Annotated in this window: 104 protein-coding genes and 1 tRNA gene; 45 read left to right on the top strand and 60 right to left on the bottom strand. The window is 63.9% G+C overall.

Annotation, left to right across the window (positions count from 1 at the left end):
- Positions 1-12 precede the first annotated feature (12 nt).
- From kdsB to C8K18_RS18330, 3 genes are all read left to right on the top strand, one after another.
- Complete coding sequence (gene kdsB, locus C8K18_RS18340) at positions 13-813, top strand: 3-deoxy-manno-octulosonate cytidylyltransferase (protein ID WP_107708673.1); 801 nt, start codon at positions 13-15, stop codon at positions 811-813.
- Between the two features lie 208 nt (positions 814-1,021).
- Positions 1,022-1,687, top strand: coding sequence for an adenylate kinase (gene adk, locus C8K18_RS18335; RefSeq protein WP_006050057.1), 666 nt, complete (start codon positions 1,022-1,024; stop codon positions 1,685-1,687).
- Positions 1,688-1,859: 172 nt separating this feature from the next.
- Positions 1,860-2,618 (top strand): 3-hydroxyacyl-CoA dehydrogenase, encoded by a 759-nt coding sequence (locus C8K18_RS18330; RefSeq protein ID WP_006050055.1) that lies wholly within the window; start codon positions 1,860-1,862, stop codon positions 2,616-2,618.
- A 125-nt stretch (positions 2,619-2,743) separates the two neighbouring features.
- Here C8K18_RS18330 and C8K18_RS18325 read toward each other — a convergent pair whose 3' ends face one another.
- Together C8K18_RS18325 and murJ are read right to left on the bottom strand one after the other, a co-directional pair.
- On the bottom strand, positions 2,744-3,586 hold the full coding sequence (locus C8K18_RS18325) for a SirB1 family protein (RefSeq protein WP_029968099.1): 843 nt from the start codon (positions 3,584-3,586) through the stop codon (positions 2,744-2,746).
- A gap of 5 nt (positions 3,587-3,591) precedes the next feature.
- Positions 3,592-5,142, bottom strand: a complete 1,551-nt coding sequence (murJ, locus tag C8K18_RS18320) for a murein biosynthesis integral membrane protein MurJ (RefSeq protein WP_107708671.1) — start codon at positions 5,140-5,142, stop codon at positions 3,592-3,594.
- Positions 5,143-5,695: 553 nt separating this feature from the next.
- Here murJ and rpsT point away from each other — a divergent pair.
- Entirely contained in the window at positions 5,696-5,974 is a 279-nt protein-coding gene (gene rpsT, locus C8K18_RS18315) for a 30S ribosomal protein S20 (RefSeq protein WP_006050052.1), read from the top strand.
- A gap of 187 nt (positions 5,975-6,161) precedes the next feature.
- Here the strand turns inward: rpsT and C8K18_RS18310 are convergent, their stop codons facing one another.
- Positions 6,162-6,509, bottom strand: a complete 348-nt coding sequence (locus tag C8K18_RS18310; RefSeq protein ID WP_006050051.1) for a DUF3579 domain-containing protein — start codon at positions 6,507-6,509, stop codon at positions 6,162-6,164.
- 494 nt (positions 6,510-7,003) lie between these two features.
- Here C8K18_RS18310 and argF point away from each other — a divergent pair, with 494 nt between their 5' ends.
- Both argF and C8K18_RS18300 read left to right on the top strand, forming a co-directional pair.
- The gene (gene argF, locus C8K18_RS18305) at positions 7,004-7,933 is read left to right on the top strand and encodes an ornithine carbamoyltransferase (protein ID WP_006050050.1); all 930 of its coding nucleotides are present in this window, start codon (positions 7,004-7,006) and stop codon (positions 7,931-7,933) included.
- A gap of 254 nt (positions 7,934-8,187) precedes the next feature.
- Positions 8,188-9,414, top strand: coding sequence for an argininosuccinate synthase (locus tag C8K18_RS18300; protein WP_006050049.1), 1,227 nt, complete (start codon positions 8,188-8,190; stop codon positions 9,412-9,414).
- 169 nt (positions 9,415-9,583) lie between these two features.
- Here the strand turns inward: C8K18_RS18300 and murB are convergent, their stop codons facing one another.
- Positions 9,584-10,630, bottom strand: a complete 1,047-nt coding sequence (murB, locus tag C8K18_RS18295; protein WP_006050048.1) for a UDP-N-acetylmuramate dehydrogenase — start codon at positions 10,628-10,630, stop codon at positions 9,584-9,586.
- Between the two features lie 169 nt (positions 10,631-10,799).
- Here murB and C8K18_RS18290 point away from each other — a divergent pair, with 169 nt between their 5' ends.
- The gene (locus C8K18_RS18290) at positions 10,800-11,285 is read left to right on the top strand and encodes a YajQ family cyclic di-GMP-binding protein (protein WP_006050047.1); all 486 of its coding nucleotides are present in this window, start codon (positions 10,800-10,802) and stop codon (positions 11,283-11,285) included.
- 136 nt (positions 11,286-11,421) lie between these two features.
- Here C8K18_RS18290 and plsY read toward each other — a convergent pair whose 3' ends face one another.
- Positions 11,422-12,063 carry a glycerol-3-phosphate 1-O-acyltransferase PlsY gene (plsY, locus tag C8K18_RS18285; protein WP_053858676.1) on the bottom strand — a complete coding sequence of 214 codons (642 nt, stop codon included), beginning with the start codon at positions 12,061-12,063 and terminating at the stop codon, positions 11,422-11,424.
- Between the two features lie 145 nt (positions 12,064-12,208).
- Positions 12,209-12,700 (bottom strand): Cys-tRNA(Pro) deacylase, encoded by a 492-nt coding sequence (gene ybaK / locus C8K18_RS18280; RefSeq protein WP_107708773.1) that lies wholly within the window; start codon positions 12,698-12,700, stop codon positions 12,209-12,211.
- Positions 12,701-12,840: 140 nt separating this feature from the next.
- On the opposite strand from ybaK, the gene C8K18_RS18275 reads away from it, so the two are divergent.
- A complete protein-coding gene (locus C8K18_RS18275; RefSeq protein WP_107708669.1) occupies positions 12,841-14,409 on the top strand; it encodes a class I adenylate-forming enzyme family protein in 1,569 nt (522 codons plus the stop codon).
- Positions 14,410-14,422: 13 nt separating this feature from the next.
- Here the strand turns inward: C8K18_RS18275 and xerD are convergent, their stop codons facing one another.
- The 3 genes from xerD to queG are packed head-to-tail and all read right to left on the bottom strand — an operon-like array spanning position 14,423 to position 17,140.
- Positions 14,423-15,379, bottom strand: a complete 957-nt coding sequence (xerD, locus tag C8K18_RS18270) for a site-specific tyrosine recombinase XerD (protein WP_107708667.1) — start codon at positions 15,377-15,379, stop codon at positions 14,423-14,425.
- Entirely contained in the window at positions 15,376-15,846 is a 471-nt protein-coding gene (locus tag C8K18_RS18265) for a methylated-DNA--[protein]-cysteine S-methyltransferase (RefSeq protein WP_029968111.1), read from the bottom strand. The genes xerD and C8K18_RS18265 overlap by 4 nt, the downstream gene beginning before the upstream one ends.
- A 46-nt stretch (positions 15,847-15,892) precedes the next feature.
- Positions 15,893-17,140, bottom strand: coding sequence for a tRNA epoxyqueuosine(34) reductase QueG (gene queG, locus C8K18_RS18260; RefSeq protein ID WP_107708665.1), 1,248 nt, complete (start codon positions 17,138-17,140; stop codon positions 15,893-15,895).
- 17 nt (positions 17,141-17,157) lie between these two features.
- Here queG and tsaE point away from each other — a divergent pair, with 17 nt between their 5' ends.
- On the top strand, positions 17,158-17,721 hold the full coding sequence (gene tsaE, locus C8K18_RS18255) for a tRNA (adenosine(37)-N6)-threonylcarbamoyltransferase complex ATPase subunit type 1 TsaE (RefSeq protein WP_107708663.1): 564 nt from the start codon (positions 17,158-17,160) through the stop codon (positions 17,719-17,721).
- On the top strand, positions 17,703-19,325 hold the full coding sequence (locus tag C8K18_RS18250) for an N-acetylmuramoyl-L-alanine amidase (RefSeq protein ID WP_107708662.1): 1,623 nt from the start codon (positions 17,703-17,705) through the stop codon (positions 19,323-19,325). Before tsaE ends, C8K18_RS18250 begins: the two co-directional genes overlap by 19 nt.
- 88 nt (positions 19,326-19,413) lie before the next feature.
- On the opposite strand, the gene C8K18_RS18245 is transcribed toward C8K18_RS18250, so the two are convergent.
- From C8K18_RS18245 to C8K18_RS18235, 3 genes are all read right to left on the bottom strand, one after another.
- The gene (locus C8K18_RS18245; RefSeq protein ID WP_107708660.1) at positions 19,414-20,295 is read right to left on the bottom strand and encodes an EamA family transporter; all 882 of its coding nucleotides are present in this window, start codon (positions 20,293-20,295) and stop codon (positions 19,414-19,416) included.
- Between the two features lie 85 nt (positions 20,296-20,380).
- Positions 20,381-20,782 (bottom strand): type II toxin-antitoxin system VapC family toxin, encoded by a 402-nt coding sequence (locus C8K18_RS18240; RefSeq protein ID WP_107708658.1) that lies wholly within the window; start codon positions 20,780-20,782, stop codon positions 20,381-20,383.
- Positions 20,782-21,015: an antitoxin gene (locus C8K18_RS18235; RefSeq protein WP_006050036.1), complete on the bottom strand. Its 234-nt coding sequence runs from the start codon at positions 21,013-21,015 to the stop codon at positions 20,782-20,784. Before C8K18_RS18235 ends, C8K18_RS18240 begins: the two co-directional genes overlap by 1 nt.
- 173 nt (positions 21,016-21,188) lie before the next feature.
- Between C8K18_RS18235 and C8K18_RS18230 the strand changes: the two genes are divergently transcribed.
- Both C8K18_RS18230 and trxA read left to right on the top strand, forming a co-directional pair.
- Positions 21,189-22,064: a pirin family protein gene (locus C8K18_RS18230; RefSeq protein WP_107708656.1), complete on the top strand. Its 876-nt coding sequence runs from the start codon at positions 21,189-21,191 to the stop codon at positions 22,062-22,064.
- Between the two features lie 108 nt (positions 22,065-22,172).
- Positions 22,173-23,021, top strand: coding sequence for a thioredoxin (gene trxA / locus C8K18_RS18225; protein ID WP_006050033.1), 849 nt, complete (start codon positions 22,173-22,175; stop codon positions 23,019-23,021).
- A gap of 42 nt (positions 23,022-23,063) precedes the next feature.
- On the opposite strand, the gene tcdA is transcribed toward trxA, so the two are convergent.
- Positions 23,064-23,915, bottom strand: a complete 852-nt coding sequence (gene tcdA / locus C8K18_RS18220; protein WP_107708654.1) for a tRNA cyclic N6-threonylcarbamoyladenosine(37) synthase TcdA — start codon at positions 23,913-23,915, stop codon at positions 23,064-23,066.
- Between tcdA and C8K18_RS18215 the strand changes: the two genes are divergently transcribed.
- From C8K18_RS18215 to C8K18_RS18200, 4 genes are all read left to right on the top strand, one after another.
- A complete protein-coding gene (locus C8K18_RS18215; protein ID WP_132384584.1) occupies positions 23,914-24,117 on the top strand; it encodes a hypothetical protein in 204 nt (67 codons plus the stop codon). The two genes, tcdA and C8K18_RS18215, sit on opposite strands and share 2 nt — an antisense overlap.
- A gap of 35 nt (positions 24,118-24,152) precedes the next feature.
- A complete protein-coding gene (gene pdxH, locus C8K18_RS18210; RefSeq protein ID WP_006050031.1) occupies positions 24,153-24,794 on the top strand; it encodes a pyridoxamine 5'-phosphate oxidase in 642 nt (213 codons plus the stop codon).
- 143 nt (positions 24,795-24,937) lie between these two features.
- Positions 24,938-26,152 carry a cyclopropane-fatty-acyl-phospholipid synthase family protein gene (locus C8K18_RS18205; RefSeq protein ID WP_053858683.1) on the top strand — a complete coding sequence of 405 codons (1,215 nt, stop codon included), beginning with the start codon at positions 24,938-24,940 and terminating at the stop codon, positions 26,150-26,152.
- A gap of 61 nt (positions 26,153-26,213) precedes the next feature.
- Positions 26,214-27,767: a DUF72 domain-containing protein gene (locus tag C8K18_RS18200; protein WP_107708650.1), complete on the top strand. Its 1,554-nt coding sequence runs from the start codon at positions 26,214-26,216 to the stop codon at positions 27,765-27,767.
- Positions 27,768-27,801: 34 nt separating this feature from the next.
- On the opposite strand, the gene msrA is transcribed toward C8K18_RS18200, so the two are convergent.
- Complete coding sequence (msrA, locus tag C8K18_RS18195; RefSeq protein ID WP_029968120.1) at positions 27,802-28,350, bottom strand: peptide-methionine (S)-S-oxide reductase MsrA; 549 nt, start codon at positions 28,348-28,350, stop codon at positions 27,802-27,804.
- A 257-nt stretch (positions 28,351-28,607) separates the two neighbouring features.
- Here msrA and C8K18_RS18190 point away from each other — a divergent pair, with 257 nt between their 5' ends.
- Positions 28,608-29,117 (top strand): flavin reductase family protein, encoded by a 510-nt coding sequence (locus C8K18_RS18190; protein WP_006050026.1) that lies wholly within the window; start codon positions 28,608-28,610, stop codon positions 29,115-29,117.
- Between the two features lie 64 nt (positions 29,118-29,181).
- Here C8K18_RS18190 and C8K18_RS18185 read toward each other — a convergent pair whose 3' ends face one another.
- The gene (locus C8K18_RS18185) at positions 29,182-29,697 is read right to left on the bottom strand and encodes an Lrp/AsnC family transcriptional regulator (protein WP_006050025.1); all 516 of its coding nucleotides are present in this window, start codon (positions 29,695-29,697) and stop codon (positions 29,182-29,184) included.
- A 129-nt stretch (positions 29,698-29,826) separates the two neighbouring features.
- On the opposite strand from C8K18_RS18185, the gene kynB reads away from it, so the two are divergent.
- The 3 genes from kynB to kynA are packed head-to-tail and all read left to right on the top strand — an operon-like array spanning position 29,827 to position 32,707.
- On the top strand, positions 29,827-30,465 hold the full coding sequence (kynB, locus tag C8K18_RS18180; protein WP_107708648.1) for an arylformamidase: 639 nt from the start codon (positions 29,827-29,829) through the stop codon (positions 30,463-30,465).
- 36 nt (positions 30,466-30,501) lie between these two features.
- Positions 30,502-31,752: a kynureninase gene (gene kynU / locus C8K18_RS18175; protein ID WP_107708646.1), complete on the top strand. Its 1,251-nt coding sequence runs from the start codon at positions 30,502-30,504 to the stop codon at positions 31,750-31,752.
- Between the two features lie 10 nt (positions 31,753-31,762).
- The gene (kynA, locus tag C8K18_RS18170; protein ID WP_006050022.1) at positions 31,763-32,707 is read left to right on the top strand and encodes a tryptophan 2,3-dioxygenase; all 945 of its coding nucleotides are present in this window, start codon (positions 31,763-31,765) and stop codon (positions 32,705-32,707) included.
- Between the two features lie 97 nt (positions 32,708-32,804).
- On the opposite strand, the gene C8K18_RS18165 is transcribed toward kynA, so the two are convergent.
- The 7 genes from C8K18_RS18165 to C8K18_RS18135 form a co-directional block, all read right to left on the bottom strand.
- Positions 32,805-33,542: an SDR family oxidoreductase gene (locus C8K18_RS18165; protein ID WP_029968131.1), complete on the bottom strand. Its 738-nt coding sequence runs from the start codon at positions 33,540-33,542 to the stop codon at positions 32,805-32,807.
- On the bottom strand, positions 33,539-35,083 hold the full coding sequence (locus tag C8K18_RS18160) for an FGGY-family carbohydrate kinase (RefSeq protein WP_107708645.1): 1,545 nt from the start codon (positions 35,081-35,083) through the stop codon (positions 33,539-33,541). Before C8K18_RS18160 ends, C8K18_RS18165 begins: the two co-directional genes overlap by 4 nt.
- 45 nt (positions 35,084-35,128) lie before the next feature.
- Complete coding sequence (locus tag C8K18_RS18155) at positions 35,129-36,226, bottom strand: erythritol/L-threitol dehydrogenase (protein WP_006050019.1); 1,098 nt, start codon at positions 36,224-36,226, stop codon at positions 35,129-35,131.
- A 43-nt stretch (positions 36,227-36,269) separates the two neighbouring features.
- A complete protein-coding gene (locus C8K18_RS18150; RefSeq protein WP_006050018.1) occupies positions 36,270-37,277 on the bottom strand; it encodes an ABC transporter permease in 1,008 nt (335 codons plus the stop codon).
- The gene (locus tag C8K18_RS18145) at positions 37,264-38,784 is read right to left on the bottom strand and encodes a sugar ABC transporter ATP-binding protein (RefSeq protein ID WP_006050017.1); all 1,521 of its coding nucleotides are present in this window, start codon (positions 38,782-38,784) and stop codon (positions 37,264-37,266) included. Before C8K18_RS18145 ends, C8K18_RS18150 begins: the two co-directional genes overlap by 14 nt.
- A 71-nt stretch (positions 38,785-38,855) precedes the next feature.
- Complete coding sequence (locus C8K18_RS18140; protein WP_107708643.1) at positions 38,856-39,803, bottom strand: ABC transporter substrate-binding protein; 948 nt, start codon at positions 39,801-39,803, stop codon at positions 38,856-38,858.
- A gap of 122 nt (positions 39,804-39,925) precedes the next feature.
- Positions 39,926-40,921, bottom strand: a complete 996-nt coding sequence (locus tag C8K18_RS18135) for an AraC family transcriptional regulator (RefSeq protein ID WP_107708640.1) — start codon at positions 40,919-40,921, stop codon at positions 39,926-39,928.
- A gap of 386 nt (positions 40,922-41,307) precedes the next feature.
- Here C8K18_RS18135 and dalD point away from each other — a divergent pair, with 386 nt between their 5' ends.
- From dalD to C8K18_RS18120, 3 genes are all read left to right on the top strand, one after another.
- A complete protein-coding gene (gene dalD, locus C8K18_RS18130; RefSeq protein ID WP_107708638.1) occupies positions 41,308-42,720 on the top strand; it encodes a D-arabinitol 4-dehydrogenase in 1,413 nt (470 codons plus the stop codon).
- 114 nt (positions 42,721-42,834) lie between these two features.
- The gene (gene xylB, locus C8K18_RS18125; protein WP_006050013.1) at positions 42,835-44,316 is read left to right on the top strand and encodes a xylulokinase; all 1,482 of its coding nucleotides are present in this window, start codon (positions 42,835-42,837) and stop codon (positions 44,314-44,316) included.
- 123 nt (positions 44,317-44,439) lie between these two features.
- Positions 44,440-45,387 (top strand): sugar-binding transcriptional regulator, encoded by a 948-nt coding sequence (locus tag C8K18_RS18120; RefSeq protein WP_029968136.1) that lies wholly within the window; start codon positions 44,440-44,442, stop codon positions 45,385-45,387.
- A 33-nt stretch (positions 45,388-45,420) separates the two neighbouring features.
- Here the strand turns inward: C8K18_RS18120 and C8K18_RS18115 are convergent, their stop codons facing one another.
- The 6 genes from C8K18_RS18115 to C8K18_RS18090 all read right to left on the bottom strand — a co-directional run bounded on the left by C8K18_RS18115 (position 45,421) and on the right by C8K18_RS18090 (position 51,569).
- Positions 45,421-46,530 carry an ABC transporter ATP-binding protein gene (locus C8K18_RS18115; RefSeq protein WP_029968138.1) on the bottom strand — a complete coding sequence of 370 codons (1,110 nt, stop codon included), beginning with the start codon at positions 46,528-46,530 and terminating at the stop codon, positions 45,421-45,423.
- A gap of 61 nt (positions 46,531-46,591) precedes the next feature.
- A complete protein-coding gene (locus tag C8K18_RS18110) occupies positions 46,592-47,293 on the bottom strand; it encodes an HAD family phosphatase (protein WP_029968140.1) in 702 nt (233 codons plus the stop codon).
- Complete coding sequence (locus C8K18_RS18105; protein WP_006050008.1) at positions 47,290-48,165, bottom strand: carbohydrate ABC transporter permease; 876 nt, start codon at positions 48,163-48,165, stop codon at positions 47,290-47,292. Before C8K18_RS18105 ends, C8K18_RS18110 begins: the two co-directional genes overlap by 4 nt.
- Positions 48,162-49,097 (bottom strand): carbohydrate ABC transporter permease, encoded by a 936-nt coding sequence (locus C8K18_RS18100; RefSeq protein ID WP_006050007.1) that lies wholly within the window; start codon positions 49,095-49,097, stop codon positions 48,162-48,164. Before C8K18_RS18100 ends, C8K18_RS18105 begins: the two co-directional genes overlap by 4 nt.
- 275 nt (positions 49,098-49,372) lie before the next feature.
- Positions 49,373-50,695: a sugar ABC transporter substrate-binding protein gene (locus tag C8K18_RS18095; RefSeq protein ID WP_107708636.1), complete on the bottom strand. Its 1,323-nt coding sequence runs from the start codon at positions 50,693-50,695 to the stop codon at positions 49,373-49,375.
- A 91-nt stretch (positions 50,696-50,786) separates the two neighbouring features.
- Positions 50,787-51,569, bottom strand: a complete 783-nt coding sequence (locus C8K18_RS18090; RefSeq protein WP_107708634.1) for an L-iditol 2-dehydrogenase — start codon at positions 51,567-51,569, stop codon at positions 50,787-50,789.
- A gap of 317 nt (positions 51,570-51,886) precedes the next feature.
- Here C8K18_RS18090 and C8K18_RS18085 point away from each other — a divergent pair, with 317 nt between their 5' ends.
- Genes C8K18_RS18085 through C8K18_RS18075 form a run of 3 tightly spaced genes read left to right on the top strand, consistent with a single transcriptional unit; the run spans position 51,887 to position 54,598 of the window.
- A complete protein-coding gene (locus C8K18_RS18085) occupies positions 51,887-52,837 on the top strand; it encodes a metal ABC transporter solute-binding protein (RefSeq protein ID WP_107708632.1) in 951 nt (316 codons plus the stop codon).
- Positions 52,834-53,823, top strand: a complete 990-nt coding sequence (locus tag C8K18_RS18080; protein WP_181324925.1) for an ABC transporter ATP-binding protein — start codon at positions 52,834-52,836, stop codon at positions 53,821-53,823. Before C8K18_RS18085 ends, C8K18_RS18080 begins: the two co-directional genes overlap by 4 nt.
- Positions 53,816-54,598 carry a metal ABC transporter permease gene (locus tag C8K18_RS18075; RefSeq protein WP_006050002.1) on the top strand — a complete coding sequence of 261 codons (783 nt, stop codon included), beginning with the start codon at positions 53,816-53,818 and terminating at the stop codon, positions 54,596-54,598. The genes C8K18_RS18080 and C8K18_RS18075 overlap by 8 nt, the downstream gene beginning before the upstream one ends.
- A 68-nt stretch (positions 54,599-54,666) precedes the next feature.
- On the opposite strand, the gene fghA is transcribed toward C8K18_RS18075, so the two are convergent.
- The 3 genes from fghA to C8K18_RS18060 all read right to left on the bottom strand — a co-directional run bounded on the left by fghA (position 54,667) and on the right by C8K18_RS18060 (position 58,355).
- Positions 54,667-55,533 (bottom strand): S-formylglutathione hydrolase, encoded by an 867-nt coding sequence (fghA, locus tag C8K18_RS18070; RefSeq protein WP_029968153.1) that lies wholly within the window; start codon positions 55,531-55,533, stop codon positions 54,667-54,669.
- 38 nt (positions 55,534-55,571) lie between these two features.
- Positions 55,572-56,678, bottom strand: coding sequence for an S-(hydroxymethyl)glutathione dehydrogenase/class III alcohol dehydrogenase (locus tag C8K18_RS18065; protein ID WP_006050000.1), 1,107 nt, complete (start codon positions 56,676-56,678; stop codon positions 55,572-55,574).
- Positions 56,679-56,885: 207 nt separating this feature from the next.
- Entirely contained in the window at positions 56,886-58,355 is a 1,470-nt protein-coding gene (locus C8K18_RS18060) for a xylulokinase (RefSeq protein WP_107708630.1), read from the bottom strand.
- Between the two features lie 439 nt (positions 58,356-58,794).
- Here C8K18_RS18060 and C8K18_RS18050 point away from each other — a divergent pair, with 439 nt between their 5' ends.
- Positions 58,795-60,204 (top strand): nucleobase:cation symporter-2 family protein, encoded by a 1,410-nt coding sequence (locus tag C8K18_RS18050; protein ID WP_029968159.1) that lies wholly within the window; start codon positions 58,795-58,797, stop codon positions 60,202-60,204.
- Positions 60,205-60,395: 191 nt separating this feature from the next.
- Here C8K18_RS18050 and C8K18_RS18045 read toward each other — a convergent pair whose 3' ends face one another.
- Genes C8K18_RS18045 through C8K18_RS18035 form a run of 3 tightly spaced genes read right to left on the bottom strand, consistent with a single transcriptional unit; the run spans position 60,396 to position 66,372 of the window.
- Positions 60,396-61,925, bottom strand: coding sequence for an efflux transporter outer membrane subunit (locus tag C8K18_RS18045; protein ID WP_006049995.1), 1,530 nt, complete (start codon positions 61,923-61,925; stop codon positions 60,396-60,398).
- A 1-nt stretch (position 61,926) separates the two neighbouring features.
- Positions 61,927-65,121, bottom strand: a complete 3,195-nt coding sequence (locus C8K18_RS18040; RefSeq protein ID WP_107708626.1) for an efflux RND transporter permease subunit — start codon at positions 65,119-65,121, stop codon at positions 61,927-61,929.
- Positions 65,122-65,139: 18 nt separating this feature from the next.
- The gene (locus C8K18_RS18035; RefSeq protein WP_006049993.1) at positions 65,140-66,372 is read right to left on the bottom strand and encodes an efflux RND transporter periplasmic adaptor subunit; all 1,233 of its coding nucleotides are present in this window, start codon (positions 66,370-66,372) and stop codon (positions 65,140-65,142) included.
- A gap of 427 nt (positions 66,373-66,799) precedes the next feature.
- On the opposite strand from C8K18_RS18035, the gene C8K18_RS18030 reads away from it, so the two are divergent.
- Positions 66,800-67,438, top strand: a complete 639-nt coding sequence (locus tag C8K18_RS18030; RefSeq protein ID WP_006049992.1) for a TetR family transcriptional regulator — start codon at positions 66,800-66,802, stop codon at positions 67,436-67,438.
- A gap of 57 nt (positions 67,439-67,495) precedes the next feature.
- Here the strand turns inward: C8K18_RS18030 and C8K18_RS18025 are convergent, their stop codons facing one another.
- Positions 67,496-68,122 carry a cysteine hydrolase family protein gene (locus tag C8K18_RS18025; protein WP_029968161.1) on the bottom strand — a complete coding sequence of 209 codons (627 nt, stop codon included), beginning with the start codon at positions 68,120-68,122 and terminating at the stop codon, positions 67,496-67,498.
- 206 nt (positions 68,123-68,328) lie between these two features.
- Between C8K18_RS18025 and C8K18_RS18020 the strand changes: the two genes are divergently transcribed.
- Positions 68,329-69,330 (top strand): helix-turn-helix domain-containing protein, encoded by a 1,002-nt coding sequence (locus tag C8K18_RS18020; protein ID WP_107708624.1) that lies wholly within the window; start codon positions 68,329-68,331, stop codon positions 69,328-69,330.
- Between the two features lie 269 nt (positions 69,331-69,599).
- Here the strand turns inward: C8K18_RS18020 and C8K18_RS18010 are convergent, their stop codons facing one another.
- The 6 genes from C8K18_RS18010 to C8K18_RS17985 form a co-directional block, all read right to left on the bottom strand.
- Entirely contained in the window at positions 69,600-70,334 is a 735-nt protein-coding gene (locus C8K18_RS18010) for a CoxG family protein (protein ID WP_006049989.1), read from the bottom strand.
- 31 nt (positions 70,335-70,365) lie between these two features.
- On the bottom strand, positions 70,366-70,758 hold the full coding sequence (locus C8K18_RS18005; RefSeq protein ID WP_006049988.1) for a DUF427 domain-containing protein: 393 nt from the start codon (positions 70,756-70,758) through the stop codon (positions 70,366-70,368).
- 127 nt (positions 70,759-70,885) lie between these two features.
- Positions 70,886-71,383 carry a hypothetical protein gene (locus C8K18_RS18000; protein WP_006049987.1) on the bottom strand — a complete coding sequence of 166 codons (498 nt, stop codon included), beginning with the start codon at positions 71,381-71,383 and terminating at the stop codon, positions 70,886-70,888.
- Positions 71,384-71,638: 255 nt separating this feature from the next.
- A complete protein-coding gene (locus C8K18_RS17995; RefSeq protein ID WP_107708621.1) occupies positions 71,639-73,147 on the bottom strand; it encodes a DegQ family serine endoprotease in 1,509 nt (502 codons plus the stop codon).
- Between the two features lie 151 nt (positions 73,148-73,298).
- Complete coding sequence (locus C8K18_RS17990; RefSeq protein WP_006049985.1) at positions 73,299-74,600, bottom strand: ATP-binding protein; 1,302 nt, start codon at positions 74,598-74,600, stop codon at positions 73,299-73,301.
- Between the two features lie 4 nt (positions 74,601-74,604).
- A complete protein-coding gene (locus C8K18_RS17985) occupies positions 74,605-75,267 on the bottom strand; it encodes a response regulator (RefSeq protein ID WP_006049984.1) in 663 nt (220 codons plus the stop codon).
- Positions 75,268-75,422: 155 nt separating this feature from the next.
- On the opposite strand from C8K18_RS17985, the gene dacB reads away from it, so the two are divergent.
- From dacB to C8K18_RS17970, 3 genes are all read left to right on the top strand, one after another.
- The gene (gene dacB, locus C8K18_RS17980; RefSeq protein WP_029968168.1) at positions 75,423-77,144 is read left to right on the top strand and encodes a D-alanyl-D-alanine carboxypeptidase/D-alanyl-D-alanine-endopeptidase; all 1,722 of its coding nucleotides are present in this window, start codon (positions 75,423-75,425) and stop codon (positions 77,142-77,144) included.
- A 157-nt stretch (positions 77,145-77,301) separates the two neighbouring features.
- Positions 77,302-78,264, top strand: coding sequence for a sterol desaturase family protein (locus C8K18_RS17975; RefSeq protein ID WP_053858699.1), 963 nt, complete (start codon positions 77,302-77,304; stop codon positions 78,262-78,264).
- 82 nt (positions 78,265-78,346) lie between these two features.
- Complete coding sequence (locus tag C8K18_RS17970; RefSeq protein WP_006049981.1) at positions 78,347-79,600, top strand: SGNH/GDSL hydrolase family protein; 1,254 nt, start codon at positions 78,347-78,349, stop codon at positions 79,598-79,600.
- A 167-nt stretch (positions 79,601-79,767) separates the two neighbouring features.
- On the opposite strand, the gene C8K18_RS17965 is transcribed toward C8K18_RS17970, so the two are convergent.
- From C8K18_RS17965 to C8K18_RS17925, 9 genes are all read right to left on the bottom strand, one after another.
- Positions 79,768-80,847 carry an L-threonylcarbamoyladenylate synthase gene (locus C8K18_RS17965; RefSeq protein ID WP_181324924.1) on the bottom strand — a complete coding sequence of 360 codons (1,080 nt, stop codon included), beginning with the start codon at positions 80,845-80,847 and terminating at the stop codon, positions 79,768-79,770.
- A 10-nt stretch (positions 80,848-80,857) separates the two neighbouring features.
- Positions 80,858-82,054, bottom strand: a complete 1,197-nt coding sequence (locus C8K18_RS17960) for a 5-(carboxyamino)imidazole ribonucleotide synthase (protein ID WP_006049979.1) — start codon at positions 82,052-82,054, stop codon at positions 80,858-80,860.
- A 107-nt stretch (positions 82,055-82,161) separates the two neighbouring features.
- Positions 82,162-82,680 (bottom strand): 5-(carboxyamino)imidazole ribonucleotide mutase, encoded by a 519-nt coding sequence (purE, locus tag C8K18_RS17955; protein ID WP_029968172.1) that lies wholly within the window; start codon positions 82,678-82,680, stop codon positions 82,162-82,164.
- 54 nt (positions 82,681-82,734) lie between these two features.
- The gene (locus C8K18_RS17950; protein ID WP_107708619.1) at positions 82,735-83,625 is read right to left on the bottom strand and encodes a phosphoribosylaminoimidazolesuccinocarboxamide synthase; all 891 of its coding nucleotides are present in this window, start codon (positions 83,623-83,625) and stop codon (positions 82,735-82,737) included.
- A gap of 144 nt (positions 83,626-83,769) precedes the next feature.
- The gene (gene fba, locus C8K18_RS17945; RefSeq protein WP_006049976.1) at positions 83,770-84,834 is read right to left on the bottom strand and encodes a class II fructose-bisphosphate aldolase; all 1,065 of its coding nucleotides are present in this window, start codon (positions 84,832-84,834) and stop codon (positions 83,770-83,772) included.
- Between the two features lie 136 nt (positions 84,835-84,970).
- The gene (gene pyk, locus C8K18_RS17940; protein ID WP_006049975.1) at positions 84,971-86,407 is read right to left on the bottom strand and encodes a pyruvate kinase; all 1,437 of its coding nucleotides are present in this window, start codon (positions 86,405-86,407) and stop codon (positions 84,971-84,973) included.
- 400 nt (positions 86,408-86,807) lie between these two features.
- Positions 86,808-88,001 (bottom strand): phosphoglycerate kinase, encoded by a 1,194-nt coding sequence (locus tag C8K18_RS17935; RefSeq protein ID WP_006049974.1) that lies wholly within the window; start codon positions 87,999-88,001, stop codon positions 86,808-86,810.
- A 266-nt stretch (positions 88,002-88,267) separates the two neighbouring features.
- The gene (locus tag C8K18_RS17930) at positions 88,268-88,591 is read right to left on the bottom strand and encodes an AzlD domain-containing protein (protein ID WP_107708617.1); all 324 of its coding nucleotides are present in this window, start codon (positions 88,589-88,591) and stop codon (positions 88,268-88,270) included.
- Complete coding sequence (locus tag C8K18_RS17925; protein ID WP_006049972.1) at positions 88,588-89,334, bottom strand: AzlC family ABC transporter permease; 747 nt, start codon at positions 89,332-89,334, stop codon at positions 88,588-88,590. The genes C8K18_RS17930 and C8K18_RS17925 overlap by 4 nt, the downstream gene beginning before the upstream one ends.
- 290 nt (positions 89,335-89,624) lie before the next feature.
- Here C8K18_RS17925 and C8K18_RS17920 point away from each other — a divergent pair, with 290 nt between their 5' ends.
- The 6 genes from C8K18_RS17920 to C8K18_RS17895 all read left to right on the top strand — a co-directional run bounded on the left by C8K18_RS17920 (position 89,625) and on the right by C8K18_RS17895 (position 94,382).
- Positions 89,625-90,548, top strand: coding sequence for a branched-chain amino acid transaminase (locus C8K18_RS17920; protein ID WP_107708615.1), 924 nt, complete (start codon positions 89,625-89,627; stop codon positions 90,546-90,548).
- Positions 90,549-90,592: 44 nt separating this feature from the next.
- Complete coding sequence (locus C8K18_RS17915) at positions 90,593-90,787, top strand: zinc-finger domain-containing protein (protein WP_006049970.1); 195 nt, start codon at positions 90,593-90,595, stop codon at positions 90,785-90,787.
- A 167-nt stretch (positions 90,788-90,954) separates the two neighbouring features.
- Positions 90,955-91,980, top strand: coding sequence for a lipopolysaccharide heptosyltransferase II (gene waaF / locus C8K18_RS17910; protein WP_006049969.1), 1,026 nt, complete (start codon positions 90,955-90,957; stop codon positions 91,978-91,980).
- 168 nt (positions 91,981-92,148) lie between these two features.
- Positions 92,149-92,595, top strand: a complete 447-nt coding sequence (locus tag C8K18_RS17905) for a nuclear transport factor 2 family protein (RefSeq protein ID WP_006049968.1) — start codon at positions 92,149-92,151, stop codon at positions 92,593-92,595.
- Positions 92,596-92,635: 40 nt separating this feature from the next.
- Positions 92,636-93,799 carry a YheT family hydrolase gene (locus C8K18_RS17900; protein WP_107708613.1) on the top strand — a complete coding sequence of 388 codons (1,164 nt, stop codon included), beginning with the start codon at positions 92,636-92,638 and terminating at the stop codon, positions 93,797-93,799.
- The gene (locus C8K18_RS17895; protein WP_107708611.1) at positions 93,792-94,382 is read left to right on the top strand and encodes a DUF2946 family protein; all 591 of its coding nucleotides are present in this window, start codon (positions 93,792-93,794) and stop codon (positions 94,380-94,382) included. Before C8K18_RS17900 ends, C8K18_RS17895 begins: the two co-directional genes overlap by 8 nt.
- Positions 94,383-94,443: 61 nt before the next feature.
- Here C8K18_RS17895 and C8K18_RS17890 read toward each other — a convergent pair whose 3' ends face one another.
- Complete coding sequence (locus C8K18_RS17890; RefSeq protein ID WP_107708609.1) at positions 94,444-96,174, bottom strand: M48 family metalloprotease; 1,731 nt, start codon at positions 96,172-96,174, stop codon at positions 94,444-94,446.
- Between the two features lie 173 nt (positions 96,175-96,347).
- On the opposite strand from C8K18_RS17890, the gene moaC reads away from it, so the two are divergent.
- Positions 96,348-96,824 carry a cyclic pyranopterin monophosphate synthase MoaC gene (gene moaC / locus C8K18_RS17885; protein WP_107708607.1) on the top strand — a complete coding sequence of 159 codons (477 nt, stop codon included), beginning with the start codon at positions 96,348-96,350 and terminating at the stop codon, positions 96,822-96,824.
- A 54-nt stretch (positions 96,825-96,878) separates the two neighbouring features.
- Here the strand turns inward: moaC and C8K18_RS17880 are convergent, their stop codons facing one another.
- From C8K18_RS17880 to recA, 8 genes are all read right to left on the bottom strand, one after another.
- Complete coding sequence (locus C8K18_RS17880) at positions 96,879-98,657, bottom strand: Wzy polymerase domain-containing protein (RefSeq protein WP_107708605.1); 1,779 nt, start codon at positions 98,655-98,657, stop codon at positions 96,879-96,881.
- A gap of 160 nt (positions 98,658-98,817) precedes the next feature.
- The gene (locus C8K18_RS17875) at positions 98,818-99,450 is read right to left on the bottom strand and encodes a pilin (protein ID WP_029968183.1); all 633 of its coding nucleotides are present in this window, start codon (positions 99,448-99,450) and stop codon (positions 98,818-98,820) included.
- A gap of 149 nt (positions 99,451-99,599) precedes the next feature.
- Entirely contained in the window at positions 99,600-100,304 is a 705-nt protein-coding gene (locus C8K18_RS17870; RefSeq protein WP_107708603.1) for a TerC family protein, read from the bottom strand.
- Between the two features lie 144 nt (positions 100,305-100,448).
- A complete protein-coding gene (gene sucD / locus C8K18_RS17865) occupies positions 100,449-101,330 on the bottom strand; it encodes a succinate--CoA ligase subunit alpha (protein ID WP_006049960.1) in 882 nt (293 codons plus the stop codon).
- A 131-nt stretch (positions 101,331-101,461) separates the two neighbouring features.
- Positions 101,462-102,631, bottom strand: a complete 1,170-nt coding sequence (gene sucC / locus C8K18_RS17860; protein WP_006049959.1) for an ADP-forming succinate--CoA ligase subunit beta — start codon at positions 102,629-102,631, stop codon at positions 101,462-101,464.
- Between the two features lie 29 nt (positions 102,632-102,660).
- On the bottom strand, positions 102,661-103,365 hold the full coding sequence (locus C8K18_RS17855) for a DUF2889 domain-containing protein (RefSeq protein WP_006049958.1): 705 nt from the start codon (positions 103,363-103,365) through the stop codon (positions 102,661-102,663).
- A gap of 258 nt (positions 103,366-103,623) precedes the next feature.
- A complete protein-coding gene (gene recX, locus C8K18_RS17850; RefSeq protein WP_107708601.1) occupies positions 103,624-104,478 on the bottom strand; it encodes a recombination regulator RecX in 855 nt (284 codons plus the stop codon).
- A gap of 7 nt (positions 104,479-104,485) precedes the next feature.
- Positions 104,486-105,559: a recombinase RecA gene (gene recA, locus C8K18_RS17845; protein ID WP_006049956.1), complete on the bottom strand. Its 1,074-nt coding sequence runs from the start codon at positions 105,557-105,559 to the stop codon at positions 104,486-104,488.
- Between the two features lie 233 nt (positions 105,560-105,792).
- Between recA and C8K18_RS17840 the strand changes: the two genes are divergently transcribed.
- The 5 genes from C8K18_RS17840 (at position 105,793) to C8K18_RS17820 (ending at position 110,692) form a co-directional block, all read left to right on the top strand.
- Positions 105,793-106,620, top strand: a complete 828-nt coding sequence (locus C8K18_RS17840) for a response regulator transcription factor (protein WP_107708767.1) — start codon at positions 105,793-105,795, stop codon at positions 106,618-106,620.
- Positions 106,621-106,628: 8 nt separating this feature from the next.
- Positions 106,629-108,176: a sensor histidine kinase gene (locus C8K18_RS17835; RefSeq protein ID WP_107708600.1), complete on the top strand. Its 1,548-nt coding sequence runs from the start codon at positions 106,629-106,631 to the stop codon at positions 108,174-108,176.
- Between the two features lie 217 nt (positions 108,177-108,393).
- A complete protein-coding gene (locus tag C8K18_RS17830) occupies positions 108,394-110,052 on the top strand; it encodes an MFS transporter (protein WP_006049953.1) in 1,659 nt (552 codons plus the stop codon).
- A gap of 115 nt (positions 110,053-110,167) precedes the next feature.
- Positions 110,168-110,244: transfer RNA gene (locus C8K18_RS17825), tRNA-Met, on the top strand.
- A 106-nt stretch (positions 110,245-110,350) separates the two neighbouring features.
- Positions 110,351-110,692: a hypothetical protein gene (locus C8K18_RS17820; RefSeq protein WP_107708598.1), complete on the top strand. Its 342-nt coding sequence runs from the start codon at positions 110,351-110,353 to the stop codon at positions 110,690-110,692.
- Between the two features lie 25 nt (positions 110,693-110,717).
- Here C8K18_RS17820 and C8K18_RS17815 read toward each other — a convergent pair whose 3' ends face one another.
- Entirely contained in the window at positions 110,718-111,425 is a 708-nt protein-coding gene (locus C8K18_RS17815; RefSeq protein WP_107708597.1) for a FadR/GntR family transcriptional regulator, read from the bottom strand.
- Positions 111,426-111,518: 93 nt separating this feature from the next.
- On the opposite strand from C8K18_RS17815, the gene dgoD reads away from it, so the two are divergent.
- Positions 111,519-112,667 (top strand): galactonate dehydratase, encoded by a 1,149-nt coding sequence (gene dgoD / locus C8K18_RS17810; protein WP_006049950.1) that lies wholly within the window; start codon positions 111,519-111,521, stop codon positions 112,665-112,667.
- The last annotated feature ends 327 nt before the right edge of the window (positions 112,668-112,994 follow it).

Below are 112,994 nucleotides of genomic sequence, written 5' to 3'. Positions count from 1 at the left end.
CTCATCTCTCCGATGACCCACACCGACTCCGCCACGCCCCCGTTCATTGCCGTCGTGCCGGCACGCCTCGCGTCGACCCGTCTGCCCAACAAGCCGCTCGCCGATATCGGCGGCAAGCCGATGGTCGTGCGGGTCGCCGAGCGCGCACGCGAATCGGGCGCCGAGCAGGTGTTGATCGCATCGGACGCTCAGTCGGTACTCGACGCCGCCCGCGAGCATGGTTTCGAAGCCGTGCTGACGCGCGCCGATCATCCGTCGGGCACGGACCGTCTTGCCGAAGTCGCGTCGCAATTCGGCTGGAGCGACGAGACGATCGTGGTCAATGTGCAAGGCGATGAACCGCTGATCGATCCGTCTCTCGTGCGTGGCGTCGCGTCGCATCTCGCGGCACGCAGCGATTGCGCGATCGCCACCGCGGCGCATCCTATCGCCGATGCCGCGGAGATTTTCAATCCGAACGTCGTCAAGGTCGTGCTCGACGCGCGCGGCGTGGCGCTCTACTTCTCGCGCGCGCCGATTCCCTGGGCACGCGACGCCTATCAGCCGCACTGGCCCAACGTCGCGTCGATGCCTGTGCCGCCGTCGCCCGCCGTGGTTCATCGGCATATCGGGCTGTATGCGTATCGCGCGAAATTCCTGCGCAGCTACCCCGAACTCGCGATCTCGCCGATCGAACAGGTCGAAGCGCTCGAGCAATTGCGCGCGATGTGGCACGGCGAACGCATCGCCGTCCTGGTCACGCCCGAAGTGCCGTTGCCGGGTGTGGACACGCCCGCGGACCTCGCGCGCGTGCGGGCTTTATTCGGGTCTTGAGCGTAAAAACCCGTGGCATAATCGGACGCTTGTGCGCGCCTCCCGTGATTAGCGAGAGCCAGGGTTTGCCCGGTCGCGCCGTACGTGTTTCAGCAGCGCCGTCGTCGACGTGCAGCGCGAAACGCGAAGCGGCAGCCGACGCGGGTCCCTTGCCCCTCGTGGGACGACCGCAGCGCCACCAAGAATTCACATAGATCTGGAGATACACATGCGTTTGATTCTTTTGGGTGCGCCCGGCGCGGGTAAGGGCACTCAGGCAAACTTCATCAAGGAAAAATTCGGCATCCCGCAAATTTCCACCGGTGACATGTTGCGTGCAGCCGTCAAGGCAGGCACGCCGCTCGGCCTCGAGGCGAAGCGCTTCATGGACGCAGGCGAACTCGTCACAGACGAGCTGATCATCAACCTGGTGAAAGAGCGTCTGCAACAGCCGGACTGCGCAAACGGCTATCTGTTCGACGGCTTTCCGCGCACCATTCCGCAAGCTGAGGCGATGAAGCAGGCCGGCGTCGCGATCGACTACGTGCTGGAAATCGATGTGCCGTTCGACGAGATCATCGTGCGCATGAGCGGCCGCCGCTCGCACGCCGCGTCGGGCCGCACATATCACGTCAAGTTCAATCCGCCGAAGGTGGAAGGTCTCGACGACGTGACGGGCGAGCCGCTGATCCAGCGCGAGGACGACAAGGAAGAAACCGTCAAGAAGCGCTTACAGGTATACGAAGCGCAGACCAAGCCGTTGATCGACTACTACAACGGCTGGGCGAAGAACGGCGACGCGACCACATCGCTGAAGGCGCCGCAATACCGCCGCATCTCCGGCCTCGGCACGGTCGAGGAAATCCGCGACCGCGTGTTCGACGCGCTGAAGTAATTCAACGCCGCAGCTTGCGTTGGCAAAAAACCCGCCTCTTTCCGGCGGGTTTTTTTATGCCTTCAGCACGGCCGTTTTAATTTGCTCCTCGGCGATGGCGATGTGGGATCATCCATGATCGAAAAGATATTCGATCTGGACGTTACTTACCGTATCAAGGAAAGGAGCAGAGATGGAGATTCGTGACAACGCATTCCTGATCACCGGCGGCGCATCGGGGCTTGGCGCCGCGACCGCGCGCCTTCTCGCGGAGAACGGCGGCAAGGTGGTGCTCGCCGACCTGAATCAGGACGCCGGCGAGGCGCTCGCCAAGGAACTCGGCGGCGTTTTCGTCAAATGCGACGTGAGCCGCGAGGACGATGCGACGCGAGCCGTCGAAGCCGCGACGAAACTCGGCACGCTGCGCGGCCTCATCAATTGCGCGGGCGTCGCGCCCGCCGCGAAGACCGTCGGCAAGGACGGCCCGCATCCGCTCGACGCGTTCGCGCGCACCATCTCGATCAATCTGATCGGCACGTTCAACATGATTCGCCTCGCGGCCACTGCGATGTCGAAGAACGAGCCGAATGCGAACGGCGAACGCGGCGTGATCATCAACACGGCGTCGGTCGCGGCCTACGACGGCCAGATCGGACAGGCGGCCTACGCGGCGTCCAAAGGCGGCGTGGTCGGCATGACGCTGCCTATCGCACGCGACCTGTCGCGCAACGCGATCCGCGTGATGACGATCGCGCCCGGCATCTTCGAAACGCCGATGCTGCTCGGCATGCCGCAGGAAGTGCAGGACGCGCTCGGCGCGATGGTGCCGTTCCCGCCGCGCCTCGGCAAACCGATCGAATACGCGATGCTCGCGAAGCAGATTCTCGACAATCCGATGCTTAACGGCGAAGTGATTCGTCTCGACGGCGCGATTCGCATGCAGCCGAAGTAACGACGCGCCGCGAATTGCCGTTGCGATTTGCCGCCGCAATAACGAAAAACGCCTGCACGCGAATCCCGTGCAGGCGTTCTGTTTTTAGCGCGCGGCCTAACGACCGTTGACGGCTTTGCTGCTCGCTAGTCGCGATCGTTATGCTGCGTGCGCTGACGCAATTCCTGCAACTGCGATTCCACAACGGTTGCGTCTTCCGCATCGGGGCACTCGCCGAGATAACGCTCGAGGTCTTCGAGCGCCGGGCGCAAATAGTCCAGACGCGCATACGCAAAACCGCGGTCGCGAATCTCGTCGATACTGTCGGGCAACAGGATCACGAGACGCTGCTGCACGGCAAGCAGGCGCTGCCAGCGCTCGGTCTGCAAATACGTGGACTTCAGATTGCGCAACATACGCGCGATGATCTCGCGCCGCGTGGCCGGCTGCAGCAGCATGCGCAGCGCCCGGCTCACCGACTCGCCGGCCGACGCCACATACGGCTCCAGCATGTCGACCATTTCCGATTCCGACAGCGAATGCCCGCTCGTCGGATCGAGCATCACGTCGCCGTCGGGTGTCGTGACACGCAACAGGAAATGACCGGGAAACGATACGCCGCGCGCCGGAATGCCGATCTGCTCGGCCATCTCCAGGTACAGCACCGCGAGCGAAATCGGAATGCCGCGGCGACGCTTGAGCACCGCGTTCAGATGGCTGTTGTCGGGGTCGTAATAGTCGTTCAGATTGCTGGCAAAACCCAACTCGCGGAAGAAGAACCGGTTCAGAATGCCGACCTTCTGGCGGATGTCCGCGTCATCCGGCATGCGGCGCTGCAGGCGCACCACCAGTTCGTCGATCTCGGCCAGCGTGCCTTGCAGATCGAGGTCCGGGTAAGCGTCCTGCGCGAGCGAGAGCGCCGCCTCTGTCAGCGGCAAGCTCTCGTCTTCGGCGACGAGCGTGCTGAAATAGTCGAGAACCCGCGTGATCGTCATCACTTCACTCGCCTTTTGAAATACGCGTACTTGAAGCCCATCAGCCAAAGCATACCGAAATATAGCGCCGCGAACAGCACGAGGCAGGCAGCGAGCAGCGCCATGCGGTCGATGGGCCGGTCATGCATGCCGATCCAGTCGAAGCTGATGGACAGCCAACGCATGGTGCCCGCGAGGACCAGACACGCGCCGAACAACTGCGCGAAGAACTTGAGCCAGCCGCTCGACGGCGTATAGATGCCGCGCTTGCGCAATCCGAGGAACAGCAACAGCGCGTTGCCGCAAGCGCCGAGCCCGACGCTCAGCGTGAGCCCCGCATGCGCGAAGATCGGCACGAACACGTAGTTGCTCAACTGCGTAAGAATCAGCACGCCGATGCCGATCTTCACCGGCGTCTTGATGTCCTGCTTCGCGTAGAAGCCGGGCGCGAGGATCTTGATCAGAATCAGGCCGATCAGGCCGACGCCGTAAGCGGCCAGCGCGCGCGCCACCATCACGACCGCGTTGCCGTCGAACTTGCCGTAGTGAAACAGCGTGGCCGTCAACGGCTCAGCAAAAAAGAACAGCGCAACCGCGCTCGGCGCAGCGAGCAGAAACGTGACGCGCAAACCCCAGTCGAGCAGCGACGAATATTCGTGAGGATCGGCATCGACGTGCGCCTTCGATAGACTCGGCAGCAGGATCGTGCCGAGCGCGACGCCGAGCAGCGCGGTCGGAAATTCCATCAGCCGGTCCGCGTAATTGATCCACGAGACGGCGCCCGGCCCGATGCGCGACGCGATATTCGTATTGATGATGAGGCTGATTTGCGCGACGGAGACGGCGAACATGGCCGGCACCATCTTCCACAGCACGCGCTTCACGCCGCGATGCGCGAGCGCGCGCAGCGGATTCACGCCGATGCGCGGCACCATGTCGATCTTCTTGAGGCCCGGCAGTTGCACGACGAACTGCAACAACCCGCCCGCGATCACCGCCCACGCAAGCGCATAGACCGGCGTGTGCATGCGCGGCGCGAAAAACACCGCGGCGACAATGAACGACACGTTCAGCAAAACCGGCGCGAACGCGGGCAGTGAGAAGTTCTTGTACGTGTTCAGCACGCCGGACGCGAGCGACGTCAGCGAAATGAAGATGATGTACGGGAACATGATGCGCGTCATCGTGACCGCGAGCGCGTAGGCCTGGCCTTCGTGAGCGAGGCCCGACGCGACCACGAACACGACGCCCGACGCGCCCAGCACGCCGGCGAGCGACAGCACGGCGAGCGCCCAGGCGAGCACGGTCGATGTGGCATCGACGAGCGCCTTGGTGGCGTCATGTCCCTGCTGGTTCTTGAACTCGGCGAGGATCGGCACGAAGGCCTGCGAAAACGCGCCTTCGGCGGAAATGCGGCGCAGCAGGTTGGGAATGCGGAAGGCGACGTAGAACGCGTCAGTGTATTGACTGGCGCCGAACGCGCGCGCGATCAGCGTTTCGCGGGCCAGTCCGGTCACGCGCGACAACAGCGTGAAACCGCTGACCGTCAGCAGGGCTCGGAATAGATTCATGGGGCGCTTATTATAAGGGTGCCGCAAAGGCGGACGACGAGCCAGGAAGCGATTCGGACCGATTTCCTCTAGAGACGTTCGGTTGGGGCAGCGAATTCCGCTGCATTTTTTCGCGCGCGCCGCGGGCGGCCGGCAAGGGCTTGTGCAAACGGGCCGCGCTCGGGCGCGGTGAACCGCGGCCGGGCAGCAATCCGACTCGCGCGGGCGGGTCTGGCCTCCCCCGAGCCGGCGGCGCGGCATGCATTCCCGTTGCCACGTCCCTGATTTTGTTGCTATAATCGCCGGTTTCGAAGCTCGCTCAGTTCTCGGACGGCTTCCGGACGAGGGTCGAGGTCGGCGCCAGGTGTCACGAATGTGAACGAATATGGGCCGCCACTTCCTTCAGATATGCCGGAACATGGCGCCGCAAACACGGGCCCGTCTTCGCGTAGTTCGATCGTTTTTCGACACTTTTGCGCTCTTGGGCAATCGCTTCCAAGAGTTCGGATCTAAAAGCAGCGCCTCACCACTTGAAGGTCAGGTACTGGAAACAGGAACAGGATAAGGAACCGTCATGGCTAACTCCGCACAAGCACGCAAGCGCGCCCGCCAGGCCGCCAAGGCAAACTCGCACAACTCGGCACTGCGCTCGAAGTTCCGCACGGCCATCAAGGCAGTGCGCAAGGCAATCGACGCCGGCGACAAGGCCAAGGCCGCTGAAATCTTCCAGGCATCGTCGAAGACCATCGACATCATTGCCGACAAGAAAATCGTTCACAAGAACAAGGCAGCTCGCCATAAGAGCCGCCTCGCCGCAGCCATCAAGGGTCTGCAGGCTCCCGCAGCCCAGTAATTCCGGTCGGCCCGCTCCGGCGGGCTACCTCCTGTTTCCGCTGCGCATGAAGGCCCGCTTTGGCGGGCTTTTTTGTTTGCCACGCGCGCATAGCGGAAGAGAATGGCCGATTGGCGCAGCAACGCCAGCATGAAAAAACCCGCCGATGTGGCGGGTTTTTGCTTTTCTGCGAGCCGTTTCGCTGGCGCTAGATGATGTGCCGCTTCGTCTGCGGCGGCGGCGCATGCTCCAGTTCCAGCTCGCACGCTTCCGTCACCACGAGGTCGTTGTCTTTGGCGAAGTTCATGACGAAGTCGAACGCCATGGGTTCGATGTCGCGCAGGCGCGAATCGAGAATCACGCACTTGAGGTCGCCGATCATGGTCGGCCGGACGTACACCGAGTACTGCATGTAGGCGTTGGGGCCCTTTCTGGCACCCGGTCCGAAAGATGACATCACACCTGCGAGACGCTCCGACCAGTCGCTCGGCCGGAATCTTTTTCCCGTCGACGTGATGCCCTGAATGAAGTATTCGGTTGGAGCTGCTTCGGCCATGTAGAAATACCTGTGTGACTGCCCAGCGGATGACGGCGACAGCAAGCAACAAAACGGATTTCGAAACGCTGTGCCCGGCGAGTGAACCGCTCCAGAGAGCGCCGCCGCAGCATCGTGCAAAGCGGTTTGGCCGCTATGACGTGCGCGGTATGACGCACGCGGTGTGCCTAGCTCCAAACGGCGCACTAACGAAGCACCACGCGCAAAGGCGGCGCCTTGCGAACCGCTCGAGCCGCCACGCGACGCCTGTGCCCTCACCACGAAGCACGGGCCTGCTGGGCCTTTGAATAACCCGCAGATTATAGCGCAGCGGACCTTTTTCCGCACTGCACACAAGCTTGTTTCGGCAGCGCAGCGCGGCTTTCAAAGCGCTTTCCCGGCCTTTTGGCCGACTCGTCAAATGAGGCGAAATCCTTTATGCTGCATTGAGTTACCACAAAACGACGGCGGCGCCGTCCGGCAATCCTGCCGGGTGAGACCGCCGTATTTGTTTCATGACCGCCAAGAAAATTCGCCACTATCTGCAGTTCAAGGATTTCTCGCTAGACGACTACGAGTACGTGCTGGAGCGCGCGCGAATTCTGAAGCGCAAGTTCAAGAACTACGAGACTTACCATCCGCTGCACGACCGCACGCTCGCCATGATCTTCGAAAAGAATTCGACGCGCACGCGCCTGTCGTTCGAAGCCGGCATTTTCCAGTTGGGCGGGCACGCCGTTTTCATGAGCACGCGCGACACGCAGCTCGGCCGCGGCGAACCTATCGAAGACGCTGCGCAGGTCATCTCGCGCATGGTCGACATCATCATGATCCGCACGTTCGGTCAGGACATCATTCAGCGCTTTGCCGAAAATTCGCGCGTGCCGGTGATCAACGGGCTGACAAACGAATATCACCCGTGCCAGGTGCTGGCCGACATCTTCACGTATTTCGAGCATCGCGGTCCGATTCGCGGCAAGACGGTCGCGTGGGTCGGCGACGCGAACAACATGCTCTACACGTGGATCGAAGCCGCGCAGATTCTCGGCTTCAAGCTGCGCCTCTCCACGCCGCCGGGCTACAAGCTCGACCGCGGCTTCGTCGCCGCGGAAAGCGCGCCGTTCTACGAGGAATTCGACGATCCGAACGAAGCGTGCGCGGGCGCCGATCTCGTCACGACTGACGTGTGGACCAGCATGGGCTTCGAGGCCGAAAACGAAGCGCGCAAGAAAGCCTTCGCCGACTGGTGCGTCGACGCGGAAATGATGTCGCGCGCGCACGCCGACGCGCTCTTCATGCACTGCCTGCCGGCTCATCGCGGCGAAGAAGTGAGCGCGGAAGTGATCGACGGCCCGCAAAGCGTCGTGTGGGACGAAGCGGAAAACCGTCTGCACGTACAGAAGGCGCTGATGGAATATCTGCTGCTCGGCAAGCTCAATCACTGAGCGCATTGCCGCGCGGCATTTGCGCGAAGCGCGGCGCGGCCTTCGGCCTTGAGTACGACGCAAGCCGTCCACGCCGGGACCGCGTATCGCGCACCTCGCTTCGGCCCGCAGCAGCCTCACCAGCGCTCCGCAATATTCGCCGCAACAGCCAAAAACGCGGACGCGCGCCGTTTTAGTGTCAAAATAGTTGTTTTCCGCGCTCCGGAACCGCCGGCGCGCCTTGTTTTCCCGCTTTCTCCAGCTACGAGTTCACCATGAGCGATATCAAGAAAGTCGTGCTCGCCTATTCGGGCGGCCTCGACACCTCCGTCATCCTGAAGTGGTTGCAGGACAACTACGACGCCGAAGTCGTCACGTTCACGGCCGACATCGGCCAGGGCGAAGAGCTGGAACCGGCGCGCAAGAAGGCACTGCAACTGGGCATCAAGCAGGACAACATCTTTATCGAAGACCTGCGTGAAGAATTCGTGCGCGACTTCGTGTTCCCAATGTTCCGCGCCAACACGATTTACGAAGGCGAATATCTGCTGGGCACGTCGATCGCGCGTCCGCTGATCGCGAAGCGTCAGATCGAGATTGCCCGCGCCACCGGCGCGCAGGCCGTGTCGCACGGCGCGACCGGCAAGGGCAACGACCAGGTTCGCTTCGAACTGGGCTACTACGCGCTCGAGCCGGGCATCAAGGTGATCGCGCCGTGGCGCGAATGGGATCTGCTGTCGCGCGAAAAGCTGCTCGCCTACGCGGAAAAAGCCGGCATTCCCATTGAAATGAAGCACAAGCAAGGCGGCGCGCCGTACTCGATGGACGCGAACCTGCTGCACATTTCGTTCGAAGGCCGTCACCTCGAAGACCCGAAGGCCGAGGCGGAAGCCGACATGTGGCGCTGGACCGTGTCGCCGGAGCAGGCGCCGGATCAGGCCGAGTACGTCGACATCGAATACGAGCACGGCGATCCGGTCGCGATCAACGGCAAGCGCCTGTCGGCGGCGGAAATGCTGACTGAACTGAACAGTCTTGGCGGCAAGCACGGCATTGGCCGTCTGGATCTGGTGGAAAACCGCTATGTCGGCATGAAGTCGCGCGGCTGCTATGAAACGCCGGGCGGCACGATCATGCTGAAGGCGCACCGCGGCATCGAGTCGATCACGCTCGACCGCGAAGTCGCGCACCTGAAGGACGACCTGATGGCTCGCTACGCCGCGCTGATTTATAACGGCTACTGGTGGAGCCCGGAGCGCCGCGCGATTCAGGTGCTGATCGACCACACGCAGGAGAAGGTCAACGGCTGGGTGCGCGTGAAGCTCTACAAGGGCAGCGTGTCGGTTGTCGCTCGCGATTCGAAGGAAACGCTGTTCGACAAGACCATCGCCACCTTCGACGACGACGGCGGCGCGTACAACCAGGCCGACGCCGGCGGCTTCATCAAGCTGAACGCGTTGCGTATGCGGATCGCGGAGAACGCGCGCCGTCAGCGCGGTTAAGCGGAGCGCCGTCGAGGCGCGGCTGGGCGGAAACCTTGCGGTTAAACAGGGCTTCCCGCTAGCGCGATAGATCCAACGAAAAGAAAGGCGCCGCGAGGAAACTCGCGGCGCCTTTCTTCATGCGCACTGCAAACGCCGACAAGGCCGCTCCACTCGCTAGCCCGCACGCTCACAAGCAAACCGGCTCCGCCTCCAACTCGACGCCGAATCTCTCCAGCACGTCATGCTGGATCGCACGCGCGAGGGCCAGCACGTCCGCCCCGCTCGCGCCGCCGCGATTCACCAGCACCAGCGCCTGGCGCTCGTGCACGGCGGCGGCGCCGATCGAGCGGCCCTTCCAGCCGCATCGGTCGATCAGCCAGCCCGCCGCGAGCTTCACGCGCCCGTCCGGTTGCGCGTAGGACACGACATCCGGCTCCCGGCTTTTTAACGCCTCGAACTGATCGGCGTTCACCACGGGATTCTTGAAGAAGCTGCCCGCGTTGCCGAGTTCCAGCGGATCGGGAAGTTTGGCGCGCCGCACGGCGACGACCGCATCGAAGATGGCTTGCGCATCCGGCTCCTTGCCGTCCGCGTGGTAGCCGTCAGCAGCGAGCTGGCGAGCGAGATCCGCATAGTTCGCGCGCGGTTGCCAGGCTTTCGGCAAACGGAACGTAACCGACGTGATGACGAAACGGTCGCGCCCTTCCCGCTTGAAAAAGCTGTCGCGGTAGCCGAATGCGCAGGCCCGCGCATCGAACTCGACCGACTCGCCGGAAGCCAGTTCCACGGCGCGCAGCCACGCAAAGCGCTCGCACATTTCCAGCCCGTACGCGCCGATGTTCTGAATCGGCGCGGCGCCCACCGTGCCTGGAATCAATGCGAGGTTTTCGAGGCCCGGCAAACCCTGCGACAGCGTCCATCCGACGAACTCGTGCCACGGCTCGCCGGCGGCTGCCTCGACATAGACGGCTTCGTCGTCCTCGCCGACGACGCGGCGTCCGCGCAGCGCCACGAGCAGCACCAGTCCCGCGAAGTCGCGCGTCAGCACCACATTGCTGCCGCCGCCGAGCACGAGCCGCGGCAAACCAGCAATGCGCGGATCGTGCGCCGCGGCCGGCAACTGCGCTTCACGCTCGATGCGGCACGCCCACTGCGCGTGGACGTCGAAACCAAAGGTGTTGTGCGCCTTCAGCGGATAGCCGGCAATGAACTCGGCGGAATCGGTTTGAGACATTGGAATCGGAACTATGGGCGGGCAAACTGCCGTGGGCTGCGGGCCCGCGCGGCGGCCTTGGGCAAATGAGGGTTGCGTCGGTAAAATGACGCTGGTCCGTGATTATAGCGAGTGCCCCGCGACGAGCCGCCGGCCGCGTCGCGCACCGCCGCACTATTGGGAGAATGCAATGCCATCGTTTGACGTCGTCTGCGAAGCGAACATGATCGAAGTCAAGAACGCGATCGAGCAGTCCAACAAGGAAATCTCAACCCGCTTCGACTTCAAGGGGTCGGACGCGCGCGTCGAACACAAGGAAAACGAAATCACCGCCTACGCCGACGACGACTTCAAGCTCGGCCAGGTCACAGACGTGCTGATCTCCAAAATGGCCAAGCGCAACGTCGACGTGCGCTTCCTCGACTACGGCAAGATCGAGAAGATCGGCGGCGACAAGGTCAAGCAGGTCATCAAGATCAAGAAGGGCGTGTCGGGCGATCTGTCGAAGAAAATCGTGCGCCTCGTGAAGGACAGCAAGATCAAGGTTCAGGCGAGCATTCAGGGCGACGCGGTGCGCATCACCGGGGGAAAACGCGACGACCTGCAAAGCGTGATCGCGATGCTGCGCAAGGACGTGACGGACACGCCGCTCGACTTCAATAACTTCCGCGACTGAACGTTTATGTCATCGACGCAGCGCCGGTTTCAGCGGCGCTGCATTGACAAGCGGGAGCGCCGCAGCGCATCGAAAGTCGAGCGCGTAGGGCGCAGAGCGCACTTCGCACGTAGCAGCACTCCGCACTGCCACCCGCTCAACGATCCTCGCCGCTCACCGCACTGGCAGCCGCCGCCTTCTTCTTATCGCCGATCCGGCTTTCCTCGCCGCGCATCAGCTTGCCGATATTGCCGCGATGACGCCACACGAGCAGCGAGCTCATCACGACGATCGCCAGCGCGATGACGTGCGGCCCGAACAGAAAGCCGTCGAAGATCGGCGCGAACACTGCCGCAGCCAACGCCGCCAGCGACGAATAGCGCGTGAAGAACGCCACGATCAGCCACGTCAGAAGCGTGGCGAGGCCGAGAACCGGATTGATCGCGAGCAACACGCCGGCGGCCGTCGCCACGCCCTTGCCACCCTTGAAGCGGAAGAACACCGGATACAGGTGGCCGAGAAACACGGCGACGCACGCAATTGCCACGGACGTATCGTCGAACCCGTAGCGCGCACCGAAATGCGCGACGAACCACACGGGCAACCAGCCCTTGAAGGCGTCGCCGATCAACGTGAGAATCGCGGCCTTCTTGCTGCCGCTGCGCAGCACGTTGGTCGCGCCGGGATTGCCCGAGCCGTACGAGCGCGGGTCGTCGAGCCCCATCGCGGCGCTCACGATCACGGCGAACGACACCGAACCGATCAGGTAGGCAACGACAGCAACGATCAGGTTTTGCATCTGTGACTCTTATAAGGATCGGCGGTCTGCAACTGGATACCTCAACCGCAACAGGGAACGAAAGCCGGCACGCAGCACGCGGCGGCGAACCGAAGCGGCGCACATTCTACCGAACGCGCGCACCGCGGAAACATTCAGGCAAACGTCAATCGACGCTCGCGCACTGCACCGGCTTCGCGCCCAGCAATCCGGTCAGCACTTTCGGCTCGATACTGACGAGAAAACCGCGCCGGCCGCCGTTCAGCCAGATGCGCTCCATCTCCAGAATGGTCGACTCGACGTACACCGGCATCTGCTTGCGCGTGCCGAACGGCGACGTGCCGCCGATCAGATAGCCGGAATGACGGTTCGCCACTTCGGGCTTGCACGGCTCGACGCGCTTCGCGCCGATCTGCCGCGCGAGGTTCTTCGTGCTGACCGTGCGGTCGCCGTGCATGAGGACGATCAACGGCTTCGCGTGCTCGTCCTCCATGACGAGCGTCTTCACGACCTGATGCTCGTCTACGCCAAGCTGACGCGCCGATTCGCCGGTGCCGCCATGCTCCACATAATCGTACGGATGCTCGCCGAAAGCCACGCCGTGCCGACGCAGAAACTGCGTGGCGGGCGTTTCGGAAACGTGTCTGGATTTGCTCATCGGCGCATTGTAATGGCGACTTTGCACAACGGCTATTTGCCGAATGGCCAATTGTGCGGCTTCGGGCATTGTGGCACGATCGTTCGAAAATCTTCCGGCGCGATGCACGCCGGTGACACAATCGCCCTTAGGAGACGCACTTGACCACCGCTTCGGCTTTACGCTCCACGATCGACGTTCCCGCGCTGCTTGCCGCCCTGCCCGCGCGCATCTCCGATATTCCCGCGCTGGCCGCCGCGCGCGATCCGCAACACATTGCGTTGATCGAGGACGCGCGCCGCCTCACCAATGCGCAGCTCATGGAGGCCGTGGACGCCGCCGCCGCGTTGCTGCGCGAGTGGGGCGTGCGAGGCGGCGACCGCGTGATGATCGTCGCCGAGAACAGCATCGCGCAGATCGTGCTGCTGTTCGCCACGGCGCGGCTCGACGCGTGGGCGCTGGTGTCGAACGCACGTCTGTCGGCGGCGGAATTGGACGCGATCCGCGCGCACGCGAAGCCGCGCGTCACCGCGTATATGGTCGAAAGCTCGGTCGATGCGGGTCAGCATGCAGAGCGTCATCAGGCACGTACGGCGCCGGACATGACGCCGGACATCGGCGCGTGGTCCTACGTGGTGGACGACTCGGCGCAAGCGCAAGCCGAACCGGTCGAAGCCGCGAGCGAACGCCAATGCGCGGCGCTGATCTACACAACCGGCACGACGGGCGCGCCAAAGGGCGTGATGCTGTCGCATCGCAATCTGCTTTTTATCGCCACCGTGTCGAGCCGGCTGCGCCAGGTTCGTCCCGACGACGTGGTCTATGCGGTGCTGCCCATCTCGCACGTGTACGGCTTCGCGTCGGTGTGCCTCGGCAGTCTGCACGCCGGCGCGACCTTGCGGCTCGCGCCGCGCTTCGCGCCCGAAGCCGTGCGCCGCGCGCTCGCCGACGAACGCGTGTCGATCTTTCAGTGCGTGCCCGCGATGCACGCCAAACTGCTCGAGCATTTGCAGACGCACGGGCATGAATGGCGCGCGCCGCATCTGCGCTTTGTGTATTCGGGCGGCTCGCCGCTCGACGCGGCGCTGAAAGCCCACGTCGAAAGCGTGTACGGTTTGCCGCTGCATAACGGCTACGGCATGACCGAAAGCAGTCCGACTGTCTCGCAGACCATGCTCGATGCGCCGCGCGCGGACTGTTCGGTTGGCGAAGTGATTCCGGGCGTCGAAGTGCGCTTTGTCGAACTCGACGGCGCGGACGCCGCGCCCGGCGCAATCGGCGAGCTATGGGTGCGCGGCCCGAACGTAATGCTCGGCTACTACCGCAACCCGGAGCAAACGCGCGCCGCAGTAACCGAAGACGGCTGGCTGAAAACCGGCGATCTCGCGCGGCAGGACGCCGATGGCGCGCTGCATATCGTCGGGCGCAGCAAGGACCTGATCATCCGCTCCGGCTTCAATGTTTATCCCGCCGAGGTCGAGCATGTGCTCAACGCGCATCCGCAAGTCGTGCAGTCGGCGGTGATCGGGCGCGCAGTCGAGGGCAACGAGGAAGTGATCGCGTTCGTCGAACTGGCGGCTCACGCGACCGTTACACCGGTTGAGCTTGCCGCGTGGTGCGCCGAACGCCTTGCGCCCTACAAGCGCCCCGCCGAAGTGAAGGTGCTTGCGGCATTGCCCGCGGCATCGACGGGAAAAATTCTCAAGCACCGGCTGCGCGAATTGCTTTGAAGGTGCGTGTGCGTCAACCGCGCGGATGATGCACCGCATGCAGCGACTTGAGCCGCTCGCGCGCGACGTGCGTATAAATCTGCGTGGTCGAAATGTCGGTGTGGCCGAGCAGTAGCTGCACCACGCGCAGGTCGGCGCCGTGATTGAGCAGATGCGTCGCGAACGCGTGCCGCAACGTGTGCGGCGACAACGGTGCATGCACGCCGGCCGCCGCCGCATGCCGCTTGATGATGTTCCAGAACTGCTGGCGCGTCATGCCCTCGGCGCGATTCGTGACGAACAGCGCATCGGCGGCGCGCGCGCCGAGGAGCGCCGGCCGCGCGTCGCGCAAATAACGTTCGATCCAGCCGTGCGCTTCTTCGCCGAACGGAATCAGGCGCTCTTTCGAGCCCTTGCCCATCACGCGGACCACGCCTTCGTTCAGGCCGACTTCAACGGTCTTTAGCGTGACGAGTTCGGTGACGCGCAAGCCGCTCGCGTACATCAGCTCGAGCATGGTGCGATCGCGCAATCCCAACGGCGTGTCGATGTCGGGCGCGCCGAGCAGCGCCTCGACTTGCGCTTCGCTGAGCGTCGACGGAAAACGCGGCGGTTGTTTCGCCGAGCGAATGCGCAGCGTCGGATCAACCTTCGCGCGATGCTCGCGCACAGCCCAACCGTAATAGCGGCGAAACACCGAGAGGCGCCGGTTCGCCGACGTCGATTTGTCCTTCCGACGCGCCGCGCTGTACGCGTTCAGATCGGCCTCGCTGGCGATGTCGAGCGATGCGCCGCGCGTTTGCGCGAGCCACTCGCTGAAGAGACGCAGGTCGCGGCGATACGCGTCTAGCGTGTTGCGCGAAAGGCCGTGTTCGAGCCATAGCGCGTCGCAGAATGCGTCGATCGACGCGGAACTCGCGACGAACAAAGGCGACTGCGCGAAGCCCGCGCCTGGGTCCGCGCTTGCGTCGTCAACCAGGGTATCGCTCATGCGTAGGGAATGCCTTCGTGCGCGAGCAGCCAGCGCTTGACGTTGCGAAAGAAGCCGTCGTCGGCATGATGCGCGAATCCGCCGATGCCGCTCGAACTCACCACGCGATGACACGGAATCACGATAGGAAAACAATTGTCGCCGCACGCCTGCCCGACCGCGCGCGGCACACTGCCGAGCTGCCTTGCCAGTTGCCCATACGTGACGACCGCGCCGGGCGGAATCTCGCACAGCGCCTGCCACACACGCCGCCGGAACGCGGTGCCCGCCGTCGCGAGCGGCAAGTCGAATTTCGCCGACGGCTCCGCGAAATACCGCTCGATCTGCTCGACAGCGCGTTGCGCCAACGGCGTGTCCGGCGCGACGTTTTGCATCGACTCCGGCAGATAGACGATCTCGCGCACCGCTTCGCCTTCGGTGCGAATGCCGACCTTGCCGAACGGCGCATCGATCACTGCGTTGAACATGTCGCCTCCTCGCACACCACAACGTAAGCCATGAATTGCCGATAGTTTACGCCGCTTCGAGCGCCCATTGCACATGCTCGCGCACGAGCGCCGAAGGATCGTCGGCACGGCGCCTGAGCGCCTCGACAATCGCCTCGCGTGCCTGCGCGCTCAACGCGTCGCGCGATGCACGCAGTGCATTGCCCATCCCGACCGCAAGGTTGCGCAACCAGCTCTCGTAACCGATGCGCCGTATCGCGCTGCCCTGCATGCGCGTGTCGAAATCGTCCGCGCTCCAGCCGAACAGCTCCACCAGCGACGCGCGGTCGAGCCCATGACGCACGTCGAAATCGGCGACCGGCGCGGCCTGCGCAAACTTGTTCCACGGACACACGAGCTGACAATCGTCGCAGCCATACACGCGGTTGCCGATCAGCGGACGCATCTCCACAGGAATGCTGCCCTTCAGTTCGATCGTCAGATAGGAGATACACAGACGCGCATCCACTTTGTAAGGACCGACGATCGCTCCTGTCGGACATGCGTCGATGCAGCGCGAGCAACTGCCGCAATGCGAGCCCGGCGTTTCGGGCGCGACTTCGGGCGATGTCTCGGCGTCGGTCGGCAACGGCACATCGACGTAGATTTCGCCGAGAAAAAACAGCGAGCCCGCGTCGCGTTGCAAAAGCAGCGTATGTTTGCCGCGCCAGCCGATGCCGGCCTTCTGCGCAAGCTCGACTTCGAGCACCGGCGCCGAGTCGGTAAACACGCGATAACCGAACGCGCCGATCTCCGCCTGAATTTTCTCTGACAGATGTTGCAGACGGTTACGCATCACCTTGTGATAGTCGCGGCCGCGCGCATAAATCGACACGACGGCAGCAGCAGGATCGGCAAGCCGCGCATGCTCGGCGCCCCGCCAGTCCTGGTTGAGCGGCCCTTCGGACGAGTCGCTTTCGGGCTGCTTTCCGTTCAGTACATCAGCGGGCAAATAGGCGATGCGAGCGGTAATCACACGTAGCGTGCCGGCCACAAGCTCGGCAGGCCGCGCGCGTTTCATACCGTGTTTGGCCATATAATCCATCTCGCCGTGGCAACCCGCTTCCAGCCAGGCTGCAAGCGGCGCTTCGGCAGCGGAGAGGTCGGTATCGCTAATGCCGATCGCCCCGAAACCCAGTTCACGGCCCCACGTTTTGATGTTTTGCGCGAGCGCATGCAGCGCCGCTTCATCGAATTGACGCTCGGCACGCGCCTCGTCGCCAGTTGCAGGCGCATTGGACACAGGGCACACGGGGGACTCCGGACTTCGGTTCATCACGTCATTTTACGAGAATGCCTGACCATCCCGATCGCGCGATCGCGCCGCCCGCCGAAGTTCTGCTCGAACGCGTCTTCTCGTTTGCGGACGAAGCCGCCACGCTCGCATTTGGCGAGCGCTTCGCGCGGGCCATCGAAAGCGTCGCCGTCGCGCATGACGGCAACGCGAACGCTCAGGCATTCCACGGTCTGCAAGTACAACTGGTCGGCGATCTCGGCGCCGGCAAGACCACACTCGTGCGCGCCACCTTGCGCGGCCTCGGTCACACCGGTCGCGTGCGCAGTCCCACGTACACGCTCGTCGAGCCTTATGTACTCGAGCGGCCCATCGGGGAACTCGCGCTTTACCACTTCGATCTCTACAGGTTCGCCGATCCGGCCGAATGGGCCGACGCGGGCTTTCGCGAGTATTTCGACAGCGGCGCGGTTTGCCTCGTCGAATGGCCGCAACGCGCCGGCGCGCTGCTCGGCGTGCCGGATCTCGTCTTCTCGCTCGACCTGGCTGGCGAGGGCGACGGCCGCACACTCGTCGCACAGGCATACAGCGAAACAGGAAAGGCATGTCTCGAAAGATGTTGATCAAACCGTTCCGTTCGATTGAATCGGCAGCCACCGCGACGCATAACTGGCGGCGCCGGCAGATTCTGTGCGCGGGCGCGTCCACGCTCGTGCTCGGCCTCGTCGCGCCGCGTCTCGCGCTGGCGAGTTCGGTGCTCGGCGTGCGCGTGTGGCCGGCGCGCGACTACACGCGCGTCACCATCGAATCCGATCAGCCTCTGCAAAACGCGCAGCAGTTGCTTCAGGGCCCTGACCGGCTCGTCGTCGATCTGAGCGGCCTGGATCTCGACCAGGCGTTGAAGGATCTCGTATCGAAGATCACGCCGAACGATCCGCAAATTCAATCGGTGCGTGTGGGGCAATTCCAGCCGCACGTCGTGCGCATGGTGTTCGATCTGAAGGGCTCGGTGAAGCCGCAGGTGTTCACGCTGCCCCCCGTCGGCGCGTACAAGTACCGGCTCGTGTTCGACCTGTATCCGGCCGTCGCGCCCGATCCGTTGATGGAACTGCTCGCGCAAAGCGAGCGCAAGCAGCAAACGCTGAACGAAGAAAACAGCGCGCCGCCCGCCACGTTGAGCGGCCCCGGCACGACGCCGCCGGCCGCCGACAACAGCGAGGCGTTCTTCGAGCGCTATGCGCAGAACGGCGGCAGCGGGTCCGCGGCGGGCGCGCAGCATGCGCCGGCGCACAGTGGGTCGCCGTCCGGCTCGACGTCCGGGTCGCCAGGTTTGCCGCCGATCATTGCGAAGACGCCAACGCCTGGCGTGCCGCCCACTCCGGCCACGCCGCCCACGGCGATCGCGCGCAACAAGGGCAGCGGCAGCGGCGCCAACAGCGCCAAAAGTCTGGATAACGACGACAGCGGCGACGACACCTACGCGTTCACCACGCCGAAGTCAGGCAAGAGCAACACGGTGCGCCTGTTGACCGTCGCGATCGATCCGGGGCACGGCGGCGAAGACCCCGGCGCGATCGGCGGCTCGGGCACTTACGAGAAGCACGTCGCGCTCGACATCGCGAAGAAACTGCGCGCGAAGATCGACGCGCAGCCGAACATGCGCGCGATGATGACGCGCGACGCCGACTTCTTCGTGCCGCTGAACGTGCGCGTGCAAAAAGCGCGGCGCGTCGGCGCGGACCTGTTCGTGTCGATTCACGCCGATGCGTTCACCACGCCCGAGGCGCGCGGCTCGTCGGTGTTTGCGTTGTCGGAGCACGGCGCGTCGAGCGCGGCCGCGCGCTGGATGGCGAACAAGGAGAACGCGTCGGACCAGATTGGCGGCATCAACATCAAATCCGCCGACGCCACCGTGAATCGCGCGTTGTTCGACATGTCCACCACCGCGCAGATTCGCGACTCCATGCGCTACGGCAACTTCGTGCTGAAGGAAATCGGCGGGATCAACAAGCTGCACAAAGGTTCGGTCGAACAGGCGGGCTTTGCGGTGTTGAAGGCGCCGGATATTCCGTCGATCCTCGTGGAAACGGCGTTCATCAGCAATCCGGACGAGGAACGGCGCCTGAACGACGACGCGTATCGCGAGAAAATGGCCGATGCGATCATGACCGGCATCAAGCGTTATTTCGCGGCGAATCCGCCGCTTGCCAAGAATCGCATGACGTGACGATGTGTCTTTAGCGCGTTGTTCTCGTTCAGCGCTCCAACAAAAAAACGGCCGCAGCAATGCGGCCGTTTTCGATCATGCACCCGTTTCAACGCGCCAGCGACAAGCGCTGCACGACCCAGCCGCCGAATACGTTCACCGCGAGCCCCACCATCACCAGCACCGCACCGGCGATCTGCGCGGTGGAGAGCCGCTCGTCGAGAAAGACCGCCGCCGATGCCAGACCGACGATCGGCACGAGCAGCGAAAACGGCGCGACCTGGCTCGCCGGATAGCGCGACAACAGACGGCTCCATAATCCATAGCCGAGCAGCGTGGCGATAAACGCGAGATAGACGACCGCGAAAATCGACATCGCGCTGATGCCGAAAAGCGCCGCCGCGATCCGCTGCGGACCCTCGAACGCATACGACAGCGCGAAGAAAGGCAGCGGCGGAATCAGACTGCCCCACACCACGAGGCCGACGAGGTCGACCTTGCCGACCTTCTTCGTGACGATGTTGCCGAGCGCCCACGAACACGCGGCGCACAGCGTCAGCAGGAAGCCGGCGAGCGTCATCGCATGGCCGCCCTGCATGCCGATCACGGCGAGGCCCGCGGCGGCGATCAGCAAACCGGCGACATTCGGTAAGCGAAAACGCTCATGCAAAAAGAACGCGGCAAAGATCAGCGTGAAAAACGCCTGCGCCTGCAACACGAGCGATGCGAGTCCGGCCGGCATGCCGACGTACATCGCCGAGAACAGAAACGCGAACTGCCCGAGCGAGATCGTCAAGCCATAGGCCAGCAACCAGCGCCATGCCAATTGCGGACGCTTGACGAAAAACACCGCCGGTATTGCCGCGAGCGTGAAGCGCAGCGCGCCGAGCAGCATCGGCGGCACGCCATGCAAGCCGACCTTGATAACGACGAAATTGACGCCCCACGCAATGACGACGACGAGCGCGAGCAGCAGGTCCCTCGGCGACATGCCGGTCTCCAATAAAGTGTTGAACCCGTCAGTTTAGCGGAGCGTGGGAAATTCGCACGGGACCGAAAGCGCAGTCGCCGTGCGCTCAGGTATTGAGCCAGTTTTCGATACGCAGGCCGGGATAGGCCGTGAAATCGCGCTCATTGTTGGTGACGAGCACGACGTCGAGCGAGACCGCGTGGGCCGCGATCAGCTTGTCGAGCTGGTCCTTCTTGCGCTCGCGCGTGGCTTCCCGGATCGAGCCGTAGGCAGTCGCCGCCGCGCTGTCGAACGGCGCAACCAGGATGTCTTCGACAAGCGCCGCAAGGTTGCGACGCTCGCGCGCACGATTGGCCGAGACCGCCACGCCGTACTCCAGCTCGGCGAAAGTAATGGCGGACATCACGACGTCGCCGACGAAGCATTCCGCAAAACGCTTCGCAACCTGCTCCGGCTGATTCTTCATCAGGTAGATGCACATGTGGGTGTCCAGCATGTAGCGCGGCATTACAGATCCTCGCGCTCAGCCTGCTCGTGGTCGCCGCGGCCTTCCGCCATGAAATCCGGGCTGAACTTCGAGAATTTTTTTAGTACGCCGGCGAGCGGGCGGCGCGTGGGACGAATGCGCAGTTCGTCGCCGACCCGCTCGATTTCCACTTCCATGTCGACGCTGCTAAACGCCAGTTCAGCCGGAATGCGCACGGCCTGCGAATTGCCATTGCGAAAAACCTTGGTCAGCATATTGCGCTCCTCGTACGATGATGTACATCCAATGTACATACATCACTATAGACGGGCAGCGGCGCGATGTAAATACATGTGTGTACGCCGAGCCTGGCTTGAGGCGCTGGCTGAGCCAACGCAGTAGAATCATCCATTAAGAATTTTCCTCATCCCTTCTTGCCGAGCGCCCCATGTCCTCTTCGATCAAAGCAGTTCTCAAACCGCATCTGCGCGATGTCGGCAGTCTGACTGTGCGGCGCGTGCTGCCTGCAATGGCCGCGCGTCTGATCGGACCGTTCATCTTCTTCGATCACATGGGCCCGGCGACGCTCGAACCCGGCGTCGGCCTCGACGTGCGTCCGCATCCGCATATCGGCCTCGCCACGGTGACGTTTCTGTTCGAAGGCGCGATCATGCATCGCGACAGTCTCGGCTCGGAGCAGAAAATCGTCCCCGGCGACGTCAACTGGATGACGGCCGGACGCGGCATCGTCCATTCCGAGCGCACGCCCGCCGAAGACCGCGCGCGCGGCCAGACCATCCACGGCATTCAGACCTGGGTCGCGCTGCCGCTCGACGACGAAGAGGTGGAGCCGTCGTTCGCGCATCACAGCGCGGACACGCTGCCGGTGGTCGAGCGCAACGGCGTCACGTTGCGCGTGATCGCCGGCACCGCGTTCGGCCAGCGATCGCCCGTCAGCACGTTTTCCGGCACGCTGTATGTCGCGGGCGAGTTCGCGCCGGGCAGCGCGTTCGCGCTCGAACCGGAGCACGAGGAGCGCGGCGTGTATCTGGTGGAAGGCGATCTGGAGATCGACGGCACGCCGCTCGAAGTCGGTCAGATGGCCGTGCTCGCGCTCGACGAAACCGTCACGCTCGCGAGCACGCACGGCGCGCGCGTGATGGTGCTCGGCGGCGAAAAGCTCGACGGCGAACGCTTTATCGAATGGAATTTCGTCGCGAGTTCGCGTGAGAAGATCGAAGCCGCGAAACTCGCGTGGACGAATCAGGAAATGGGCACAGTGCCGGGCGAAACCGAATGGATACCGCTGCCGCTAAAAAAGTGACGGCGGAAATGACGGCGGATTTCAGGCGCGGGCGCGGCGTCAACACGCATTGAATCCGCGCAGTTCGGCCCCAGCTAACAGACAAACCGTTTTATCGACGAGGACGTAATGGACACCACTCTGGCCACATTCGAAAAGGACGTCATCACGGCGTCGACACTGGCCCCTGTGCTGGTCGATTTCTGGGCGCCGTGGTGCGGCCCCTGCAAAACGCTCGGCCCGATGCTGGAAAAGCTCGAAGCCGAAGGCGCCGGCAAATGGAAGCTCGTCAAGGTGAACGTGGACGAGAACCAGGAACTTGCCGCGCACTTCCAGGTCCGCAGCATTCCGCACGTCATGGCATTCGCGGACGGCCGGCCGGTCGATCAGTTCGTCGGCGTGCTGCCTGAAGGGCAACTGCGCGAATTCATCGAACGGCTCGTGCCGCAAGGCGCGGATGCCGCGCGTCTCGACGCGCAGGCCGCCTTGGCCGAAGGCCGCCGCGAGGACGCTTACGAGGCGTTGCAGGCCGCGCTCGCGATCGACCCGGCTTTCGACGAAGCGCGCCTCGACCGCATCGAGATGCTGCTTGATGACAACCGTATCGACGAAGCGCGCGACGAGGTCGATTTGCTGTCGCCGAAAACGACGCAAGGCATCGACGCGCGCTTCAACGCGATCAAGACGCGTCTGGACGCCGTGGATGCCGCGGCCGATCTGCCGCCGACCGACGCGCTCGAAGCGCGCGTCGCGAGCCATCCCGACGATCTGGAAGCTCGCTTCGATCTCGCGAGCGCGCTGATCGCACGCCGCAAATATGCGGGCGCGCTCGAGCATTTGCTGGCAATCGTGCAGCGCGATCGCACGTTCCGCGACGACATCGGCCGCAAGACGATGCTCTCGGTGTTCGATCTGGCCGCGCATCAGCCGGAACTCGTCGCGCAATGGCGCCGCAAGCTGAGCGCCGCGCTGTACTAGATACCAGATCCGGTGCCTTGCGCACCCGCTGCGCACTAAAGGTCACACCGCCTGCTTCGCCAGCGCCCGCAACACATACGCGGCCGCGGCGAAGCCAAAGCTCGCCGTCACGCACACGCTCGAACCAAAGCCCGCGCAATTCAGACCGACCGGCCCCGCATATCCCGGCGATGTCGCGACGTGTTCCGCTTCCGCATCGATGTCGCAGACGGCGGCTTCGGGATAGATCAGCGGCTCGTCCGAATACACGGCGCTCACCTTGAATTTCGCTTTCGGCCCACGCGGAAAACCATGCTGCTTGCGCAACTGTCCGCGCACTTTGGACAGCAACGGGTCCTGAATCGTCGCTGCAAGATCGTCGATGCGAATGCGCGTGGGATCGAGCTGGCCGCCCGCGCCGCCGATCGTGATCAACGGCTGCTTGCGCTCGACACACCATGCGATCAGCGCGGTCTTGGTGCGCACGCTGTCGATCGCATCGATCACATAATCGAAGCCGCCGCCGAGCGTCGCCGCGAAGTTGTCGGGCTCCACGAAGTCTTCCACGAGACGCACATCGCACGACGGATTGATCGCGGCGATGCGCTCGGCCATCGCTTCGACCTTCGGTTTTCCGTAGTTGCCGTCGAGCGCATGAATCTGCCGGTTCGTATTGCTTTCAGCAACATTGTCGAGGTCGATCAGCGTCAGCGTGCCGACGGCGCTGCGCGCCAATGCTTCTGCGACCCACGAGCCCACTCCGCCGATACCGATTACCGCCACATGCGCGCCCTCGAAAGCGGCAAGCGCGGGCGCGCCGTACAAACGCGCAATGCCGCCGAAGCGTCGCGCGCGGTCGGCGGCTTCATGCCCGTCGAGGCTGGTAGTAAGATCGGATTGCGCGGTGGTCGACATGATGGAACTCGTTGAAGGCAAAAAAGCAGAAAGCGCAAGGCAGAAAGCGCATGTGAATCGCGCAGTCCGTATTTTGCCTGAACGCATGAATCAGCATTGCCGCGGCAATCACCGTGAGAAAGTCGCCGTTCGAAAACCCGCGAAAGCGCGGCACCGGTGCATCGCGCTTGATCTGGCTGCGGGCAAAAAATTGGCGCCTTAGCTATACTGGGCTGACTGTAGCGTGCGCATAAGAACATGACCTCACTCGCCGAACTTCGAAAAAATTATTCGCTGGGTTCTCTGGACATCGGCGACGTCGACCGCGACCCGTTCCGGCAATTCGACGTCTGGTTTCAGCAGGCCGTCGAGGCGAAACTGCCCGAACCGAATACGATGACGCTCGCCACCGTTGACTCGCGCGGCCGGCCTTCAGCGCGCATCGTGCTGATCAAGGGCGTCGACGAACGAGGCTTCGTGTTCTTCACCAACTACGAAAGCCGCAAGGGCCGCGAGCTGGCCGCGAATCCGTACGCGAGCCTGCTCTTCTACTGGATCGAGCTCGAGCGCCAGGTGCGCATCGAGGGGCGCGTCGTCAAAACGAGCGCGGCCGAGAGCGACGCCTATTTCGCGTCGCGTCCGCCCGGTTCGCGTATCGGCGCATGGGCGTCGAATCAAAGTCAGGTGATTGAAAGCCGTTCGCAGCTCGAAACGCGCGAACGCGAAATGCGCCTGCAATACGGCGATGAACCGCCGCGTCCGCCGCATTGGGGCGGTTATCGTTTGGTGCCCGAAGCAATCGAATTCTGGCAGGGCCGGCCGTCGCGTTTGCACGACCGTCTGCTTTACACGCGTTCGAGCGAAAACAGCGACTGGCAAATCTGCCGTCTGTCGCCCTGAACCAGCACTAACAATGTCGTCAGCGCGTTGCCGACGTAGCAGCGCGCGGCGCAAGGATCGCGTCTCGCGGCATGGGAGTTGCGCCGCATCGGGCTGCGATCCACACAAGCTTCGCTTTAATTCAACGGACACGGAGAAATCGCATGTTCTGGGAGAAAAAGCTGGCGCAGTGGGTGGAAGAAGTAAAAACCAAGGCTGATTTGCCGGCGCGTCTCGTGCTGTGGGACGGCCAGCAGCACGACTTCGGGCGGTTCGCCGCGCCGCAGGTCACGCTGCACGTCAAGAGCGCAACGGCGTTGCCTTATCTGCTCGAACCGAGCCTCGACAACCTGGGCGAGGCGTACGTCAAGGGCAAGATCGACATCGAGGGCAAGCTCTCGGACATCATCAACGTCGGTTATCAGCTCGCGCGCAACACCGTCAATAGTGCGGGCAAGCTCGCGCGCGTGCGGCGCTATTTCCAGCATTCGAAGGCGTCGGATAAAAAGGCCATCCAGTATCACTACGATGTCTCGAACGAGTTCTACAAGCTTTGGCTCGACGAGAACATGGTCTACTCGTGCGCCTATTTCGAGAACGGCGACGAAGATCTCGCCACCGCGCAGATCAAGAAGATCGACCACATCCTCACGAAGATTCAGGTGCAGCCGGGTCAGCGGCTGCTCGACATCGGCTGCGGCTGGGGCGCGCTCGTGCTGCGCGCGGCGCAAAAATTCGGCGCGCAATGCGTGGGCGTGACGCTGTCGCAAAACCAGTTCGACCTCGCGACGGCGCGCGTGAAAGCCGCGGGCCTCGAGAATCAGATCGAGATTCGTCTGCAGGATTATCGCGACGTCGAAGGGCGATTCGACCGCATCACGAGCGTCGGCATGTTCGAGCACGTGGGCCGCAAGAACCTGCCGGGCTACTTCAAGAAAGTGCACGACCTTCTCGCCGACGACGGCATCGCGATGAATCACGGCATCACGTCGAGCGATGCGGACAGCGGCGAAACGGCGCTGGGCGGCGGCGAGTTCATCGACCGTTATGTGTTTCCGGACGGCGAACTGCCGCACATCAGCCTCGCGCTCGAATCGATGCAGCGCGGCGGGCTCGAAGCGGTTGACGTGGAAAGCCTGCGCCGTCACTATGCGCACACGCTCGACATCTGGGCGGAAAATTTCGAGGCGCACGCGGAAGAAGCCCGCAAGCTCGTCGACGACGAAAAATTCCGCATCTGGCGCGTGTACCTGGCCGGCTGCGCGTATGCATTCGAAAACGACGACGTCTCCATCTATCAGGTCGTCTGCCGCAGGGCCGGCCGCAGTGCGAAAACCCTGCCGTGGTCGCGCCGCTACATGTACGAGAAGCCGCTGTGAGGTGAGCGCCGCGGCGTCGTGCTAGCGCGGGCGGTCGCGGTGCTTACTAGTGAAAATCTCGATGGGTCAGAGCGGGACAAGAGAAGAGGAAGAGGCGCTGAACGAACGCGGCGAGCAAAGCGACGTGGGAGTGCGGAGCGGAGGCGAGGCGTCGAGCGAAGCGGAAGCGCCAGGCGAAGCGGCGCAGTTCGATCTGTTCGGGATGCCGGTGCAAGCGGCGCCCGCAGCGCCGAAAGCCGAAGCCCGCGCGAAACCGTCGCGCGCTCGTTCAGGCGCTCAAGCACCGTTGGACGCGCAAGCCGATGCGCCTTTTGTAACTCACGCGCCGAAAATCGAAAGCCGGCAACCCGCCCGCTCTACGACAGCCGCCACCTCGCTCTGGCAAGAAGAAGCAGCACCCGAGCCGACGCTTATGGCCACACCAACGGGCGCGGCCACCGACGCCCCCAGAAAGCGCCGCACTCGCGAAATCCTCGCGGCCCCGCCCTCGCCGGACATACTCGCGCTCGCCTCACAACTGCCGCCGCAAGTGCACCTCGGCACATCGACGTGGTCGTTTCCCGGCTGGAACGGCATCGTCTACGGCGACGAATACAGCAACAGCAAACTGTCGCGCGACGGCCTGACCGCCTACGGCGGGCATCCGCTGCTGAAGACGGTCAGCATCGACCGGTCGTTTTATCAGGCGCTCACCGTCACCGAATACCTGCGCTACGCGCAGCAGGTGCCCGAGCATTTCCGCTTCATCGTCAAAGCGCCGATGACGATCACCGACGCCACCGTGCGCGCAGAACGCGGCGAGCCGGTGGCGCTGAATCCGTGTTTTCTGAACGCGCAAATGGCGATCGACGACTTCGTGACGCCGTGTCTCGAAGGCCTGGGCGCGAAGGCCGGCGCGCTCGTGTTCCAGTTGTCGCCGCTGCCCGACCAGATGCTCGCGCAGCCCGCGGTTTTCATCGAACGGCTGGCCGAGTTCCTCGCGGCCTTGCCCACGCTGCCGCAAGGCACCTGCTACGCAGTCGAAATCCGCGACGCCAGTTTGCTCACGCCGCGTTTCATTCGTACGCTGAAAGCGGCGGGCGTGCGCTACTGCGTCGGCATTCACGCGCGGATGCCCGATCCGCTGCGGCAGGCGGCGGCGCTCGCACTATTGGACGGCGAGCCGGCCGGTCCGCTGGTCGTGCGCTGGAGCCTGCACGGCGGCTTCAAATACGAGCAGGCGAAGGCGAAATACGAGCCGTTCGATAAGCTCGTCGACCGCGATCCGGCCACGCGTGCGTCGCTCGCGGAACTAGCCGCGCGCTATGCGCTGGCCGGCCAGCCGGTGGTGATCGCGGTGAATAACAAGGCGGAAGGTTCGGCGCCGCTCAGTTGCGTCGAGTTGGCGCGCGAGATCATTGAAGCGTATGCGCGGCTCGCGAATGAGCACGAGCACGAACAGGAGGAACACGAGCACGGCCACCGCCGCGAGCAGGAGCCCTCACAGCAGCAAGCAGACGCCGTGAATGCCGCAGCGATGCAACACAGTGAACCTCAGGAGCCGCGCCTACCAGATCCGCCGGGCGACGCGAGCCGCGCTCAGACCAGCGACTCGAACAGCAGCGAGCCGCACTGAACGCCGACCCCGCGCCGACCCGCGCCGGCCCGCCTCAACCCGCCTTGATCCGATGCGCAAATTTCTGCCGGAACTTGGCCACCTTCGGCGCGACCACGAACGAGCAGTAGCCCTGCTCCGGATGCTGCGCGAAATAATTCTGATGATAGGCCTCGGCAGGCCAGTAGTTGCCGTCGAGCGGCAGCACCTGCGTGACGATCTGGCCGTCGTGAATGCCCTGCTCGCCGATTTCGCGGATCACCTGCAAAGCGGCTTCACGCTGCGCGTCGGAATGCGTGAAGATGACCGAGCGGTATTGCGGGCCGACATCGTTACCTTGCCGGTTCAACTGCGTGGGATCGTGGATCGCGAAGAAGATTTCGAGGATCTCGCGGTAGCTGATCTTCGACGGATCGAACTCGACCTTCACCACTTCCGCGTGCCCCGTCGCGCCGTCGCACACCTGCTCGTAGGTCGGACGCTGCGTGTGGCCGCCCGCATAGCCCGACTCCACCGAGTTGACGCCGTCGACGCCCAGATAAACCGCTTCGAGGCACCAGAAACACCCGCCACCCAAGGTGGCGACTTCGCCTGTCTGACTCATGCTGCTCGCTCCTTCTCACTCGTGATCGGCCGATGCCGCATTCGCTTTGCCGCAACGCCCATGCCATCGGCGGTAGCGTTCCAGCTTAGCGGGTTTTGCGATGCGCCGGTTGCGTCGCGGTCAGTGCACCGCGATTGCAGTTAAAATTGGGGCAAATCGACGATTTTCACTATGACTTTCGAATCAACTGTTTCCCGCCGTGCGCGCGAGAGCTTCGGCGCGGCTTCCGGCCGCCACGCATCGGCGGCTTGCGCGCAATGAAGCACGCCAGCCCGCCCAACTTCGACCAGCCGGCCTTCAGGCAGGCGCTCAGCCAGTTCGCCACGGGCGTCACCGTCATCACGACGCGCGCGCCGTCCGGCCAGTTGATCGGCATCACCGCCAGCTCGTTCAATTCGGTTTCGCTCGAGCCGCCGCTCGTGCTGTGGAGCCTCGCCACGCGCTCGGCGTCGATGTCGGTGTTCCGCGCGAACAGTCACTACGTGGTCAACGTGCTGGCGGCGTCGCAACTCGATCTATGCAAGCGCTTCGCCACGGTGAAGGGCGACCGCTTCGAAGGCGTATCGCACGCGGCGGGCGACAGCGGCATGCCGGTGCTCGACGGCGCGCTCGCGTGGTTCGAATGCCATAACCGCAGCCGTTACGAAGAAGGCGATCACGTGATTTTCGTCGGCGAGGTGGAGCGCTGCGGCGTGCACGAGAATGCCGCCGACATGGCGCCGCTCGTTTTCCAGAACGGCCAGTTCCACGGCCTCAAGTCGTTGTAAGCGCACGCGGCGCTTGCAACCGCCCTTGCCAGGGCCAGGGGCGGCGCTGTGCGCCAGAGGCGCCTCAGCGATCGTTGTGCGGCGCGCCGTGGGTGTTATTGCGCGTGACCAGCGAAACCGGCACGCCCGAATCTTCCTTCAAGGTCTGCAGCACGATATTCGAGCGAATATCCAGCACGCCCGGCGCCTTATAGAGACGCTGCAACACAAAATCCGAATAGTGCTTGAGGTTGTGCGCGAGAACGCGCAGCAGATAGTGCGTCTCGCCCGTCACGACAAAAGCGCCGACCACTTCCGGCCAGTCGCGCAGCGCTTCAGCGAAGCGCTCGTGCCAATTCTGCTGTTCATTGCGCATCGACACCTGAACGAACGCCTCCAGCTCGAAGCCCAGCACTTCGCGGTTCAGACACGCGCGATAGTGCTCGATGACGCCCTGTTCTTCCAGTAGACGCAAGCGCCGCAGACACGCCGACGGCGACAGCGAGATGCGCTCCGCGAGATCGAGATTGCTGATTCGTCCTTCCTGCTGAAGCACCGTCAAGATACGGCAATCGGTGGCGTCGAGCGAGATCGCGTTCATATTCGGTCTCCCTTTCCCATTTAACTCAAATTATGTTCCAAGACCGGGCTTAGAAGGAGATTTTTTCGCAATCACATTTCGCGGCTGGCCACCTATCATTCCGTATAGACCTCTATCTTCCATGCGGACATGCAAACACTCTGGGACATCACCCCCGCCGTCGATACGGCGACGCCCGTCTGGCCAGGCGACACGCCCGTCGGCATCGAGCGCGTCTGGCGGATGGAGGCCGGCTCGCCCGTCAACGTCGCGCGGCTGACGCTCTCGCCGCATACCGGCGCGCACACGGACGCGCCCCTGCACTACGACGCCGAGGGCGCCGCAATCGGCCAGGTGCCGCTCGACGCCTATCTCGGACGATGCCGCGTGATTCATTGCATCGGCGCGTCGCCTGTTGTCATGCCACAACATCTGCGTGACTCGCTGGCCGGGTTGCCGCCGCGAGTCTTACTGCGCACTTACAGAAACGCGCCGACCGCGGCGTGGGACAGCGGCTTCTGCGCCGTCGCGCCCGAAACGATCGACCTGCTCGCGGCCAACGGCGTGAAGCTGATAGGCATCGACACGCCGTCGCTCGACCCGCAGGAATCGAAGACGATGGACGCGCATCACCGTATTCGCGCGCACGGCATGGCGATTCTCGAGGGCATCGTGCTCGACGATGTCGCGCCCGGCGACTACGAACTGATCGCGCTGCCGCTCAAGCTGACCACGCTCGACGCGAGCCCCGTGCGCGCGGTCCTGCGCGCGCTGCCCGACGCGCACTGACTTCCAATCCGCAATACGCGAACGAACGAGACCACCATGAATCATCGCGAAGAAGCCTTGGCGCTCGACAGCGCCGACCCGCTCGCACCACTGCGCGACCAGTTCGCGCTGTCGTCGACCACTATCTACCTCGACGGCAATTCGCTCGGCGTGCCGCCGGCCGCCGCCGCACAACGCGCGCAAACCGTGATCGCCGCCGAATGGGGCGAGGGTTTGATCCGCAGCTGGAACGCGGCGGGCTGGTTCGCGCTGCCGCGTCGCTTGGGCAATAAACTCGCGCCGCTGATCGGCGCCGCCGAGGACGAAGTCGTCGTCACCGATACGATTTCGATCAACCTCTTCAAGGTGCTGTCCGCCGCACTGCGGCTCGCCGACGCGCGCGACCCCAAGCGGCGTGTGATCGTGTCCGAGCGTTCGAATTTCCCGTCCGACCTGTACATCGCGCAGGGCGTGATCGAGCAGCTCGACCGCGGCTATAAACTGCGCCTCGTCGACGACCCGTCGGAGCTGCCGGAAGCAATCGGCGACGACACCGCGATCGCGATGATCACGCATGTGAACTACCGCACCGGCTACATGCACGACATGGCCGCGCTGACGAAGCTGATTCACGACAAGGGCGCGCTCGCGCTGTGGGATCTCGCGCATTCGGCGGGCGCGGTGCCGGTCGACCTGAACGGCGTCGGCGCCGACTACGCAGTCGGCTGCACGTACAAGTATCTGAACGGCGGTCCGGGCTCGCCTGCCTTCGTGTGGGTGCCGAAGCGCCATCAGAATAATTTCGCGCAGCCGCTGTCCGGCTGGTGGGGACATGCCGCGCCGTTCGAGATGAACCCGACGTATCGGCCGGATCAGGGCGTCGGCCGCTATTTGTGTGGCACGCAGCCGATGGTGTCGATGGCGCTCGTCGAATGCGGGCTCGACGTGTTTCTGCAGACCGACATGCAGGCCATTCGCCGCAAGTCGCTGGCGCTGACCGATCTCTTTATCGAACTCGTCGAAGCGCGTTGCAGCGAGTTTCCGCTGAAGCTCGTCACGCCGCGCGCGCACTCGCAGCGCGGCTCACATGCGAGCTTCGAGCATCCGCATGGCTATGAGGTGATGCAGGCGTTGATCGCGCGTGGGGTGATCGGCGATTATCGCGAGCCGCATGTGCTGCGCTTCGGCTTTACGCCGCTTTATACGCGCTTCGTGGATGTATGGGACGCCGTCGAAACCTTGCGCGACGCGCTCGCACGCGAGACCTGGCGCGCGCCGGAATTTGCCGCGCGCGGCGCCGTGACCTGAGGAGCGCACGATGAACGATCACATGCAAACGCCGGGCTTGCCCGAAGAAAAGCCCGCGCAAGGTTGCCCGTTCGGTCATGGGAGCGCTGCGTCCGCCGACGCTGCGACTGCTGCTACGAACGCTTCTTCAGCCGAAGATGGCTGGCACGACGCGCAGCTCGACTTCTCCGGCTCGATGAGTTACGGCGATTATCTGTCGCTCGGGACGGTGCTGAATGCGCAGCATCCGTTGTCGCCCGATCACAACGAGATGCTGTTCATCATTCAGCATCAGACCAGCGAATTGTGGATGAAGCTCGCGCTGTACGAGTTGCGCGCCGCGCTCGACGCCGTGCATCGCGACGAGTTGCCGCCGGCGTTCAAGATGCTCGCGCGCGTCTCGCGGATCATGGAGCAGCTCGTGCAGGCCTGGAGCGTGCTCGCGACAATGACGCCGTCCGAATACACGGCGATGCGGCCTTACCTTGGCAGCTCGTCGGGGTTTCAGTCGTATCAGTACCGGCAGATCGAGTTTCTGCTCGGCAACAAGAACGAGCAGATGCTCAAGCCGCATGCGCATCGTGCCGATGTGCTTGCGGAGGTGAAGGCGTCACTGGAAGCGCCGTCGTTCTACGACGAAGTGGTGAAGCTGCTTGCGCGTCGCGGCTTTGCGATTTCGCCGTCGCGGCTCGCGCGCGACTGGACGCAGCCCACGGTTCACGATGCTTCCGTCGAAGCGGCCTGGCTCGAGGTGTATCGCAATCCTTCGCAGCATTGGGAGTTGTACGAGATGGCCGAGGAACTGGTCGATCTCGAGGATGCTTTCCGGCAGTGGCGGTTCCGGCACGTTACTACTGTCGAGAGGATTATCGGCTTCAAGCAGGGGACGGGTGGGACCAGTGGCGCGCCTTATCTGCGCAAGATGCTCGATGTGGTTTTGTTTCCCGAGCTTTGGCATGTCAGGACGGTGTTGTAGGGACGAGCTGCGGCGGGTTTTTGTCTAACCCGCTTCGCTCGTTAGTGACAAGACAGTCATGTCTCGAGCGGCGCCGCACGCGCCGCACCAGTAAATGTCACCGCGCCACAAATCCCCCATCAACCGCCAGCGAAACCCCACTCACCATAGAAGCCGCATCGCTCAACAAGAACGCCACCACCGAAGCCACTTCAACCGGCTCGGCAAACCTCCCAAGCGGAATAGCCTTAAGTGCAGGCTCGCGCTTGATAGGATCGCTCCACGCCTGCACGGCCATCGGCGTCAGCGTGACGGTTGGATTCACACTATTCACACGAATCCCAAACGGTCCCAACTCGATGCACAAAGCCCGCGTGATCGCATCGAGCGCGGCCTTCGAAGCCGAATAGCTCAGGTGATCGTCAAGCGCGACAAGCGCCGCCTGGCTCGAAACGTTCACGATACTGCCGGCCCGCTTCGCGTCGATCATCCCTCGCGCCACATGCTTCGCCACCAGCGCCGCGCCGCGCGCGTTCACCGCCATCACGCGATCGAAACTCGCGGCCGTTGTCTCCACCGCTCGCTCGAGCAACGCAATGCCCGCGCAATTCACCAGACCGTCGAAAGCGCCGAGCGATAGAAACGCTTCGTTGATTGCGGCTTCGTCGCTGACGTCGAGCTTCAACGGCTCGCAGCCGGTCTCCTCGGCGAGACGCGCAAGCTCGTTCGCATTGCGTGCCGCCGCGACGACATCGGCACCGCTCGCGCACAACATCTCGACCGTCGCGCGCCCTATTCCACTCGATGCGCCCGTTACGAATATCGAGCGGCCGGAAAAATCGAAAGTAGCATTCATGATGTTTGCAAGCGATGCATGACCGGCTTCAATGCCGGATACAGGTCTTTATAGATGCCGAAGCGCTCATCGTAACGCGCCATTCGCGCGGCGTCCGGTTGTGCGCGCTCGATCAGCGTGATCCAGCCGCCCTGCGCCGCCTCGCGCGAAATCAGCCCGACGCCGAGCGCGGCGAGCAACGCGGCGCCCATCGCCGCCTCCACTTCCTGCTCGATCGTATAGACCGGATAGCCGGTGATGTCCGCGATGATCTGCATCCACAAATCGGAATGCGCGGCGCCGCCGACCACCATCAGCTTGTCCTCCAACGACTGCGCTCCCTGGCGTCCGGCCTCGATGTTGTGCTTCAACGCAAACGACACGCCCTCGAGCACCGCGCGATACAAGTGCGCCCGCGTATGAAAAAGGCTCAGGCCGACGAACGCGCCGCTCGCCTTCGCGTCCCACACGGGGCTGCGTTCGCCCATCAGATAAGGCAGAAACATCACGCCGTCCGATCCCGCCGGCACTTTCGCGGCATTGTCTTCGAGCAGACGATGTGGATCGCCATGCGGCGTCGCGCGCGCGGCTTCCATTTCGGCATGACAGAACTGATCGCGATACCACGTCACTGACGCGCCCGCGGTAATCGCGCCGCCGAACACATAGATGTCGCGCTGCCCGTTGAAAACGTGAGGCATGCTGATCAATCCGTGGCGCGCATCGACCGTCTGATTGATGTAGCCCCAGCACATGCTCGTGCCGATCATCGCGACATGTTGCCCTGCTCGGCTCACGCCCGCGGCGAACGTCGCGACCGCGGCGTCCACGCCGCCCGCCACGATCGACGTGCCTGCCGCGAGTCCGAGCTGTCCGGTCCATTGCGACAGCAACCCGCCGACGACTTCCGACGAATCGACGAGCCGCTCCGGCATCATCGTCGCGGGAATGCCGAGCATGTCGAGCGCCTCGTCGGACCAGTCGCGCTGCGCAATATCGTAGATGCCGCCGATGTTGCCCGCGGAGCTGTGATCGACCGCGACTTCGCCCGTCAGCATGTAGATCACATACGCGTTCGGCGGCAGGAAGTAACGCGTTTGCGCCCATACGTCGGGCTCGTGATCGCGCAGCCACAGCATCTTCGTGTAGCCGTAGTAGCTGTCCACGCCATTGCCGGTGATCGCGTACAGCCGCTCGAGGTCGACGTTGCGGCGCACCCATTCGACCTGATCGGTTGCGCGCCGGTCCATCCATATCAGACACGGATAAAGCGGCCGCATCTCGCTATCCACAGGAATGCCCGAGCCGCCATACAGGCTGCTCACGCACACGGCCTTGATGGAATCCGCCGCGACGCCCGCCTGTTTCGCCTTCTGCACGCACGCGGCAATGCATTCGGTGACCGCCTTGAGCCACACCGCCGGCCATTGCTCGGCCCATAACGGCTTCGGCGTATCCGGCTGATAGCTCGACGCGTGTTGCGCAACGATAGCGCCGTGCCGATCGACGAGCAGCGCCTTCGTGCTCTGCGTGCCGATATCGACGCCGATGACGTATTCCATACAGTCTCCGTTGTTGTAGCGCTGCGCTTCAGTAGATGCCGGCGCTTACGCGCGCGGCTTCATCAGCACCTTGATCGAATCCAGCGAATCGGCGACCTTGATCGCCTCGTCCCATTCTTCCAGAGAAAAGCCGTGTGTGACGATGCCTTTCGACGTCACGAGTCCGCGCGCGAGCAGATCGATTGCAATCGGATAGCAATACGGTCCGAGGTGCGCGCCGCGTACATCGAGTTCCTTGCGGTCGCCGATCACCGACCAGTCGAGTGTCGTATCCGCGCCGAACACGGAGAACTCGACGAAGCGCCCGAGCTTGCGGATCAGATCCATGCCCTGATTGACGCCGACCGGCGCGCCGGTCGTTTCAATATAGACGTCGCAGCCGTAGCCGTCAGTGAGCGAATGGATGATCGCGAGCGCGTCGTCCTGTTTCGGGTTGATCGTCACGTCCGCGCCATACTCGCGCGCGAGTGCGAGGCGCTCTTCCACCAGATCTATCACGACGAGTTTCTTCGGCGTTTTCAGATGCGCGACTTGCGTCATCATCAAACCGAGCGGACCCGCGCCTGCAATCACGACGACGTCATCCAACTGCACATCGCCGCGATTGACCGTGTGAATCGCGCACGCCAGCGGTTCGATGATAGCGGCGTCTTCGAGTGAAATGCCGTCCGGAATCTTGTGAACGATGGCGGTCGGCGGAATACGCATGTACTCGGCCATGCCGCCGTCGGCGACTTCACGCTGAAAGCCGAAGATGTTGTGCACTTCGCACATCCAGTACTGGCCGGATTTGCAATAACGGCACTTGCCGCAAGGCACGATCTGCTCGGCGATCACGCGGTCGCCGATCTTCACGCCGAAATGTTCTGCCGCGCCTTCGCCGAGTTCCTGCACGAAGCCGAAGAACTCGTGCCCCGGAATCACCGGCGCTTTAACCCACGGACTCGGCCCGCCCCAGAACATCTTCGCGCCCGAATGGCATTTGCAATCGCTCGCGCAGATCCCGCATGCGGCGATGCGAATCACCAGTTCATGCGCTCGCGCGCGCGGCTTCGCTACCTGTTCGACGCGATAGTCTTTCGGTGCGTGGCAGACAATCGCCGTCATGTCCTGCTTGTCGGATGGAGTGAATTCATTCGTCATTGCATGGTCCTGCCGGAAGTGAAAATCAATGGAGAAGAAAGCGTTACTTTCTGCGGTCACGGCTGATGTAAATCGCGAGCAGAATGATTCCGCCTTTGATCACGTTCTGCACATACGGATTCACGCCGACCATGTTGAGTCCGTTGTTCAGCACACCGAGCAGCAGCGCGCCGATCAACGTGCCGATAATCGAACCGCGTCCGCCGGAGATCGACGTGCCGCCCATCACGACGGCCGCGATGGCGTCGAGTTCGAAGCCCACGCCCGCATTCGGCTGGCCGCTCATCAAACGCGCGGTCAACACGATGGCGGCAAACGAAGACGTCAAACCTGCAATCGTGTAGACGATCAGCTTCACGCGCGCGACGCGCACGCCCGACAGACGCGTCGCCTGTTCATTGCCGCCAATCGCGTACACGTAGCGGCCAAACGGCATGCGTTCGAGCAGCACCCACGCGATCACATAGATCACCGCCATGATCACGACGGGCGCCTGAATGCCGAGAATCTTGCCGCTGCCGAAGAAGCTGACCCACTCGGGCAAGCCGTCGATCGGATAGCCGCCGGTGTAAATCAGCGCGAGGCCGCGCGCGATGCCCATCGTCGCGAGCGTGACGATGATCGGCGGCATGCCGGCGAACGCGACGAAGAACCCGTTGGCCGCGCCGAAGCCGAGACCCACCGCAACGCCAACCGCCAACGCGGCAACTGCGTTCATGCCGGCCACCATCAGTCCCGCGGCGAGCGTGCCCGAAAGCGCCATCACCGAGCCGACCGACAGATCGATGCCGCCCGTGAGAATCACGCACGTCATGCCGACGGCGATGATCGCGTTGATCGACACCTGGCGCAGCACGTTCTCGATGTTCGCGCCGGAGAGAAAGCTGTCGCTCGCGAACACCATCACGATGCAAACCACGAGCAAACCGACGAACGGATAGAAGAGCGTCGAGCGCTTCAACGCGGCCCAGGTGAAGCGCACGGGTGCGCCGGGCGTATTGCCGCTGACGCTCGACGTTTTCGGCGGCGAAGAGGGATTAGGCGTGTTCATGCAGGGCTCCACGAGTGCCGGCGGTTGCATAGGTCATCACGGCGTTCGAGTCGATCTGATCGCCTTCGAGCAGCGCTTCGATGCGGCCTTGCCGGAACACGGCGACGCGGTCGCACATGCCCACGATCTCCGGCAGTTCCGACGAAATCATGATGATCGAATAGCCGCGCGCGGTGAGTTCGCGCATCAGCAGATAGATTTCCGCCTTCGCGCCGACGTCGATGCCGCGCGTCGGTTCGTCGAAGATGAGGATGTTGGTGTGGTGGTTCAGCCAGCGCGCGATCACGACTTTCTGCTGGTTGCCGCCCGACAGCGTGGCGACTTCCGTATGCATGGTCGGCGCTTTCACGCCGACGCGTTTCATGATGTCGGCGGTGGCGCGCGCTTCGCTGCGCTGATCGATAAAAAATCGCAGCGAGCGGTATTTGCCGAGGTTATTGATCGAGATGTTCTGCTTGATCGAGAAGTCCGTAATCAGCCCTTCCGTTTTGCGGCTTTCAGGAAGAATGCCGACGCCCGCGCGCAACGCATCCGCCGGGTCCGACAGTTTCGCGGCCTCGCCGTTGATGCGAATCTCCTTCGCATAGGCCGCGTCCGCGCCGATCACGGCGAGCGCGGTCTCGGTGCGGCCCGAACCGACCAGTCCCGCGAAACCGAGAATCTCGCCTTCGCGCAGCGTGAATTGCAGCACCGGGCTGTCTTTATGCAACTGCAGCTTCTGTACGTCCAGCACGATCTTCGCGTCGGAGCACAGCGGCGGCTTCGGCGGAAAACTGTTTTCGATGCGGCGTCCCACCATCATCTCGACAAGCCGGCTCACGTCGGACTGCGCGACATCGGTCATGCCCACGTACTGACCGTCGCGCAGCACGGTGATGCGGTCGCAGACCTCGAAGATTTCTTCCAGGTGATGCGAGATGAAAATCATCGCCACGCCCTGCTTTTTCAGGTCGCGCATGATGGCAAAGAGATGCTCGGCTTCGGCGGGCGTGAGTGTCGCGGTCGGTTCGTCAAGAATAAGAATGCGCGCTTCGAGCGACAACGCCTTGCCGATCTCGACGAACTGCTGCTGCGCAACCGACAGTTCACGAATCGGCACGGACAGATCAATCGACACGCCGAGCCGCGCGAATATATCGGCCGCCGCGCGCCGCATCTTGCCGCGTTCGAGCAGGCCCAGGCCGTTCTTCATTTCGCGGCCGAGAAAGATGTTCTCCACTGCATTCAAGTACGGAATCAGGCTGAATTCCTGAAACACGATGCCGACGCCCGCAGCGACCGCGTCGTGATAATTCGCAAAGTGCCGCGGCTCGCCGTCGATCGTGATCGCGCCTTCGTCCGGCTGATAAATGCCGCACAGAATCTTCATCAGCGTCGACTTGCCCGCGCCGTTTTCGCCGAGCAGCGCGTGGATTTCGCCGCGCGCAATCTCCAGGTGAATGCCTTGCAGCGCCTTCACGCCGGGAAAGCTTTTGCTGATGTTCTCGAGTTTCAATATCGTGTCCATCGGGTGCTCCATCACTGCCCGCCGCCGTGTTCGCATCGACCACCGCAAACACAGCGCGGCGGGCATTGGGCTTACCAGCTAAAACCCTTCGCGTTGCTCTTGTCGATCATCTTCACGTCGACCGGAATCGCTTTCGGCACATTGGCGCCCCACTTCTTCGCGTACGCGATGCCGAGTGCAATGCGCACCTGGTCGGCAGGAAACTGCGCTGACGTCTCGATGAATTTCGAATTAGGCTTTTGAATCGCGGCAATCGCTTCGGGTGCGCCGTCGACGCTCGTCAGCTTGATGTCCTTACCCGATGACTCAATTGCGGATAGCGCGCCCATCGATCCACCGTCGTTCACGCTGAAGATGCCCTTCAGGTTCGGGTGCGCCTGAATCATGTTCTCGGTGACGGACAGTGCGGTCGCGCGTTCCTGCTTGCCGTTCTGCGTATCCACGAGCTTGACGCCCGGCGCCTTCGCAAGCGCTGCCTTGCAGCCGCGCACGCGTTCGAGAATCGGCACGACCGGAATGCCGTCGAGAATCGCCACTTCGCCGCTGCCGCCAATCGACTTGGCGAGGTACTCGCAGGCTATCTGTCCCGCGTCGAAGTTCTTCGAGCCGACGAACGAATCGACGGGACCGTTCGCGTTCGCGTCCACTGCGACCACCACCACGCCCGCTTTTTTCGCCGACGTCACCGCCGATTGAATGCCCGTCGAATCGGTCGGATTCACGAGCAGAATGTCGATCTTCTTCTGCAGCATGTCTTCGACGTCGCTCACCTGTTTGCTCACGTCGTGATGCGCGTCGGTGACGACTACCGTTGCACCGGTCGACGCAGCGGCGTCGTTCAACGCCTTCTGCATCGTCACGAAATATGGATTGTTCAGTTCCTGAAACGTCATGCCGATCTTCAGCGGTGCGGCCTGTGCGGCAGGCGCGGCGATCAGCGCGAAGCCGAATGCAAGGCTCGCGAATGTCTTCAACGATGCCTGTTTGATGATGGATTGCGTCACGAGGGTTTGCGTCATGGTTGTCTCCGTTTTTGAAGTGAGCACGTCCGTCACGCTGTCGGCGGACAGCGCGATACGTGTTGAAACGCGGGTGAAACAAAGCGCCTTGCTGAAAAGCGCGGCGGTGAAATATGCAGAGGCTACGTCGGTGGATAGGTTGACGGATAAGCGGCGGCGGCGGCAGCACGCGGCAAGCCTGGCGCGAGCACGATGGCGGGCGCGTCGTCGACGCCCCTTCCGCGCGCGGCCGCTTCTTCCGAAGCATCGCGGCTCGCGTCGTTCAATTGCTGATAGCGGCGAAACTTCGAAGGCGCCATGCCCTTCACCGCGAGAAACTGCCGGTTGAAATTCGACAGGTTGTTAAAGCCAGCCTTGAAGCAGATGTCGGTCACGCTCAGTTCGCTATCGGTCAGCAACTGGCACGCGAGATTGATGCGCATGCGGTTCACGTACTGCACGAACGGCAGGCCCGTGTGCCGGCGGAAATAACGCGAAAACGCACTCACACTTTGGCCGGCCAGTTGCGCGAGATCCGATTCGCGCAAATCGTTCGCGAGGTTCTTGCCGATATACGAAAGCACATGGTTGATGCGCGTCGACGCGAAGCCCGTCGGATCGGCCTGATACGCGGGACTCGCGAGCGTCTCGCGGTCTTCGGCGCTCATAAGGATTTCGAGCATCGACATGAAGAGCACGAGGCGGCGCAATCCCCGCGCGCCCAATAGTTCGAGAAAAAGCGGCTGAATCGCCGCACTCGTGCGCGCGCCGAACGACACGCCGCGGCGCGAGTCCGCAAGGAGCGCCTCCACCTGACGCCACTCGGGAAAGCTCTCAAGACAACTCGACACGAACTCCTGGCCGAACTGCACGACGAGATTGCGCTGCGCGATGTTCTCGCCTTCGGGCACATCGCTCACCCAGTTATGCGGCAGGTTCGGACCCATCAACACGAGATTGCCGGGCGCGAAGCTGCTGATGTGATCGCCGACGAACATCTTCCCGGTCGTCGCCACGATCAGATGAATCTCGTACTCGGGATGAAAGTGCCAGCGTACCGTGCGATACGGATAGCCGTGCGACCACACTTTGAACGACTCGTCGCGGCGTACGGCCACGATCTCCAGATCGGGTTGCACTGTCTGCCTCCATGGAGCGGCTCAAGGGAGATGCCGCTCGTCTTCGTCTTGTATAGCGAAAAGTAGTCTTGAAACGCGCGCGCCACCACTAAAAATGAAACCGCGTACCGATACTTTTTTGCATTCGGGTAAGTCCCGACGCGCGCAAGGTCAAGAATGATGCAATGCAAAAGAGCCGATGAAGCGCGCCACGAAGCATGTATCGACGCGATTCGTGATGCGTTGCAGCCATGCGCCGCCGCGCCGCGCCACGAAAACATCCTGTGGCCGCCTTGACTTTCGTTTCAGCGGGTACGATCATTCGCTCACATACAGAGCAAATGCTCTAACGACCAATAAATGCGCGCGACAAGCCGCGCAACAGCCCAGACAGATGGAGACGCACAATGAGCAGCGGGCAAGGCAGCGGCGACGCCGCACAGGTGATCCTGCATATCGGCGCGGGGTCGTTTCATCGCGCGCATCAGGCGTGGTATCTCCATAGATTGAACGAAGCGAAGCTGCCGGGCGAACCGCACTGGTCGCTCACCGTCGGTAACATTCGCAGCGACATGAACGCGGTGCTCGAAGCACTGGCCGCGCAAGACGGCGTCTATACGCTCGAGACCGTCACGCCGCAAGGCGAGCGCGCTTACGAGACGATCCGCTCGATCGAGCGCGTGCTGCCGTGGACGCAAAGCCTCGACACGCTGATCGAAGCCGGCGCCGATCCCGCGTGCAAGATCATTGCGTTCACCGTCACCGAAGGCGGCTATTACCTCGACGAACACGACCAGCTCGACACCGCGAATCCCGATCTCGCAACCGATCTCAAAGGTGGACACACGACCATCTACGGCGCGCTGGCGGCCATTCTCGACGCGCGCATGAAAGCCGGCGCGGGCCCCGTCACGCTGCAAACCTGCGACAACCTGCGCCGCAACGGCGAACGTTTCCATGCGGGCATGACCGCGTTTCTGGAGCTGCGCGGCGCGGACGAACTCGCGCAGTGGTTCGACGACAACACCGCGTGCCCGAGTTCGATGGTCGACCGCATCACGCCGCGTCCGACGCCGGACGTGCGCGAACGCGTAAAGGCCGCAACCGGTGTCGACGACGCATGCCCGGTGATGGGCGAAGCGTTTATCCAATGGGTGATCGAGGAGCACTTCATCGCCGGGCGTCCCGCGTGGGAAAAAGTCGGCGCGGAACTGGTCGACTCCGTGCTGCCCTATGAAGAAGCGAAGATCCGCATTCTCAACGCGACGCATAGCTGCATTGCGTGGGCGGGCACGCTCGTCGGTCTCGACTACATTCACGAAGGCACGCACGACGCCGACATCCGCCAGTTCGCGTTCGATTACGTGACGCAGGATGTGATCCCCTGTCTCTCGCCGAGTCCGCTCGATCTCGAACGCTATCGCGATGTCGTGCTCGAGCGCTTCGGCAATCCTTATATCCAGGACACGAACCAGCGCGTCGCGGCGGACGGCTTCTCCAAACTGCCTGGCTTCATCGCGCCGACGCTCGCCGAATGTTTCGAGCGAGGCGTCACGCCCGCGGCCACCGCGATGCTGCCCGCGCTGTTCTTCCGCTTCCTCGAACGCTGGCAGACGGGCACGCTGCCCTACACGTATCAGGACGGCGTGATGGACGAGCGCGTCGCGCGCGGCTTCTTCGCGGCGCCCGATCCGTTGCAGGCGTTCGCCGCCGACCGTCTGCTGTGGGGCAGCATGGCCGCGACGCAGGAACTCGAATCGGCGCTGGCCGGCGCGCTCGCGCGCGTCGACGTGTGGCTCGCAAAACGCGGTCAGGCGTAAGCCGCGCCGCAAACACACCAGCCGGATTCGCGCGGTGCCAGGCTTAATGCGCATGGCACCGCGCGCGGCGTGCGGCTAAAGTAGCGCATCTCCAACGACGAAGGTTTCGCGCCCATGTATCTCGGCATCGACCTCGGCACGTCCGAAGTGAAAGTCCTGCTGCTCGCGTCGACGGGACGCGTGATCGGCACCGCCGGCTCGCCATTCACCGTTTCGCGCCCGCATCAGCGCTGGGCCGAGCAGAATCCCGAAGACTGGTGGACGGGCACGCAAAGCGCGCTCGCCGCACTGCGCGCGAAGCATCCCGACGAGTTCGCGCAGATTCGCGGCATCGGCCTGTCCGGGCAGATGCACGGCGCGGTGCTGCTCGACGCGGAGAACCGCGTGCTGCGGCCCGCGATCCTGTGGAACGACATGCGCAGCGACAAGGAGTGCGCCGAGCTCACGGAGCGCGCGCCCGATTTGCATAGCGTGGCCGGCAATCTTGCGATGCCCGGTTTCACCGCGCCGAAGCTGCTGTGGGTCGCGCGTCACGAACCGGACATCTTTGCGCGCACCGCCTGCGTGCTGCTGCCGAAAGACTACTTGCGTCTGCAACTCACCGGCGGCAAGGTGTCCGATCCATCGGATGCGGCCGGCACGTTGTGGCTCGATGTCGCGAAACGCGACTGGTCCGATTCGCTGCTCGCCGCCTGCAACATGACGCGCGCGCAGATGCCGGCGCTCGCCGAAGGCAGCGCGCCGTCCGGCACATTGCTGCCCGAGGTCGCGCGCGAACTGGGCTTGAGCGACGGCGTGATCGTCGCGGCCGGCGGCGGCGACAATGCGACGAGTGCCATCGGCATCGGCGCGACGCAGCCGGGCGACGGCTTCGTGTCGCTCGGCACGTCGGGCGTGTTGTGCGTGGTGGGCGACAGCTTCCGGCCGAATCCCGCGTCCGCTGTCCACGCGTTCTGCCACGCGATTCCCGACCGCTGGCATCAGATGAGCGTGGTGCTCTCCGCGGCGAGCTGTTTGCGCTGGGTCTGCAAGCTGACCTCGACCGACGAACCCACGCTGCTCGCCGAAATCGAAGCGCTGCCCGCGGATGCGCTCAACACCGCGCCGCTCTTCTTGCCGTATCTGTCGGGCGAACGCACGCCGCACAACGACCCCTACGCGCAGGGCGTTTTCTTCGGCATGAATCACGCGACGGATCGCGCGTTGCTCGGCTACGCGGTGCTCGAAGGTGTGACGCTCGCGCTCACCGACGGCCTCGACGCACTGCGCGCGGCCGGCACCGAAGCGAAAGCGTTCTCGCTGTTAGGCGGCGGCGCGCGCAGCGACTACTGGGCGCAACTGCTCGCCGACGCGCTCGACACCGCGACGCGCAAGCACGGCGGCGGCGAGACGGGCGCGGCGCTCGGCGCGGCGCGCCTCGGCTGGCTCGCAGCGGGCGGCGATCCGGCGATCGTGCTCGCCAAACCGCCGATCGAAAAAGAGTTCACGCCGAACGCGCGCCGTCATGCCGAATTGCGCGCGCGGCTCGACGCTTATCGTGCGCTGTACCGTCATGTGCGGCCGCTCTTCGACTCCGCTCGCGAGCGGCTCATCTAGGCGCTCATCCAGGCGCATAGCAACGCAGCGCAAACCGCAGCCGGCCGTGCCGCCATGCATCGTGATGCATCGGCATGCATGAACCGGCTGCTATCATCGGCGCCCCTCAAGCGGATCGTCACCGTGCCCAAGTCCACAGAAAAATTAGACCTTGCTACTCGCGCCGCGTGGCTTTACTACGTCGCGGGCAATACGCAGAACGAGATCGCCGAGAAGCTCCAGGTGTCGCGCCCGGTTGCGCAGCGGCTCGTCGCGTTCGCGGTGGAAAAGAACCTGATCCGCGTGCGCGTCGATCATCAACTGGCGGACTGCCTGTCGCTTGCGGACCAATTGTCCAAACGCTATGGCCTGTCGATGTGCGAAGTCGTGCCCATCGACAGCGACACGCCCGAGGAAGTCGACCGCAAACTCGCGGTAGCCGGCGCGCAGGTGATGGAGCGTTACCTCACGGAAGAAAAGCCGATGGTGGTCGCCGTCAGCAGCGGCCGGACGCTCAAAGCCGCGGTCGATCAGATCGCGCAGCTAGACCGTCCGCAGCATCGGTTGGTATCGATGGTCGGAGCGATCGCCCAGGACGGCTCCTCGAACCGCTATGACGTCGCGCTGCACATTTCGGAGAAGACGGGCGGCAAGCACTTCCTGCTGCCCGCGCCGTTGATCGCCGATAGCGAGGCCGAACGCGCGCAGTGGTGCAATCACCGGCTGTATCGGATCGTCGAATCGTTGTCGGCCGAGGCGGACGTCGCGTTTGTCGGCATCGGCAATATCGGGCCGAAATGTCCGCTGCACGAAGACGGCTTTATTACGTCGGCGGAAGTAAAAGAGCTGGTGCAAGGCGGTGCGGTGGCGGAAATGCTCGGACTGCCAATTAATGCCGCCGGCGCGCGTGTCGAGTCGCCCACAGGCCGGCGCGTGACCAGCATTTCAATCGACTCGCCGCCGCAGCGGCCCACCATTGGCTTCGCGGGCGGCAAGCGCAAGCGCGAGGCGCTGATCGCCGTGCTCAAGGGCGGCTGGCTGTCAGGGCTCGTCACCGATGAGCTGTGCGCGCGAGCCGCGCTGGAGGCGTGAAGCGGCGCACGCCCCTCTTCTAGCGCGTAGAACTCAGGCCGCCAGCACTTCGACGATCTTGCGCTGGAACGCCTTACCGTCGCTATCGAACAGATGACAATGCTCGGGCGTCGCGCCGAGCTTCTGCGTCTCGCCCTTCGCATGCCGTTCGAGCGGCGGAATGCGCGCGATCAAACCATCCGGCGCCACGCTCGACTCCGCATACAAATACGCGGCGTCGCCGAGCGATTCGACGGCCATCGTGCGGGCCGACACGCCGTCATCCGTCATGCCGACATGCAGATGCTCAGGACGAATGCCCACCGTCACCTTGTCGCCCTGCTTTACCGAAGCCGGTTCAACAGCGACGCGCTGCGTCTCGCCGGTTTCGTAGCGCACCGTCACGCCGTCGTGCGTGACCGACTGCACCACGCCTTCCATGAAATTCATTTTCGGCGAGCCGATAAAGCCCGCGACAAAACGATTGGCCGGCGCGTGATACAGCATTGTCGGACTGCCCACCTGTTCGAGATTGCCTGCGGACAGGACGACGATCTTGTCCGCAAGCGTCATCGCTTCGACCTGATCGTGCGTCACGTAGATCATCGTGGTCTTCAGTTCGTCATGCAGACGCGCGAATTCGAGGCGCATCTTCACGCGCAGAGCGGCGTCGAGATTCGACAGCGGTTCGTCGAACAGAAAGACCTTCGGCTTACGCGTGATCGCGCGGCCAATCGCAACGCGCTGACGCTGGCCGCCCGAAAGCTGTTTCGGCTTGCGATCGAGCAGGTGATCGATATGCAGAATCTTCGCCGCATTGCGCACGGCCGCGTCGATCTCAGGCTTCTTCGTGCCCGCGAGTTTCAGGCCGAACGCCATGTTGTCGTACAGCGTCATGTGCGGATACAGCGCGTACGACTGAAACACCATCGCAATGCCGCGCTTGGCCGGCGGCACATCGTTCATGCGTGTCCCGTCGATGGTGAGATCGCCGGCGCTGATGTCTTCGAGGCCGGCGATCATCCGCATCAGGGTCGATTTACCGCAGCCGCTTGGGCCCACGAACACGACGAACTCGCCGTCCGCGATGTCGAGGTTGATGTCGCGCATCACCTCGGTGTCGTCGTAAGCCTTCCGGATATTGCGCAGAGTTACGCTTGCCATGATGTGTCTCCGTGTAATGCTTGCGTGTTGCTTGTGTGGTGCTATTGCGTTGCTTGTGCGTTCAAGGCGCCGCAGCCGTTGCACTCAGCGTCCATTGCGCGACGAGTTCCGGCAACTGCTGCATGTCGTCGAATACGTGACGCGCGCCGGCTTTATGCAGCTTGTCGATCTGCGCATCGCTTGCATGGCCGCCGCCGATAAAGCCAAGCACCGTCATGCCCGCCGCGCTTGCGGCCGTGACGCCGGTTACGCTGTCTTCCACCACGAGGCACGCCGACGGCGCGAGCCGCAAACCCTGCGCCGCCGCGAGATAAACGTCGGGCGCGGGCTTCGGATTGGCGACGCTGTCGGCGCAAAAGAGGCGATCGCCGAAGAACCGCACGAGGCCCGTGCGAGCCAGAACCGTCTCCACATAAGGCCGAAAACTGTTGCTCGCGCAGCCCTTCACGAGCGGCACTTGCGCGAGCGCCTGCTCGATGCCTTCCACTGCCGGCGCCTGCATCGCGGCGGCTTCGACAGAACGGCGAATCGCGTCGATGTCGTCGAGGCCGAGGCTCTTGCCGAGTTGCATCGCCGTGCCCGTCAGCACGCTTTCGATGCGTAGACCGAGCAGCGGCAGCACGACCGGTTCGACATTCGCGCCGGGCCAGCGCGCCTCGAGTTCCTGCACGAGCATGCGCGCGGCCACCGCTTCGCTGTCGATCAACACACCGTCGCAATCGCAGATCAGCGCGAGATTTGCTGCACGCGTGTCTGCCGTCATTTGACCGCCCCGAACGTGAGGCCGCGCACGAGCTGCTTCTGCGACAACCAGCCGACGATCAGAATCGGCGCCACGGCAAGCAGCGAAGCCGCGGACAGCTTGGCCCAGAAGAGCCCTTCCGGACTCGAATACGACGCGATGAACACAGTCAGCGGCGCGGCATTGGAACTGGACAGATTGATGCTCCAGAATGCTTCGTTCCACGAAAGAATCACGAGCAGCAGCGCGGTGGAAGCAAGCCCCGGCAGCGCCATCGGCATCAGCAGATAGACGATTTCCTGCCAGGTCGCCGCGCCGTCGATGCGTCCTGCCTCGAGAATATCGCGCGGAATTTCAGCGAAGTACGTGAACGACATCCACACCGCAATCGGCAGATTGATCAGCGTATAGACGATCACGAGACCCGACACGGTATCGAGCAGGCCGCTGTTTTTCCACAGCAGATAGATCGGCACGAGCACGCCGACGGACGGCATCATCTTCGTCGACAGCATCCACAGCAGAACTTTTTGCGTGCGGCGCGTCGGGAAAAAGGCCATCGCATACGCGGCGGGCACAGCCAGAATCAGGCACAGCACCGTGACGCCGACCGAGATCAGAATCGAATTCCACGCAAACGAAAAGTAGTTGCTGCGCGCAAACACTTCACGAAAGCTGTCGAACGTCGGCGTGAAAAATAGCGACGACGAATACGCCTGCTGCTCGGTCTTGAATGCGGTGATCGTCATCCAGAAGATCGGGAAAAACAGCAGCAATGCGACGAGCCAGGCGAGCACGCCGGGAATTGCGCGGCGGATCGTATCGAACGGCGACTTCGCATGCACGGTGACGGGCGCCGTGGTCGACGCCGGAGTAGAGGCAACGTGGCTCATTTTTCGTACTCCCCTTTGAGGTTCTTCGCGAGCATGCGCACGAGGAAGAAGGACACGATGTTGGCCAGCACGACAGCGAGAATGCCGCCCGCCGATGCGAGACCGACGTCGAACTGTTGCAGGCCGAGCGAATAGATCAGGTACGACAGGTTAGTGGTCGCGGTGCCCGGACCGCCGCCCGTCGTTGTATAGATTTCGGCGAAGATCGACAGCAGGAAAATCGTCTCCATCATCACGACCACGGCAATCGCGCGTTTCAGATGCGGCAGCGTGATATAGAAGAACATCGCGAACGGCCCCGCGCCGTCGATGCGCGCCGCTTCTTTCTGCTCCTGATCGAGCGACTGGATCGCCGTGAACAGAATCAGAAACGCGAACGGCAGCCATTGCCACGCGACGATCATGATGACCGCGGTCAACGGATATTCGGCGAACCAGTCGATTGGTTGCAGGCCGATTGCGCGCATGCCGCTCGCAATCAGGCCATACACCGGATGCAGGATCATGTTCTTCCAGATCAGCGCGCTCACCGTCGGCATCACGAAGAACGGCGCGATTGCAAGCAGCCGCGCAACGCCCTGGCCGTAGAACTTGCGATCGAACAGAATCGCCATCAGCACGCCGCCCACCACCGTGATCACCAGCACCGCCACGATCAATTGCAGCGTATGACCAATCGACGGACCGAACGACGGGTCACTGGCAAGATACTGATAATTGTCGAAGCCGGCGAAACCCTTCAGGTCCGGGTTCAGCAGGTTATAGCGCGAGAACGAAAACCAGATCGTCATCGCGAGCGGAATCGTCATCCACAGCAACAGAACCGCGACCGACGGCGACACGAGCCAGCGCGCCGAGTTGGCTTTGCGGACTTCGCGTTCTTTTTCTGTCTGAGGATGGGCATGCATGAGAGGCAGGCGCAGAGGACGCATGATTGACCACCTGTTCGGTAATGCGCGGGCGGCACGAGCCGCATGAATCGCCATGTCGCTTTTGATGCGAGGACAAAACGGCGTGACGGCTTAGTGCGGCCGTGACGGCCCGCTGTACTGCGTGAGCCGGCTGACGGGCGTCAGCCGGCGCGTGCCACAGGGCTTGTTTCCGTGCTTCGGTTCCGTGCTTCGGTTCCGTGGTTCGGTTCCGTGCTTCGGTTCCGTGGTTCAGTTCCGTTGCTTCAGTCAGTCGCGAAGTGCGACCGACTTCGGCATTACTTCTGGTAGCCGGCCTGCTTCACTGCGCGATCCGCGGTGGCCTGCCCTGCCGCCAACGCCTGGTCGACGGTCATCTGACCGGCAATCGCGCCGGAGATGCTCTGACCGACCACCGTGCCGAAGGACTGGAACTCAGGAATCCCAACGAACTGCACGCCGGTGTACGGCACGGGCTTTAACGTCGGATGTTCCGGATCGGCCGTCTCGATCGCCTTCAGCACGAAGTCGCCAAACGGCGCGGCCTGCTTGTATTCCGGACGCGCATAGGTTGATTGACGCGTTCCCGGCGGCACCGAAGCCCAGCCTTCATCCTTCGCGACGAGTTCGATGTACTGCTTCGACGTCGCCCACGCGATGAACTTCTTCGCCGCATCGGCCTGCTTCGACGACTTCGGAATCGCCAGCGCCCACGCCCACAGCCAGTGCGAACCCTTCGGCGTCACCGCGACCGGCGCGGCCGCGAAGCCGACCTTGTCCGCGATCTGCGATTGCTGCTTGTTATAAAGCATGCCGGCTGCCACGGTCGCGTCGATCCACATCGCGCATTTGCCCGAGGACATCAGCGTGAGGTTTTCGTTGAAGCCGTTGGAGCTAGCTCCGGGCGGGCCGTTCTTCTTCAGCAGATCGACATAGAACGTGATCGCCTTCTTCCATTCCGGCGACGTGAGTTGCGCATGCCACTTTTCGTCGAACCAGCGGCCGCCGAACGTGTTCACGACCGTCGTGCCGTAGGCCATGTTCTCGCCCCAGCCGGCCTTGCCACGCAGGCAGATGCCGTACAGGCCGTTGGCTTTGTCGGTGAGCTTGTCGGCGAATTGCGCGATCTGGTCGTAGGTCGGTTGATCGGGCATTTTCAGGCCCTTCGCTGCGAACAGGTCCTTGCGGTAATACGTCATCGAGCTTTCGACGTAAAACGGCAGCGCGTACAACTGGCCGCCGGAGGAAAGTCCGTCGCGGGCCGTCTTCACGACGTCGTTGAGATCGTAGTCGGCGGGCAGGTTCGTGAGCGGCGTGAGCCAGCCGCGCTTGCCCCACTGCGGGGTTTCATAGGCGCCGATCGTCATCACATCGAACTGGCCGCTGCCGGTCGTGATGTCGGTGGTGGCGCGCTGACGCAGCACGTTTTCCTCGAGAATCACCCAGTTCAGCTTGATGTCCGGATTCGCCTTTTCGAATTCTGGCGAGAGCTTCTTCAGTTCGATCATGTCCGGATTGTTCAGCGTCGCGATCGTCACCGTGGCCGCCGATGCGCTTAGCGCAAAGCAGGTAGCGGCGCCTGCGCTCACCATCTTGAGCGCGGACTTGAGGGCTGGTTTCATGTGTGTTGTCTCCTTTCTCGTGCGTTATGTGATGCTGCGTTTGTTCTACGAAATGGCGCTGAATGACAGAGATAAGCGCGCGGGCAAACCCTCAACTCATCCAGTTACCGCCGTCCACATTAAGCGTTTGCGCGGTGATGTAGTCCGCGTCCGCGGAGGCGAGGAACAGCGCGGCGCCCGTCAGATCTTCCGGCACGCCCATGCGCCCGAGCGGCACCGCTTCGCCGACGAGGCGCTTCTTCTCGCCGAGCGGCCGGTTTTCATAGCGGGCGAAGAGCGCGTCGACTTCGTTCCACATCGGCGTATCGACGACACCTGGCGCAATGCCGTTCACATTGATCTTGTGCGGCGCAAGCGCCAGCGCCGCGGATTGCGTATAGCTGAGCACCGCGGCCTTCGTCGCGCAGTAATGCGACACGAGCGCTTCGCCGCGCCGCCCCGCTTGCGACGACATATTGATGATCTTGCCGCCGCGGCCTTGCTCGACCATCCGCCGCGCGACGGCTTGCATGAGAAAGAACATGCCCTTCACATTGACCGCGAAGAGGCGATCGAACACGTCCCAGGATTCGTCGAGAATCGGACGCATATCGAACAGCGCCGCGTTGTTGAAGAGAATGTCGATGTGGCCGAAACGCTCGACCGTGCTCGAGACGATGCGCTCGATGTCGTCGCGGCGCGTGACGTCCGCGGTGACGGTCAGCACGCGCTCGCCATGCGAGGCGCGCAGCGCCTGGCCGAAACTGTCCGCCGGCTTGACGTCGACGAGCACGCATTGCGCGCCTTCATCCAGGTAGCGCCGCGCGACGGCTTCACCGATTCCGCTTGCCGCGCCCGTCAGAATGGCCACCTTGTCTTGCAGTCGTGCCGCCACGCTTTGTCTCCGGTTCGTTTCGCTTTTCGACGCACAGTGAGCGAACGCTCATTACGTGATCAATTGCTCTGTTTGTGATCGAATGATCGGATACGCACCGGGTCATGTCAAGGCGCTCTATCAGATTTCGATGGTGCAGCGCGCAACGAGTGCATCGCCTGCTTGCCAGCTTCTGTCGAGTCCGGGATGACACGAAAACGAGATACGTTATATCATTTCGGCCTCGTCGGACGGCCCGTGCTTACGGCTACATGACATCGGCTGAACCATCACCGTCATGTCCGCGATCCACTCAACCTCTTGCAGCAGGACACACCATGAAGAAGCTCGTCACGATGTCGCTCGCGAAGTATGTCGCCGCAGTCACAGCCGCGTTCGCGTTAAGCCATGCAGCCTTCGCGGCGGATGCGAAAATTCCGGTGGTCGCCGCGGAAAACTTCTACGGCGACGTGGTGCAGCAACTAGGCGGCGACCGTGTCGACGTGACGAGCATTCTCAGCAATCCGGACGAGGACCCGCATCTGTTCGAAGCGAGCGCGAAGACGGCGCGCGCTTTGCAGCATGCGCGCCTTGTCGTGTACAACGGCGCCGACTACGATCCGTGGATGGCAAAATTGCTGGCAGCCTCGAAGAGCGCGCAAAGCGGCAAGCGCACGACGATCGTCGCCGCGCAGTTGACCGGCAGGAAAAGCGGCGACAATCCGCACCTCTGGTACGACCTTGCGACCATGCCGAAGGTGGCGCGCGCGGTGAACGAGGCGCTCGTCGCGGCTGACCCGGCGCACAAGTCGGCGTACGATGCGAACCTCGCGAAGTTTCTCGACTCGTTGAAACCCGTCGAGGCCAAGGTCGCCGAACTGCATGGCCGTTATGCGGGCACGCCGGTCACGGCAACGGAGCCGGTGTTCGGCTATATGTCGGACGCCATCGGGCTCGCCATGCGCAACATGCGCTTCCAGATGGCGGCCATGAACGAGACGGAGGCGAGCGCGTCGGACATCGTCGCGTTCGAACGCGATCTGCGCGAGAAGCGTGTGCGTGTTCTGATCTATAACAGCCAGGCAACCGAGGCCCTGACCAAACGCATGTTGAAACTCGCGCAGCAATCCACGGTGCCGACGGTGAGCGTCACCGAAACGCAACCCGCGGGCACCACCTATCAGACGTGGATGCTGTCGCAGCTCGACGCACTCGGCGCAGCTTTGGCAAAAGGCGGCGCGGACAATGCGGGCAATGTGCCTGGCGGCGTCAAAGGAAAAAGCCAATGAATGTCACTGGCCGCGGCACGCCAGCCTATCCGTCAACCACGGCGTCAACGGCGGCGTCCACCGACACGCCCGCGGCAAGCCGCGCGCCCGTGCTCGAACTCGATCACGTCACGCTGGAACTCGGCGGCCGCACGATTCTGCGCGATACCGGCTTCGTCGTGAATCAGGGCGAATTCATCGGCGTGCTCGGGCCGAACGGCGCGGGCAAGACCACGCTGATGCGCGCGGTGCTCGGCCTCGTGCCGGCGGCAAGCGGCACGATTCGCGTGCTGGGCCAGCCGGTGGAACGCGGCAACGCATCGATCGGTTATATGCCGCAAACGCGCAGCGCGCTCGCGGGACGGCGCGTGCGCGGCCGCGATTTCGTCGCGATGGCGGCCGACGGTCACCGCTGGGGCCTACCTCACGCCGACGCGAAAACGCGCGCGGATGTCGAGCGCGTGCTTGAACTCGTGGACGGCCGCAAGCTCGCCGAGCGGCCGCTGTCCGAGCTCTCGGGCGGCGAGCGTCAGCGCCTTCTGCTCGCGCAATGTCTGCTCGGCTCGCCGAAACTGCTGCTGCTCGATGAACCGCTGATCAGCCTCGATCCACATCATCAGAAAAGCGTTGTCGAACTGGTGCGCCGCGTGCAGCGCGAACTCGGCATTGCCGTGCTGTTCTCCGCGCACGAACTGAATCCGCTGCTGAACTCGCTCGATCGCGTGCTGTATCTCGGCAGCGGCGTGGCGGCGCTCGGCACCGTCGACGAAGTCATCACGCGGCCCGTGCTGTCGCGCCTCTATGGCTCGCCGATCGACGTGATGCGCGTGAACGGCCGCATCTTCGTGATGTCGGGCGGCGTCGAAGTGGAAAAGCACGATCACGAACACGAGCACGACGAGAACGGCGGACACACGCATTCGCACAGCCATTCTCACAATGCGCACGGCCACTCACACGAGCAGCATCAGCACGACTCACGCGACGGGCACAAACACGATGTTTGAATACGACTTCATGGTGAACGCGTTTGCCGCGTCGGGGATCGTCGCGGTGCTCGCCGGCGTGGTCGGCTATTTTCTCGTGATGCGCGGACAGACCTTCGCGGGCCACGCGCTCTCGCATGTCGGCTTCACCGGCGCGACCGGCGCGGTGCTGATCGGCATCTCGCCGATCTGGGGCATGGTCGGCTTCACGCTGGCGGCGGGCATCGGCATGGGCGCGCTCGGCGAACGCCTCGCCGGACGCGACGTGGCCATCGGCGTGATTCTGTCGTTGTCGCTCGGCTTCGGCCTGCTGTTTCTGCACTTCTTCACGGCCTATGCAACGCAGGTCACCGCGCTGCTGTTCGGCAACGTGCTCGGCGTGAACGAATCGACGCTCGCTGTGCTCGCGGGCCTGGGCGTGGTCAGCCTGGTCGCGCTCGCGGCCATCATGCGGCCGTTGCTGTTCGCTTCGTTGCAACCCGAACTGGCCGAAGCCAAGGGCGTGTCGTTGCGCCTCGTGTCCGTGCTGTTTCTCGCGATTGCCGCGCTCGCGGTGGCGGCGTGCACGCAGATTGTCGGCGTATTGCTGGTCTTTACGCTGATGGTCGGGCCCGCCGCCGCCGCGCAAAACATGACGACGCGGCTCTCGGCCGGTCTCGTGCTGGCCGCCGGCCTCGCGCTGCTGCAAGCCTGGCTCGGCGTGACGCTCGCGTTCTATACCGACTGGCCGACGAGCTTCTGGATCACCGCGCTCTCCGCCGTCGTGTATGGCGCGAGTCTGCTGAAGCGCCGCTGAAACCGCTTTAACGCAAAGCACGCGATGGCGGCCCGCAACGGCGCCGCCATCTGCCTGCACGACTAAAGTCAGCCGAGCAGCACCTTCGCGTGATGCGCGATGTGATCCTCGATGAACGTCGAGATGAAGTAATAGCCGTGGTCATAGCCCGCATGACGGCGCAACGTCAGCGGCTGGCCCGCGTCACGACAGGCTGCCTCGAACACGTCCGGGTACAACTGCTCGGCGAGGAACTGATCGGCGAGTCCCTGATCGACCAGAATGCCCTCTGCAAACTTGCTCGACGCGCGCGCCACAAGTTCGCTCGCGTCGTACTCCTTCCACGCCTCGCGGTCGTCGCCGAGATAGCCGGTGAACGCTTTTTCGCCCCACGGGCAGCGCGTGGGCGCGGCAATCGGCGCGAACGCCGACACCGAGCGATAGATGTCCGGATTGCGCAGCGCCAGCATCAGCGCGCCGTGGCCGCCCATTGAATGACCGAAGATGCCGAGCCGCGAAGCGTCGACGGGCAGTTCGTTCAACACCGTCTCGCGAAGCTCGTCGCGCACATACGAGTACATCCGATAGTGCCGCGCCCAAGGCTCCTGCGTCGCGTCGATGTAAAAGCCCGCGCCGACGCCGAAGTCCCACGCCGCGCTCTCGCCCGGAATGCCCGCGCCGCGCGGACTCGTGTCCGGCGCGACGAGCGCCACGCCGTGTTGCGCAGCGAAGCGCTGTGCGCCCGCCTTGATCGCGAAGGTCTCTTCGGTGCAAGTGAGGCCCGCGAGATAAAAGAGCGCGGGCACCCTCGCGTTTGCATTTGCCTGCGACGCTTGCAACGCCTGCGGCGGCAAGTACACCGAAAAGCGCATCGGCAGGCCGATGGTATGCGACTCGTGGCGGTAAAAACGCTGCTCGCCGCCATGACAGGCGTGCGACGACAATAGCTCAAGCATCGTCTTGCTCCTTGTTCAAGCGCTCTGAATGAGCCGCGTTAGTACAGCACGACCGAGCGGATCGACTCGCCCTTCTTCATCAGATCGAAGCCTTCGTTGATGCGCTCGAGCGGCAGACGGTGCGTGATCAGATCGTCGATATTGATCTTGCCTTCCATGTACCAGTCGACGATCTTCGGCACGTCCGTGCGACCGCGCGCGCCGCCGAATGCGGAGCCTTTCCACTCGCGGCCCGTCACGAGCTGGAACGGACGCGTGCTGATCTCCTCGCCCGCCGCCGCCACGCCGATGATGAACGACTGACCCCAGCCCTTATGCGTGCATTCGAGCGCCTGACGCATCAGCTTCACATTGCCGACGCACTCGAATGAATAGTCCGCGCCGCCATCGGTGAGCTGCACGATGTGATCGACCACGTTCTCGACATCGTTCGGGTTGATGAAGTGCGTCATGCCGAACTTCTTCGCCAGTTCGACGCGGCCCGGATTGATGTCCACGCCGATGATCTTGTCCGCGCCGACCATCTTCGCGCCCTGAATCACATTGAGACCGATGCCGCCCAGGCCGAACACGACGACGTTCGCGCCCGCTTCCACCTTCGCCGAATACACGACTGCGCCGACGCCGGTCGTCACGCCGCAGCCGATGTAGCAGATCTTGTCGAACGGCGCGTCTTCACGCACCTTCGCCACCGCGATTTCCGGCACGACGATGTAGTTCGAAAACGTAGACGTGCCCATGTAGTGAAACAGAGGCTTGCCGTCGAGCGAAAAGCGTGAGGTCGCATCGGGCATCAAACCCTTGCCTTGCGTCGCGCGGATCGCCTGACAAAGATTCGTCTTGCGCGACAGACAGAACTTGCACTGACGGCATTCCGGCGTGTAGAGCGGGATCACGTGATCGCCCTTCTTCAGCGTGCCGACGCCCGGGCCCGTATCGACGATCACGCCCGCACCTTCGTGGCCGAGAATCGCCGGGAAGATGCCTTCGGGGTCCGCGCCAGAGAGCGTGTAGTAGTCGGTGTGGCAGATGCCGGTCGCTTTCACTTCGATCAGGACTTCGCCGGCGCGCGGGCCTTCGAGATCGACTTCCTCGATCGTCAACGGTGCGCCGGCTTTCCATGCGATTGCTGCTTTGGTCTTCATCGTGAATGCTCCTGTGAGTCGGTGAATGCGTTGAACGTCGCGCCGTCTAGTGTGGCAGTGCGTTTGCAGTGCGTTAAGGCGCGCGAATGTCCGGGAAGGCTACGGTCGATGCCGTGCTGCGCGCGCTACAGGCTAACGCATGAAAAGCGTCATGGTATTGCAAAGTGCGTCACGGCATTGTTAGCACGTGACATCGCGGCTTTGTCCTTAAGGCGCCGGTGCGTCGAACCATGTCTCGACGCGGCCATACAGATCGAGAAAACGCGCATAGCGATCGGCAAGCGCGCGATCGCCTCGCGGGCTCGCCACGTGCGTCGCGCCCGGCGCGAGCGCGGCGAGATCGTGCACATGCCAGTAACCGCTCGCGATGCCGCCGAGAATCGCCGCGCCGCGCGGCGCCGCATTCGGGCAATCGACCGCATGCAGTTCGGCGTTCAGCGCATCGGCGAGCAACTGCCGCCAGCGCGCATCGACGGAACCGCCTCCTGCGAGCTTCGACGCCGTCACCGTTGCGCCGCTCGCGCGAATCGCATCGAGCCCTGCTCGCAGCGAAAAGGCGACGCCTTCGAATGCCGCGCGCATCATCGCGCCGCGCGTGTGATCGAGCGCAAGTCCGAGCCAGCCGCCCCGCGCCGATGCGTTGAGCCAGGGCGTGCGCTCGCCTGTGAGGTAGGGGAGGAAGGTGAGCGGTGCACCAGGCGCGACGTTGTTCGCGTGCGCGTTGCCCTCAGGGCTCAGGCTGACACAATCGCCAAACGCCTCGTTATAAGCATCGGCCCATTCATACGACAGCCATCCGCGAGCGCGTTCCAGCGCGATGCCGACGTTTTGCATCGCGGCCATCCGATACCAGTGATCGCTCGCCGCCCGATAACGATGCAAGCCTCTGACCGCGGCAGGCTCATGCTCGGCGAGCACGACGATCTGGCCGCCAGTGCCGGTGGTCAGCAGCGCGTCGCCGTCGCGAGCAAGGCCGCTGCCGAGCGCGGCGCAGGGCGTGTCGGCGGCGCCTGTCGCGAGCACGATACCCGCGCGCAGTCCCAACGCCTGCGCAGCATCCGGCGAGAGCACGCCGGCAGCGGCATACGACGGCCCCACAGGCGCGAACCATTCATGCGGAATACCGAGGCGCTCAAGCAGCGCTGTGTCCCACGCGCCGTCAGGATCGGCGAGCGCGGTCGCGCACGCGTCGGAAGGATCGGTCGCGACCGCGCCGCCCAGCGCCACGCGCAGCCAGTCTTTCGGCTGCAGCGCCCAACGCGTGCGGCGCGCCGACTCCGGTTCGTGCCGCACGATCCAGCGCAGCAACGGACCGGCCATGCCCGGCGCGACCGGATTCGGCTGCGGCTCGGGCCACGCGTCGAGCAGGGAAAGCGCGCGCGTGTCGGGCCACAGCATCGCGGGCCGCACGGCATTGCCTGTTTCGTCGATCAACACGACGCCGTGCATCTGCCCCGACAAGCCTATCGCCTTGACCTCGCGGCGCAGCGCTTCGGGCAAGCGCGCCGCGGCTTCGGTGAGCGCGCGCCACCATGTTTGCACCGACGTTTCCGCCCAGCCGGCATGCGGCGTCTCGAGCGCATAAGCGACGCTTGCGACCGCCTGCTCATGACCGTCTTCATCGACGATTGCGACTTTGAGGGAACCGGTGCCGAGGTCGATGCCGAGAAAACTCATGAGGGGTCAATGTGGTCGGTTGAGGCGCGAAGAAGCGCGCGCTGGAGATGCGGCAAGTCGCCTGGTATTGCCCGCCGCACGCGCGCTTTGCGTGGCCACCTGGCCGCGTGGCCGCGAGCTGAAAAGTCGGCAAATCGCGGGTTAACCCCGCCCCGCGGCGAGCCGCGCCAAAATACGACTATGCGCGCGGCCGGATACACGTCATCGATTCTCACATATATCGCCGTGGCTCGGGCACGCGGCGCGAGCGCGCACGCAGCGCCGCCACAAGGGGCTGACCGCCGATGAAACCGCTCTTCGGCGCGATTTGAAGCCTCACAGCGGAGATACCCATATCGTGACCGGGAATGCCGGAATAGGCGCCAGCGGTCTTGTTGCGCTTTTTCGTCCCCGATACCTTGGAGTCCATCCCAAAACTCAGACGGTGGAGAGAGACGTTATGCAATCGAACACGGTTCACCCGTGCGACGAGCGGCTGCCCGCAGGCCAGTTGCTCACCCTCGGCATCCAGCACGTCCTGGTGATGTACGCCGGCGCCGTCGCCGTGCCGCTGATCGTCGGCGCGGCGCTCAAGCTGCCGAAAGACCAGATCGCGTTCCTGATCAGCGCCGATCTGTTCTCCTGCGGCATAGCCACGCTGATCCAGACGCTCGGCTTGTGGATCTTCGGCATCCGCCTGCCGGTCATCATGGGCTGCACGTTCGCCGCGGTCGGCCCGATGGTCGCGATCGGCACGAACCCCTCGCTCGGCATTCTCGACATCTTCGGCTCGACGATCGCCGCTGGCGTGATCGGCATTCTGCTTGCGCCCGCAGTCGGCAAGCTGCTGCGCTTCTTCCCGCCGGTCGTGATCGGCGTGGTGATTTCGGTGATCGGCCTCTCGCTGATGGGCGTCGGCATCAACTGGGCAGCGGGCGGCGTCGGCAATCCCGACTACGGCAATCCGGTGTACCTCGGCCTGTCGCTGATCGTGCTGATGCTGATTCTGCTCATCAACAAGTTTGCGAAGGGTTTTGTCGCCAACATCTCGGTGCTGCTCGGCATCGTCGCGGGCTTTGCAATCGCGCTCGCGCTCGGCCGCGTCGATATGGACGGCGTCACGCATGCGCCGTGGGTCGGCTTCGTGATGCCGTTCCACTTCGGCCTGCCGCACTTCGATCCGCTTTCCATCGCGACGATGGTGACGGTGATGTTCGTCACCTTCATCGAATCGACCGGCATGTTCCTCGCGGTCGGCGACATGGTCGACCGGCCGGTCGATCAGAAAACGCTGGTGCGCGGCCTGCGCGTGGATGGACTCGGCACGCTGATCGGCGGCATCTTCAACTCGTTTCCGCATACGTCGTTCTCGCAGAACGTCGGCTTGATCGGCGTGACGGGCGTGAAAAGCCGCTTCGTCTGCGCGATGGGCGGCGTGATTCTCGTCATGCTGGGCCTCTTTCCGAAGATGGCGCAAGTGGTCGCCTCCGTGCCGGCTTTCGTGTTGGGCGGCGCGGGCATCGTGATGTTCGGGATGGTCGCGGCCAACGGCATCAAGGTGCTGTCGAAGGTGGACTTCGTGAAGAATCACCACAACCTGTTCATCGTCGCGGTGAGTGTCGGCCTCGGGCTCGTGCCGGTGGTGTCGCCGCACTTCTTCGCGAGGCTGCCGGCTGCGCTGTCGCCGCTTCTGCACAGCGGGATTCTGCTGGCTTCGGTGTCCGCGGTCGTGCTGAATCTGATTTTTAACGGCGTAAAAAGCGAGAAGAAGGCGCAGTGCGAAATCCGTGCGGCCGGCCATGATTTCGACGGACGCGGCGGCAAGGAGCCGCCGCGCGATGAAATGCTGCGGGCGGCGGATTTGCATTGAGGCTCGTGGCTCTGCGGTTTATGGCTCCGAGGCTTATGGCTTCGCGGCTTATGGCGGCGAAGCGCTGAGCGCCGCTCAGTCGCGAAGCCACGCTAGCCACGCGAGCCGCTGTCTGTCAGAGAGCCGCCACAAAAAACAACGCCACGGCATGCCGTGGCGTTGTGCTTTTCAAGCGTCGATTACCGCAACGCTCAGCCCGCGGTAGCAGCGGAAGCCGCCGCCGGCGCGCTGGCCGCGCCGTAGTCGACCGGGGCATCGGGCGGACGCGGCTGATCGCCGTTATGCTCGATCCACCCGCCGCCGAGCGCCTGGTACAGCGTGACCAGGTTCTGCAGGCGCTGCATGCGCGCGGTGATCAACGACTGCTGCGCCGAATACAGATCGGTCTGCGCGGTCAGCACCGACAGATAACTATCGACGCCGTTCGTATAACGCAGAGTCGACAGATCCAGCCGGCGCTGTTCTGCAAACGCATTGCGCTCGAGCGACCGGATCTGCTGATCGTACGTGCCCCGCGCGGCGAGCCCGTCCGCCACTTCGCGGAAGGCCGTCTGGATCGCTTTTTCGTACGTGGCGATTTGCGCGTTCTTCTGGATGTTGGCGAGGTCGAGGTTGGCCTTGTTCTGGCCGCCTTCGAAAATCGGCAACGTGATGGACGGCGCAAAACTCCACGCGGCCGAACCCGGCTTGAACAATCCGCCGAGCGTCGGGCTCAGCGTGCCGAAGCTGCCCGTGAGCGAGACCCTCGGGAAGAACGCCGCCCGTGCCGCGCCGATATTCGCGTTGGCCGCGAGCAGATTCTCCTCGGCCTCCATGATGTCCGGACGACGCGTCAGCAGATCGGACGGCAAGCCCGCCGGAATGTCCGTCAGCAGATTCTGGTCGCTGAGCGTGAGGCCCGGCGGCAGATCGGCCGGCAGCGGCTCGCCGAGCAGCAGCACGAGCGCATTCTCGGCCTGTGCGCGCAAGCGCTCCTGCGCCTGCAGGTTCGCGCCCGCTTGCTCGACCACGGTCTGCGCCTGACGCAGATCGAGTTCGGAGCCCGTGCCGTTGTCGAACTGCAGCTTCGTGATCCGGTACGACTCCTCGGCGGTCTTCAGCGTGCCTTGCGTGACTTTCAGCAGATCGTCGAGTTCGAGCACCGTCAGATACTGATTCGCGACCTGCGAAACCAGCGCGATTTCAGCCGCCTTGCGCGCCTGCGCGGTAGCCAGGTACTGCGCCAACGCCTGATCCTTCAGGCTCTGAATGCGGCCGAAGAAGTCGATTTCCCACGAAGCGTTCAGACCGACCGAATACGAGTTGCTAATCGTCCTGCCGGCCACCGACAGATTCTCCGGCGTGCGCGATTTGCTTTGCGAAGCCGCGGCGTCGAGCGTGGGGAACAGACCCGCGCGAACGATGCGGAACTGCGCCTGCGACGCCTGCATGTTCAGCACCGACACGCGCAAATCGCGGTTGTTCTTCAGCGCGATGTCGATCAGCCGCTGCATGCGCGGATCGACGAAGAAATCGCGCCAGCCGATGTCCGCCGCGGCCACGCCGTTCGCGCTGCGCGCGCCCGACTGGCCCGGTTGAGTCGCGCCCGGCTGCGTCTCGTAGACGCCGCCGGTCGGGAAGTTGCTCGTCACCGGCGCGGCGGGGCGCTCGTACTTCGGCGCCATCGTGCAACCGGCGGCGAACAGCGCGACCGCTACTGCAATCAAAGAGTGTTTTTGCATCTCAATGTCCGTCCTTGCCCGAGGCATTGCTGTCCGGATCATGCGGATGGTGCTGGTTGTAGTGTGCAAGCGCCACATCCGGGTCTTCCGTCTCGCCGCCGAACTTCGCGCGAATCACGACGAAGAACATCGGGATCATGAAAATCGCTAGGAAGGTCGCCGTCAACATGCCGCCGATCACGCCCGTACCGATTGCGTGCTGGCTCGCCGAGCCGGCGCCGTTGCTGATCGCGAGCGGCATCACGCCGAGAATGAACGCGAGCGAGGTCATCAGGATCGGGCGCAGCCGCAGACGCGCCGCTTCCAGCGCGGCCTCGATCGGGCCCATGCCTTCGCTCTGCTGCAACTCGCGCGCGAATTCCACGATCAGAATCGCGTTCTTCGCCGACAGCCCCACCGTGGTCAGCAGACCGACCTGGAAGAACACGTCGTTTTCGAGCCCGCGCAGCGTCGCGGCCAGCAGTGCGCCGATCACGCCGAGCGGCACCACCATGATCACCGAGAACGGGATCGACCAGCTTTCATACAGCGCCGCGAGACACAGGAACACGACGAGGATCGAGATGCCGTAGAGGATCGGCGCCTGCGAACCGGACTGACGCTCCTGCAGCGACAGACCCGTCCACTCGTAGCCGATACCCGCGGGCAGCTTCGCCACGAGCGCTTCCATCGCGGTCATTGCCTGACCGGTCGACTTGCCCGCCGCCGCCGCGCCCTGGATTTCCACCGCGGAAATACCGTTGTAGCGCTCGAGCTTCGGCGAACCGTAAGTCCACTCCCCGCTTGCGAACGACGAGAACGGCACCATGCCGCCACCCGTGTTGCGCACGTACCAGGCGTTCAGGTCTTCGGGCTTCATGCGGAACTGGGCATCGCCCTGCATGTAGACCTTCTTGATCCGGCCGTCGGTATCGAGGAAGTTGTTGACGTACTGCGACGCCCACGCGATCGAGAACGTCTGGTCGATCGCCGACAACGACACGCCGAGCGCCGCCGCCTTTTCGTGGTCGATATTCACCTTGAACTGCGGCGTATCGTTCAACCCGTTCGGACGAACCTGAGCCAGCGTCGGATCTTGCGCGGCCATGCCGAGCAGCATGTTGCGCGCTTCCATCAGCTTGGCGTGACCGACACCCGCGCGGTCCTGCAGCTCGAAGTCGAAGCCCGCGGCCGTGCCGAGTTCCGGAATCGACGGCGGATTCACCGGGTACACCAGCGCGCCCTTATAGCTGCCGAAGTGCATGAAAAGACGGCCCACCAGCGCCTGCACCTTTTCGTCCGCATGCTGACGCTGCGCGTAGTCCTTCATCCGCACGAACACGAGACCCGCGTTCTGACCGCGGCCCGCGAAGCTGAAGCCGTTCACCGTGAATGTCGATTCGACAATCGCCTTCTCGCCGTTGAGCAGGTAGTCCGACACGTCCTTCAACGCGCGCGCCGTGGTTTCCTGCGTCGAGCCGGACGGCGTTTGCACGAGCACGAACATCGTGCCCTGGTCTTCGTCAGGCAGGAACGACTTCGGCAATTTCACGAACAGCAGGCCAACCGCGAAAATCACCACCATATAGATGATGAGCCAGCGGCCCGAGCGCTTGATCACGTGGTGCACGCCCGAGTGATACTTGTCGCGGCTCTTGTTGAAGGTGCGGTTGAACCAGCCGAAGAAGCCCTTCTTCTCCTCGTGATGACCTTGCGGAATCGGCTTGAGAATCGTCGCGCACAAGGCCGGCGTGAGAATCAGCGCGACCAGCACGGACAGCACCATCGCCGCCACGATCGTCAGCGAGAACTGCCGGTAAATCGCGCCGACCGAGCCGCCCGAGAACGCCACCGGCACGAACACCGCCGACAGCACGAGCGCCACGCCGACGAGCGCGCCGGTAATCTGGTCCATCGCCTTGCGGGTCGCGTCGCGAGGCGATAAGCCCTCTTCCGCCATCACCCGCTCGACGTTTTCCACCACCACGATCGCGTCGTCCACCAACAGGCCAATGGCCAGCACGAGACCGAACATCGACAGCGTGTTGATGGAAAAGCCCACCACGCTCATGACCGCGAACGTGCCCAGCAGCACCACCGGCACGGCGATCGTCGGGATCAGCGTGGCGCGCAGGTTCTGCAGGAACAGGTACATGACCAGGAACACCAGCACGATACCTTCGAGCAGCGTCTTGACCACTTCCTCGATCGACAGACGCACGAACGGCGTGGTGTCGTACGGGTACTTCACGACGAGACCGTGCGGGAAGTACTTCGACAACTCGTCGACCTTCGCGCGCACCGCCTTCGCGGTAGCCAGCGCATTCGCGCCCGTGGCGAGCTGGATACCGAAGCCCGCGGTCGGCTGACCGTTGTACTTCGTGTCGAAGTTGTAGTTCTCGCCGCCCAGCTCAACACGCCCCACGTCCTTGATGCGGACTTGCGAGCCGTCCGGATTCACCTTCAGCAGAATGTTGCTGAACTGTTCCGGCGTATTAAGCAGCGTGGCTTCCGTGATGGTCGCCTGCAACACCTGCCCCGGCACCGACGGCGTGCCGCCGAGCGAGCCGCCCGCGACCTGAACGTTCTGCGCCTGCAACGCGCTCTGCACATCCACCGGCGTGAGGCCGAAGTTGGTGAGCTTGTTCGCGTCGAGCCAGATGCGCATCGCGTACTGCGAGCCGAACAGCGTGACCGTGCCCACGCCGTCGATACGGCTGACCGGGTCCTGCACGTTCGACGCTACGTAGTTCGCGAGGTCGTACTTGTTCATGCTGCCGTCTTCGGACACGAACGCCATGACCAGCAAGAAGCTGCTGCTCGACTTCGTGACTTTCGTACCCAGCTGCTGCACGGCTTGCGGCAACAGCGGCGTGGCGAGCTGCAGCTTGTTCTGCACCTGCACCTGCGCGATGTCAGGATTGGTGCCGGCCGCGAACGTCAGCGTGATGGTTGCCGCACCCGAGTCGTCCGAAGTGGACGACAGATACAGCAAGTGGTCGAGACCACTCATCGACTGCTCGATCACCTGCGTGACGGTGTTTTCGACCGTCTTCGCCGACGCGCCCGGATAGGTTGCGCTGATCTGCACAGCCGGCGGTGCGATGGTCGGGTATTGCGCGATCGGCAATGTAAACACCGACGCAATGCCCGCGAGCATCAGGATGATGGCGATCACCCATGCAAAAATCGGGCGATCAATAAAGAACTTTGCCATGTGGCGGGCTCCCTGTTATTACGCGCCCGATGCTGCGGAAGCGGGTTGAGCCGTCTGCGCAGCGCCGCTGGCGGCCGGCGCGCCCTGGGCGGCTGCGCCCGAGGCTGGCGAGGCGGGAAGTTGTGCGGCAACGGCTTTGACCTGCATGCCGGGCTTCGCCTTGTCGGTGCCCTGCACGATCACGCGGTCGCCCGGCTTCAGGCCGTTCTCGACCACCCAGTTCGAACCGTACGTACCCGACGTGACAAGCTGGCGCAGCGCGACCTTGTTGTCTTCGCCGACGACGAGCGCGGTCGGCTGACCCTTCTGGTCATGCGTGATACCGACTTGCGGCACGACGAGCGCGTTCTCGTTCACGCCTTCCTCGATCTTCGCGCGCACGAACATACCCGGCAGCAGCACCTTGTCCTTGTTCTGGAAGATCGCGCGGACGGTGACGGAACCGGTGCTCTGGTCGACCGTGACGTCGGTGAACTGCAGCTTGCCCTTTTCCGAATAGGTGCGGCCGTCTTCGAGAATCAGCGACACCTTCGCTGCGTCAGGTCCGTTCGTCTTGAGACGACCTTCCTGAATTTCGCGGCGCAGCTTCAGACCGTCGAGGCTCGATTGCGTCAGGTCGACGTAGACCGGGTCGAGCTGCTGGACGGTGGCGAGCAACGTCGCGGCGCTCGCCTGCACATACGCGCCCGGCGTGACTTGCGACACACCGACCTGGCCGGTCACCGGCGAGGTGACGTCCGTATAGCCGAGGTTGATCTGCGCCGTCTCGACCGCGGCCTTGCCGGCGGCGACGTCGGCCGCGGCCTGGCCTTGCGCGGCCACCGCGTTGTCGTAGTCCTGCTTGCTGACCGCGTTGGCGGCGACCAGCACCTTGAAGCGGCTGGCCTGCGCCGTGGTCGACGCAAGGTTGGCCTGCGCCTTGGCGAGCGAGGCCTTCGCGTTATTCAGCGCGGCGATATAAGGCGCCGGATCGATCTTGTACAGACGTTGACCCGCCTTGACCTGACCGCCTTCCGTGAACTCGCGGCGCAGCACGATGCCGTCGACCCGCGCGCGCACTTGCGCGACGAGGAAGGCGCTGGTGCGGCCGGGCAATTCGGTGACGACAGGTACGGTAGTCGGCTGGACGGTGACGACGCCAACCTCGGGCGTCTGTTGCGGCGGGGCAGATTGTTTTGGTCCGCATGCTGCCAGCAATATGGCAGCCGTCGCGGCACTGATTAAGCGGAATGGAACCCGTTCGACGCGCATGGAGCGACCTCTGTCTATGACTGAGAATGAAAAAGTGCGCGCATCCCTACCCCGGGGACAGCAGCGCACACATGCGTCTTGCGACGCTCGACCGGAAGCCCGTGAAGACGTACCGAAGTTACGAGGCACCTGGGCGATATGCGCCAAACCGGGAAATGCCGCACGGCGCCGCCCGTTCGGGCGCGACGCAAAGAGCGTTTTGAAAGGCAACAGTGACGGATATTAACTGGTCGTCACGGCTTGGGCTATCCGATCGTGGGGTGCTATTATATATACATTCAAGAATGAATGTAAAAGTGCGTTGCTTCTCGTGCAGGGCGGGGACCGGCAAGAATGCTTCGGCAAACACTCAAGAGCAGACGGATTGTCACCGGGCGTACTTAAAAAAGCTCGGGAAAACCCCACAATCAGGGCAGGTCATATAACCATGGTGCGACGAACCAAGGAAGAAGCGCTGGAGACGCGCAATAGCATTCTCGACGCGGCAGAAAGAGTGTTTTTCGAAAAAGGCGTATCGCGCACGTCGCTCGCGGACATCGCGCAAGCGGCCGGCGTCACGCGCGGCGCCATCTATTGGCATTTCTCGCACAAGAGCGACCTGTTCACGGAGATGTTCGACCGGGTGCTGCTGCCGCTCGACGAACTCAAGGCCGCGTCGCTGGACCCCAACGAGCCCGATCCGCTCGGCCGTCTGATGGAAATCTGTATTGTGTGCGTGCGCGACACCGCGAACGATCCGCGCCGCCGCCGCGTGTTCGACATCCTGTTTCTGAAGTGCGAGCTGGTCGAGGAAATGGGACCGGTGATGGTCCGCTATCAGACCAACATGCGCGAGGCGCTGGTCAAGATCGAAGGCGGCTTGCGCAATGCGATCTCGAAGGGGCAATTGCCCGCGGACCTCGACACGAAGCTGGCCGCGGCGATGGTGCATGCGTTTGTCGGCGGATCGTTGCGCGACATGCTGTTCCTGCCCGATGCGACCGATTTCGCCGCGCTCGGCGAACGCATGGTCGAAGGCATCTTCGATGCGCTGCGCATGAGCCCGGCGCTGCGCAAGTTGGCGTAAGGCTGTCGGCGGCTCGGGCTCGTCGCGGCTTTTCAGCCGCGTCCGCGGCTCTGCGTGTCAGCGGTTTCTGCTGCGCGCTTTCTGATTCGACGCATAGATATTGCCGCGTTCCAGCGGCACGCCGCTTTTCACCGCGGCAAGCCATTCGTCCGTGCTCGCGACCGCCGCGAAGCGCGACTGCAGCACCACGCAAAATACCCGGTGGATGTCCTCTGCGCTCGCAAAGCCCGCGCTGTTTTCGTACGGGACCGAGCCCGTCGCGTCATGCAGAAACTCGACCGTGAGCCCGGCGTGGACCGCGTGGTTGATCGTCGACGCATCGCAGTTGTGCGTCATATAGCCGGCGACCGTCAGCGTGTCGATCTGACGCGCGGTCAGCCACTCGGCGAGATCCGTGCCGGTGAAGGCGCTTGGCAGCGACTTTTCCACGTAGTGATCGTGCTCGCGCGAGGCGACCACCGGGTGCAGTTCCGCGCCGTCGCTGCCGCGCGCGAAGATCGGCGAGCCGCCCGGCGCGAAATTCTGCACGACGACGACCGGCACGCCGGCCGCGCGCGCCGCATCCATCGCGCGGCCGATGTTGGCGAGCGAGCTTTGGACCTCCGGATATTCGATCGGCAGATCGCCGCTCACGTATTCGTTCTGCACGTCGATGACGATGAGCGCGCGGCGCGGGCTGGTCATGGCAAGACTCCTGTGGATGTTGATCGAGGTCGCGCGCCGCCGTTGCTGCGAGCGCGGAAGACCGGGCTGCAAGCCGCAACGGCAGCGGCGATGACGCATTGTTCCTCCACCGCGCCTTCGACAACAGCGGCCCGTTTGACAATCTTCGCTAGAATCGGGCCATTGGTTTTCCCATCGACGCTGTCATTCCACCAGGTGCCCGACTCATGGCTGCATCCGCCGCATCGGCTGCGCTGGCCGCTTGTTCCGATCCACAGCACGCGCACATCGTCGCGGTGATCGCTTTCGACCGCATCAGTCCATTTCACCTCTCGGTGCCGTGCGTGGTTTTCGGCGAGGACCGCAGCGGCGGCGTGCCGCATTTCGACTTTCGCGTGTGCGCGGCCGAAACCGGCCCGCTGACGACGACTGCGGGTTTCTCGATCGCCGTCACGCATGGCCTCGAAGCGCTCGCCGAAGCCCACACGATCATCGTGCCGAGCTGGCGCGATCCCGATGAGCCGCCGCCCGCGGCCTTGCTCGACGCGCTGCGCGCGGCCCATGCGCGCGGCGCGCAACTCGTCGGACTATGCCTCGGCGCGTTCGTGCTGGCCGCGGCCGGCATTCTCGACGAGCGCCCGGCGTCGACGCACTGGGCGTGGGCCGACGACTTCGCGCGCCGCTACCCGCGCGTGAGGCTCGACCGCGACGTGCTGTATGTCGACGACGGCAACGTGCTGACATCGGCGGGAACGGCGGCGGGACTCGATTGCTGCCTGCATGTGCTGCGCAAGATGTGCGGCGCGGAAGTGGCGAACTTCGTCGCGCGCCGGCTGGTGGTGTCGCCGCATCGGCAAGGGGGGCAGGCGCAATACATTCAGCAGCCGGTGCCGCCGAACATCCGCGAAGACCGGCTGTCGGGCCTGCTCGACTGGGTGCGCGGCAATCTCGACGCGGCGCACACGCTCGACAGCCTCGCGGCGCGCACGCTGATGAGCCGCCGCACTTTCACGCGGCGCTTCAGGCTCGCCACGGGCACGACTGTCGGCGCATGGCTGCTCGCGCAGCGGCTCGGGCGCGCGCAGCAGTTGCTCGAGAGCACGGATGAGTCGGTGGAGGCGATCGCGGGCATGGCCGGGTTTGGGTCGGCGGCATCGTTGCGCCAGCATTTCGCGGACGCGTTTCGCACGTCGCCGTCGGCGTGGCGAAGGGAGTTTCGCGGTGCGTGACGCTGTGTAGCCGATGTGAGTGGCGCGATGGGCGAAGCTCGCGCTGCCCGGCGCGCAGGGGATGAAGCTCGCGACGCATCAGGCGCTCAGCGAGAAAGCAACCCCCGTCCGGCAACGAGCGCGCGACAAGACGAAGCGCGGCCCGGAACGACGTCCTTTCGTAGGCGCGCACCGCGATTTCGTAGTCGCGTCGGCGCGACAGTCGTCGTCATGGGTTGCGCGTTGCGCATCACACGTCATGCGTCAACACGCCACGGCCTAAGCGGCCCTCACCGCTCACTAATCCACCGCGCGACATACAACAACAACGCGACAAGAAAAATCATCGCCGCCCACGCCCAGTTCGGCACGGCATGCGGCGTCGGTTCGTGATGCGAGACGCTGTGCGATACGCTCGCCGCCCGTCCGCCGAGCGCGCCGCCATCCTCGCCGCGAGTGCGCCGCGCGATGCCGCCCAACGTGATCGGCCGCAAAAACACATGCTGGCGACGCGCCGCCGAACCGCGCGCGCGATTCGGACCCTGGCCGTGCTTCGCGCACACGACCGCGCTGAATTCGGCGAAGAAATCGTCGGCGAGTTGACGCAGCGCATTTTCGAGTTGGCGTGTGGGCAGTTGCGCGAGCGGTCCCGACGACGTCGCCCAGATCGTGTAGTCGATCCGCGTGCCGCGCTCACGGCCGCCCGCCGCGCCCTCTTCCGCGCGCAGCCGCACTTCGATCTGTCCGCGCAGCGACCCGACACCGTCGGCGCGCGCCTTGAAGTTGATGGTGCGGCGTTCCGCATCGGCGGGGCCCGAATCCTGGCCGGCGACGTGCGCGCGAACTTCGTAACGCGCGCGCAGCGGCCCGAGCGGAACCGTCATGGTCAGCGCGTATTCGCCGTGCGCAAAGCGCGTGAACGACTCGCAGTTATCGAGGCTGGCGCGCAGGAGCGCGAGGTCTTGCAACGCGTCCCAGACATCGGACGGCGCAAGTGGAATCCGCAACGCGTCGTTCAGTTCCATCCCAGCCTCCCGACGAACGCGCGACAGCCGATCAGGACGTCTGATCGATGCGGTCGACGCGCGATGAGTAAAACGCGAGATAGCCCTTGATTCGGCCCGCCTGCTCGAACGGCGTCTCGTAACTCCATACGGCGTTTTCGATCAGGCCGTCTTCGGTGCGCAGATGAAAGTACGACGCGTCGCCCTTGAACGGGCAGTGCGTGGTGTGCGTCGAGCGCTCGAGCCGCGCCATGTTCACGTCTTCGCGCGGAAAGTAGAACACGTCGGGCAAGCCGGTTTCGCTGAGTGTCAGCGCGGCGTGCGTGTCGGCCATCGTCACGCCGCCGTGGATCACGCGGACGCGGTGATCGTTGCCGGTGATCGCGATGGCATGTCCGCCGGCGGACTTGTCCCGGCTTCCGTGGGGTGTCAAGGCATCGCTCATGTCTCGGCTCCGTGAAAGTGTGCGGTCGTGCAAACAGCAAAGCCACGGGACAGGCCCGTGGCTTCATTATCTGTCAAAGTTCTCACGATTGCGCGGCGTCCATGCGGATACCCCGTCAGCCTCGGGTTTACTGGGTGTTCCAGTAGAACGCCGCTTTCGCCGTGCCCTTCGCCGGAACAGTCAGGGCCTTCGACTGGTCGCGGTCCTTGTAGGCCGCATGCACCGTGTAGCGGCCCGGCCGCAGCTTCACGAGCATGTACGGACCGCGCGACGTCGTGCTCAACACCTCGCCGTTATGCGCGTCGACGATCCGCACATGGACGTCGGCGAGAAAGTCCGAGCCCGGCCCCGTGAAGCGCAGCGACAGCGGCCACTGGCTTTGCGCCTGCTGCAGCGCCTTCGACTCGTCGAGACCGACGCCGCCCGAGACGAACGAAACGTCGCCTTGCTGCTGGATTTGCGGCAGACCTCCGCCGTTGACGTTGCCTGCGCTCGTCTGGTCGGTGGTGGTGCCACCGGTTACGTCGCTCGCCTGCTGCGCGTACGCGCCGCCCACCAGACCGAGAGTGAGCGCCACGCTGGCCGCGGCGGCTACGATCTTTCGCTGAGTGCGTTGGTTTTTCATCGGTTTGCTCCTTATTGACATCTTCGTCCGGCGCCCGTCGATGGGGCCGGATTCAGGATGGATGCAACCTGCGTGCCACACGGCCGCTCGCCAGGCCGGCAAACCGCCGCCGTGCACGCCCCCTGCCGCAAAGCGCCTGCCTCGCGGCTTCAGCCCTGAAAACAAAAATGCCGGTCTGTGTGCAGTAACTGCAAACAGACCGGCAAGCCTTACTTCATGCGATACGTCAGATCGGAACTCGGCCTGCGCCGTCGATCAGCCGAGGTCCACCGGCACGAAGATCTGCGCGTTGTCGCGCTGGATCAGCAGCGCGATGCTATTGCCTGCGCCCGCAACCATCTGCTTCAACTGATCGACGCTCGCGACGGGCCGGCCGTTGACCGCGAGAATCACGTCGCCCGGCTGGATGCCCGCGCTTTCCGCCGCGCCGCCCGACTGCTGCACCAGGAGCCCGTGCGAGATCGCAGCGCTGCTCTTTTCTTCCGGCGTCAGCGGACGCACGGCGACGCCCAGACGCCCTTGCAGTTGCGTCGGCTGGTCGGCCTTGTCGGAGGCGACCTTGCTGTCGGACAACGAGCCGATCGTCACCTTCAGATCCTTCGTGCCCTTGTCGCGCCACACTTGAACCGCGGCCGTGCTGCCAGGCGCGAGACCGGCGATCTGCGAGGGCAGCGCCGACGAATCCGTCACTTGCTCGCCGTTTACCGAGAGAATCACGTCGCCCGGCTGCAAGCCGGCCTTCGCGGCGGGGCCGCCCGGATCGACGGAGCTGACGAGCGCGCCTTGCGGCTTCTGCATGCCGAACGAGTTCGCCAGCGTCTGGTTCATGCCCTGCACCGCGACGCCGAGGCGTCCGCGGCTCACGTGACCGGTCTTGACGATGTCGTCCTTGACCTTGATCGCCTCGTTGATCGGGATTGCGAACGAAAGTCCCTGGAAGCCGCCCGTCTGCGAGTAGATCATCGAATTGATGCCGATCACTTCGCCCTGCAGATTAAAGAGCGGTCCGCCCGAATTGCCCGGATTCACCGGCACGTCGGTCTGGATAAACGGCGTGTAGTTTTCGTTCGGCAGCGAACGCGACTTCGCGCTGATGATGCCCGAGGTCACCGTATTGTCGAAACCATACGGCGAGCCGATGGCGACGACCCACTGCCCGACCTTGCTCTGACGCGGATCGCCGATCTTGACCGTGGGCAGATTGCCCGCATCGATCTTCAGCACGGCCACGTCGGACTGCTTGTCGGCGCCGACCACCTTGGCCTTGAATTCGCGCTTGTCGGTGAGCTTCACGGTGACGACATTGGCGCCGTCCACCACATGCGCGTTGGTCAGAATATAACCGTCGCTGCTGACGATGAAGCCCGAGCCGAGGCTCGCGCTCGGCTGGTCGGGCACATCGCCGCCGTCGCCGCCTTGCATGCCCGGCATGCCGCCGAAAAAGTGCTTGTAGAACTGATAAAACGGATCGCTCGGATCGATCGGCAACTGGTTGCCGCCATTGCCACCGTTGCCGCGCAGCGCAGCGCGCTTCACGACATGCTTCGCGCTGATGTTGACGACGGCCGGCCCGTAGGTTTCGACGAGACCGGAGAAATCGGGAATGCCGGTTTTCGCAGCGGCTTCGGCGGGCATCATCGCGGCTTGCGCCGGCGTGATGACCTGCGGCGCCGGCACGTCGCGATGGCCCGCCACATAGCCGGCGGAAAGCGCTACGGCGACAGCAGCCGCGACGGCGCTGCGGGACAAGGTTTTCGCGTTCATTGTGTGCTCCTGACTGGAGAAAGAAACTCGGATGTCAGGAAGCGTAAGCGTTATCGCTTAAAGGAGACTTAAGCAGCGACAGATCGCGTTCGACTAGTTTAGCCCTTGTTTCAGGGGCTTTTCTTTAGAAAGGAAGTTGAAACCTTGCTGGTCAGAAACGCACTGTGACCTGGAGCCCGCCCGCCGGCGATTCGTCGAGCGATATCGCCGCCTGATGCTGGGTCGCGATGCGCCGCACGATTGCGAGGCCCAATCCGCTGCCGGCGACGTCGGTACGCACGCGATTCTCGCCGGCTCCCGCGCGGTAGAAACGGTTGAACACGCGCTCGCGTTCGGCCGGCTCGATGCCCGGTCCGCTGTCGGCGATACGCACGACCGGATGCCCGCCTTCCACATGCAGGCTCACGTCGACGCGCCCGCCTCGCGGCGTGTACTTGGTTGCGTTGTCCACGAGATTGTTGAACATCACGCGCAGCGATTCGGGGTCGCCGATCACCGTGGCCGACTCGCTCGCCTCGATGCCGAGATCGACGCCGCGATCCTGCGCAAGCGGCGCATACGCGAGCACGCAGTCCGAGAGCAGCGCGCGCAAATCGATCGCATCGGTCGCGGCAAGGCCGTCCGGCTCCGAGCGCGCGAGCGCGAGCAGTTGCTCGGCGAGGCGCGTCGCGCGCGTCACGCCGGCTTGCAGATCGGCGAGCGCTTCGCCGCGCGCGGCGTCGTCTTTCGCACGCGACACCAGTTGCGCCTGAATCTGCACGGCGGCGAGCGGCGTGCGCAGTTCGTGCGCCGCATCGGCGACGAAAGCCTTCTGGATGTCGAGCGCGGTGGCGAGCCGCTGCAACAAGCCGTTCAGCGCGCGAACGAGCGGCTGCACTTCGAGCGGCAGACGTTGATCGGGCAACGGATCGAGCGCTTCGGGATGCCGCGTGTCGAGCGCACTCGTCACGCGCCGCAAAGGACGCAGCCCGCGTCCGATGATGACCCACACCGCGAGCCCGAGCACCGGCAACAGCACGATCAGCGGCCACAGCGTGCGCAACGCGACGTCGGCGGCAAGGCGGTTGCGCACCGAGAGCGGCTGCGCCAGCTGCACGACGTTATCGCCGACGATCGCGCCATACACGCGCCACTCGCCGCGTTCCGTGTGCTCGGTCGAGAAGCCGAGTTCGGCGCGCGGCGCGAGCGGCGCACGCGGACGCGAGTAGTACATCAGCACGCCGTTGCGATTCCAGATTTGCAGCACGATGCCTTCGTCGCCGGTATCGCGCGAGCCGAGCACTTGCGAGAAAGGTTCGGCGGGCAGCGCCGCCGCGATCTGCTCCAGCTGGTAATCGAACAGTTCGTTGGCTTCGGCAAGCGCCTGGCGATAGATCAGCCAGCCCGCGATGCCGACGCCGAGCAGCACGAGCGCAAGCAGCCAGACCAGCAATTGACGGCGGATGGATCGCATCGGCTCAGGCTTCCTTCGCGATCATGTAGCCGAGGCCGCGCACGTTGCGGATCAGCTCCGCGCCGAGTTTCTTGCGCAGCGCGTGAATGTAGACCTCGACCGTATTGCTGCCGATCTCCTCGCCCCAGCCGTACATTTTTTCCTCGAGCTGACTCTTCGACAGCACCGCGCCTGGCCGCGCGAGCAGCGCTTCGAGCAAGGCAAATTCGCGCGCCGACAACGCGACCGGCGCGCCGTCGAGCGTGACCTGATGCGACGCGGGATCGAGCGTCAGATTGCCGTGGCGGATGGTCGAATCGCTGCGTCCCGACTGGCGGCGAATCAGCGCCCGCATGCGCGCGCCGAGTTCGTCGAGATCGAACGGCTTGACGAGGTAATCGTCTGCGCCGGCGTCGAGGCCCTTCACGCGGTCGGCCACCGCATCGCGCGCGGTGACGATCAGCACCGGCAACGCGTGGCCGCGCGCACGCAGCGTGCGCAACACGTCGAGACCGTCGCGCTTGGGCAGGCCGAGGTCGAGCAGCACGAGATCGTAGGGCTGGCTCGACGCCGCGCTGAGCGCCGCTTCGCCGTCTTCCACCCAGTCGACCGCGAAGCCTTCGCCGCGCAGCGCCTTGCGCACGCCTTCGGCAATCATCCGGTCGTCTTCGACTAGCAAGATGCGCATGGTCACATTCCTCAACATTCGATGATGCCGCATTCTAGCGCCCGCTTCGCACTGCGCGCCCGACGACGCATTTTTCGCCGCAGGCTGCACGCATGTCACTACAATGGGCGCTTTGCGTCGCACAACGCCCTGACATTTTGCTTTCTCGCCCGTTCATGACGCACGCTTTCATGTCTTCCGTCGCACGCCGTTTTCATTACGCGGCGCTGCGTTCGCGCCTGAGTTCCGCTTTCATCGCTTTCATCGCCTGTTCGGCTGACGCTTCCGTTTCGACGCCGCCTTCAGTATCGCCACGCCGCATTGCGACGCGCGCGAACGCGGCGTGGCTGTTCGTCTGCGCGGCGCTCGTCGGCTCCGCATCGTTGCCGCTCGCCGCCGAGGCGCGCGTCAGGGCCACGCATCCGAGCGTGAACGTCAGCACCGTGTTGCCGCAGTCCGTCATGATCGGCTTGCAGCGCGCGCACGTACCGTTGTCGTCGATCAGCGTGGTCGTCGAGAAAGTCGGCGACCGCACGCCGATCGTCGCGTTGAACGCCGGCAAGCCGATGATGCCCGCATCGACGATGAAGCTGGTCACCACTTACGCCGGCCTGTCCATTCTCGGCCCCGATTACCGCTGGCGCACGAGCGCCTATAGCGACGGCACAATCGACGCCAACGGCGTGCTGCACGGCAATCTGTACATTCAGGGCACGGGCGACCCGAAGCTCGTGCCCGAGGAACTGATCGACCTCGTGGAGAAGATCCACAAGGCCGGGATTCGCGGCATCGACGGCGCGCTCGTGCTCGACAAGCGCTACTTCGATCCGTCGACGCGCGACCTGCCCGCCTTCGACGACGACGCCAACGCGCCGTACAACGTCGGTCCCGATCCGCTGCTGTACGCGTTCAAGTCGCTGTCGTTCACGCTGACGCCTTCGCCGGACGGCACGGTCGCCATCGACGTGCTGCCCGCCCTCGCGCAGTTGCAGATCGACAATCAGATGCGCGCGGTCAACGGCCCGTGCCGCGGCGAAGCGGCGTCCGTCTCGCCCACCGTCACGCCGACGCCGAACGGCACGGTCGTCGCGTCGTTCGCCGGCGACTATTCGGTGCGCTGCGGCCCGCGCACGATCAACGTCGCGGTGCTCGATCATTCGGCGTTCTTCGCGGGCGGCTTCCTTGCGCTGTGGCAGCAAACCGGCGGCACGTTCAGCGGCACGACACGCGAAGGGGCGGTCCCCGTCGGCGCGAAGCTCGTCGCCACGCATCAGGGGCCGATACTGTCGGACGTCGTGCGCGACATCAACAAGTTCAGCAACAACACGATGGCGCGCAACCTGTTCCTGTCGATCGGCGCGGCCGAAGAAAAGCCGCCCGCCACGCCCGCCAAATCGGCGCGCGCGATCGAAGCGTTCCTGCGGCGCGACAGCATCGACATGGAATACCTGACGCTCGACAACGGCTCGGGCCTCTCGCGTGACGAGCACATCACGGCGCTCTCGCTCGCCGATTTGCTGCAACGGGCGAACGCGAGCCCGGTGGCGCAGGTGTTCGTGCAGTCGCTGCCGATTGCGGGTGTCGACGGCACGATGCGCAACCGCCTGACCAACCAGGGCGCGGGCGGCAACGCGCAGATCAAGACCGGCACCTTGCGCGACGTGCGCGCGATCGCGGGCTATGTGGCATCCGCGGACGGCAACAGCTATGTCGTGGTGAGCTTCATCAACGATCCGCATTCGGAAGCCGCGCGCGCGGCGCACGACGCGCTGCTCGAATGGGTTTATCAAGGACCGGCCACGGGCTTCAGCAAAATCTCCGCGCCCGCCGCCGAACCGGCGAGCGCGGCACCCCGCGGCAAGCCCAGGAAAAACCCGCGCACGCGCGGCGCCCATTGAGGATTCCTTCTAGCGAAGGCCGCGCGCGCCACGCGCGTAACCGTGTACGCTGTCGGGCAGTGTTCAGGCCGCATGTCGAGCCCGAACCATAACAACAACCCACGGCAGAACACCGCGGCATGTCACGCGGCGGCAAGGGACCACGGAGGAAGACACCATGCAATTCGATGCCGAATTGCTGCTGCTCGCCATGGCGCCAGTCTTTCTCGCATGTATCGGCTGGGAGGCGTGGCACCTGCGGCGAACGCGCCCCGGCGCACGGCTTTATAGCTGGCGCGACACGCTCTGCAATGCAGCGCTCGCGCTCATGCAGCAAGCCGCCGACAAGCTCGCGTGGCTCGCGATTCTCCCCGTCTATGCATTCTTCTACGATCACTACCGCGTGCACACGTGGCACGCGGGCTGGCTCTCGTTTGCGCTGCTGTTCGTCGCGCAGGATCTGCTCTACTACGTGTTTCACCGTTGCAGTCATCGCGTGCGCTGGTTGTGGGCCGCGCATGTCGTGCATCACTCGTCGGAGCGGATGAATTTTTCGACCGCGTTCCGGCAGAGCCTCATGTATCCGGTTGCGGGCATGTGGCTCTTCTGGATTCCGCTTGCCGTGCTCGGCTTTCCGCCGAAGCAGATCGTCGCGATCGTGCTGATTAATCTCGGCTTCCAGTTTTTCGTGCATACGCAGGCGATCGGCAAGATCGGCGGCAAGTTTGCGTGGATCGAATACCTGTTCAACACGCCGTCGATTCATCGCGTGCATCACGCGCGCAACGACCGCTATATCGACCGCAACTATGCCGGCGTGCTGGTGATCTGGGACCGGCTGTTCGGCAGTTTCGTCGACGAAGACCCGCGCGAGCCGCCGGTCTACGGCATCGTCGAGCCGCTTCATACCTACAACCCGCTGAGGGCGACGTTTCACGAATGGGCGTCGATGGCGCGCGACTTCGCGAGCGCGCGCAGTGTGCCCGACAAGCTGCGCGCGCTGTTCGCGCCGCCTGCGTGGGCCGCCGATTATCATGCGCGGCGCATGGCTGCTTCAACGGCCCACACAACGCTCAACGACAACGAAAACAACAACAAGGCCGCGTTATCAGCACGACGCAGACCCTGGAAGATTCTGTAAGCTGTCGTCACGCCGCCGACGCGGCGGACGCGGCCTGCAATACATGGCGCAAGGGCCAAACATACGAGGAGATGTAGCCAACATGAAGCAAACAGCATCGAGGAAACAGGATTGGTTGCGCGTCACGCAAATTGCCGTAGCCAGCGCCGCGTTTGCGCTGCTCGCCGCTTGCGGCGGTGGCGGCGATGACAACAACAACGCCAGCAGCAGCACGCCGGCAGGCGGCGTCAAATTGCAGGTCGTCTCGTTCGGCGACAGCCTGTCGGATGTCGGCACGTATGCGCCGGTCATCCAGGGAAGCTTCGGCGGCGGCCGCTTCACGACCAACCCCGGCGAAGTGTGGACGCAAAAAGTCGCCGAGTATTACGGCGACACGTTGAAGCCCGCCTACCTCGGCGGCTTCGGTAAGCCGCTCGCCGCGGCAGGCGGCTTCGGTTACGCGCAGGGCGGCTCGGACGTCGTCAATGCTCAAGGCAAAGGCTGGGCGCCGAACAATATGGCGGCCACGACCGTGCCTATCGTGGGTCAGGTGCAGAACTACCTGAGCGCCCATACGAGCTTCAATGCGAACCAGCTCGTGCTCGTGAACGGCGGCGCGAACGACATCTTCCAGTTCGCCGAAAACACCGCGAATCTCACGGCGCTCGGCGCCGCGCTGCAGACGCAGTTCCCGTTGCTCGTGCAGGCGGGCAAGCTGCCGAATACGCAGGCGGGCCAGGTTGCGTTCATCGTCGGCTATCTGCAGCAATTGTCCAATCCCCAGGTTGCTCAGGCTGCCAGCCAGCTCGCCGCGCAAGTCAAGACCATCGTCAACGCGGGCGCGACGCACGTCGTGGTGTCGACGGTGCCGGACATCGGCAATACGCCGCTCGGCGTCGCGGCCAACGCGAGCACGCCCGGCTCGGCCGCGCTGCTGTCGGGAATCTCCGCGGCGTATAACTATCTGTTCGTGCAGAACCTCACGGCGCTCGGCCTGCTCGGAACGGGCAAGGTGATCGTGGTCGATGCGTTCACCTGGCAGGATCAGCAGTTGCCGAACTACAAGGCGCTCGGCTTCACGGTGTCGAACACCGGCACGGCCTGCAACCTCACCGCGATGCAGACCAACGCAACCGCTTACGCCCGCGCCAATCCGAGCGCGACGAACGGGTTGACGCCGGAGCAGTACGGCGCGCAGTTCGGCTCTTCGCTGTTCTGCTCGCCGCAGACGTACACGGTGGCCGGCGCGGATCAGACCTACATGTTCGCGGACACGGTTCACCCGAGCTCGCACATGCACGCGCTGTTCGCGCAGTACGTTCAGCAGCAGATCGCGGCGACGGGACTGGGTAAGTAAGTGGAGTGAGTGGAGTTCGGCCGCGCGGCGCGCGGTCGCTTTCCGCGAAGGAAGGATTGAGCAACGCCTGGCTTATCGATTCTGTCGATTGAGTAGCCAGGCGTTTTTTTATTGCGTGTTTATTGCGACTTCGATCAAGCGCTTGCGAAGCAACAGCCAAGCGAAGCTCAGTGCCCTTGCGCCTCGAACGCGGCCGCGGCGCGGCCGAGCCGATCGTTCACGGCGATCCATTCGATCGTATCCGGCAGCTTCTCAATCAGAATACGCGCGACGTTCGCGCGATCCAGCGCGCGCAGCAAGCCGTACAGCTCGCGTGCATACACATGCGGATCTTCCGGCGCGGCGATGAAGTGCACGCCCTCGGCGTCGGCCCAATGCCCCGCTCGCGATGCCCGCGCGACGAGCGCAACGCGCTCGCCGGCTGCGCGCGCGGCGAGCAACGGCTCGAGCGCATTGAACGGCAGCAATGCGAGCGGCGTGCGCGGCGCGTAATGCGCCTTCAGCGTGCCGGACGCACGTGGCGCGGTGGCGTCGGAACCATCGGGCAGGCGCGGCGCTTCGCCGAGCACATCGGCGATATCTTGCGGCGTGACGCGGCCCGGCCTCAGCAACGCGGGGAATCCGCGCGACAAATCCACAATGGTCGACTCGATGCCGACGTCGGACGCGCCGCCGTCGAGCACATGAATCGCACTGCCGAACTCGTCGCGCACATGCTGCGCGGTGGTCGGGCTCACATGCCCAAAACGATTCGCCGACGGCGCCGCCACGCCGCCGTGCCCGGCGCGCAACGTGCTGAACGCTTCGAGCAGCGCCTGCGCCACAGGATGCGACGGACAGCGCAAGCCAACGGAATCCTGCCCGCCGCTGACGGCCGCCGGGATGCGCGCCGCGCGCTTCAGAATCAGCGTGAGCGGCCCCGGCCAGAAGGCGTCGATCAGACGCTGCGCCTCTTGCGGCAAGTGCTCGACCCAATAGTTCGGATCGCCCTGCGGCGCGAGATGCACGATCACCGGATGATTGGCCGGCCGGCCCTTTGCCGCGTAGATGCGCGCGACGGCGTCGGGATTTTCGGCGTCGCCGCCGAGGCCATAGACCGTCTCCGTCGGAAACGCGACGAGACCGCCCGCGTCGAGAAGCGCCGCCGCATGCTCGATCTGCGCGGCGCTGACCGGCAGCGTGTTCGCGGCGCTTTCGCCGGATTGGTCGGAATGGCCGGCCTGGCCGGGTGTCTGTGGATCGGGCATGGCGCGCGCGTCAGCTCGTGGGGATATGCAGAAGCCGCGCGCAATCGCGTGCCGCCGTGCGGGCTTCTTCGAGCGTCGCGGCAGTGAAGTTCACGTGGCCCATCTTGCGGCCGCAACGCGCTTCTTCCTTGCCGTACAGATGCAGGCGCGCGGCCGGCATCGCCGCCACCTCGTGCCAGGGCGGCGTGACCGACGCGCCCTTCGGCCCGCTTGGGAACCACACGTCGCCGAGAATGTTCAGCATGACGGCCGGCGAATGCTGACGCGTGTCGCCAAGCGGCATGCCGGTCATCGCGCGCACTTGCTGTTCGAACTGGCTGGTCGCGCAGGCGTCGACCGTGTAGTGCCCCGAATTGTGCGGACGCGGCGCCATTTCGTTGGCCACCAGCGAACCGTCTTCGAGAATGAAGAATTCGACGCACAGCACGCCGACATAACCGAGCTTGTCGGCGATTTGCAGCGCGGCCTGTTGCGCCTGCTGAACAAGCGTCGCGCTCGCGTCCGGCGCGGGCACGATGGTGTGCGACAGCACGCCGTCGCGGTGCGTGTTCTGCGCGAGCGGATAGACGGCCGACGTGCCGCTCGAGCCGCGCGCTATCAATGCGGAGACTTCGAACTTGAGCGGCAAACGCTTTTCGAGCACGCACGGCACGCCGCCGAGCGACGCGTGCGCCTCGCGCACTTCCTCGGCATTGCGCACGCGGATCTGGCCTTTGCCGTCGTAGCCCATGCGCGCCGTTTTGACGATGCCGGGCAGCACGGCGTCGAGCTGCGCATCGTCCATTGCGGCGAGCGCGTCCGATGATTCGATCACGACGTGCGGCGCGACCGCCACGCCCGACGACGCGATAAAGCGCTTTTCGGCGATGCGGTCCTGCGCGACGGCCACGCAGCGGCCGGCCGGGCTCACGAACGTGGTCTTCGCGAGGAAGTCGAGACTGGCGGCCGGGACGTTCTCGAATTCAGTGGACACCGCCGCGCATAGCCGCGCGAGTTCGGTCAACGACGCTTCGTCGTCGTAAGCCGCGCGCAGATGGCGGTCAGCGACCGAGCCTGCCGGGCTGTTTTCGTCCGGATCGAGCACGGCGACGCGGTAGCCCATGGCCTGTGCGGCAAAGCAGAACATGCGGCCGAGCTGGCCGCCACCGACCATGCCAAGCCATGCGCCTGGCAGAATCGGTGAAACCGGTGTGTTGTCTGGGTTCATCTTGGTGGTCGGTCGCGGCCGGGCGTGCATGCGGTTCAGCAGTGGCAAACACCCGGCGGGTAGGTCGGACAGGGGACGTCGTGTAGCAATCGCGGGTCAGTTGGCGCTCACAGCGCCGGCAGCACCATCGCGTGAGCCGCTTCGTTCTGGCGCACGCGGAACGCCGCCAGCTTCTCCGCATATTCCGCGCTCGTGCCGCTCAGAATCGACACGGCGAAGAGCGCTGCATTCGCCGCGCCCGCCTCGCCGATCGCAAAGGTCGCGACAGGCACGCCCTTGGGCATCTGCACGATCGAATGCAACGAGTCGACGCCCTTCAGATACTTGCTCGCCACCGGCACGCCGAGCACCGGCACCGTGGTCTTGGCGGCCAGCATGCCCGGCAGATGCGCCGCGCCGCCCGCACCCGCGATGATCGCGCGGATGCCGCGCTCGCGCGCGCTTTCAGCATAGGCGAACATTTCGTCCGGCATGCGGTGCGCCGACACGACCTTCGCTTCGTACGGCACGCCGAATTCCTGCAGAATCGCGACGGCGTTCTTCATCACTTCCCAGTCGGAGCTGGAGCCCATCAGCACGCCGACAACCGGCGCGCCATGCGTATGGGCGGTCTGTGCTTCACTCATCTTGCGGCTTTCCTCTTGCGGCTTCGCTGCTACGGGTTGGCGGGTCGGAAGCGGTCAGGCGAGCTTGTGCCCGGTCAGACGTTCGAGCGCTTCCTCGTATTTTTCGCCCGTCTTCTGGACCACGTCGTCCGGCAGCTTCGGCGCGGGCGGCTCTTTCGCCCAATCCTGCGTTTCGAGCCAGTCGCGCACGAACTGCTTGTCGAACGACGGCGGATTCGTGCCGACCTGATACTGGTCGGCCGGCCAGAAGCGCGACGAATCGGCGGTAAGCGCCTCGTCCATCAGGTACAGCTTGCCGTGGTTGTCCAGACCGAACTCGAACTTCGTATCCGCGATGATGATGCCGCGCGTCGCCGCATAGTCCGCGGCTTCCTTGTACAGCCGGATCGAGATGTCGCGGATCGTGGCCGACAGTTCGGTGCCGATGCGGCGTTCCATCTCGTTGTAGGTGATGTTTTCGTCGTGATGGCCCATTTCGGCCTTGGCTGCCGGCGTGAAAATCGGCTCGGGCAGCTTCTGCGCGTTTTGCAGCCCCGGCGGCAATTCCACGCCGCAGACCGAACCGGTGGCCTGGTAGTCTTTCCAGCCGCTGCCGGCCAGATAACCGCGCACCACGGCTTCGACGAGAATCGGCTCCAGGCGCTTGACGACCACCGCGCGGCCCTTGACCTGCTCGACTTCGTCAGCCGCCACGACCGACTCGGGCGCCACGCCCGTCAGGTGATTCGGCACGACGTGCTTGAGCTTCTCGAACCAGAAGTTGGCCATTTCGTTGAGCACGCGACCCTTGTTCGGAATCGGCTCGCCCATGATGACGTCGAACGCCGACAGACGGTCGGTCGTGACGATCAGCAACTGGTCGTTGCCCACCGCATAGTTGTCGCGGACTTTACCGCGGCCGAGCAGCGGCAGCGAGCGGAGCGTGGATTCGTAAAGGGTAGACATCGTCGTGGTTCGCTAAAAGTGAGGCAAAAAAGTGTGAGCGGAACAAAAGGGAAACGCCGTTCCCCGGATGATGCGGGAACGGCGATCTGACGACAACCTGGCCAAACGGCCAGGCGCACAGCAAAAAATGACGCAACCGGGAGCTTAACGGACGACTTGCGCGAGTTCGCCCGACTTGTACTTCTCCGCGATTTTATCAAGCGAAACCGGCTTGATCTTGCCGGCCTGGCCTTCGCAGCCGAATTGCGTGTAGCGCTCGATACAAATCTTCATCGCGGCTTCGCGCGCCGGCTTCAGATAATCGCGCGGATCGAACTTGCCCGGATTGGTCGCCATGTAGCGGCGAATCGCGCCGGTGATCGCGAGACGCAGGTCGGTGTCGATATTGACCTTGCGCACGCCGTGCTTGATGCCTTCCTGGATTTCCTCGACGGGCACGCCGTAGGTTTCCTTCATGTCGCCGCCGAATTCGCGGATCTCGGCCAGCAGTTCCTGCGGCACCGACGACGAACCGTGCATCACCAGGTGCGTGTTCGGAATGCGCTGGTGAATTTCCTTGATGCGCTGGATCGACAGAATATCGCCCGTCGGCTTCTTGCTGAACTTGTACGCGCCGTGCGAGGTGCCGATGGCGATGGCCAGCGCGTCGCATTGCGTGAGCTTGACGAAGTCGGCGGCCTGCTCCGGGTCGGTCAGCAGTTGCTCGCGGGTCATCGTGCCTTCCGCGCCGTGGCCGTCTTCCTTGTCGCCCTTCATGGTTTCCAGCGAGCCCAGCACACCGAGTTCGGCTTCGACCGTCACGCCGATCGAGTGCGCCGCTTCCACCACCTTGCGCGACACTTCGACGTTGTACTCGTACGAAGCGACGGTTTTGCCGTCGGCTTCCAGCGAGCCGTCCATCATCACGCTGGTGAAGCCGCTGCGGATCGCCGCCATGCAGACCGCCGGCGACTGGCCGTGGTCCTGATGCATCACGACGGGAATGTGCGGATAGGACTCGACCGCTGCTTCGATCAGATGGCGCAGGAACGCTTCGCCCGCGTACTTACGCGCGCCGGCCGATGCCTGCATGATGACCGGAGCGTTGACCTTGTCGGCCGCCGCCATGATCGCCTGCACCTGCTCCAGGTTGTTCACGTTGAATGCCGGAAGGCCGTAGCCGTTTTCAGCGGCGTGGTCCAGCAGTTGACGCATTGATACGAGAGGCATGCTGTACTCCTTAGATTGAAACGAATTCTTTTGCCGCCGGCATCTTTTGGGCGATCAGAAAGCGAAGCAAGCCGCATACCTGTCGGCCAGCCTGCTTCGCTCGATCAAGCCTGCGCCAGTCGGCCAGTACCGCCGGTCAATACGGCTCGCCGACGCGCACGATCTTCAGCGTGTTGGTGCCGCCGGCCTGGCCCATCGGCTCGCCGACGGTCAGCACGACCATGTCGCCGCGCGACGCATAACCCTTGCCGACGACCGTCTCCAACGCCTGTTGCAACGCCGTGTCGCGGTCGGTGTTCGTGTCCAGATGCAGCGACGTCACGTTGCGGTACAGCGCCATGGCCCGCTCGCTGCCGACGCGCGGCGTGAGCGCGAAAATCGGCACGTGCGTCCAGTGACGCGACATCCACAGCGCGGTCGAGCCGGACTCGGTCAACGCGACAATCGCCTTCGCGCCCAGATGAAACGCCGTGAACAGCGCGCCCATCGCGATGGACTGGTCGATGCGCGTGAACGTGCGGTCGAGGAAATCCTTGTCCAGTTCCGACTGCTCCGACTTCTCGGCTTCGACGCAAATCGCGGCCATTGTCTCGATGGTCTGCACCGGATACTTGCCCGCCGCCGATTCCGCCGACAGCATCACCGCGTCCGTGCCGTCGAGCACTGCGTTCGCGACGTCCGACACTTCGGCGCGCGTCGGCACCGGCGCGTAGATCATCGACTCCATCATCTGCGTCGCGGTAATCACGAACTTGTTCGATTCGCGCGCCATCCGAATCATGCGCTTTTGCAGCGCGGGGACTGCGGCATTCCCCACTTCCACGGCGAGATCGCCGCGCGCGACCATGATGCCGTCCGATGCGTCGAGAATGCCTTGCAGCGCCGGAATGGCTTCCGCGCGCTCGATCTTGGCGATCATCTTCGGCTTGATGCCATACGGCGCGCCGGCGATGTTCGCGAGCTGACGGGCCATTTCCATATCGGTCGCGTTCTTCGGGAACGACACCGCGACGAAATCGACACCGAGCGACATGGCCGTGCGGATGTCTTCCATGTCCTTGGCGGTCAGCGCGGGCGCTGTCAGGCCGCCGCCCTGGCGGTTGATGCCCTTGTTGTTCGACAGGTCGCCGCCGATCTTCACGATCGTGTGGATCTCGTTTCCGAGCACGCGCTGAACGTTCAGCACGATCAGGCCGTCGTTGAGCAGCAGCACGTCGCCCGGCTTCAGGTCGCGCGGCAGGTCCTTATAATCGAGACCCGCGCGTTCCTGGTTGCCGAGCTCGCAGTCGGCGTCGAGGATGAACGGCTCGCCGGAGACGAGCGTGACCTTGCCGTTTTCGAATTTGCCGACCCGGATCTTCGGGCCTTGCAGGTCCGCCATGATGGCGACCTCGCGGCCCGCCTGGCGAGCCGCCTCGCGCACGAATTCGGCGCGCTGGCGGTGGTCGTCCGCGGTGCCATGCGAGAAATTGAGCCGCACCACGTCGGCGCCTGCCTGAATCATTTGCAGCAGGATCTCCGGCGTGCTGGAAGCCGGTCCGATGGTAGCGACAATCTTGGTGGCGCGATGCATGAGTCTCCTCGTCTGGATAGGATCGCTGGAAAGAGCGCTGCGAGTCGGATGCGGAGGCTGCGCACCGAAAGATGCTGCCAGGGGCTGCGCGCCGGTTGAAACCAGCGTCGCTTTATGGGGTGAAGCGGTATTCGACACCGGCGCGGGGGGCGCGGGTGGAGATGTGGGTGCGACGGATTGTTCCGATTCGCTGACCGCCGGGGTGGCTTCGCCGGCAGCAGCTTCGAGTGCGGTGGCCAGCGCGGCGGCAACCGTGCCGGCAAGCTCGGACTCCTTGGCCGCCGTCGCGGCGTCGGGGCGCGCTGTACGCTCCCCCGCCGTTGCTGCCGCGGTGTCGCGCGGCTTGCCGCGCTGACCGTTCGCTTTCGCAGACTTCGCCGTTGGGGAGCGCGCCGCCACGTTAAGCCCGCGATTCCAGAACTTCGACCGCCGGCAGCTTCTTGCCTTCCAGGAACTCGAGGAAAGCGCCGCCGCCCGTCGAGATATAGCTGACCTTGTCGTGGATGCCGTACTTGGCGATCGCAGCGAGCGTATCGCCGCCGCCCGCAATCGAAAACGCCGACGACCTCGCGATCGCGTCGGCCAGCGTCTTGGTGCCGTTGCCGAACTGGTCGAACTCGAACACGCCGACCGGCCCGTTCCACACGATGGTGCCGGCCTTTTCGAGTTGCGCGGCGAGCGCCTTCGCGGTGTCCGGTCCGATGTCGAGGATCATGTCGTCGTCTTCGACGTCCGCGACGGCTTTGATTTCGGCCTTGGCGGTCGGTGAAAACTCCTTGGCCGTGACCACGTCGGTCGGAATCGGCACCGATGCGCCGCGCGCCTTCGCTGCGTCGATAATGGCTTTGGCTTCGCTCACCAGATCGGCTTCGGCCAGCGATTTGCCGATCTTCAGGCCCGCGGCCAGCATGAACGTGTTCGCAATGCCGCCGCCGACGATCAGCTGATCCACCTTCTCGGCGAGCGACTTCAGAATGGTCAGCTTCGTCGAAACCTTGGAGCCCGCGACGATCGCGACCAGCGGGCGCTTCGGCGCGCCCAGCGCCTGGCCGAGCGCTTCGAGTTCGGCGGCCAGGAGAGGACCGGCGCAAGCCACGGGCGCATATTTAGCGATGCCGTGCGTGGTCGCTTCGGCGCGGTGCGCGGTGCCGAACGCGTCGTTCACGTAGATGTCGCAGAGCTTCGCCATTTTCTGCGCGAGCTCGTCGGAATCCTTCTTTTCGCCCTTGTTGACGCGGCAGTTTTCCAGCAGCACGACCTGGCCCGGCGCGACGTTCACGCCGTTTTCGACCCAGTTCGCCACCAGCGGCACGTCGCGGCCGAGCAGTTCGGCAAAACGCTTCGCGACCGGCGCGAGCGAGTCTTCCGGCTTGAAATCGCCTTCGGTCGGACGGCCCAGGTGCGACGTGACCATCACCGCGGCGCCCGCGTCGAGCGCGGCCTTGACCGCCGGCACCGAGGCGCGGATGCGGGTGTCTTCGGTGATGTTGCCCTGATCGTCCTGCGGCACGTTGAGATCGGCGCGGATGAACACTCGTTTGCCGGACAGCTTGCCTTCGGCGATCAGATCGGAGAGACGCAGTACCTTGTTCATGGGCGTTTGTGTGCGAGTTGATGGAAGGCGATGGCGGACGGCGCACACGGCTTTCGGCGCAGCAACTGCGGCGCGTCGGCACGGCGGCCCCACGAAGCGGGAGGCCGGTGCGAACGCCGCGGCGCAGGCGCCAGGCGTTGGCGCGGTCATCCCGGAAAGGGGCATTTTAACTGATCCGCACAGCCTTCTGACCCGCCCGCGGGCGAATCTCCCGTATTCGAATGCCGCGCGGCGCGTGCCGCAATGCAACATCGCAACGCCGGAAACTACATCAAAAGGCGCAAGACCGTGAATACGATCATTCCGACGACGATCGTACCAAGCATGGTGCGCCGCCAAAAAAACCAGCCGAGGCCGGCGAGCGCCGCATAGAACTCATGGTTCGACGGCGCGAACGACAGGCCGTCGGGCGTGCCGAGCACGTCCGGCAGTACGACGGCGGCGAGCGCCGCGGCGGGTGCGTAGCGCAGCATGCGCTGCACGCGCGCCGGCAAAACCGTGCGTTCGCCGCCGATTAGAAACATCGCGCGTGTCACCGCGGTGACGACGGTCATGCCGAGAATGGCGAGCCACACTTCCACGGACGTCATCGCGAATCTCCCGCGCTGTTGCGAACGCGGCGCAAGTCGGCGCGCTCGGCCATCAGATCGGCCGCGCTCCCCGCGAGAATCGCCGCGATGACCGCAAGCGGCAGCCCGAGGCGATACGGCAAATCGAACGCGAGCAACGACACGATGCCCGCGATGCACACGGCCACTAGCGTGGAACGCGTGGCGATCGCCGCGACCATGATGGGCAGCAGCGCCAGCGTGCCCGCGAGCGCGAGTCCCCAGTTATCCGGAATCAGGCTCGCCAGCAGAATGCCCGCTATCGACGCCACCTGCCACGACAGCCAGCTGCTCACCGCCATGCCCCAGAAGTACGCCTCCTTGCCGGGCACGTAGCCGGTCGGGAAGTTCTTCTTGAGGAACAGCAGATAGATCACATCGCCGTTGAAGTAGCCGAGCGCGATGCGCCGCCACATCGACAGATAGGAAAAATGCGGGGCAAGGCCGACGCTGAAGATCACGAAACGCGTATTCACCATCGCGGCCGTGAGCAGCACCGTCCACATGGGCAGCTTGGCGGCGAGGAGCGGCAGCACCGCGAGTTGCGACGAACCGGCGTAACACAGCAGCGACATGGCGAGCGCCTGCGGCAGCGTGAGCACGGACTTGCTCATCGCGATGCCGGTGACGAGCCCCCACGAGCAGATCGCCATGAGCGTGGGCGAATAGGCGCGCGCGCCCTCGAGGAAAGCGCGGCGATCGGTGTCTGACAGGCGAGCGAGCATGAGGCGAAAAGCGCGGGCGGCCGAAGGCCGCGATGAGGAAATGGAGCGAAATCGGCGCCAGGTCGTGAAGCACCCGCTGGCGCGGCCGGATGTGAATTATGCGTGCGCCGAATTATAGCGCCCGACCTGCGTCCAAATGCCCGTTTCGTGTGCAAAAGACGCTAAAATAACGCTCTTCGCTGCACCCCATCGGAAATTTCGGGCGCGTCCCGGCTTTCCCGCGCTTCGGGCGCCCGCGCGAGTCGACGGGCTTGGGGTTCCACACCAACACGCACCTGCTGGAGAACCGTATGTCAATGGCCGACCGCGACGGCAAGATCTGGATGGATGGCAAGCTGATCGACTGGCGCGATGCCAAGATCCATGTGCTGACCCACACGCTGCATTACGGCATGGGCGTTTTCGAAGGCGTGCGCGCCTATAAGACGGCAGACGGCGGCACCGCGATTTTCCGTCTGCAGGAACACACCAAGCGTCTTCTGAACTCGGCCAAGATTTTTCAGATGGACGTGCCGTTCGACCATGAAACGCTCGCCGCCGCGCAGCGCGAAGTGGTCCGCGAAAACAGGCTCGAGTCGTGCTATCTGCGCCCGATCATCTGGGTCGGATCGGAAAAGCTCGGCGTGTCGGCCAAGGGCAATACCATTCATGTCGCGATCGCGGCGTGGCCGTGGGGCGCTTACCTCGGTGAAGACGGGCTTGCCAAGGGCATCCGCGTGAAGACGTCGTCGTTCACGCGTCATCACGTGAACGTGTCGATGGTCCGCGCGAAGGCGTCGGGCTGGTACGTGAACTCGATCCTCGCGAACCAGGAAGCCGTCGCCGACGGTTACGACGAAGCGCTGCTGCTCGACGTGGACGGCTACGTGTCGGAAGGCTCGGGCGAGAACTTCTTCCTCGTGAACAACGGCAAGCTGTACACGCCGGACCTGTCGTCGTGCCTCGACGGCATCACGCGCGACACAGTCATCACGCTGGCGCGCGACGCGGGCATCCAGGTGATCGAAAAGCGCATCACGCGCGACGAGGTCTACACCTGCGACGAAGCGTTCTTCACGGGCACCGCCGCGGAAGTCACGCCGATCCGCGAACTGGATAACCGCACCATCGGCGCGGGCGCCCGCGGCCCGATCACGGAGAAGCTGCAGTCGGGCTTCTTCGACATCGTCAACGGCAAGAGCGACAAGTACGCGCACTGGCTGACCAAGATTTAACGCGCATTGCACCGCGCGCACCCTGCATACAACGAGAAAGTCTCATGAGCGATATCAAGGAAATGCCGCTGGTCGAACTCACGGCAAAGGACCTCCCGGCGTACTGCCCGAATCCGGCCATGCCGCGCTGGAGCGCGCACCCGCGCGTCTTTATCGACGTCTCGCACGGCGAGGCGCGCTGCCCTTATTGCAGCACGCGTTACAAGCTGCGCGACGGCGAAGTGATCAAAGGTCACTGAACCTCACACCTGAGCGCCGTTCGTCTGCGTCATCGGCTGTCGACTGATTGCGGGCGCGCCGTTGCGGCGTGCCCGCGGCCGACGGCCTTTTCCCTTTACTTTCATTTAAACGAAGCGCCACGCGCATCGCGCGCGGCGCTTCGTTTCGACACCGGACACCCACTCTGATGCGTCGCGCGTTGGTTATCGCACCGAACTGGATCGGTGACGCATTGATGGCGCAGCCGCTTTTTGCGCGCCTCGTGAAACTGCATCCCCGCATGGCGATCGACGCGGTCGCGCCCTCGTGGGTCGCGCCCGTGCTCGAACGCATGCCGGAAATCCGCGACGTCTACGCGACCGATCTCGCGCACGGCAAGCTGCAGATGCTGCGTCGCTGGCAGCTCGCGAGCGACTTGCGCGACGTCGGCTACGACGCGGCCTATGTGCTGCCGAACTCGCTGAAATCCGCGCTGATTCCGTGGATGGCCGGCATCCGGCTGCGCATCGGCTATACCGGCGAAAGCCGCATCGGCCTGTTGAACGTGCGCCACGCGAATCCGCGCAAGGACGAGCGTCCGCCGATGGTCGGCCATTACGCCGCTCTCGCCTACGCGCCCGGCGCGAAGATTCCCGACGACCTGCCGATGCCGCGGCTCGACGCCGATCTGAACGAGGCGGCGCGCGTATCGGCGCGCTTCAATCTCGACACGCGGGTGCCGTTGCTCGTGTTCTGCCCCGGCGCGGAATACGGCCCGGCCAAGCGCTGGCCGCCGGAGCACTTCGCGGCGCTCGCGCAAATGGTCGGCCAGTCGTTCCCGTACACGCAGATCGTCGCGCTCGGTTCGCCGAAAGATGCGCCGCTTGCGCAGGCCATCGCCGAAAAAGCGCCGAACGTGCGCAATCTGTGCGGCCAGACGGCGCTCGGCGAAGCGTGCGCGCTGATCTCGCGGGCCAATGCAGTCGTCACCAACGATTCCGGGCTGATGCACGTCGCGGCCGCGCTGCGCCGGCCGCTCGTGGCCGTCTACGGCTCGACCGATCCGCGGCACACGCCGCCCTTGTCGGAGCTTGCGAAGGTACAATGGCTTCATCTCGAATGCAGCCCCTGTTTTCAGCGCGAGTGTCCGCTGGGTCATCTGAACTGCCTGAAGCAGTTGAGCGCCGAGCAGGTTTTCGGCGATTTGCGCGGCATGTTGCTCGCGCACCGCTGAGCCGGCTGACACTTGCACGCAACACCGCACGCCCCTGAGCGCGTCGCGTCATGTTCGCGCCTTGCGGCGCGGGCATTCTGGCGCTCGGGTGCGAATGTCCGGCGCACCGGACTGTCCCGCTGACCGCTGCCTTGCAACCGCGCGCCGCGCACAAGAGACTGACGAGCCATGCCACGTTTTGCCCATATCTTCGAAGCCGCCGCCGATACCCTCAACGCCTATTACCAGGCCGTCGCCGAGGTCAATATCGACAGCCTGATGGGCCTGTGGATCGATGAGGAGTTCGTGAGCTGCATTTGCGCCGACGGCTCGCATCTGCACGGCCTCGAAAGCATCCGCACGGGCTTGCAGATCCAGTTGGAAACCGCGCCGGTCTCGATCGAGCCGCTCGACATTCGCGTCTACGACAGTCTCGGCACCGTCGTTTATGCGATCGCGGAAGCGCATCGTCCGGTCGATCCGAAAGCCACGCCGGCGATGGTCTTCACCACCTACGTGATGGTCCATGAACGCGGCGAATGGCGCATCGCGCACATTCACGCGAGCCCGATGCCCAATGAAGCAGCCAGCCAGTTCGCGACCAAGATGCGGCACGGCCAAGGGTCGCTTCACTGACGCGCGCTCCGCGCCGCCACACTCTCGCTTCGAAGCCGGCATGAGCACGCCCCGCAGCAAGTCCCCGTGGGGGACGCCACAAGAGCGCCCCGCTCCCGATGACGCGGCTCGCCCTGCGGCGGCTGTCGAAGCCACTGTGCAAGCAAGCGTCGAAGCCACAATCGAAGCCACCGTCGAGGTCGCCAAAGACCTGCTCTATCGTGCGCCGCTCTGGTTGCCGAACAAGCACGTTCAAACCATCGTGCCGTCGCTGTTCGCGCGCCGCCCGGCCGTGTCGTTTCGCCGCGAGCGCTGGGACACGCCTGACGGCGATTTCATCGACGTCGACTGGGTTCGGCACGACAACGCGCCAGCCTCGGTCATGACAGCAGACGCGGCGCTTAGTCAGAGTCCCTCAGCCGAAGCGCCGTTGCTCGTCCTGTTCCACGGCCTGGAAGGCAGCTCCGCCTCGCATTACGCATCGTCGTTGATGGCGGCCGCGCGCGAATATGGCTGGCACGGCGTGGTGCCGCACTTTCGCAGTTGCAGCGGCGCGCTGAACCGCTTGCCGCGCTTCTATCATCTGGCCGACAGCAACGAAGTCGACTGGATTTTGCGACGCCTGCGCGCCGCGCATCGCGGGCCGCTCGTCGCCGCGGGCGTGTCGCTCGGCGGCAATGTGCTGTTGCGCTGGCTCGGCGAGCGGCGCGAAGATGCGGCGTCGGTCGTCCACGCCGCCGCTGCGATCTCGACGCCCATCGACGTGCACGCCGGGGGCCGCGCGTTGTCGCAAGGCTTCGGCATGATCTATACGCGCAGCTTCCTCAAGACGCTCAAGCAGAAAGCCGAGCAGAAGCTCGTGCAGTTTCCCGGCCTGTTCGACCGCGGCGCGATGCTCGCGAGCCGTACGATGTACGAGTTCGACAACGTCGTGACCGCGCCGCTGCACGGCTTTCGCGATACCGACGAGTACTGGAGCGTCGCCACCACGCGGCCGTTGCTGCCGCACATTCAGGTGCCCACGCTCGTCCTGAACGCGCGCAACGATCCGTTTCTGCCCGCCGAGGCGCTGCCGTCGCGGCATGAGGTGTCGGCGGCGGTGGAACTCGATCAGCCGAGGCATGGCGGTCACGCCGGCTTCATGACCGGACCGTTTCCTGGCCGGATCGACTGGTTGTCGCGGCGCGTGTTCGGCTATCTGGAGCAGCACGTCGATCATGGATGACATCGTCAAACAGGCGTTGGCCAAGTGGCCGAACGTACCGGCTTGCACCGGCTGGCTGATGCTCGACCGGCGCGGCCAGTGGCGCATGCGCGACGAAGCCGCGCAGGCGAGCGGCTCGGCCGGCACGCCGATCCGTCACGAAGCGCTGCTCGGCTTCATCAATCGCAATTACGAGCGCGACGAACGCGGGCAGTGGTTCTTTCAGAATGGACCGCAGCGCGTGTATGTCGAGCTGGGCTATACGCCGTGGGTCGTGCGTTTGTCGGTCGAGGCGGACGGCGCGCTCGCGCTGAAAGATCAGGCGGGCAATGGTTTCGAACCGTCGGCCGTGTTTGCCGACGATGAGGGCGGGATTCTGTTCGCCGGTGCTTCCGATCCTGGCAATCCCTCAGCGCCGCCGCGCATCGCCGTTCTGCACGACCACGATCTGGAAGTTTTCGCGGACCACGCGACGCTCGCCGACGACTCCATAAGCGGCGAGTTCCACTGGAACGGCGGCGTCACGTTGCCGCTTCAGCCGATACGGAGCGAAGAAGTTGCGTCGCGCTTTGGGTTTGTGGCGAGTCCGGCGGCGATGGTTTGAGGTTCGGCATCTCGTCGCGCAGCTTGCATGCTTCAGAGGAGCGGGTTCATGAACTTCGCGCCTAACCCTTCTCATCCAGCCGCTCTTCCTTGTAGCGGTTCTCCATCTCGTGCAGCCTCGCGTCGACGGTAGCCAGATCGTAATAGCCGATCGTCTTCATATCGCGCGCGTCCTTCAATTGACGAATCGCGGACGGCCACGCGCCTTCCAGCGCAAACTTCTCGGCGAGCGCGCGATGACGCGTGAGCGCATCGCCCGTCCCCGCGCTCGCCTGCGCCAGATACAACCACCAGGCCGGCTGATCCGGCTGCGCGCGCGTCTCTTTCTGCGCCAGCGCCTGCGCCTCGGTGAATCGCCGCAAGCTCAGCAAGGTACGAATGTGCATGTCGATGGCGGCGTTCGATTGCGGCCAGCGCTTTTGCGCGAGATCGGCAAGACGCACGGCGTCTTCGTCGCGGCCGGCACGCCGCGCGATGTCGGCGGCGAGCACGTCGAGACTTGGGGAAGTGCGCGCGGCGTCGCCGTCCGCCTGTGCCCCAGCCGAAAACACCGCACGCGACGACGCCAGCGACGAAGCCGCGTCGTCGTAACGCTCGAGCAGCATCTGGCCATACGCGATGCCATACCAGTTCGCCGCGACGTTCAGCGCCGTGCGGTCTTCGATTTCGGAGCGCATGCGCGAAATCTCGTCGGCGTATTCGCTGCGCGAGCGGTCCTGCAGCAAGCGCGCCCGCGCGCGCACGAAACCGTACTCGGCCACCTGATGCGGTTGCCGGTATGGCGCACGCCGCGCGCGATCTTCCATGTCGGCGATCCGCTCGCCGGTCAGCGGGTGCGTGCGCGCGTAGGCCGGAATGCCGGTATCGCTCATCGCCGCACGGTCGAGACGGGCGAAGAACGCCGTCATCGCGTACGGATCGTAGCCCGCGCCGGCGAGCAGCAAAAAGCCGACGCGGTCCGCCTCGTGCTCGGCGGAGCGCGAAAAGCGCAATTGATTGTCGACGGCGTAAGCCTGACCGCCGATCGCAATCGCGCTGCCCAGGTCGCCGCTATGCGCAAGCACGCCCGCGAGAACGCCGAACAGCATGCCCGCGAGCGCCGCGTAGCCGCTGCGCTCGCCGGTGGTGATCATCCGCGAGATATGGCGTTGCAGGACGTGGCCCATCTCGTGGCCGAGCACGGACGCGAGTTCGGATTCGGTTTGCGTCGCGACGATCAGCCCCGTGTTCACGCCGATGAAACCGCCGGGCAGCGAAAACGCGTTGATCTGCGCGTCGCGCACGGCGAACAGATCGAAGTCCGGCCGATAGCCGCCGATATACAGCGCGTTCGCCGCTGCGGCGAGTTTCGCGGCGACCGAATTCAGATAGTCGCGCACCAGCCAGTCGTCGAGATAGTCGGGGTCGCGCCGCAAGTCGCGCATCACGCGTTCGCCTAGCTTGCGCTCGGCTTGTGGCGTGAGCGTCCCCGCGCCGCCGCTGCCGAGGTCGGGCAATTGCTGCGCGACGATCGGCGCACGCCAGCCGCCGGTGCCACCACCGTTGCTACCGCGGTTCGCGCCCGAGTTGCCGGAGAAGCGGCTTTGCGCGCCGCCGTACACGCCGAATACGCCTTGTGCGATGTCCGGCGGCACGATCGGATCGGCGTATGACTCGACCGGCCCGCTGACGAGCGGCGGCTCAGCGGACTGCATCGGAGCGGCGCCCGACGCCGCGCGTGTCTGCGCGAACGCGCCAGGCGGCGCGGCCAGCGCAACACAGAGCAACGCAGCAAGAGACCGTTTCAGACGCATCGCGAGTTCGTATGACGGAGTCGAAAGCGACGCCCGCCGCTCGGATCATCGCGCGACTAAGATAGCGGGCATGGCGCAATTGTAATCAGTCGACGCACCCATCCGGCAGGCCGGCGCAGGGCCGGACGGGCGCACCGCACTGCTATGATAGGCGCCCTCTGAAGGAGCCAACCATGCCTGAACTCACTCATTTCGACGCTGCCGGCGACGCGCATATGGTGGACGTCGGCGGCAAGCAGGAGACCAAGCGCATCGCCATCGCGCGCGGCTCGATCCGCATGCTGCCCGAAACCTTCGCGCTGATCCGCGACGGCAACGCAAAAAAGGGCGACGTGATCGGCGTTGCGCGTATCGCCGCGATTCAAGGCGCAAAGCGCACGGCGGATCTGATTCCGCTGTGTCATCCGCTCGCGCTGACACGCGTGAAGGTGGACTTCGAACTGGACGACAAGACGCCCGCCGTGCATTGCACCGCGCAGGTGGAAACGCTAGGCAGAACCGGGGTCGAGATGGAAGCGCTCACCGCCGTGCAGGTCGGGCTGCTGACGGTGTACGACATGTGCAAGGCGGTGGATCGCGGGATGACGATCACCGATGTGCGGGTGATGGAGAAGCATGGTGGGAAGTCGGGGGATTGGGTGCCGGAGTAAGCGCGCGATCACGCTGCCCTTTTCACTGCTTCGCGCTTCCACCAAAGACCCGCCTCACTCCTCGTCGTCTTCCTGCTCGACATCGCCCGACGGCAGACCGTAACGCTTGACGAGTTCCGCCTTGAAGCCGGCGAGCGTCTTCTGCTCATCGCAGAGTTGATACAGATAGCTCAACTGCGACGGCCAGTCTTTCAGTTCCTCGGCGAAAATCTTCAGTCGCTCGACGGTATCGAATGCCGCGGCCGTGTCTCCGCTCAACGCCTGTAGCACCGCATAACGACGCAGCACGGTTTCGCCTGGCAACAGCGCCATCGCCTGACGATGCATCGCGAGCTTGTGCTGAAGATCCATCGAGTTCATCGGCAACAGCGTTGCCATGCCGTACCCGCCCCACGCCCGGAAAAGGAACGACGGGTCCGCGCGATATTGCTCGGCCGGACGCGAGCCGTAGTACAGCACCTCGGCGCGCGCGTAATCGCGGTACACCGGATAAAGCGCGGCAATGCCGCCGAACACGATCGCCGCGAATACGCCAAACGACAGACGCGCAGGCACGAGCCGCAACGGACGCGTCTCGAGCAAGCCGAACACGAACATGGCCGGCAGCAGGAAGAACATGTACTGCTGCGGATATTCGACGAGTGCATGCATGACGAGCACGCCGATCAGCGCAATGCCGAATACGCGCCCGGCGCTCTGCGGCGCGCGCACCGCACGCACCAGCCACGTGACGAGGCCGAACAGCACGATAGCAAGACCAATCAGGCCGGTTTTTGCGAGCAGATCGATAAAGACGTCGTGCGAATTATTGGCGATCTCGACGCCGCCGAGCGTCTTCGCGTACTGATACTGGTAGCTCGGAAACTCGCCCCAGCCGACGCCCAGCAACGGATGCGTGCGGAACATCGTCCAGCCGTATTTCCACAGCGCGAGCCGCGGCGCGATCTGGCCGGCGTCCTTGAAACGATCCGCCGCCGACTGCCCGAGTTCGAGGTGATAGCGCACGTTGGCCCAGCGAATCAGCGCATTGACGACGAAGAACAGCACAGCGAGCGCAATGGGAATCAGCCATTGCCGATGACTGCGGCGCAACTGCGGTTCGGCGCGGGTCTGCGCGAACGCCATCCAGAAACCGGCCACGACGATCACACCCATTTGCAGCCACGGGCCGCGCGAGACCGTCAACGCGAGCCCCACTGCAAAGATGGTGGAGACGAGAGCCCAGATCGGGACGGCGATCCGGCGCGTCTGCACGAGGAACAGCGCGCCGGCCATCGCGAACGCGATATACGTGGCGAGGTGGTTCGCCTGCGCCATGTTGCCGAACGGCCGGCGCTCGACCGTCACGTTATACGCGACCACGAGCGGCGACACGCGCGTCTCCAGGTGAAAGAGCTGGATGACCTGGCAGAACACCGCAAACAGCCCGCCGACGACCAGCGCGCAAGCCGCCCAGCGCAACGCGGTCTCGCTGAGCTTCGCGCGCGCGAAGCCGTAGCCCGCGTGTGTCGCCATGAATGCAGCCAACAGAAAGCCGCCGCCGAGCCAGTTCATCGACGGCTGCGAGACCGGCAGCAGCACCGACTGCGCGACCAGCAACAGCCCGAACAGCAGCGGCACGAGCGCCACCACGGGCGACGCAAAGCCGATGCGCGGCTGCGAGCCCGCGACCAGCAAGACCACGCCGGCGCCCATCAGCAGGTACAAAGCGAGCGCTGTGAATTCAGCGTAGAACGTCGGAATCGGATAAGTATGGTTGACGACTGCATAAGGCAGCACCAACGCGAGAGCCAACAGAATGAGAGAAAGGTAGCGCGCGAAAGGTGTGGGCATCGAGTAAGCGGATGGGCGTCAGCAACCGGCGCACTATACAAAAAAATCCTTGCGCTGTGCGCCGGCTGGGCCGAAATATCCCGAAAATCAGCGATTTACGTTTGAACGGCTAGTTATCCGTGCGTGCATGCGTCGCGCGCCTCGCATCGCGCATGTCGCATTACGCGCGGCACTCGGGAGGTGCGAGGTGTGAGGGCAAGGTCGGCGCCTGCGCGGGCATCGGACCTGCGCCCGGTGCCGGCAACGACGACGCCGTCTTGCCGCCGGCAAAGCATTCCCACGCGAGCGCGCCCGCCTGCACCGAGCCCTTCGCCAACGAGACACGCGCAGTGGGCGCATCGATGTTGTCGGGCACCGACGGCACCAGCGTGATCGTGTTGGAACCGGCAGGCGCCACGCGCGTCGTGAAGGCGACGGTGATCTGCCCGCTGTCGTCGTCGACATGAACCGACTCGACGTTGCGCGTCGCGGGCGGCGACGCGTAGCCGCCACCGAACGCGTTGCCGCTCGCCGCGTTTTCCGACACGGCAAGACGCGCCGACGACGCCAGCGACAGTCCCTCGCCCACGCGGCTGCGTGCGAGGTAGTCCTGATACGCGGGAATCGCGTAGGCCGCGATCACGCCGACGATCGCCAGCACGATCATCAGTTCGATCAGCGTGAAGCCGAGACCGAGGCGCGAGCCGACGCGGCGGCACGCTCGCGCGAGTGTTGCGGACCAGCGCGCTCGCGCGAATCGCGAGTGCGCCAGCGTGGATTGCGAATAAGGGGAATAAGGCAAGGTGACGATCATCGGCAGGCTCCTGAAACGAAAAGCGCCTGCTCCACGAATCGGGAACAGGCGCTTTGATCGTAGCGAGCGACGCTCGTCTCGGACAGTCAGCCGAATGGCTAACGTTGAGCCTCAGTCAACCGCGCACGAGTCCGATGCTTCGCGCCGCTTCAGGCCGCCGCGGATTTCGCGTTGCGGCGCTTGATCACATAACCCAGGATCACGACGAACAGCGCGCCTGCGATGCTCATGCCGTATTCGGCGAGCGGCGTGTCGAGGACCGGCCAACGGTCGCCGGCCGGATCGTTGATGATGAGCCCGCCAGCAATCCAGCCGAGCAATGCGGCGCCGAGCGTGATGACGATCGGGAACCGGTCCAGCAGTTTCAGCACGATCTGGCTGCCCCATACGATCAACGGGATACTCACCACGAGGCCGAAGATCACCAGCGCGAGGCGATGCTCCGGGTCAGCGGCTTCGGCCGCGCCCGCGATGGCGATCACGTTGTCGAGACTCATCACGGCATCGGCGACGATGATCGTCTTGATCGCCGAGATGAGCTTATCGGCGGGCTTCACGTTTTCGTGCGCGTCGTGCGCCGGCGCCATCAGCCGGACGCCGATCCACAGCAGCAACAGCCCGCCCGCGAACTTCAGCAACGGCACGTCGAGCAGCGCGACGGCGAAAGCAATCAGTATCACGCGCAGCAGGATCGCGCCCGCCGTGCCCCACAGCACGCCCTTCGTGCGCTGCGCGGGCGGCAGGTTGCGGCAGGCCAGCGCGATCACGACGGCATTGTCGCCACCGAGCAGAATGTCGATGACGATGATCTGAATGACTGCGCCCCAATGGAGCGTGGCGAGGAACTCGAGCATGAGCAAAAGAATAAGAAGGAAGCGGACGCGCGGCCAATAAAAAAGCGGAGGAGTGTTTAACTCCCCCGCTTTTGAGAACGCACGCTACGAAAGGATCTCGTAAGCGTATCAAAAAAGGCGCTCGACCTGGGCGCCAGTTTCGATTTACAGCATTGCCTTCAGAAGACGCGCCATTTCCGACGGGTTCTTCGTGACCTTGATACCGCAGGCGTCCATGATTTCCAGCTTCGCTTCGGCCGTATCCGCACCGCCCGAGATCAGCGCGCCGGCGTGACCCATGCGCTTGCCCGGAGGCGCCGTGACGCCAGCGATGAAGCCAACCACCGGCTTCTTCATGTTGCCCTTGATCCACTCAGCCGCGTTCGCTTCGTCCGGACCGCCGATCTCGCCGATCATGATGACGGCGTCCGTATCCGGATCGTCGTTGAACATCTTCATCACGTCGATGTGCTTCAGGCCGTTGATCGGATCGCCGCCGATACCGACTGCCGACGACTGGCCGAGGCCGATCGCCGTCAACTGGCCGACTGCTTCATACGTCAGCGTGCCCGAACGCGACACGACGCCGATGCGGCCCTTGCGGTGGATGTGACCCGGCATGATGCCGATCTTCAGCTCGTCCGGCGTGATCGTGCCGGGGCAGTTCGGTCCGAGCAGCAGCGTCTTGCGGTTTTCGCGACGCATGCGGTCCTTGATCTCGATCATGTCACGGACGGGAATGCCTTCCGTGATGCAGATCGCGAGATCCAGGTCGGCTTCGACTGCTTCCCAGATTGCAGCAGCAGCGCCTGCCGGCGGAACGTAAATCACCGACACGGTCGCGCCCGTTTCAGCCTTGGCTTCAGCGACGCTTGCGTAGATAGGAATGCCTTCGAAATCTTCGCCGGCCTTCTTCGGGTTCACGCCTGCGACGTACGCTTCGCGGCCGTTTGCGTATTCACGGCAAGCACGCGTATGGAACTGACCGGTCTTGCCGGTGATGCCCTGCGTGATGACCTTGGTGTCTTTGTTAATCAGAATCGACATGTATTGACCTCTGTTCGTTTGGCGTCACACGATGGCGCGACGAGCAACGAAGCGGAACGTTCTCGCCCGCGTTGCCCGTGCGCTACCGTGCGCCGCCATTCGTAATCCTGGTAAACGCCGTGGGAGGCTGATTACGCCTTGCCCGCGGCAGCCGCGACGACCTTCTGAGCCGCTTCTTCCATGCTGTCAGCCGAGATGATCGGCAGACCGGAATCGGCGAGCATCTTCTTGCCCAGGTCTTCGTTCGTGCCCTTCATGCGGACCACGAGCGGCACCTTCAGCGACACGGCCTTCGACGCCGCGATCACGCCTTCCGCGATCACGTCGCAGCGCATGATGCCGCCGAAGATGTTGACCAGAATCGCGGTCAGGTTCGGGTTCTTCAGCATGATCTTGAACGCTTCCGTGACCTTCTCCGTCGTGGCGCCACCGCCCACGTCGAGGAAGTTCGCCGGTTCGCCGCCGAACAGCTTGATGGTGTCCATCGTCGCCATTGCGAGGCCCGCGCCGTTCACCAGACAGCCGATGTTGCCGTCGAGCGAGATGTACGCGAGGTCGAACTTCGACGCTTCGACTTCAGCCGGATCTTCTTCGTCCAGATCGCGATACGCGACGATTTCCGGATGACGGAACAGTGCGTTCGAATCGAAGTTGAACTTGGCGTCGAGTGCGATGACCTTGCCGTCGCCCGTCAGGATCAGCGGGTTGATTTCGGCGAGCGATGCGTCGGTTTCCCAGAACGCCTTGTAGAGGCCTTGCAGGATCGCGCGTGCTTGCGGGATCGACGCGTCGGGCACGCCGATCTTCTTCGCGAGGTCGTCTGCTTCGGCGTCCTTCAGGCCGGTCGACGGATCGACGGCAACCTTGTGGATCAGCTCGGGCGTCTTTTCCGCGACTTCCTCGACGTCCATGCCGCCTTCGCTCGACGCCATCACGACGATCTTCTGCGAAACACGATCGATCACGAGGCCGACATACAGTTCCTTCTTGATGTCCGCGCCTTCCTCGATCAACAGACGGTTCACCTTCTGGCCTTCCGGACCAGTCTGGTGTGTGACGAGCTGCATGCCGAGGATCTGGTTCGAGTACTCACGAACCTGATCCAGCGACTTGGCAACCTTCACGCCGCCACCCTTGCCACGGCCACCCGCATGGATCTGAGCCTTCACGACCCACACCGGGCCGCCGAGCTCTTCCGCGGCCTTGACCGCATCATCCACCGAGAAGACCGGCTTGCCGCGCGGTACCGCGACGCCGAATTTCCGCAGGATTTCCTTACCCTGGTACTCGTGAATCTTCATGCGTGATTCCCTTCAGTCTGAGAGTTGGATTAAACATCGCTTCCGCTACCGTCCAACATGCCGGGCGCATTGCCCCTGCCTTCGTGGCGGGCCGCCCCGTTGTCTGGCGATGCCGGGCGGTCTGCTGGGCGTGGCGCATGGCCATACCAGCGCGGGTAAAACTGCTGCACTGCCTCCCCGTCGAAACGCAGCGCGTGGCAGCGTCCCAACTGGAATGGCGGTTTTTCGTTTAGACGTTCGGCGGTGCCGTCGGTCGACTCGCTTTCTGAACTTGCACTCGCGCCTGGCGTGCTGTCACCGGTGTTCCATACGTCGCCGGCGAACGCCTGGATCGCTGCGGTCGGCAGGATCGCGCACAGCTCGGTGAGATGCGTGCAACCCGCCGTGCCGGCCAGCAAACGGGCAGCATCGCGACGGAAGTTGTGGAACAGATTGAGCCCGATGAGGGCACGATAGGCGGGATTGCTGGCTTGGCAGAGCCCAGGATAGGGCACCCAGTCGGACGACGCTTCGGCGTCGACGACATTGAGCTTGCGATCGATGGTGATGCGAAGCCAGAGTTCATGGATCGGTTGACCATTGGGCCGGACGCCCGACGCAAGGACCACGTCGCGTGGCTTTTCGTCGGTCAAGCACGCTTCCACATCCCACAGGCCATCGGCTCGTTCATAAGCTTCCGCCCGGATTGCGCGACGATGGCGCAATTGACGGGGCACTGACGAGGAAAGCGGCATGCGGAAAGGAAAGGCCGAATTGGAAAACGCGTGAATTTTAGCATACTGGGTATTCGGGACAGCCCGGAATGCGGCGGGGACGGCCTGCTGGCCGGTTATGGGTGGGGTTATGGCTGGAGTTGGTGGTGGGAAGGTTGCGTTGAAGCGTTAGTGCGGGTGATGCGGTTTGGTGGGACTTGTGGTGCTTCTGGCGCTTGTCCTGGTTCTGGCGCTTCGCGGCACTTTCCGCCGTTTCGCGTCATTCCGCGCCCTTCACCGTTATTCACTGCTCCATTCTTCGTCGATACCTTTGAGGATTTTGCCGATCGTCGCGCCAGAAAAACCGCGCGACGCGAGAAAGCGCGCCTGCTTCGCGCGCTCAGCCGCGGTCTCCGGAAGCTGACCGAACTTCTTGCGCCATACGGCCTGGGCGCGCGCCAGTTCCGTTTCGCGTAATTGAGCGCTCGCTTCGTCGACGAGCGTGCGATCCACCGCGTGTTGCTTCAATTCGCCAACGATGCGGCTTGCACCCAGCCGCGACGAACGACGATGAATCAGGCTTTCGGCGAAGCGGGAATCGGATAGCCAGTTTTCGGCTTCGAGCGTGTCGAGCAGCGTCTCGAGCGAATCGTTTTCTTCGACGAAGGGCTTCAGCTTGCGTGCAAGTTCGCTGCGGCTGTACTCGCGGCGCGATAGATAGCCGAGCGCGCGTCCTTTGAGCGAACGTGCTGGGCGTTGGGATTTTTTTGCTTCGCTTGGGGCGGGATCTGCGTCGCCGGGTGTTTGGTCTGAGGCAGATGTGCTGCGTGAGGTGCTGCCGGAGTTACCTAAGCGGCCTGCCCCGTGCGAACGAAGCGAGCCGCGCGAGTTGCGTGAGCCGCGCGACTCACTCGAGCGCGTGTAGGTAGGCTCAGCGGACTGGTCGGGCTGGCTTGAAGACAGCGCGCGCCGCGGGCCACGGCCTGCGGCGCGATCGTGTGCGTCGAACGATTCAGGCCGATCGAACGGATCAAAGCGATCCGATGTTTCGGATAGATCCGCGTGCGCCGAACGTTCGGGCGAATCGCTCCCGTCATTACGCGGGCCGCCCACGTTGCGTCCAGAATTGGACAATGGCCGGCCCTTGCGTATCACGTAGTGGTTACTCTTCGTCCGCGACTTCTGCGCCTGCGCCGGTCACTGCCTCGGCCATTGCATTCACACCCAGCGATTCGCGGATGCGGTTCTCGATCTCACGAGCAATGTCCGGATTTTCGCGCAGGAATTCACGCGCATTGTCCTTGCCCTGGCCGATCCGCTCACCGCTATAGCTGTACCACGCGCCGGCCTTGTCGACGATTTTGGCCTGCACGCCCAGGTCGATAATTTCGCCCTGACGCGAAATACCCTCGCCGTACAGAATGTCGAAGATCGCCTCGCGGAACGGTGGCGAAACCTTGTTCTTGACCACCTTCACGCGCGTTTCGTTGCCGATCACTTCGTCGTTCTTCTTGATCGAGCCAATGCGGCGAATGTCCAGACGCACCGACGCATAGAACTTCAGCGCATTACCGCCGGTGGTGGTTTCCGGATTACCGAACATCACGCCGATCTTCATGCGGATCTGGTTGATGAAGATCACGAGGCAGTTGGTGCGCTTGATCGTGCCCGTGAGCTTGCGCAGCGCTTGCGACATAAGACGCGCTTGCAGACCCGGCAGCGAGTCGCCCATTTCGCCTTCGATTTCAGCCTTCGGCACGAGCGCCGCGACCGAGTCGATCACGATCATGTCGATCGAGCCCGAGCGTACCAGTGCGTCGGCAATTTCCAGCGCCTGCTCGCCCGTGTCCGGCTGCGACACCAGCAGGTCGTTCACGTTCACGCCGAGCTTGCCTGCGTATTGAATGTCGAGCGCGTGTTCCGCGTCGATAAACGCTGCCGTGCCGCCGATCTTCTGCATTTCGGCGATGACTTGCAGCGTCAGCGTGGTCTTACCCGACGACTCCGGACCATAGATTTCGACCACGCGGCCACGCGGCAAACCGCCGACGCCCAACGCGATGTCGAGGCCGAGCGATCCGGTGGAAACGACCTGGATGTCTTCGACTACCTCACCTGCGCCGAGCCGCATGACCGACCCTTTGCCGAACTGCTTTTCGATCTGCGCGAGGGCGGCAGCGAGTGCCTTGCTCTTTTCAGCAGTCAGTCCAGCCGAGCCTTTCTTGCTTTCTTCCATGAATCGTCCTTTGCTATGATGAACGGCGTCTGAGGCAGATGTGTCGTCCAGTTTTGAAGGACAGCACACGAAACTCAGACACTGTATAAAAAAACAGTGGTTTTGGCAAGCGTGATTCTGATGCGAACGCGCATTTTTACTGTCGCGCCGCCCAACCACCCACAATGATTCGGAGACCGCTGTGCGCCGCGGGGACACCCGAGGTGCCGGCCAAGGCCCTGAGCTGGCGCATCATGCGAATTCTGATTGCCGAAGACGACAGCATACTCGCGGACGGTCTCGTTCGATCACTCCGCCAATCGGCCTATGCCGTGGATCACGTGAAGAGCGGCGTCGAGGCCGACACCGCGCTGTCGATGCAAAGTTTCGATCTGCTGATTCTCGATCTCGGCCTGCCGCGCATGTCCGGGCTCGAAGTGCTGCGCCGCCTGCGCGCGCGCAATTCGAACCTGCCGGTGCTGATTCTGACCGCCGCGGACAGCGTCGACGAACGCGTCAAGGGCCTAGACCTCGGCGCGGACGACTACATGGCTAAACCGTTTGCCCTTAACGAACTCGAAGCGCGTGTGCGCGCGCTCACGCGGCGCGGCGCGGGCGGCGGTCCGACGATCGTGCGGCACGGTTCGCTGGGCTTCGATCAGGTGGGCCGGATCGCCTATATCAACGATCAGGTGATCGACCTGTCCGCGCGCGAACTGGGTCTTCTCGAAGTGCTGCTGCAACGGATCGGCCGGCTGGTTTCGAAGGAACAGCTCGTCGACCATCTTTGCGAATGGGGCGAGGAAGTCAGCAACAACGCAATCGAGGTCTACGTGCACCGGCTGCGCAAGAAAATCGAGCCGAGCGGCGTGCGCATCATCACCGTGCGAGGGCTCGGCTACTGCCTCGAGAAAGCGGTCGCGCCCGCGAATGCGAGTGCGAGTGCGAATGCGAGTGCGAGTGCGAATGCGAGTGCGAATGCCGGCGCGAATGCCGCGGCAACCACACCCGCCGAGCCCGAACCGGCACCATCGCCGTCAACGCCGGCCGGAGGAATGCCGGCGAGTCACCACTACAAATAGAGCACATCATGTCCGCACGCGCAGATCGCGCGACGGCCCGCGCGGCGGACCTCGACGAGGCGCGCGACGAGCGCTACGCCAATCCGTTCGCCCCGCCCGACGAAACCGAAGCCGCCGCCGAGGCGCGCCCCCGCTCGCTATTCGGCGAAATTCTCGACTGGATGCTCGCGCCTTTGCTGCTGCTCTGGCCAATGAGCCTCGCGGTCACGTATCTGGTCGCCAAATCGATCGCGAACGGGCCGTTCGACCGCGCGCTGGAAACCGACGCCTACGTGCTCGCTCGGCAGATTCATCCGGTCAACGGCGTGGCCGAACTGACGCTGCCCGATTCCACGCGCGACTTTTTGCGGACGGACAACGTCGACAGTGTTTTCTATCAGGTGCTCGGCACGCGGGGCGAGCTGGTGGCGGGCGAGCGCGACATGCCGCTGCCGCACGAAGACGACCGGCCGCAACCGGGCCTTGTCGCTTTCCGGGACGACATGCTGCGCGGCAACGACATCCGCGTGGCCTATACGACGGTCGAATTCCCGCAGACGCCCGGCGCAGAGCCGGTGCTCGTGCAGGTCGCCGAGACGCTCGACAAACGCAGCCAGCTCGCCAACGACATCATCAAAGGCGTGATCCTGCCGCAGTTCGTGATCCTGCCGCTCGCGATCCTGCTCGTGTGGTTCGGCCTTTCGCGCGGCCTCGCGCCGCTGCACGCGCTGCAGGCGCACATCCGCGCGCGTCGGCCCGACGATCTGTCGCCGCTCGAGGCGCGTCGCGCGCCGCCGGAAATCGAGCCGCTCGTCACGTCGTTCAATGATCTGCTGACGCGTCTTGAGCAGAACATGGAGCTGCAAAAGCGCTTTATCGCCGACGCCGCGCATCAGATGAAAACGCCGCTCGCCGGCCTGCGCACTCAGGCCGAGCTGGCGCTGCGGCAAGACGCGTCGGCGGAAGTGCATCGCTCGCTCGAGCAGATCGCGACGAGTTCGGAGCACGCGGCGCGGCTCGTCACGCAACTGCTTGCGCTCGCGCGCGCCGAAAACCGCATGTCCGGACAGATCTTCACGCCGGTGGAAGTGACGGAAGTCGCGCGCAATGCCGTGCGCGACTGGGTGCAGGCCGCGCTCGCCAAGCAGATGGATTTGGGTTACGAGGCGCCGGAAGAACCCGTCGAGGTCGACGGCAATCCGGTCATGCTGCGCGAGATGTTGTCGAACCTGATCGACAACGCGATCCGCTACACGCCGGCGGGCGGCCGCATCACCGTAAGAGTGAGGCACGACGCAGCCGCGCGGCTCGTGCATCTCGAAGTGGAAGACACCGGTATCGGCATTCCAGCCGCCGAACGTTCGCGGGTCGTCGAGCGCTTTTACCGGATTCTCGGCCGCGAAGGCGACGGCAGCGGCCTCGGGCTTGCGATCGTCCGCGAAATCGCGACGATGCACGGCGGCGAGCTGACCATCGACGACAACGTCTATCAAACCGCGCCGCGGCTCGCGGGAACGCTGGTGCGTGTCAGTTTGCATGTGCTCGAGCGGGGCAGGACTTACCCTAACGCGGACTGACAGCCATAAGCCGCCAAAGCCAAGTTGTCCGGCGTTCACAGCATATTGCACGGCGTTGAACCAGAATTGACCTATTTTCACGAACCTTCGTCGCGGGTCAGCAAGCCGTCGGCGTAACCATTCACGTCAGTAGGCCGTAAGTTTTCACTCCAATAATCGGTTGCACGGAACGCCGCGGGCCGGCGCACCGCGTGCATATCAATATTGGAGACGACATATGGCTACCGTAGGCGGACACATTTCGCCCGTGCCCATGACGCGCGATGAGAAGCGGGTGATCTTCGCATCGTCGCTAGGTACGGTTTTCGAGTGGTACGACTTTTATCTGGCCGGCTCGCTGGCCGCCTTCATCAGCAAGAGCTTTTTCTCCGGCGTCAATCCGACTGCCGGCTTCATTTTCACGCTGCTCAGCTTCGCCGCGGGTTTCGCGGTCCGGCCGTTCGGCGCGGTGGTGTTCGGGCGGCTCGGCGATATGGTCGGCCGCAAGTACACGTTCCTCGTCACGATCGTGATCATGGGCGTGTCGACGTTCCTCGTCGGCTTCTTGCCCGGCTATGCGGCGATCGGCATCGCATCGCCGGTCATCTTCATCGCGATGCGGATGCTGCAGGGCCTGGCGCTCGGCGGCGAGTACGGCGGCGCCGCGACCTACGTGGCGGAACATGCGCCGCCGGGACGCCGCGGCTTCTACACTGCCTGGATCCAGACGACGGCCACGCTCGGCCTCTTCCTCTCGTTGCTCGTGATTCTCGGCGTGCGTACGGCGATGGGCGAAGACGCGTTCGGCGCATGGGGCTGGCGCATTCCGTTCATCGCGTCGATCGTGCTGCTGGCCATTTCGGTGTGGATTCGCCTGCAACTGCATGAATCGCCGGTGTTCGAGCGCATCAAGGCCGAAGGCAAGACGTCGAAGGCGCCGCTTACCGAAGCGTTCGGCCAGTGGAAGAACCTGAAGATCGTGATTCTCGCGCTGATCGGCCTGACCGCCGGCCAGGCCGTGGTGTGGTACACGGGCCAGTTCTACAGCCTGTTCTTCCTGACGCAGACGCTGAAGGTCGACGGCGCGACGGCCAACATCATGATCGCCATCGCGCTGCTGATCGGCACGCCGTTCTTCCTGTTCTTCGGCTCGCTGTCGGACCGCATCGGCCGCAAGCCGATCATCATGGCCGGGCTGCTGATCGCCGCGCTGACGTACTTCCCGCTCTTCAAGGCGCTCACGCACTATGTGAACCCGGCGCTGGAAACGGCTACGGCCAAGGCGCCGATCGTCGTGATCGCGAATCCCGACGAATGCTCGTTCCAGTTCAACCCGGTCGGCACGTCGAAGTTCACGAGTTCCTGCGACATCGCGAAGAGCGCGCTTTCGAAGGCCGGCCTGAACTACGAGAACGTCGCGGCGCCGGCGGGCACGGCGGCGCAGATCAAGGTCGGCGATACGGTGGTGAACACGTATGACGGCAAGGCCGCCGACGCCAAGGAACAGGGCAAGACGTTCGACAAGACGCTCGCCACGACGCTGAAGTCCGCGGGCTATCCGCCGAAGGCCGACTCGTCGCAGATCAACTGGCCGATGAGCGTGGTGATCCTGACGATCCTCGTGATCTACGTGACGATGGTCTACGGACCGATCGCGGCAATGCTGGTGGAGATGTTCCCGACGCGTATCCGCTATACGTCGATGTCGCTGCCGTATCACATCGGCAATGGCTGGTTCGGCGGCTTCCTGCCGGCCACCGCGTTCGCGATCGTCGCGGCGAAGGGCAACATCTACTCGGGCTTGTGGTATCCGATCGTGATCGCGCTCATCACGTTTGTGATCGGCATGCTGTTCGTCCGCGAAACGAAAGACTCGGACATTTACGCGAAGGATTGACCGGGACCCGCCGCCCCGCAGGCCCGCGCTTGCGGGCTCATGAGGCGGCAGTTTAAAAAGTTGCGCGCCGGGGGTTGACAGCCCTCGGCGCTATCCCCATAATCTCGCTTCTTTCGGCGAATTAGCTCAGTTGGTTAGAGCGACGGAATCATAATCCGCAGGTCCGGGGTTCGAGTCCCTGATTCGCCACCAGTTGCAAGAAAAAGCCGCTGACCCACAAGGTTCAGCGGCTTTTTCGTTTCTGGCTGTCTATTTTTCATTCAGGCACCGACACTCGCAACTTCAAGGAGGATTGTTGATGACGTTCCGCACCGCCGCGCGCGCCGTGGCCATCGCATCGATCGCGCTTTGGGGCGCCGCTTCCGTGACCGTGGCCCAGGCGCAAACTCCGACCGACAACCAGTGGCGCGCAAGCCAGACCACCTTGTCGACGCTTCTGCAGAACGGCTACAGGATCGTCGCCGTCGTCAATACGCCTCGCGCCGACGGCGGCCCGGCCGATACGATCTTCGTGCAGCGCGATCAGAGCGCCTTCAAATGCATCGATTCGCAAGCCTCCGAGGCGAGCAAGAAAGCGCCCGGCTGTTATGAACTGGCGCCGTCGTCGGGCGCGGCCACGACGGGCCCGGAAGCCAAGTAAGCGAGCCATCCGGGAGCCGGCGCGATCACGCCTCGATGCGCCCGCGCGTCACGCCGAGCAGCCGCGCCATCGCGTCGCGCGCGGCGGCGGCATCACGTTCGCGAATCGCCTCGAACACGGCCGTATGTTCCGCGAGCGACGCATTGAAAACCTCCGCGCGCTTCGCATTCAGCCGAAGCTGCGCCTCGAGCGTACGCTCGATCAGCGTGCCGAGCGGAATCAGCAATTCGTTGCTGCACGCGATCAGCACGCCCAGGTGAAACTGCAGATCCGCCCTCACCCATTCGTCGACATTGCGCGCCGCGGCCATTGCCGCGTGGGCGGCGGCCAGCGCGCCGAACGTGTCGTCCGCATGCGAAGCCGCCGCGAGACCGGCGGCATACGGCTCGATCATCTCGCGCATTTCCTGCAGCTTGAGCGCGAATTGCATCGGCTCGGCGACGCGCGAATACCAGTCGAGCACATCGACATCGAGCAGATTCCACGCGTGCCGCGGGCGCACACGCGTGCCCACGCGCGGGCGCGATTCGATCAGCCCTTTCGACGTCAGCGTGCGCAGCGCCTCGCGCAACACCGTGCGGCTCACCCCCAAAGTGCCCATTAACTCCGCCTCGCGCGGCAGGATCGATTCGGGCGCGTAGTCGCCACGCAAAATCGCGGTGCCCAGCAGATGCGCGACGCGCCCATGCAGATCGTGCTGAATAGCTTTCTCCCGGCGGCGGCGCCGCTCAATATGTGGCGAATAGTACTATTAATAGTACTTTAATGCGATTGTGCGGTAGCATGGAAACCCTCGAATAATTCGCAATGAGTGGAGACGCACGTCATGAAAATCACCAAGCTTGAAACGTTCATCGTTCCGCCGCGCTGGTGCTTCCTCAAGATCGAGACGGACGAAGGCATCGTCGGCTGGGGCGAGCCGGTGGTCGAGGGCCGCGCGCATACGGTGGCCGCGGCCGTCGAAGAACTGTCGGACTATCTGATCGGCAAAGACCCGCTTCTGATCGAAGACCACTGGCAGGTCATGTACCGTGCGGGCTTTTATCGCGGCGGTCCGATCACGATGAGCGCGATCGCCGGCGTGGATCAGGCGCTGTGGGACATCAAGGGCAAGCATCATGGCGTGCCGATTCACGCGCTGCTCGGCGGCCAGGTGCGCGACAGGATCAAGGTGTATTCGTGGATCGGCGGCGACCGTCCGAGCGACGTTGCGAACAACGCGCGCGCCGTGGTCGAGCGCGGCTTCAAGGCCGTGAAGATGAACGGCTCGGAAGAACTGCAGATCATCGACACCTTCGACAAGGTGCAAGGCGTCATCAACAACGTGGCCGCGGTGCGCGAGGCGGTGGGGCCGGACATTGGCATCGGCGTGGATTTCCACGGCCGCGTGCACAAGCCGATGGCCAAGGTGCTCGCGAAAGAGCTCGACCCGTACAAGCTGCTGTTCATCGAAGAGCCGGTGCTGTCGGAAAACGCGGAGGCGCTGCGCGACATCGTCAACCAGACCAACACGCCGATCGCATTGGGCGAGCGTCTGTACTCGCGCTGGGACTTCAAGCACATCCTGTCGGGCGGCTACGTCGACATCATCCAGCCGGACGCGTCGCACGCGGGCGGGATTACGGAGTGCCGCAAGATCGCGTCGATGGCGGAAGCCTACGACGTCGCGCTCGCGCTGCACTGCCCGCTCGGTCCGATCGCGCTCGCCACCTGCCTGCAGATCGACGCGGTGAGCTACAACGCGTTCATCCAGGAACAGAGCCTCGGCATTCACTACAACCAGGGCAATGACCTGCTCGACTACATCAGGAACCCGGAAGTCTTCAAATACGAAGACGGCTTCGTGTCGATTCCGCAAGGTCCGGGCCTCGGTATCGAAGTGAACGAAGAGAAAGTGCGCGAGATGGCGAAGGTCGGGCACCGCTGGCGCAATCCTGTCTGGCGTCACGCGGACGGCAGCGTCGCGGAGTGGTGAGCGGAGCTTTGCTGACTGAGCCGGTTTGCTGACTAACTGACTAACTGGCTAGCGCCGCCTGCGGGCGGCGTTCTCTTTTGTGCGTCGACAGCCGGGCGATTCGCGCGACGCAGCCACACGTTACGGTGACGTGACGCGCGGCCGTCTCAGTAACGTAACGTCCGGGACCAAACCGGCTCCAGCAGCGCTCGCAAGACGCTCGCGCCGCTTGCCTCCGCACCCCGCAAAGCCCCGTCGACAAAGGCGCTCGCGCCCTTTGTTCGGCATCAGACAGTCACATGGCGTGGTCCTTGCTCAAATGCACTCGACAACAAAATGCATCGGGGG

Source organism: Paraburkholderia sp. GV068, from assembly GCF_003058125.1.
Taxonomy (GTDB): domain Bacteria; phylum Pseudomonadota; class Gammaproteobacteria; order Burkholderiales; family Burkholderiaceae; genus Paraburkholderia; species Paraburkholderia graminis.
This window is presented reverse-complemented; position numbering and strand designations above follow the sequence as displayed.

Bases quoted from the DNA above. Each gene is read 5' to 3' on its own strand.
- C8K18_RS18140 (WP_107708643.1), bottom strand. From the start codon at position 39,803: ATGACGCAAACCCTCGTGACGCAATCCATCATCAAACAGGCATCGTTG.
- C8K18_RS18185 (WP_006050025.1), bottom strand. From the start codon at position 29,697: ATGAACGCGATCTCGCTCGACGCCACCGATTGCCGTATCTTGACGGTG.
- trxA (WP_006050033.1), top strand. From the start codon at position 22,173: ATGGACACCACTCTGGCCACATTCGAAAAGGACGTCATCACGGCGTCG.
- rpsT (WP_006050052.1), top strand. From the start codon at position 5,696: ATGGCTAACTCCGCACAAGCACGCAAGCGCGCCCGCCAGGCCGCCAAG.
- sucD (WP_006049960.1), bottom strand. From the start codon at position 101,330: ATGTCGATTCTGATTAACAAAGACACCAAGGTCATCACGCAGGGCATC.
- C8K18_RS17990 (WP_006049985.1), bottom strand. From the start codon at position 74,600: ATGCGATCCATCCGCCGTCAATTGCTGGTCTGGCTGCTTGCGCTCGTG.
- C8K18_RS18000 (WP_006049987.1), bottom strand. From the start codon at position 71,383: ATGAAAAACCAACGCACTCAGCGAAAGATCGTAGCCGCCGCGGCCAGC.
- dalD (WP_107708638.1), top strand. From the start codon at position 41,308: ATGAGCAGCGGGCAAGGCAGCGGCGACGCCGCACAGGTGATCCTGCAT.
- C8K18_RS18200 (WP_107708650.1), top strand. From the start codon at position 26,214: ATGGGTCAGAGCGGGACAAGAGAAGAGGAAGAGGCGCTGAACGAACGC.
- C8K18_RS18045 (WP_006049995.1), bottom strand. From the start codon at position 61,925: ATGCAAAAACACTCTTTGATTGCAGTAGCGGTCGCGCTGTTCGCCGCC.
- C8K18_RS17900 (WP_107708613.1), top strand. From the start codon at position 92,636: ATGAGCACGCCCCGCAGCAAGTCCCCGTGGGGGACGCCACAAGAGCGC.
- fba (WP_006049976.1), bottom strand. From the start codon at position 84,834: ATGCCTCTCGTATCAATGCGTCAACTGCTGGACCACGCCGCTGAAAAC.
- C8K18_RS17965 (WP_181324924.1), bottom strand. From the start codon at position 80,847: ATGCCCGATCCACAGACACCCGGCCAGGCCGGCCATTCCGACCAATCC.
- msrA (WP_029968120.1), bottom strand. From the start codon at position 28,350: ATGAGTCAGACAGGCGAAGTCGCCACCTTGGGTGGCGGGTGTTTCTGG.
- C8K18_RS18025 (WP_029968161.1), bottom strand. From the start codon at position 68,122: ATGACCAGCCCGCGCCGCGCGCTCATCGTCATCGACGTGCAGAACGAA.
- C8K18_RS18215 (WP_132384584.1), top strand. From the start codon at position 23,914: ATGATGGAACTCGTTGAAGGCAAAAAAGCAGAAAGCGCAAGGCAGAAA.
- tsaE (WP_107708663.1), top strand. From the start codon at position 17,158: ATGCCTGACCATCCCGATCGCGCGATCGCGCCGCCCGCCGAAGTTCTG.
- C8K18_RS17875 (WP_029968183.1), bottom strand. From the start codon at position 99,450: ATGATCGTCACCTTGCCTTATTCCCCTTATTCGCAATCCACGCTGGCG.
- fghA (WP_029968153.1), bottom strand. From the start codon at position 55,533: ATGCTTGAGCTATTGTCGTCGCACGCCTGTCATGGCGGCGAGCAGCGT.
- C8K18_RS17895 (WP_107708611.1), top strand. From the start codon at position 93,792: ATGGATGACATCGTCAAACAGGCGTTGGCCAAGTGGCCGAACGTACCG.
- C8K18_RS18330 (WP_006050055.1), top strand. From the start codon at position 1,860: ATGGAGATTCGTGACAACGCATTCCTGATCACCGGCGGCGCATCGGGG.
- queG (WP_107708665.1), bottom strand. From the start codon at position 17,140: ATGAACCGAAGTCCGGAGTCCCCCGTGTGCCCTGTGTCCAATGCGCCT.
- C8K18_RS18010 (WP_006049989.1), bottom strand. From the start codon at position 70,334: ATGGAACTGAACGACGCGTTGCGGATTCCACTTGCGCCGTCCGATGTC.
- sucC (WP_006049959.1), bottom strand. From the start codon at position 102,631: ATGAAGATTCACGAGTACCAGGGTAAGGAAATCCTGCGGAAATTCGGC.
- C8K18_RS17830 (WP_006049953.1), top strand. From the start codon at position 108,394: ATGGCTACCGTAGGCGGACACATTTCGCCCGTGCCCATGACGCGCGAT.
- pdxH (WP_006050031.1), top strand. From the start codon at position 24,153: ATGACCTCACTCGCCGAACTTCGAAAAAATTATTCGCTGGGTTCTCTG.
- C8K18_RS18265 (WP_029968111.1), bottom strand. From the start codon at position 15,846: ATGTTCAACGCAGTGATCGATGCGCCGTTCGGCAAGGTCGGCATTCGC.
- C8K18_RS18040 (WP_107708626.1), bottom strand. From the start codon at position 65,121: ATGGCAAAGTTCTTTATTGATCGCCCGATTTTTGCATGGGTGATCGCC.
- C8K18_RS18300 (WP_006050049.1), top strand. From the start codon at position 8,188: ATGAGCGATATCAAGAAAGTCGTGCTCGCCTATTCGGGCGGCCTCGAC.
- C8K18_RS18160 (WP_107708645.1), bottom strand. From the start codon at position 35,083: ATGGAATACGTCATCGGCGTCGATATCGGCACGCAGAGCACGAAGGCG.
- C8K18_RS18150 (WP_006050018.1), bottom strand. From the start codon at position 37,277: ATGAACACGCCTAATCCCTCTTCGCCGCCGAAAACGTCGAGCGTCAGC.
- C8K18_RS18035 (WP_006049993.1), bottom strand. From the start codon at position 66,372: ATGCGCGTCGAACGGGTTCCATTCCGCTTAATCAGTGCCGCGACGGCT.
- C8K18_RS17975 (WP_053858699.1), top strand. From the start codon at position 77,302: ATGCAATTCGATGCCGAATTGCTGCTGCTCGCCATGGCGCCAGTCTTT.
- purE (WP_029968172.1), bottom strand. From the start codon at position 82,680: ATGAGTGAAGCACAGACCGCCCATACGCATGGCGCGCCGGTTGTCGGC.
- argF (WP_006050050.1), top strand. From the start codon at position 7,004: ATGACCGCCAAGAAAATTCGCCACTATCTGCAGTTCAAGGATTTCTCG.
- C8K18_RS17905 (WP_006049968.1), top strand. From the start codon at position 92,149: ATGCCACGTTTTGCCCATATCTTCGAAGCCGCCGCCGATACCCTCAAC.
- recA (WP_006049956.1), bottom strand. From the start codon at position 105,559: ATGGAAGAAAGCAAGAAAGGCTCGGCTGGACTGACTGCTGAAAAGAGC.
- C8K18_RS18105 (WP_006050008.1), bottom strand. From the start codon at position 48,165: ATGAGCCACGTTGCCTCTACTCCGGCGTCGACCACGGCGCCCGTCACC.
- kynA (WP_006050022.1), top strand. From the start codon at position 31,763: ATGAACGATCACATGCAAACGCCGGGCTTGCCCGAAGAAAAGCCCGCG.
- kynB (WP_107708648.1), top strand. From the start codon at position 29,827: ATGCAAACACTCTGGGACATCACCCCCGCCGTCGATACGGCGACGCCC.
- kdsB (WP_107708673.1), top strand. From the start codon at position 13: ATGACCCACACCGACTCCGCCACGCCCCCGTTCATTGCCGTCGTGCCG.
- C8K18_RS18155 (WP_006050019.1), bottom strand. From the start codon at position 36,226: ATGACGAATGAATTCACTCCATCCGACAAGCAGGACATGACGGCGATT.
- C8K18_RS17890 (WP_107708609.1), bottom strand. From the start codon at position 96,174: ATGCGTCTGAAACGGTCTCTTGCTGCGTTGCTCTGTGTTGCGCTGGCC.
- C8K18_RS17915 (WP_006049970.1), top strand. From the start codon at position 90,593: ATGAGCGATATCAAGGAAATGCCGCTGGTCGAACTCACGGCAAAGGAC.
- C8K18_RS18245 (WP_107708660.1), bottom strand. From the start codon at position 20,295: ATGTCGCCGAGGGACCTGCTGCTCGCGCTCGTCGTCGTCATTGCGTGG.
- xerD (WP_107708667.1), bottom strand. From the start codon at position 15,379: ATGAGCGATACCCTGGTTGACGACGCAAGCGCGGACCCAGGCGCGGGC.
- C8K18_RS17995 (WP_107708621.1), bottom strand. From the start codon at position 73,147: ATGAACGCGAAAACCTTGTCCCGCAGCGCCGTCGCGGCTGCTGTCGCC.
- C8K18_RS17855 (WP_006049958.1), bottom strand. From the start codon at position 103,365: ATGCCGCTTTCCTCGTCAGTGCCCCGTCAATTGCGCCATCGTCGCGCA.
- murB (WP_006050048.1), bottom strand. From the start codon at position 10,630: ATGTCTCAAACCGATTCCGCCGAGTTCATTGCCGGCTATCCGCTGAAG.
- plsY (WP_053858676.1), bottom strand. From the start codon at position 12,063: ATGCAAAACCTGATCGTTGCTGTCGTTGCCTACCTGATCGGTTCGGTG.
- C8K18_RS18020 (WP_107708624.1), top strand. From the start codon at position 68,329: ATGGCTGCATCCGCCGCATCGGCTGCGCTGGCCGCTTGTTCCGATCCA.
- C8K18_RS18110 (WP_029968140.1), bottom strand. From the start codon at position 47,293: ATGACGGCAGACACGCGTGCAGCAAATCTCGCGCTGATCTGCGATTGC.
- C8K18_RS17820 (WP_107708598.1), top strand. From the start codon at position 110,351: ATGACGTTCCGCACCGCCGCGCGCGCCGTGGCCATCGCATCGATCGCG.
- C8K18_RS18310 (WP_006050051.1), bottom strand. From the start codon at position 6,509: ATGGCCGAAGCAGCTCCAACCGAATACTTCATTCAGGGCATCACGTCG.
- C8K18_RS18115 (WP_029968138.1), bottom strand. From the start codon at position 46,530: ATGGCAAGCGTAACTCTGCGCAATATCCGGAAGGCTTACGACGACACC.
- C8K18_RS18060 (WP_107708630.1), bottom strand. From the start codon at position 58,355: ATGAGTTTTCTCGGCATCGACCTCGGCACCGGTTCCCTCAAAGTCGCA.
- dgoD (WP_006049950.1), top strand. From the start codon at position 111,519: ATGAAAATCACCAAGCTTGAAACGTTCATCGTTCCGCCGCGCTGGTGC.
- adk (WP_006050057.1), top strand. From the start codon at position 1,022: ATGCGTTTGATTCTTTTGGGTGCGCCCGGCGCGGGTAAGGGCACTCAG.
- C8K18_RS18005 (WP_006049988.1), bottom strand. From the start codon at position 70,758: ATGAGCGATGCCTTGACACCCCACGGAAGCCGGGACAAGTCCGCCGGC.
- C8K18_RS17950 (WP_107708619.1), bottom strand. From the start codon at position 83,625: ATGTCTACCCTTTACGAATCCACGCTCCGCTCGCTGCCGCTGCTCGGC.
- C8K18_RS18065 (WP_006050000.1), bottom strand. From the start codon at position 56,678: ATGAAGACCAAAGCAGCAATCGCATGGAAAGCCGGCGCACCGTTGACG.
- waaF (WP_006049969.1), top strand. From the start codon at position 90,955: ATGCGTCGCGCGTTGGTTATCGCACCGAACTGGATCGGTGACGCATTG.
- C8K18_RS18080 (WP_181324925.1), top strand. From the start codon at position 52,834: ATGAATGTCACTGGCCGCGGCACGCCAGCCTATCCGTCAACCACGGCG.
- tcdA (WP_107708654.1), bottom strand. From the start codon at position 23,915: ATGTCGACCACCGCGCAATCCGATCTTACTACCAGCCTCGACGGGCAT.
- xylB (WP_006050013.1), top strand. From the start codon at position 42,835: ATGTATCTCGGCATCGACCTCGGCACGTCCGAAGTGAAAGTCCTGCTG.
- C8K18_RS17840 (WP_107708767.1), top strand. From the start codon at position 105,793: ATGCGAATTCTGATTGCCGAAGACGACAGCATACTCGCGGACGGTCTC.
- C8K18_RS17870 (WP_107708603.1), bottom strand. From the start codon at position 100,304: ATGCTCGAGTTCCTCGCCACGCTCCATTGGGGCGCAGTCATTCAGATC.
- C8K18_RS18030 (WP_006049992.1), top strand. From the start codon at position 66,800: ATGGTGCGACGAACCAAGGAAGAAGCGCTGGAGACGCGCAATAGCATT.
- murJ (WP_107708671.1), bottom strand. From the start codon at position 5,142: ATGAATCTATTCCGAGCCCTGCTGACGGTCAGCGGTTTCACGCTGTTG.
- C8K18_RS17920 (WP_107708615.1), top strand. From the start codon at position 89,625: ATGTCAATGGCCGACCGCGACGGCAAGATCTGGATGGATGGCAAGCTG.
- C8K18_RS18165 (WP_029968131.1), bottom strand. From the start codon at position 33,542: ATGAATGCTACTTTCGATTTTTCCGGCCGCTCGATATTCGTAACGGGC.
- C8K18_RS18190 (WP_006050026.1), top strand. From the start codon at position 28,608: ATGAAGCACGCCAGCCCGCCCAACTTCGACCAGCCGGCCTTCAGGCAG.
- C8K18_RS17960 (WP_006049979.1), bottom strand. From the start codon at position 82,054: ATGAACCCAGACAACACACCGGTTTCACCGATTCTGCCAGGCGCATGG.
- C8K18_RS17880 (WP_107708605.1), bottom strand. From the start codon at position 98,657: ATGCCCACACCTTTCGCGCGCTACCTTTCTCTCATTCTGTTGGCTCTC.
- C8K18_RS18050 (WP_029968159.1), top strand. From the start codon at position 58,795: ATGCAATCGAACACGGTTCACCCGTGCGACGAGCGGCTGCCCGCAGGC.
- dacB (WP_029968168.1), top strand. From the start codon at position 75,423: ATGACGCACGCTTTCATGTCTTCCGTCGCACGCCGTTTTCATTACGCG.
- pyk (WP_006049975.1), bottom strand. From the start codon at position 86,407: ATGCATCGCGCCACCAAGATTGTCGCTACCATCGGACCGGCTTCCAGC.
- C8K18_RS17970 (WP_006049981.1), top strand. From the start codon at position 78,347: ATGAAGCAAACAGCATCGAGGAAACAGGATTGGTTGCGCGTCACGCAA.
- ybaK (WP_107708773.1), bottom strand. From the start codon at position 12,700: ATGAGCAAATCCAGACACGTTTCCGAAACGCCCGCCACGCAGTTTCTG.
- C8K18_RS18235 (WP_006050036.1), bottom strand. From the start codon at position 21,015: ATGCTGACCAAGGTTTTTCGCAATGGCAATTCGCAGGCCGTGCGCATT.
- C8K18_RS18205 (WP_053858683.1), top strand. From the start codon at position 24,938: ATGTTCTGGGAGAAAAAGCTGGCGCAGTGGGTGGAAGAAGTAAAAACC.
- C8K18_RS18250 (WP_107708662.1), top strand. From the start codon at position 17,703: ATGTCTCGAAAGATGTTGATCAAACCGTTCCGTTCGATTGAATCGGCA.
- C8K18_RS18240 (WP_107708658.1), bottom strand. From the start codon at position 20,782: ATGCCGCGCTACATGCTGGACACCCACATGTGCATCTACCTGATGAAG.
- kynU (WP_107708646.1), top strand. From the start codon at position 30,502: ATGAATCATCGCGAAGAAGCCTTGGCGCTCGACAGCGCCGACCCGCTC.
- C8K18_RS18230 (WP_107708656.1), top strand. From the start codon at position 21,189: ATGTCCTCTTCGATCAAAGCAGTTCTCAAACCGCATCTGCGCGATGTC.
- C8K18_RS17835 (WP_107708600.1), top strand. From the start codon at position 106,629: ATGTCCGCACGCGCAGATCGCGCGACGGCCCGCGCGGCGGACCTCGAC.
- C8K18_RS18145 (WP_006050017.1), bottom strand. From the start codon at position 38,784: ATGGACACGATATTGAAACTCGAGAACATCAGCAAAAGCTTTCCCGGC.
- C8K18_RS17935 (WP_006049974.1), bottom strand. From the start codon at position 88,001: ATGAACAAGGTACTGCGTCTCTCCGATCTGATCGCCGAAGGCAAGCTG.
- C8K18_RS18290 (WP_006050047.1), top strand. From the start codon at position 10,800: ATGCCATCGTTTGACGTCGTCTGCGAAGCGAACATGATCGAAGTCAAG.
- C8K18_RS17985 (WP_006049984.1), bottom strand. From the start codon at position 75,267: ATGCGCATCTTGCTAGTCGAAGACGACCGGATGATTGCCGAAGGCGTG.
- C8K18_RS18100 (WP_006050007.1), bottom strand. From the start codon at position 49,097: ATGCGTCCTCTGCGCCTGCCTCTCATGCATGCCCATCCTCAGACAGAA.
- C8K18_RS17925 (WP_006049972.1), bottom strand. From the start codon at position 89,334: ATGCTCGCTCGCCTGTCAGACACCGATCGCCGCGCTTTCCTCGAGGGC.
- C8K18_RS18085 (WP_107708632.1), top strand. From the start codon at position 51,887: ATGAAGAAGCTCGTCACGATGTCGCTCGCGAAGTATGTCGCCGCAGTC.
- C8K18_RS18095 (WP_107708636.1), bottom strand. From the start codon at position 50,695: ATGAAACCAGCCCTCAAGTCCGCGCTCAAGATGGTGAGCGCAGGCGCC.
- moaC (WP_107708607.1), top strand. From the start codon at position 96,348: ATGCCTGAACTCACTCATTTCGACGCTGCCGGCGACGCGCATATGGTG.
- C8K18_RS17930 (WP_107708617.1), bottom strand. From the start codon at position 88,591: ATGACGTCCGTGGAAGTGTGGCTCGCCATTCTCGGCATGACCGTCGTC.
- C8K18_RS18075 (WP_006050002.1), top strand. From the start codon at position 53,816: ATGTTTGAATACGACTTCATGGTGAACGCGTTTGCCGCGTCGGGGATC.